The sequence below is a fragment of the Streptomyces pinistramenti genome, from assembly GCF_020564935.1.
In the GTDB taxonomy this organism is placed as follows: Bacteria; Actinomycetota; Actinomycetes; order Streptomycetales; family Streptomycetaceae; genus Streptomyces; species Streptomyces pinistramenti.
Genome location: NZ_JAJCXB010000031.1, coordinates 1 through 82,237, shown reverse-complemented (window position 1 = coordinate 82,237; position 82,237 = coordinate 1). Strand labels below are relative to the sequence as shown.

The window sequence follows — 82,237 nt, the reverse complement described above, 5'->3', positions numbered from 1 at the left end:
GACACCCACCCCGCCGCCGGGCGGCCCGTACGGCGGGCCGGACGCCGACGTGGGGTTACCGTCGGGACAGAGACCGCCTTTGAGGGAGAGCCAAGTGACCGGTACGGCAATGGTGCGCGGGGAGACCGAGGGGGCCGACCCGTTCGGGACCGCCCGGCTGCGGCGGGGCGTGCTGGATGCCTGGGCCGCATCGCCCGCCCGGTTCCGCGAGGACGCCAACGCGGAGGAAGACCTCGCGCTCGGCGGCTACCGCGACCGGCTCGCGGTGGAGCTGGCGCAGAACGCGGCGGACGCGGCAGGCCGGGCCGGCGTACCGGGCCGGCTGCGGCTGACCCTGCACCCGGCCGACGGGGACGCGCCCGCGGTGCTGGTGGCCTCCAACACCGGCGCCCCGCTGGACGCCACCGGCGTCGAGTCGCTGTCGACGCTGCGGGCGTCGGCGAAGCGCGAGAGCAGCGTGGCGGCCGGCGCGGTGGGCCGGTTCGGCGTCGGGTTCGCGGCCGTGCTGTCGGTGAGCGACGAGCCCGCGCTGGTGGGCCGTACCGGCGGCGTCCGCTGGTCCCTGGCCGAGGCGCGGGAGCTGGCGCGGGAGGTCGCGGCGCACAGTCCGGGACTCGGCGGCGAGCTGCGCCGCCGCGACGGGCACGTACCGCTGCTGCGGCTGCCGCTGCCCGCCGAGGGCGGCGCGCCCGAGGGGTACGACACCGCGGTGGTCCTGCCGCTGCGGGACGGCGCGGCGCAGGATCTCGCCGAGCGGCTGCTGGCCGGCATCGACGCGGCGCTGCTCCTGACGCTGCCGGGGCTCGCCGATGTCGTGATCGAAACGCCCGACGGCGTACGGGAGTTGAGGCGCCGTCAGGACGGGGATCTGGTCCTGATCGAGGACAGTGAGCGGGGCGCCACGCGCTGGCGGGTGGCGAGCGACGGGGGCGCGTTGCAGCCCGCGCTGCTCGCCGACCGGCCGGTCGAGGAGCGGCTGCGGCCGGTGTGGTCGGTGACCTGGGCGGTGCCGGTGGACGCCGACGGTGCGCCGGTGCAGCCCGGCACGGCGGCCGTGGTGCACGCGCCGACGCCGACCGACGAGCCGATGGGGCTGCCCGCGCTGCTGATCGCGTCGTTCCCGCTGGAGCCGACCCGGCGGCACGTCGCGCCGGGCCCGCTGACCGACTTCCTGGTGGAGCGGGCGGCCGCCGCGTACGCGACGCTGCTGGGCGACTGGCGGCCGGTGTCGGTCGGCACCCTCGACCTGGTGCCAGGACCGCTGGGCAAGGGCGGCCTGGACGGCGCGCTGCGCGGGCGACTGCTGGAACTGCTGCCGCGGGTGCGTTTCCTGCCGAGCGCGGGGGCGCCCACAGCCGTGGACGAGCCGGCGGCGGACGGCGGCTGGGACGAGCCGGTGGACGGCGACGAGAGCCACGGGCTGCGGCCGGTCGACGCCGAGGTGCTGGAGGGCGCGGGCGCCGGGACCGTCGGGGTGCTGGCGGAACTCTTCCCGACGCTGCTGCCCGCCGGGCTCGAACGGCGGCCCGAACTGCGGGTGCTGGACGTGGCCCGGGTGCCGCTGAGCGAGATGGTCGACCGGCTGGCCGGCGTCGAGCGGACCCCGGGCTGGTGGTGGCGGCTCTACGACGCGCTGGCCGGCACCGACCCGGACCGGCTGAGCGGACTGCCGGTTCCGCTCGCGGGATCGGCGGGGCAGCGCCCCGGCGGCGCGGGCGGGACGGTGCGCACCACGATCGGGCCGCGCCAGGTCCTGCTGCCGCTGCCCGGCGACGGCGCGGACCAGGAGGGCGACGCCGCGGCGCGCTACGCCACGCTGGCCAGGCTCGGCCTGAAGGTCGCGCACCCCGACGCGGTGCATCCGCTGCTGGAGAAGCTGGGCGCGCTGCCCGCTTCGCCGCGCGCGGTGCTGACGACTCCCCAGGTGCGGGCCGCGGTGGCGAACTCGCTGGACGCGGACGAGGACGCCTACGACGTCTTTGCGGATGACGTGGACGGCATCGGGGCTCCGTTGGGCGCGGAAGCGGTGGCGGACACGGTGCTCGGTCTGGTGCGGGACGCGCATCTGGCGCCGGGCGACGAGCCGTGGCTCGGCGCGCTCGCGCTGCCCGACGAGGACGGTGAGCTGGCGCCCGCCGGTGAACTGGTCTACCCGGGAAGCGCCTTCGAGCAGGTCATCCGTGCGGGTGAACTCGCGGCCTGTGACGCCGAATTGATTGAACGCTGGGGTGAGCAGCCGCTGACCGCGGTCGGCGTGCTGGCCCAGTTCGCGCTGGTGCGGGCCACGGACGTGGTGCTCGACCCGGACGAACTGGAGCCCCGCGAGGGCGACTTCGCCGAGCCGGACGACGCCGGGCTGCTGGACTCCGTCGACGTGTGGTGCGAGGACATCCTCGACATGCTGCCCGACACCCCGGTGCCGCCGGTGGTCACCGAACTGGTCGCGGTGCGCGACCTGGACCTCGTCGACGACGACGCCTGGCCGCAGGCGCTGGAGATGCTGTCCAGGCCGCCGCTGCGCGACGCGCTGACCGCACCGGTGCGGGTGCTGCTGCCGGACGGCACGACCGAGTCCGTGCGGCCGTACACCGCCTGGTGGCTGCGCGGGCACCCGGTGCTGGACGGGCGGCGCCCGGCGGGCCTGCGGTCGGCCGGCGGCGACCCGCTGCTGGCGGGCCTGTACGAGTCGGCGGACGCCGGTGAGGTCGACGCGCAGGTGCTGCGGGCGCTGGGCGTCCGGACCTCGGCCGCCGCGCTGCTGGACGAGCCGGGCGGGGCCGCGGAGCTGCTGGGCCGGCTCGCGGACCCGGAGCTGCCCGTGGGTACGGCCCAACTGCACGCCCTGTACGGCGCGTTGGCCGAACTCGACCCGGAGCAGGTGACGCTCCCCGACGAGCTGCGGGCCGTCGTGCACGCGCCGGGGAAGGCGGCCGGCGGCACGGCGGCGGGCGAGGCGCGGGTGGTGGACGCGGCGGACGCCGTCGTCGCCGATGCGCCGGACCTGATGCCGCTGGCGGCCGGCCGGGCACTGCTGCCGGTGCGCCCCGCCCGCGCCGCCGAGCTGGCCGAACTGCTCCAGGTGCGGCGGCTGAGCGAGGCGGTGGACGCCGAGGTGCGCTCGGAAGGCGTCCGCCGTGCGGTGCCCGACGCGGTGCGGGTGCTGCTCGGCGCCGGTACGCCGGACGCGTACACGGAGCACGAGGAGCTGCTCGTCGGCGAGGGCGCCAACGAGCTGGACTGGCGGCTGGCGGCCGACGGGACGCTGCACGCGGCGACGCTGGAGGGCGTCGCCGCGGGGCTGGCCTGGGCGGCGGGCCAGTGGCCGCGCCGGTTCGAGGTCGCGGCGCTGCTGGAGGATCCTGACCGGGGCGACGAACTGGCGCAGGCCCGCTGGTTCGACTGACGCGCGCGGCGGCCGCCCAGGTCAGCGGGAGCTGAACTTCTTGATCATGCTCCAGATGACCACGCCGCCGCCGACCAGCACGATCAGCCACTCCCACCAGTGGAAGGAGCCGCCGCTGCCCCCGTACGAGCCGTGCGACGAGTGGTAGTGGCTGTAGTGATGCGAGCGTGCCAGTACCTCGTGGGTGAGGTCCCCCGGTGTGAATGCCATGGGCACGGACCCTAGGGGTTCGCGGCGGGGCGCCGCCACGGCGGGGCGGGTTCCGTGACCTGGCCGATACGGCACGGGGCGGCGGACGGCCGTCGGCTCCGGGTCAGGTCCGCATGCCGCCGTCGACCCGCAGGACCGTGCCGGTCACGTAGGACGCGCGGTCGCTGAGGAGCCAGGCGGCGGCCTGCGCGATCTCCTCGGGGTCGGCCGCGCGGCCCAGCGGGGTCTGCGCGTTGAGCCGCGCGATGACGCCGGGGGAGCGTTCGTCCCACTCGCGCACCATCTCGGTCAGCGTGGTGCCGGGGGCGATGGCGTTGACCCGGATGCCCTCGGGGCCGTAGGTGAGGGCGGCGGACTCGGTGAGGCTGTTGAGCGCCCGCTTCACCGCACCGTAGACGGGGAGTTCGGGGTTGGCCCGCAGACTGCCGACGCTGGAGTTGTTGACGATGGCGCCCGTCCCCGCGGTGGCCCGGATGGCGGCGACCTCGGCGACCATGGCCCGCCAGGGGCCCTTGAGGTTCACGGTGTAGGCGTGGTCGAAGTCGGCCTCCTGCACCTGGTCCAGCGGGCCGGGCGGAACACCCGTCGCGCCGTTGTTGAAGGCGACGTCGAGGCGGCCGTACAGCTCCACGGCGCGGTCGACGGCGGCGCGCACGCTGTCCGCGTCGGCCAGGTCGCACACCACGTGGTCCGCGGTGCCGCCCGCCGCCCTGACCTCTTCCGTTACCGCCTCCAACTGAGCCTTCGTACGGGCCGCGAGCAGCACCCGGGCGCCTTCCCGTGCGAACAGCCGCGCCGCGGCGGCGCCGATGCCGCGCCCGGCACCGGTGATGAAGGCGACCTTCCCGGCCAGCAGGCCCGGGGCGTCGGAGGGCGAAGTGGGGTTCTCGGGTGTGTGGTTCATGGCGTCGAGCCTGCGCCGGTCCGCGCGGCCCGTCCAGCCGGTGGCGGTACCGGACGGGGGCCGGCCACGCCGGGATTCACCCCGCGGCCCGCTCCGGAGGCGCGGCGGCCGAGCCGCGGACGACCAGTTGGAGCGGCAGGACCTTGCGGACGTTCGTGCCGTTGCCCGCGATCCGGGCGGTGAGTGCGTCCAGGGCCGCGGCGGCGAGTTCGGCGGTGGGCTGTTCCAGGGTGGTCAGTTTGGGGCGCAGCCACTGGCCGACGCGGATGCCGTCGCAGCCGACCACCGAGAGGTCGTCGGGGATGCGCAGGCCGTGCAGCTCGGCGGCGGCCAGCATGCCGACGGCGGCGATGTCGCTGCCGACGAACACCGCGGTGGGCGCGGTGCCCGCGCGGTGCAGATACGGGAAGGTGCTCGCGCCGAACTGCTCGGTGTAGGGCCCGTGCAGCACCAACTGGTCCGCCGGGTCCAGGCCGGCGTCGCGGATCGCGTCGAGGTAGCCGCGCTTGCGCTCCTGGGTGGTGGACAGCTCCTGCGGGCCCGCGACGTGGGCGATGGTGCGGTGGCCGAGCTGCACGAGGTAGGACGTGGCCTGGTAGGCGCCGCCGTAGTTGTCGACGGTGATGGTGTCGACCTCGCGGCCGTCGGCCAGCTCCAGCTCCTCGTCGATGATCACGACCGGCAGGCCCTCGTCGATGGCCCGGTCCACGTCCTCGTTGGTGCGCCGCATCCCGACGTAGATCAGCCCTTCGACGGACCGGGCGGCGGACAGCAGGCGGTTCAGGCGGGCGGCGCGTTCGGCGTGCCGGCCGCTGACGCCGAGCAGGAGCGGGATGTCGCGGGCCGCCGCGGCCGCCGTGAAGGCGTCGGCGAGCTGCGCGAAGTACGGGTTGACGAGGTCGGGCAGGACGAGTGAGACCAGGCCGGTGCCGGTCGCGGGGGTCCGGTCGGCGGGCTGCGGGTCGGGTGCGCGGTAGCCGAGTTCGCTGACCGCCGCGTCGATCCGGGCGGCCGTGACGGGCTGGACGTTGAGCTGGCCGCGCAGGTAGCGCGACACGGTCGACACCGATACACCAGCGTGTTGCGCAACGCGGGTCAACGTCATCCCGGTTCCTTCCGACGACGGCCCCCGGGTCGGGTAGGGCCGCGAGTTTCTGCACGTGGCGGCGGTCGCTGCCGAGCATACCGCCGTGCTCGACGGCGGGTGGGGAGAGGCGGGAAAGCGGGTGCCCCTGGGGGGTATTGACAGCTTCTGCGGCCCGTGGAAACGTTCCGTGCGCAAGTTGCGCAACATTGCGCAAAGCTTCACCGAGGAGGTACCTCATGGCCCACGTGCTGATCGCAGGGGAGTCCTGGATCAATGCCGTCACCGACTACAAGGGCTACGACGCCTTCCCGCACACCCGGCTGGAGATCGGCTGCGAGCGCCTGGTCGAGGCGCTGACCGCGGCCGGTCACGACGTCGCGCACATGCCCTCGCACGCGGTCGCCACCGACTTCCCCGAGACCGAGGAGAAGCTGGCCGCCTACGACGTCGTGCTGCTCTCCGACGTCGGCGCCAACACGCTGCTGCTGCCGCCGGTGGTCTTCAACGAAGGGCGCCCGTTCCCCAACCGCCTCAAGCTCCTTGCGCAATGGGTGCGCAACGGCGGCGGCCTGATGATGGCCGGCGGCTACCTCAGCTTCCAGGGCTTCCAGGCCAAGGCGAACTACCACGGCACCGCCATCGAGGACGTCCTGCCGGTCACGATCCTCCCGTACGACGACCGGGTCGAGGCCCCCGAGGGCGTCAACGGCGCCCTCACCGCCGAGCGCCACCCGGTCACCGAAGGTCTGGACGCCCAGTGGCCGATCCTGCTCGGCTACCAGCGGCTGACCGCCAAGGACGACGCCACCGTCCTGGCCACCGTCGAGGACCGCCCGCTGCTCGCCGTACGCACCGAGGGCGCGGGCCGCACGCTCGCCTTCGCCTCCGACATCTCGCCGCACTGGGCCCCGCGCGAATTCCTGGCCTGGGACGGCTACCAGAAGCTCTTCGGCCAGGCGGTGACCTGGCTCGCAGACACCCGGGACCGGTCGGGCCGACACTGAGGGGGCGCTGACCAGCCCCTGCGGACCATCCGGTTCCTCCCATCAATGACGATGAAAGGCACGGTCGGACAGTGAAGAGCAGCCCTGCGGCGGAGCCCGGAGCCCGCCACCTCGCAGAACCCGGCGGCGGCCGCCGGCCCGACGGCGCGGACGGCGGCGGCGCGGCCGCCCGTACCGGACCCGGCGGCGCGGCCGCCCGCGGCACCGCCACCGTCCTGCTGGTGGTCGCCACGGTGCTGGCCGGCACGCTCAGCCCGATGCAGTCGGCCGTCAACGGCAGGCTCGGCCAGTCGCTCGGCGACGGCCACGCCGCCGCCCTGGTCTCCTTCGGCGTCGGCCTGGTCCTGATGGCCGTCGTCGTCGGCGCCCGCCCGGCGACCCGCAGGGCCGCTCTCGCCATCCCCGGCCAGATACGCGGCCGCACCCTGCCGTGGTGGAACTACGCCGCGGGGCTGTGCGGCGCCGTCATCGTCCTCTCCGAAGGCGTGACCGTCGGCGTGCTGGGCGTCGCCACCTTCCAGATCGCGCTGATCTGCGGACTCGTCGTCTCCGGCATCATCTGCGACCGCTTCGGCGTCACCGCCGACGTCAAGCAGCCGTTCACGCTGCCCCGTGCCACCGGCGCGATCCTCGCGATCGTCGCCACGATCGTGGTGATCTCGCCGAGCTTCCAGGTCCCGCACGCCGTCGCGCTGGCCGTGATGCCGTTCGTCGGCGGCCTGCTGGCCGGGTGGCAGCCCGCGGGCAACGCGGCCGTCGCCAGGACCGCCGACTCCATGCTGGTCTCGATCGGCTGGAACTTCCTCGTCGGCTTCTGCGCCCTGCTCGTCGCCTACGGCATCCGCGCGGCCACCGGCGGCGTCACCTTCTCGCTGCCCGGCGACTGGTGGCTCTACCTCGGCGGCCCGCTGGGACTGCTCTCCATCGCGCTGATGGCCCTGCTGGTGCGCGGCCTCGGCCTGCTGCTGCTCGGCCTCGCCTCCACCGCGGGGCAGCTCGTCGGCTCCCTGGTGCTCGACTGGTCCCTGCCCTCGCTCGGCCACGCCGTCCACCTCGCCACCCTCGTCGGCACCCTCCTCGCGCTGATCGCCGCAGGCATCGGCATGCTGCCCTCGCGGAAGGGCGGGCCGGTCCCGGTGCCCGCACCGGCAGCGGCGGCCGAGGACGGCGGCGCGTCATGAGCCCCGGAGAGCAGGCGCACGGGAAGCAGGCGTACGGGAAGCAGGCGTACGGAGAGCAGGCGCACGGCACGCGGGGTGCCGGGCCCGTCGTGCAGACCGTCACCGGGCCGGTCGGCCGGGCGGACCTCGGGCTCGTCCTCCCGCACGAGCACCTCTTCAACGACCTCTCCGGCGTCCTCGACCCGCCCAGCTACCCGTTCTCCGCCGTGCTCGTCGATGCGCCCGTCGCCGCCCCGGTCGCCTGGGCGCTGCGCCAGGACCCGTACTGCTGCGCCGACAACATCGCCGACAAGCCGGTGGACGCGGTCGTCGCGGAGATCGAGGCGTTCGCGGCGCTCGGCGGCCGGACCGTCGTCGACGCCACATCGAGCCCCGCCATCGGCCGCAACCCGCAACGGCTGCGCGCCCTCGCCGAGCGCACCGGCCTGAACATCGTGATGGGCTGCGGCGCCTACCTGGAGAAGTTCGAGGGCGAACGGATCACCGCACGCGCCGTCGACGACCAGGCGGCGGCCATCGCCGCGGAACTGGCCCACGGCGTCGGCGACACCGGTATCCGCCCCGGCATCATCGGTGAGATCGGCGTCTCCCCGGACTTCACCGACGCCGAACGCGCCTCGCTGCGCGCCGCCGCCCTCGCCCAGCTCGCCCACCCCGCCGTCGCCCTCAACATCCACCTGCCCGGCTGGCAGCGCCGGGCGCACGAGGTGCTCGACCTGGTCTGCACCGAGATCGGGGTACGCCCGGAGAAGGTGTCGCTGGCCCACATGGATCCGTCGTCCGACGACCCCGGCTACCAGCGGTCGGTCGCCGAGCGCGGCGTGTACCTGGAGTTCGACATGGTCGGCATGGATATCACCTTCCCCAAGGAGGGCGCATCGCCCGACCCGTCCGTCACCGCGGGCGCGGTGACCCGCCTCGTCGAGCAGGGCCACGCCGGGCGGCTGCTGCTCAGCCACGACGTCTTCCTCAAGCAGATGTGGACCCAGCACGGCGGCAACGGCTTCGCCTACGTGCCCACCGTCTTCCGGGAGATGCTCGCCGCCCGCGGCACCGCCCCGGCGGTCCTGGACGCGCTCGTCCGCGACAATCCGGCCCGGCTGCTGACGGCCTGACAGCGGCGGCCTGCGGCCCAATCGCCGTACGGCAGTGGGGAGTTCACGCTTCCGCCACGTTCCCGGGATAGATCTGCGGGCACGTCCGCGGTGGACCCGCCACCGCCTCACGGAGGTACACGCCATGCCCGCTCCCCTCGTCGGCCGCCGGGTGCTGCGCGTCGCGACGGCACTGACGCTGGCTCTGGCCGCCGGGGTGGCCGCCCCGGCGGCCAGGGCCACCACAGCCGGCGCCGCGCCGCCGCAGGCCACCGCCGCGGTCAGCGACAACGGCCGGGAACTCTCCTACACGGCCGCCGCGGGCCAGACCAACAAGGTGTCCGTCACCGAGTCGTTCGCCAGCGGCTCGAAGGACCGCCTCACCTACGTGATCGACGACGTCGTCCCGGTCGGTGCGGGGCCCGGCTGCGGCTACCCCGACGGCGCCGACCGCACCAAGGTCTCCTGCACGGTCACCACCGTCGAGAGCCAGGACCCGTACGCCGCCCTGGATCTGGACGTGGGCGACGGCGAAGACACCGTCACCGTGGACAACACCACCGGCCAGACCTACTACTTCAACCGGATCCGCCTGGGCGCGGGCAAGGACCGGCTGACCGACACCGGCCCGGTCGACGGCGCCGCCGTCCTGGGCGGCGCGGGCGACGACACCATCTCCGTCGGCGAGGCCGCGACGGTCCTCGCCGGTGACGGCGACGACACGGTCTACGCCGTCGGCGAGGCCACCGCCGTGGAAGGCGGCGCGGGCGACGACGTGATCCACGGCGGCCCCGGCGACCAGCCCCTGAGCGGCGACGACGGCAACGACACCGTCTACGGCGGCAAGGGCGACGACCTCCTGTACGGCGGCGCGGGCGACGACGTCATGTACGGCAACAGCGGCGACGACCAGTTGTACGGCGGCCCCGGCAAGGACACCCTCTCCGGCGGCCCCGGCACGGACGTCGTCCAGCAGGACTGAGCGCGGTGCGGTGGGCGCCGGACGACGGCATCACCGCAGCGTCCGCCGCGCCCACCGCCAGGCCAGCTCCAGCAGCGCCGCCGCCACCACCGCGATGCCGACGGCCGCCCACGGCAGGGTCCTGCCGACCAGCCGCAGCTCGAAGAAGCGCTGCAACCACGGCGTCACCAGCACGATCAGAAAGCCCGCGGCCATCGCCGCGACCAGCCCGATCCGCCACCACGTGTACGGGCGGGCGATGATCACCAGCACCCACATCGCGGCGAGGAACAGCGTCAGCGTCGCCGCGCTGGTCTCGGCGGCCAGTGCGTTCGGACCCGCGTAGTGGTGCCGGGCCAGCAGGTACGTCAGAAAGGCGGCGGTGCCGACGATGAGGCCCGAGGGGATCGCGTACCGCATCACGCGGCGGACGAAGTGCGGCCGCGCACGCTCCTTGTTGGGGGCGAGCGCCAGGAAGAACGCCGGGACGCCGATGGTCAGGGTGGACAGCAGCGTCAGATGGCGCGGCAGGTAGGGGTACGGGATCTGCCAGCAGGAGACCAGGATCGCCAGCAGTACGGAGTAGACGGTCTTCGTCAGGAAGAGCGTGGCGACCCGGGTGATGTTGCCGATCACCCGCCGCCCCTCGGCGACCACCGAAGGCAGCGTCGCGAAGCTGTTGGTGAGCAGCACGATCTGGGCCACCGCGCGGGTGGCCTCGGAGCCCGACCCCATCGCCACGCCGATGTCCGCGTCCTTGAGCGCGAGCACGTCGTTGACGCCGTCGCCGGTCATCGCGACGTGGTGGCCGCGCGACTGGAGGGCCGCGACCATGTCCCGTTTCTGCCGAGGGGTGACCCGGCCGAAGACCGCGCCGTCCTCCAGGGCGCCCGCCATGGCGTCCGTGCCGTCGGGCAGCTCGCGCGCGTCCACCGGCGCGTCCGCGCCCGGCAGCCCGAGCCGGGCCGCCACCGCGCCCACCGAGACCGCGTTGTCGCCGGAGATGACCTTGGCCGCCACGTTCTGGTCGGCGAAGTAGGACAGCGTCGCGTGCGCGTCGGGGCGCAGCCGCTGGTCCAGCACGACCAGCGCCGCGGGCCGTACGCCGTGCGCGACCGACGGGTCCTCCAGCTCGCGGTCGGAGCGGGCCAGCAGCAGCACCCGCAGGCCCTGGGAGTTGAGTCCTGCGGTCTCGGCGAGCGCCGGGTCGCCGGGCGGCAGCAGGACGTCGGGGGCGCCGAGCAGCCAGGTGGCGCGCTCGCCCTGCGGGTCGTCGAGCGTGGCGCCGCTGTACTTGCGGGCGGAGGAGAAGGGGAGCGATGCGGTGCGGCGCCAGGCGTCGTCCGGCGGGAACGCCTCGATGATCGCCTGGAGCGAGGCGTTGGGCCGCGGATCGGATGCGCCGAGCGCGCCCAGCACCTGTCGGAGCCTGCCCTCGTCGGCGCCGTTCAGCGGCCGCAGCGCGCTGACGTCCATGCCGCCCTCGGTCAGCGTGCCGGTCTTGTCCAGGCAGACCACGTCGACCCGGGCCAGGCCCTCGATCGCGGGCAGCTCCTGGACCAGGCACTGCTTGCGGCCGAGCCGGACGACGCCGATCGCGAAGGCGACGGACGTCAGCAGCACCAGCCCCTCCGGCACCATCGGCACGATCCCGGCGACCATCCGGCGCACCGCGTCGTCGCCCGCCATGTGGAGCGTGAACAGATGGCTGAAGATCAGGCCGAGCGCGGTCGGGATCATCATCCACGTCACGTACGTGAGGATCCGGCTGATGCCGCTGCGCAGCTCGGAGTGGACCAGGGTGAAGCGGCTGGCCTCCTCGGCGAGCTGTGCCGCGTACGCCTCGCGGCCGACCTTGGTCGCGGTGAACGCACCGCCGCCCGCCACGACGAAGCTGCCGGACATCATCGGCTCGCCCGGCCGCTTGAGCACCGGGTCCGCCTCGCCGGTCAGCAGGGACTCGTCGACCTCCATCCCGTCGGCCTCCAGCACCTTGCCGTCGACGATGACCTTGTCGCCCGGCCCCAGCTCGATGACGTCACCGAGGACGACCTCGGCGGTGGGGATCTCGGCGGCCGTCCCGTCGCGCCGCACCGTCGGCCGCGCCTCCCCGATCACCGCGAGGTTGTCCAGGGTCTTCTTGGCGCGCAGCTCCTGGACGATGCCGATGCCGGTGTTGGCGACGATGACGAAGCCGAAGAGGCCGTCCTGGAGCGGGCCGACGATCAGGATGATCAGGAACAGCACGCCGATGATGGCGTTGAACCGCGTGAAGACGTTGGCGCGGACGATCTCCGCCGCCGAGCGCGACGACCGTACGGGGACGTCGTTGACCTCGCCCGCCGCCACCCGCGCGGCGACCTCGGACGCGGTCAGGCCGCGGTGGGCGGTGGCGGGGACGGGCCGGCCGCCCGGTCCGGGATCCCCGACATCGGTCTTCGCCCGCTGCGTCATGGTGTCGACGGTACGGGCGCGGGGCGCACCTCACCCGCTGGGCGGGGAGCGGTGGGTCAGGCGGTGTCCGCGGCGGCGGCCGCCGCGCGCTTGATGGCGGCGTCGCGCTTGCGGACGTACCAGATGCCGAGCAGGCCGAGGCCGCCGCCGGCCAGGCAGGTCCACACCCACCAGGCGTGGCCCGCGTCGGCGTACCAGCTGTAGAAGGGCAGCTGGCCGAGGAAGAGGACGAACCAGATGATGGTGCCGCCGGTGATCGTGCCGACGACGGGGCCCTCAAGGGGCGCCGGGGCCTCGCGCAGTTCGGACTTCTTCCACATGGCGCTCAGTTTACGGGGGAGCCGGCGGCGGATCGCGGGGCGGCGGCGAGCGGCGGGGGAGACCAGGTGGCGCAGTGGTCTACGCGCGGAGATAGCGATCAATGCATTGTTTATTCATACTGAACCTTTCCGGTTCTGACTGGTTTGGATCGTTGATTCCTACAAGTCGTTCCGGTTGGTTCCGTTCGTCCACCTGTCCCGGGCTCACCGGGTCGCCCCTCGCCTCCTCCAGGCCCGTCCTACTGAGGTCCCCGCATGTCGTCCTCGGCCACCACTCCGGTCGAAAGTGCTCTCAAGAGCCCAGGTCACCCGCCCAAGAACGGGTTCGACCGCTTCTTCAAGATCTCCCAGCGCGGGTCGACGGTCGGCCGTGAACTGCGGGGCGGGCTGGCGACGTTCTTCGCGATGGCGTACATCATCGTGCTGAACCCGATCATCCTCGGCGCGGGCGTCGATAAATTCGGTCACCACCTGGACAACGGCCAACTGGTCACCGCGACCGCGCTGATGGCCGGCCTGAGCACCGTCCTGATGGGCGTCGTCGGCAACGTCCCGATCGCCATCGCGGCGGGACTCGGCATCAACGCCGTGGTCTCCCTCCAGCTCGCCCCCAAGATGAGCTGGCCGGACGCGATGGGCATGGTCGTGCTCGCCGGTCTGGTGCTGATGATCCTGGTCGCGTCGGGTCTGCGGCAGCGGGTGATGGACGCGATCCCGGGCGGGCTCCGGCGGGCCATCGCCATCGGCATCGGCATGTTCATCTCGCTGATCGGCCTGGTCGACGCGGGCTTCGTCAGCCGCAATCCGGACGCCGCGCACACCACCGTGCCGATGGGCCTGGGGCAGGGCGGTCAGCTCAAGGGCTGGCCGGTGCTGGTCTTCGTGCTCGGCCTGGTGCTGATGTTCATGCTGATCGTCCGCAGGACCAAGGGCGCGATCCTGATCGGCATGGTCGTGATGGCGGTCGTCGCGATCATCATCAACGCCGTCGCCGACATCCCCGACGCGGCCTGGGGCCTCGCGGTCCCGAACGTGCCCGAAAAGATCGTCGGCGCCCCCGACTTCGGGCTGATCGGCCACATCAGCCTGTTCGGCGGCTTCAAGGAAGTCGGGGTGCTGACCGGCTGCCTGTTCGTCTTCACCGTGCTGCTGTCCGGCTTCTTCGACGCGATGGGCACCATCATCGGCGTCGGCGAGGAGGCCGGACTGACCGACGAGAACGGCAACCTGCCCGGCATGGGCCGGATCCTGATGGTCGACGGCATCGCGGTCGCGGCCGGCGGCGTCGGCTCGGCCTCGGCCAACACCTGCTTCGTGGAGTCCACCGCCGGTGTCGGCGAGGGCGCGAGGACCGGCCTGGCGAACGTGGTGACCGGCGGCCTCTTCCTGCTGGCCCTGGTCTTCACGCCCCTGGCGACGGTGGTCCCCGCGCAGGCCGCGACCCCCGCGCTGATCGTCGTCGGCTTCCTGATCATGGCGGCGAACGTGCGGGACATCGACTGGGGCGACTTCACCGTCGGCATCCCGGCATTCCTGACGATGATCTCGATGCCGTTCACCTACAGCATCACCAACGGCATCGGCATCGGCGTGCTCGCCTTCATCCTGCTGCGGACCGCGACCGGTCGCTTCAAGGAGATCCCGTGGCTGCTGGACATCGTCGGGCTCTGCTTCCTCGTGTACTTCCTGCTGAACCCGATCGAGCAGCTGCTCGGCTCCTGAGCAGGTGCGCCTAGTGCGGCGGCGTGGCCGGTGACTCCTCGGGAGCCGGCCCCCAGCCGCCCAGCCGCGCCGTCTCATCGACGGACGTCTTGAAACGTTCGTCGAAATCCTCGCGAATGAGCGTCCGGACGACATAGTCCTGGACGCTCATTCCGCGTTTCGCCGCGTGCTGCCTCATGCGTTCCAGCAGCTCCCCGTCCACACGCAGGCTGAGCACTCGCGATCCCATGGGGACACGGTCCCTGTACGAGCCGGTCAGGCGCGTCGCTTTCCGGCGCGTCCTCACTCGTATGGGTGATCCAGGTGTCCGCCCGCCCACCGGCTTTCCTTAGAAAAGGTAATGAGTTATGCTAACGAACATGCCGGAACTGTCCCGTGGCGACGACGCTGCCGCCGTGAACGCCTTGCGGTCCGCCGTGATGCGCCTGTCCCGTCGGCTCAAGCACCAGCGGGTCGACGAGTCGCTGAGCCCCACCGAGATGTCGGTGCTCGGCACCCTCGCGCGCTGCGGCCACGCCACCCCGGGCGAGCTGGCCCGCAAGGAGCACGTGCAGCCGCCGTCGATGACCCGCATCGTCGCGATGCTGGAGGCCAAGGGACTCGTCCGGCTGGAAGCGCACGCCGACGACCGCCGCCAGAAGGTCGTCACGCAGACCGAACAGGCGGAGGCGATGCTCGAAGAGAGCCGCCGCAAGCGCAACGCCTGGCTCGCCGAGCTGGCCTCCGGGCTGGACGAGGACGAGTGGGCCAAGGTGCGGGCCGCCGCGCCCGTGCTGGAGAAACTCGCACAGCTGTAGCGACACCGAGGCCGAGGAGGCGAACCCACTTTGAGTACGGGATCCGGAGCAGACTCCGCCCCCGCACCGAACTCCCCGCAGGACACGGCTTCCGAGGACGCGACGGCTGCCACCCCCGGCCTCGCGCCGAGCGCCGCCCCGGGCAGTGCCGCCGGCCCCGCAGCCGCACCGCGCAAGGGCATGTTCAGTTCGCTGAGAGTCCGCAACTACCGCCTCTTCGCCACCGGCCAGGTGGTGTCCAACACCGGTACCTGGATGCAGCGCATAGCCCAGGACTGGCTGGTGCTCAGCCTCACCGGCTCGTCCACGGCCGTCGGCATCACCACCGCCCTGCAGTTCCTGCCGATGCTGCTCTTCGGGCTGTACGGCGGCGTCATCGCCGACCGGTTCTCCAAGCGCAAGCTGCTGCTGTTCACCCAGTCCGCGATGGGCATGACGGGCCTCGCCCTCGCCGTCCTCACCCTCTCCGGGCACGTCCAGGTCTGGCACGTCTACCTGGTCGCCTTCGTCCTCGGCCTGGTCACCGTCCTCGACAACCCGTCCCGCCAGGCGTTCGTCGTCGAGATGGTCGGCAAGGACGACCTCCGCAACGCCGTCAGCCTCAACTCGGCCAACTTCCAGTCGGCCCGGCTCATCGGCCCCGCCGTCGGCGGCGCGCTGATCACCGCCTTCGGCAGCGGCTGGGCGTTCCTGCTCAACGGCGTCTCGTTCCTCGCGCCGATCATCGGGCTGCTGATGATGCGGACCGCCGAACTCCACAAGGTCGACCGGGTGGCGCGCGACAAGGGCCAGCTGCGCGAGGGCCTGCGCTACGTCTCCGGGCGCCCCGACCTGATCTGGACGATCGTCCTCGTCGGCTTCATCGGCACCTTCGGTTTCAACTTCCCGATCTGGCTGACCGCGTTCACCTACCACGTCTACCACCAGGGCGCCGGTACGTATGCCCTGTTCAACTCGCTGATGGCGGCCGGTTCCCTGGTCGGCGCGCTGCTCGCGGCCCGCCGCTCGTCCTCCCGGCTGCGGCTGCTGGTCGGCGCGGCCGTGGCGTTCGGCGTCCTGGAGATGGCCGCCGCGCTCGCGCCGTCCTTCTGGATCTTCGTCGTGCTGCTCGCCCCGATCGGCGTGGTCGGCCTGACGATCAACGTCACCGCCAACTCCAGCGTCCAGATGGCCACCGACCCGCTGATGCGCGGCCGGGTGATGGCCCTGTTCATGATGGTCTTCGTCGGCGGTACGCCGCTGGGCGCCCCGCTCGTCGGCTGGGTCACCGACACGTTCGGCGCCCGGATCGGCTTCCTGTCCGGCGGCCTGATCTCGATGCTCGCCGCCGTGCTCATCGGCCTGATCCTGGCCCGCGCGGGCGGGCTGCGGCTGAAGATAGACCTGCGCCGCGGGCACCGGCACGTGGCGTTCGTCCCGCGCGTCCCCGCGTCCGGCGAGGCACCGCTCGCCACGGCCGCCTGACCGCACCCGGCTCCCGTACCGCCCCGCGCGGCACGGGAGCCGTTCGCCACGGGCACCCGGGAACGCCGTGCGCCGGGCCCGGCGCACGGCGTGAGACTGGCCGGGTGAGACTCTTCGCCGCCGTGCTGCCGCCCGGCTCCGCCGTCGACGAACTGGCCGGCCGGATCGCGGCGCTGCGCTCCCTGCCGGACGCCGGCCGGCTGCGCTGGGCCGGCCACGACAGCCGGCACTTCACCCTCGCCTTCTACGGCGAGGTGGCCGACGCGGTCCTCCCGGAGCTGCACGAGCGGCTGGCGCGGGCCGCGCACCGGCACGCCCCGTACGGGCTGCGGATCGCCGGCGGCGGACGGTTCGCCGACCGGGTGCTGTGGGCCGGGGCCGACGGGGAGCTGGCCGCGATGCGGAAACTCGCGGGCACGGCATCGGCCGCCGGCCGCCGGGCCGGACTGAGGACGGACGAGCGCCCCGGCTTCACCCCGCACCTCACGCTCGCCAGAAACCGCACCCCCGGCCTGTCCCTCGCCCCGTTCGCGGCCGCCCTCGACACCTTCGCCGGCACCCCCTGGACGGTGCGGGAGGTGGCCCTCGTCCGCAGCCACCCGCCCACGCCGGGCCTCGCGGGAAAGCAGCCGCACTACGAGACGGTGACGACCTGGCCGCTGGCCGGCCACGGCCCCGGCAGCCCGGGTCGCTGAAGTGTTCGGAACGCCCCCGGTTACGCTCAGAGGGTGGACCCCAAAACCCGGAACCGGATCATGTCCGGCCTGCTCGCCGTACTGCTCATCGTCGTCGTCGTGGCGGCCGCCCTTCGCTGAACCGTGGGTGAGGGCAGCCGACGCGGTGACGGGCGGACGGTCACCAGGCGAACGCCTCCGGTGAAGGACCCGGGCCCGGGAAGATCTCGTCGAGTGATGCCAGCAGATCGTCGGAGAGTTTCAGGTCGACGGCGCGCAGGGCGGAGGCGAGCTGGGCGGTGGTGCGGGGGCCGACGATCGGGCCGGTGACGCCGGGGCGGGTCAGGAGCCAGGCCAGGGCGACCTCGCCGGGCTCCAGGCCGTGCTTGGCGAGCAGGTCCTCGTAGACCTGGATGCGGGCGCGGACCGCGGGGTCGGCCAGGGCGTCGGCCGCGCGGCCGGACGTCGAGCGGGAGGAGCCGCCTTCCTGCTGCTTGCGGATCGCGCCGCCCAGCAGCCCGCCGTGCAGCGGCGACCAGGCGATGACGCCGAGTCCGTAGGCTTCGGCGGCCGGGACGACCTCCATTTCGGCGCGGCGTTCGGCGAGGTTGTAGAGGCACTGTTCGCTGACCAGGCCGAGTGAACCGCGGCGGGCCGCGGTCTCGTTGGCGCGGGCGATGTGCCAGCCGGCGTGGTTGGACGAGCCGGCGTAGAGGATCTTGCCCTGCTGGACGAGGACGTCCATGGCCTGCCAGATCTCGTCCCAGGGTGTGTCCCGGTCGACGTGGTGGAACTGGTAGAGGTCGATGTGGTCGGTGCCCAGGCGCCGGAGGCTGGCGTCGACCGCGCGCCGGATGTTGAGCGCGGAGAGCTTGTCGTGGTTGGGCCAGGCCGGTTCGCCGTCCGGTGCCATGTTCGCGTAGACCTTGGTGGCCAGCACGGTCTTGTCGCGCCGGCCGCCGCCCTTGGCGAACCAGGAGCCGACGATCTCTTCCGTGCGGCCCTTGTTCTCGCCCCATCCGTAGACGTTGGCGGTGTCGAAGAAGTTCACCCCGGCGTCGAGGGCGGCATCCATGATGGTGTGGCTGTCGGCCTCGTCCGTCTGCGGGCCGAAGTTCATCGTGCCGAGGACGAGGCGGCTGACCTTGAGTCCGGTGCGTCCGAGCTGCGTGTACTCCATGGTGGGTCAGCCAACGCCTTGGAGTGCGCTCGAATCAAGACCGGTGAGCGGCGCGTCGTGCCTGCTGACTGCGGAGAGGCGCTCGGCGAAGGCGCCGGGAGCGGGTGAGGTGACCTGCACCAGGTCCGGACGCTCGCCGTCGCCGAACGGGTGTGACGCGCTCTCAGTTGTCCGTGCCGTCGCCGGGGACGGCGTCGGTGGGGGCGGTGTGCCAGTTGGTGACGATGGGCTTGTCGACGGTGACGGGGCCGGTGGTGACGCTCGTCGGGTTCGGGTCGGAGTTGCCGATGGCCGCGATGAGGAACGTGAACTCGATGCCGTCGTCGCCGTTGGTGGTCTTGGGGTTGACCCCGGCGTAGACGGTCTTGCCGCCGCTGAGCGTGATCGCCGGGCCGACCGCCTGCTCGGCGGGGTGCGCCTCGATGCCCTTGGAGCCGAAGGAGACCGAGGGCAGCTCGCCGGGAATGGTGCAGGTGATGCCGGGCTTGGCGCGGGCGGACAGCAGGATGTAGCCGCCCGCCTGGGTCTCGGAACGCGCCGAGAACGTCAGGTCGTTGGCCCCGCAGCGCTGCCCGTAGCCCTTCTTGTCACCGGACGGGGCCGACCCGGTGCCCGCAGAGGACGAACCGCCCTTCGCCGCCGCGGCCCCGTTCGACGAGGACCCGCCGTTCGAGGACGAGCCTGCCGGCTGGCCGCTGCCGGAGGCGTCCTGGGGCGCGTCGCTCGGCGACTCCGCGGCGGTGTTGGCGGACGCCGTGGAGTCGCCCGAGGAGGCCGACCCGCCACCGTCGGCCGGGCCGCAGGCGGTGACGGTCGCCGCGAGCGCCGCGCCGGCGGTCGCGGCGAACACAACGCGGCGGAGACGGGCGGCGTAGGTGCGGTTCACGGTTGCTCCTCATGTCGTTCAGGGACATTGCGTTCAGGGACGCAGGGGACCGGGTCGCAGGCCCGCTGCCCCCGCACCGGATGCCCCTATCTTCACGCACGCCGCTACCGCTCCACTGCCGCTCCATTGCCGCTTCGCTTACGTGCGGCTAACGCAGGAACGCCCGGAGACCGCAGGCGCCGCACGGTCCCATGCCGGGTGTCCGGCCGGGGAGCGGAACTCCCGTCCACGGCTGGGCAGTTGGCCGTCCCTGGGATCGCGGACCAGGTGCTCAGGGCTGTGCGGGCGCCGCCGTCCAGGAGTCGGCGAGTGCGCACAGTTCGTCGAGCGCGGCTTCGGTGCGGGTGCGGTCGCCGGTGATCAGGACGTCCGTCTGGAGGCCCGCGTAGGCGCTGTTGAGGAAGGTGGCGCGGGTCCTGGCCGCTCCCGGGGGCAGGCCGCGGGCGACCAGGGCGGCGGCGACGAACTCGGCGCGGTCGGCGAGGAAGGCCGGTACCCGGCCGCGCAGGCGGCCGGCCGCTGCGAGGCCCTCGATCTCGTGGATCAGGCGGGTCGCGGCGAGATTCTCCGGTGCGAGGTGCCGCTGCCAGGAGTCGCGGACGATCGTGCCGATGCCGCGTGCGGTGTCGTCCCAGCCCTCGGTGGCCCGCAGCTGGGTGTGCTGGACCTCGTCGAGCCGTTCCAGGACCGCACGGAACAGGTCGTCCTTGTCGGCGAAGTGGTGGGTCAGTACGCGGGTGCTGTGGCCGAGTGCCTGGGCCAGCGGGCGCAGCGAGAGGTTCGCCATCCCGGTCTCCGCGAGGTGCTCGATGGCGGCGTCGAGGATTTCGGTGCGGCGGTGCGGATCGCGGGGTCTGGCCATCGGTCGGACTCCTTGCGCTGCGGGCCTGCGGTGCGGGTTTCTGCTCTACTCCCACTCTAATTACGGAAACGACTGTTACCTTAATGGGTATGTCCGTCGTCCCGGGGGCCTCGCCCCGCACCACGCCCGTATCCGCAACCCGCCGCCCCGTGGCCTGGCTGCTCGCCCTCGCGCTGTGCGCCTTCGCCCTGCAGACCGACGACTTCGTGATCGTCGGCGTGCTGCCCGCCCTCGCCCGCGGCCTCGCGGTCGGCGAAGCGGCCGCCGGGCAACTGGTGACCGTCTTCTCCGTCATCTGCGCGGTGGCCGCACCGGTCGCCGCCGTCGCCACCGCCCGCGTCCCCCGCCGCCGCCTGCTCACCGCCGCCCTCGCGGTGTTCTGCCTCGCCAACGCGGCCGTCCCGCTGGCCGGTTCGTACGGTCAGCTGATGGCGCTGCGGGTGCTGGCCGCGCTCGCCGCCGCGACGGCGCTGCCCGCCACCCTCGCCCTGACCGCCCAACTGGCGCCCGCCGAACGGCAGGGCCGCAGCCTCGCCACCGTCATGGCCGGACTGACCTGCGCGGTCGTCATCGGCGTGCCCGCCGGCACCTGGATCGGCGCCGCCTTCGGCTGGCGCGCCACCTTCCTCCTCGGCGCCGCCCTGGGCCTGGCCGGTCTGGTGTGCGTACGGGCCTCGGTCCCCGACGTGCCGCCCGCGCCCGCGCCGGGGCTCGCCGCCCGGCTGCGCCCGCTGTCCAGGCCCGCCGTCCTGTGTGCCCTGCTCGCCGCGGCCCTCGCGGTGCTCGGCAACCTCCTCCTCCAGACCTACCTCGCGCCATTCCTGCGCGGAGCCGCGGGCATCACGCCGTCCGGGCTCGGCCTGCTGCTGGTGGTCACCGGCATCGCGGGCATCGCGGGCGCGCGGGCCGGCGGCACCCTCGTGGACCGCTGGGGCCCGCGCACCGCGTTCGCCGCGGCCTGCGCCGTCTTCGCCGCGGCGATGGCCGGGCTGGTCCTGGCCTGGTCGCTGCGCCCCGCCCAACTCGGCGTCGTGGTACCGCTGTTGATTCTGTGGTCGGCCGCCGCCTGGTCCGTGCCGCCCGCCGTGCAGGCCCGCGTCCTGACCCTCGCGGGCCCGCGGCATGGGCCGCAGGCGCTCGCCCTGAGCAGCAGCGCCGTCTACGTCGGCGCCTCGCTCGGCGGCGGCATCGGCGGCCGGGTGCTGGCGACCCGGGGCGCGGGCGCGCTCCCGGTGGCGGCGGGCTGCTGCGCGCTGCTCGCGGTGGCGGTGTTCCTGGCGGCCGGGGCGGGGAAGGGCGGGCAGGAGCCGGAAGGGGGCGGCGAGTTGGCCGCGTAGGCGGTGGCCCGGCCGGGGCGGTCCGGCCGCCGGGTCAGCGTGCCGTCGCCGCCGCCTCCGGCACGCCGGACGCCGCGTACGGGGCGCCGACCCCCCACGCCTGGTGCAGGGCGTCCGCGAACGCGGCGGCGATGAGGTGCTCGCCCGCGGGGGACGGGTGGGTGCCGTCGTACGTGTCGCGCGCCAGGTCCCAGGCGGGCGGGGCGGAGGCCAGCAGGAGCGGGGACGCGGGGGACGACAGGTCGCCGACCGCCTTCGCCAGCAGCTCGTTGAAGCGTCCGCACTCCGCGTCGAACGCGGCGTCCGCCGACGCCCGCACATTGGGTATCACCGGCAGCAGGACGGCCCGGATCCCCGGCGCCGCCTGCCGCGCCTGCGCCACGAAGTGCCGTACGTTTTCCGCCGTTTGGTCGGCATTCGTATAGAAGCCGAGGTCTATCAGTCCGAGCGAGACCAGCAGTGTGTCGGCGCCGTGCTCGCGGACCGCTTCGCCGATCAGGGGCCCCATGTGCAGCCAGCCCTCGCCCCAGCCCGCGAGATGCCGCCGGGCGGACGCGGGGAAGGCGGGGTCGCCGTACGCGTGCGAGGCGGGTGCGTCGGTGGCCGCGTCGTGGAGCGCGCAGCGCGGGCCGACGATGCGGTACGGGCCGCCGTAGGCCGCGTTCAGGTGCTGCCACATGCGGTAACGCCACGTGAAGTCGCCGGAGCTGCCGATCGTCATCGAGTCGCCGACGAACATGATCCTCATCGGAACATGATGGCCGACGATCGTTACCGGGGGGTACGTGATGCTGGACACGGGCCCAGGTGCGTGATCCTTGGGGCCGTCGTCGGAGACGAGCGGGGCAGTGCCGGGGACGGTGTGATCGCGTCGCCTTCCGTTTCGCCCCCCGCTTGCCCTCGTTCAGGCGAGGCGGTGTTGCCAGCGGAGTGACGGGTCGCCCTCGATCCAGTACGTGTGGGACCTGTCCGTGATGTGGAGCCGGACGGCGGTGATGTCGGGGCTTCCGGCGTTCTGCCAGGCGGTGATCGCCTGCTCGATGTCGTCCCACAGGGGCACGGGCCCGCCCTGGCGGACGGTCCAGCCGTCGCCCCCGGCGGTGAACGCGGCGAAGGACTCGCGCTCCGGGTCGAAGACGTACAGGAGCTTGGTCCCGTCGCTCCGAGCGGCACGGACGAGGTGTGCCCCGGGCACGGCGAGCTGAGCGAGGAAGGCGGGCATCCACTCGTCCAGCATGGTGGGAGGCATTTTCGCCTCCCGCTCGCTGTCCGCATGGGCCGTCCGGGCAGACAGATCACCGGCCACCGGTACTACGGCCTGGGACCGTACCTGCATGAATGAAGACCGGCCGGTGATTCGCCCCTCCGCGTTGCCGTACTCGTCCACGGTGACCTTGGCCAGGCCGGTGCCGTAGCCCCAGGAGCCGACGGTGGCCAGGATGATGCCGCCCGGCCTGGTCTGCCGAATCCAGGCGTGGGGGATGCGGCGAACGGCGCAGGTGGCGATCACGCGGTCGTACGGTGCGCGGCGGGGCCACCCGAGGAGGCCGTCGCCGGTGACGGTCCACGTCGAGAATCCGGCCGCTTCCAGCGCAGCGTCCGCACGGGCCGATACCCCGGGATCCACCTCGACCGTCGTGACGTTGTCCTCGCCGAGGCGGTGGCACAGCAGGGCCGATGAATAGCCGGTGCCGGTGCCGATTTCCAGCACCTGGTGCCCGTCCTCCGCCTCCAGGCTCTCGATCATGTCCAGCACGGTGACCGGGGTGGTGGACGACGAGGTGGGGGAGCCCGTGACGAGGCCGTCGGCACGGTCGGCGGTCAGGTGCCCGTCGAGCTGAGTGGTGAGGGACCGGTCGCGGTAGGCGATCTCCGCCCACGCGGCCGGGTCGTGACCGACTGCGGTGACCGGCCGCCAGCGGCCACCGTCCACGGGCAGGAACACCCCTGGCTCCAGGAACAGTTCACGCGGTACGGCCTCCACCGCCGCGCGCCACTGGGGAGTGCGGAGGGCCCCGGCCTTCTCCAGGCGGTCGGCGAGGGCACGCCGTGCGGGGGAGGTGTCGGTCATCGGGTTTCTCCTCGTGTCAGCAGGTCAGCGAATGCGGCGGACATCTCAAGACCGGTCTCCTCCAGCCACCCCCATTGGCCGTTCGGATTCAGCTCCAGCCACCAGTGGTCGCCTGCCCGGTCCACGGCGAGGTCGAAGCTCCCGGATGCCAGCCCGAAGTGGTCCAGGCAGGCGAGGAGTGCCTTGTCCACGTGGTCGGGCAGATCTACCACGGCGTAGGAGTGGGCCGAGTAGTCCTTGCGCCAGTCCAGTAGGCCGGAGTCGATCCGTACGGCGAACACGTGCCGGCCGACCACCAGCACCCGCACGTCGGCGACCTTGTCCACCCGGGCCTGGAACAGATGTGGCGTCACGCGCACGCTGTCGTCGATCTCAGCGGCGGTGACCGGCTCCGCCCACCCCGTCACCGGGACTCCCTCTCGCTCGTACGGGGTCCACCGCAGCGTCTTGTGGATCACCTGACCGTGGGAGTCGATGAACTCCCGTGCCTCGTCCGGGTCATTGGTGACCAGCGTGGGCGGCACGGTGAAACCGAGCCGCTGGGCCAGGGCGAGTTGAGCGGGCTTGTAGTCGGCGGCGGCGTTGCGGAGCGGGTGGTTGACCCACAGCGGACGGTCGAGGGCGTAGAGGGTGCCCCCGAGCCCGTAGCGGACCTGCGCGGCCGCGAACCGCGCATCGTCATCGCCCAGATGTGGGAAGGCGGGCCAGACGGGGCGACGCCAGTACACCGCCCGTAGCTGGGCCAGGTCGGTGATTCTCGACGGGGTGCGGACCTGCCCGGCCACCGGGGCCGGACAGGTACCGAACCGAGCCGAGACCGTCAGGTCCGTGCCGATGTCGGCGGGGTTGAACCTGACCACCGGCACACTTCGCCGGTTGAGCTGGGCGATCACCAGGTCGGCGGTGACGTCGTCCGCCTCGGTGGCCACCAGGACCGGCCTCTCCTCGTCCGAGGCCATCAGTCCTGCCGGCTGTCCTGGTCGTGGCCCTGGTCGGGCGCAGAGTCGGAGTTCGTGGTGGTGGAGGTCTCGGTGCCGGAGCTGGTGCCGTGCCTGCCCATCTCGACCACCTGGCCGGCCCGGTCGCGGAACACGCCGAGCTGCGTGACCGGGTCAACGGTGACGGTGGCGTGCGGGCGGCGCGCGGTGACCGGATACGGCGTGAGCCGCCCGGCTCCCCACGGACGGAGACCGGCGGCCTGCGGGTTGCGGTGTGGCGAGGGAGCGTCGACTGCGATGGTCATGGAGCTGACCTTCCTGTTCGGCTGGGGTGGTGGTGCGGGCCGCCCGGACTCGGGCGGGAGCCTTGGGCCGTGCCGGTTACGCCATGGTCCGGGGAAGTGGTGTGGGCCGGGGTGCCGTCGGAAGTGGGTGCAGCACTCTCCGGCGGCGTTGGCGGCGTCGCAGTCGGGCAGGACCAGCAACTCGCCGAACGGGCCGTGCCACTTGAGCCACAGGGTGTCGGGGTCGAGGTGGCGCACGACCGCGTAGTGCCACCGGGAATGGCCGGGCCACAGGACACATCGCGCCCCGCCCACGTACTCCTCGCCGTCGGGACCTCCGCCGAGTGCCCGTGCCGCGTCCTCCTGCTCCGGGGTGAGGCGGGGGTGCGCGTCGCAAGCGGGGGCGATCCGCCCGGTCGTGAGGAGGCGGCCGACGAGCCGGGCGGCGTACACGGGATCGGCGGCCGCGCGCTCAAGGTCCTCCCGGCTGAGAAGAGGCAGGGTCACCAGAGGTCCCCGTTCGAGATCCGCCGTTCACGGGACCGCCTCACGCGCAGCGCGGCCGTGTCGTGCACGGGCCATTGGCGAGGGCCGGAGCGGAGGTAGGGGACGCCTCGGCGGATGTCCGTGACGATCGCCAGGAGGCCGGGCGCGTACTCCACTTCGTCGCCGACTCGGGGGGCCGTCGGCCGTGGACGTTCCGGGGAGCTGCCGCCGCAGTGCTCGTCGGTCACAACGTGCCGTCCAGCAGGCGTAGTTCGGCCCATACGACTTTGCCCCAACCCCGCCTGTCGGTTCCCCAGCGAACCGACAGGGCGGCGACCAGCAGCAGTCCTCGGCCCGCCACCTCCCCGGCGTCCGGATTCCTGATGACGGGCAGGCGCAGCGACCTGTCCGTCACGGCGATGCGCACGCGCGATGCCGAGATCCGCTTGACGCCGACCCGCAGCGAGTGGCCGGTGCCGTGCTGGACGGCGTTGTTCACCAGCTCGGCCACGACCAGTTCGGCGTCGTCGGTGAGGGGAGCGAGATCCCATGTGAGCAGCGCTGTTGCCGCCAACCTGCGTGCGAGGACCGAAGACTGCGCCATGCGCGGGTACGTCTGGCTGTAGGCCGGTACGCCGATTGCTGCTGATCTTGTCGCAGTGCTGGTCACGTGTTTTCCCTCCGGGGACAGTGGACCGATTGGGCGCCCTACGCCCATGCACGCGGAGGCCGGCGGCATCCAGTGCAACGGGGTAGCGACTGGCCCAGTTCACCGCCTGGCCTGCTTCCTGGAACAGGTGAAAGCCCGATTGTCCGGCGTCGTGACCCCGGTGATTTTTACCTGCGGGATGTTGCCGCAGAGGGACACCCCGCTACCGTGCCGTCATGGCGGAGAACCAAGCGCTTGCCGAGGCGATGGACGAACTCGGCTTTTCACAGGCAGGACTGGCTCGAAGGCTCAACGCTGAGAACGAAGCGCTGACCGGGCGGGAGGGCCGCCTCACGGACCGAGATGTGCGTCGTTACCTCGAAGGCAGTACCAAGTGGCCGCACGCGAGGCAACGAGTCTGCCTTGAGGGGGTGTTCGGACGCTCGTCCACAGAATTAGGGTTTGTCCCGCGGGGTAAGACCGTCCGAGCCCCGACGGAGGACCTTGTGCACCGCCGTACGTTCATCACAGCTACAAGTGGTACCGCTCTCACCGCGGCCACACCTGCCCTGACTCGTCTTGGGATGAGTGACGTACACCGGTTTCATCATGAGTACGTCCAAATTCTTGAGGATGACTGGAGGGTCGGCGGGTCACGGCAGGTGGAGGGCGGCGCCGTGGAGCTGTCCATGCGTATCCAGTCTGTACTCTCAACGGGAACTGCATCGCCACGGGTTCGTCAGCGGCTGTATTCACTGGGTTCCGACGTGATCAGCACCGCGGCTTTCGCCGCAATTGATGCCAAGGCCATGACTCGGGCGCGCGCGTATCTCGACAAGGCGGTCACGTTTGCAGGGCTGTCCGGAGACAGTGAGACCCAATATCACGTGTGGAACCACCTCACGATGACGGCAGGACAGCGGGGAGACTTTGTTGAGGGAGCCGCTGCGGCCGATGCCATGAAGGTGCTGCATATCGCCCGGCGTGACCCCGTTCATGCCTCGCTCGCGCACATGCGCAACGCAAAGGCACTGGCGCGGAGCCATCAGCGCAGTGGTGCCTTGAAGGCCCTGGCTATGGCAAAGAAGTCCTTCGCTCGGGGCGCGGACGGGGAACGGCCGGCATGGATCGGTTTCTACGATCAGAGCGAGGTGGACGGGCTCTCGGCGAGCGTGTGGTTCTCCCTGGGCGACTTCGGTAGGGCTGAGTATTTCTTTCACCGGGCGTTATCGGGGATCCGTCAGGAACTGGTGCGGAACCGGGCTCTGTACTCGGCCCATCTTGCCCTCGCCCAGGCGAGCCAAGGGGAGCTGGAAATGGCATGTGCGACAGGAAGGAGAGCGTACGACATGCTCAAGCCGGGATCGGGTTCGAAGCGCACCACGGACACACTGGGCAGGGTCCGGAAGTTGGTTATCGCCGCAAGCTCGAATGCACCAGAAATCACCTCCTGGATCGAAAGGTCGCGGCAATGGATTTGAAGCACTATGGGCAAGAAGGCGCGAAGGATATCCGGACCTTGCTTCTGGACATTCATGACGCGGTCTATGAGGGCATGCCGGGATCCTTCGATTCCCGTGAGCGCTTCGGGGAATTCGTCGATGGCTGGAGCGGCCGGGACGGGTGGGTATGTGTCACCGGCTTCGACGAGGGTGAGCCCGTGGGCTATGCCTACGGGGCCCCGTTCAGCCCGGGTGGTTGGTGGAGGGGATCGGAACGGCCTGCGTCCTTGGGGCCCGGAGAGCGGGCTTTCGCGTTGTCGGAGCTGATGGTGATGCCGCGTTGGCGAAAGACCGGCGCGTCCTTGAAGCTGCACGAGGCATTGCTCGCCGGGAGGGCCGAAGAGGCGGTCACCTTGTTTGTGGACGTTTCGCACCCCAAGGTCGTGGCCCTGTACGGATCGTGGGGGTACGAGACCGTTGGCGAGTCCCAACCGTACGACGATTCCCCGACGTTCGCGGTGATGCTGAAGCGACTCAAATTCCCTGTGTGACCGCCGTGCTCCTTGGTGAGTATGGCCGTCGGCCGCATGCTTCCGGGGGGTCCACTGGACACCCCGACGCCGGCGACGACGGGGTGCCCGGCTGTGTCGTGAGGCACGGAACGTCGGTGTGCGAGCGCACTGGCCGGCCACATTCGCGCCCCCCGACCGCCGCTGGCACTCTTGCCCCATGCGTTCGCTACTGTGTGCGGCCGGTGCCGCGGGGGTTCTGATGAGTGTGGCCGTCGTACCGGCGGCCGCCGATGAGCCGGAGAAGTTCACCATCGGGGACAGCCGGATCACGGAGTCCAGTGGTCTGGCCGCCAGCCGTGCGCACCCGGGCGTCTACTGGACGCACAACGACAGCGACGACGGCCCGTACGTCTACGGCGTCGACGCGAAGACCGGCCGCACGGTCGCCACGATCACGCTGCGCGGCATCGGCGATCCGCGTGACGTCGAGGCGATATCCCTCGGTCCGGACGGCAACATCTACGTCGGGGACATCGGCGACAACCTCGGCGGGAAATGGGATCACGTCTGGATCTACCGGTTCCCCGAGCCGAAGGAGCTGCGGGACGCCACGGTCACCGCCGCGCAGTTCGACGTGAAGTACGCCGACGGGCCGCGGAACGCCGAGGCGCTGATGGTGCACCCCAAGACCGGGCGGGTCTACATCGCCAGCAAGAAGCAGGGCGGTGGTGGCGCCCTCTACGCCGGTCCTGAGCGGCTGAGCACGTCCGGGACCAACGTCTTCCGGAAGGTCGCGCCGATCGACCTGTGGGTCACCGACGGCGCGTTCTCGCCCGACGGCACTCGGCTGGTGATGCGCAGCTACTTCGGTGCCCGCATCTACCGCTGGCAGGACGGCCGTCCGAAGGACATCGGCAGCGTCGGCGTACCGATCCAGCAGCAGGGCGAATCGGTCACCTTCACCCCGGACGGACGCACCCTGATGTACGGATCCGAGGGCGCCGGGAGCGAGGTGCAGCCGGTGGGCCTGAGCGGTGAGCAGCTTCCGGATGCGGCGGCCGGGGACGACGCGGGCGGTGGTGCGACGGACGGCGCGAAGGGCGGCGCGGGGGACGACTCCTCGTTCAGCCCCGGTCTGGTCAAGGCCGGGCTGGTCTTCGTGCTGGCCACGGTCGTGGTCGTCGGGCTGCGGCGGCTGTTCCGGCGGGGGCGGCGGTGACGAGGCGGGGCCGCCGCTGGGGGGGGGGGGGTTGGGGGCGCACGGCATGCGGGCGCCGCCCAGCCAGGTGTTAGCGCGCTGTTAGTGGGACGGCAGCGGGGACGTTCACTGTGGTGAATGCCCGCCCCCACAGCTACGGCGCCCAGCAGGTCGCCCCCCACGGATAAGGAACTGCTGAACCATGTCGCACCGTACCCGCCCCCGCACCCTCCTCCGCCCGGTCCGTACCACCGCCGCGCTCACGCTCGCGGCCGCTGCCGCTCTGGGCCTCACGGCCTGTGACATCGGCGGCTCGGACACCCAGGGAGCCTCGTCGTCGAGCGCGGCGTCGTCCTCCGATACGTCCGGCGGCCGGAACACCGGCGGTCAGAACACGGGCGGCGCGGGGGCCGCCGCCGACGGGAAGGCCGGCGGCTCCGCCCGGTCGGCCGGCGGTTCGGTGGCGGCCAGGAGCGCCGCGTCCCGCGACGACACGACGGGGCGCTGCTCGGCCACCGCACTGCGGATGGACCTCGGCCGGGGGGACGCGGGCGCCGGGAACATCCACTACGCGCTGTCCTTCACCAACACCGGCAAGCAGAGCTGCACCCTGCGCGGCTTCCCCGGCGTCGCCCTGCTCGCCAGGGACGGCCAGGCCATCGGCAAGCCCGCCGTCCGCGAAGGCGCCGCGGGGCAGGCCGTCAGGCTGGCCGCGGGCGCGTCCGCGTACGCGGATCTGCACACGGTGAACGAGGGCATCAAGGACGGCGGCTGCTGGCAGAGCGCGTCCCTGGTGCAGGCGTACCCGCCCGGCTCGACGGAGGCCATGACCGCCCGCGCCGAATCCGGCGTGCGGGTGTGCGGCGACGAGTTCCTGGTCGGCGCGCTCAGCGAGGGCAACGGCGGCTGACGCACCCGGTACGGGTCAGGGCGGTGCGCTCGTCACAGCGCGCCGCCCTCGTCGTCCCACCGGGCGGAGTCCTGGGCGTTCGTGCCGCCGTCCGGCTCGTCCCGGGGCTCCTTCAGGCCGGTCAGGCGCAGCTCGTAGTGGAGCGTCTTCTCGCGCTTGATGCGGTGGGTGAGCGGCACGAACAGGCCGTGCAGCAACGGGTACTTGCGGACCAGGCTGCGCTCGGCGCGCCGGTACTCGCGGGTGGCCGGGTCGATCAGCCGGACCCGCGCCGTGTACGCCGGCCCGGTCGGGCGGCCGCGCCAGGTGGAGGCGCAGATCTCCACGTTCGGGTTGTTCCGCAGCCGCTTGACCTTCCACGTCGAACCGGCGGTGCGGAAGTAGGCGTGGTCCCCGTCGACGGACAGGTTGACCGGGGTGCCGACGCCCGTGCCGTCCCGCTTGAACGTGGTGAGCAGAACCGTGCCCTGGCGTACGAAGGCGGCGAGGTCGGGGTCCGTCGGAGTGGTCATACCTCCCATACAGGCATATCCGGGCCGGTTCGTCCTGCCGTGACGGGTCCGTTCGGGCGGCCCCGGCGGGTACGGACGGCGCAGGGCCCCGGCGGGGGCGTACGGTGACGCGCCCGCCGGGGCCCTGCCCGATGCCGGGATGCCGGTGTTACAGCTTCCCGATGACGTGGTCGATGCAGGCCGTCAGGGCCTCGACGTCGGCCGGGTCGACGGCCGGGAACATCGCGACCCGCAGCTGGTTGCGGCCGAGCTTGCGGTAGGGATCGGTGTCGACGATGCCGTTGGCGCGCAGGGCCTTGGCGACCGCCGCCGCGTCCACCTCGTCGCTGAAGTCGATGGTGCCGATGACCTGCGAGCGCTTCGCCGGGTCGGTGACGAACGGGGTGGCGTACTTGGACTTCTCGGCCCAGCCGTAGAGGGCGCCCGAAGAGGCGGCGGTGCGGCGCACCGACCAGTCGAGGCCGCCCTGGCCGTTGATCCACTCCAGCTGCTCGTTGAGGAGGAACAGGGTGGACAGGGCCGGGGTGTTGTACGTCTGGTTCTTCAGGGAGTTGTCGATCGCGGTGGGCAGCGAGAAGAACTCCGGGACGTGCCGGCCGGAGGCGTGCACGGCGCGGGCGCGCTCCAGGGCCGCCGGGGAGAACGCCGCGATCCACAGGCCGCCGTCGGAGGCGAAGCACTTCTGCGGGGCGAAGTAGTAGACGTCCGTCTCCGCGATGTCGACGGGCAGGCCGCCGGCGCCGGACGTGGCGTCGACCAGGACCAGCGCGCCCTCGTCCGCGCCCGCGACCCGGCGGATCGGGGCGGCGACACCCGTCGAGGTCTCGTTGTGGGTGAACGCGTAGACGTCCACCCCCGCCTCGGCCTGCGGCTCCGGGTGCGAGCCCGGGTCGGCGGCGATGACGGTCGGGTCGGCCAGCCAGGGCGCGAGCTTGGCGGCCTTGGCGAACTTGGAGGAGAACTCGCCGAACGAGAGGTGCTGGGACTTGTTCTCGATCAGGCCGTGCGTCGCGATGTCCCAGAAGGCGGTGGAGCCGCCGTTGCCGAGGACGACTTCGTAGCCGTCGGGCAGCTGGAAGAGGTCGCGTACGCCGTCGCGCACCTTGCCGACCAGGTTCTTGACCGGGGCCTGGCGGTGAGAGGTACCGAGCAGGGAGGTTCCGGTGGCGGCCAGGGCGGCCAGCGCCTCCGTACGCACCTTCGAAGGGCCCGCGCCGAAGCGTCCGTCGGCGGGCTTGATGTCAGCGGGGATCTGGATATCAGCCACGGACGCAGCCTAATCCGTCCCGTCCCGGCCTCCTGCGGGGCGTCCAGCGGATGAGATGGATCCGTCCTGACCGGCGGGAGGGGAGGCCGGGGCAGGGGGACGGGCCGACCTCTCCGCTTCACCCGTCCGGGGCGGGCCGGCGAGTGACGGGGCCCAGGATGCGGAGCGCAAGATCGAGGCGGTCGGGGCGGATGCGTGCGGTTACCCGTACGCCGCCGCCCGCCCCCGGCCCGTAACTCCGGCCACGCCGCGGCGCCATGAACCCCGCCGAGTGGGCAGGCTGGGGGCATGGCAGATCGTACGGAGTCGCAGAGGCGGGAACTGGAGAAGGAGTTGGCGGCCGCGGTGCGGGGGGAGGTCTCCTTTGCCGCGGGTGACCGGGCGCTGATGACGATGGACGCGTCGAACTACCGGCGGGTTCCGGAGGCGGTGGTCGCGCCGCGGGATGCCGAGGACGTCGCGGCGGCGCTGCGGGTGTGCCGGGCGCACGGTGTGCCCGTGGTGCCGCGCGGTGGCGGGACGAGCATCGCGGGGCAGGCGACCGGTGTCGGTGTGGTGCTGGACTTCACCCGGCACCTGCGGCGCATCGTGTCGCTCGACGCCGCGTCACGGACGGCCGTCGTGCAGCCCGGTGTGGTCCTCGACGACCTGCGGGCGGCGGCCGGCCGGCACGGCCTGACCTTCGGGCCCGATCCGTCCACGCACAGCCGCTGCACCCTCGGCGGCATGATCGGCAACAACTCCTGCGGCTCGCACTCCGTCGCCTGGGGCACCACCGCCGACAGCGTCGAAGAGCTGAAGCTGCTGACGTACGCGGGCGAAGAGGTGCGGGCCGGGCGCGGGACGGACGCCGGTGGCGCGCCCACCGGACTGCCGCCGCGCCTTCGGGACGGCGTGCGGGCCCTGGTGGACGGGGAGTTGGCGCTGCTGCGCACCGGCTACCCCGAGCTGCCGCGGCGGATCTCCGGCTATGCCCTGGACGCGCTGCTCCCCGAACGCGGCACGGATCTGGCGCGGGCGCTCACCGGCAGCGAGGGCACCCTCGGGGTGCTGACCGAGGCGACCGTACGGCTGGTGGAGCCACCGGCCGCGCGGGCGCTCGCGGTGCTCGGCTACCCGGACGAGAGCGCGGCGGCCGAGGCCGCGCACACGCTGCTGCCGCACGGCCCGCTGACCGTCGAGGGCATGGCGGCCGACCTGGTGGGCGACGCCGCCGGGCTGCCCAAGGGCGGCGCCTGGCTGTTCGTCGAAATGGGCGGCGCGAGCCGCGCCGAGGCGGTGGCGCGGGCGGATGCGCTGTGCCGGGCGGCGGCCGACGGCCTCACCGGCCACGCCGTGATCGCCGAACCGGCCGGGCAGCGCGCCCTGTGGCGGGTGCGCGAGGACGCGTCGGGCACCGCGACCCGGATGCCGGACGGCAGCGAGGCGTGGCCCGGCTGGGAGGACTGCGCGGTGCCGCCCGCCCGGCTCGGCCCGTACCTGCGCGACTTCCGGTCCCTGCTCGCCCAGCACGGCCTGCGCGGCACCCCCTACGGCCACTTCGGCGACGGCTGCATCCACGTACGGATCGACTTCGACCTGCTCAGCCACACCGGCATCCGGCAGTTCCGCGACTTCTCCTACGACCTGGGGGAACTGGTCGTCGCCCACGGCGGCTCGCTCTCCGGCGAGCACGGCGACGGGCAGGCCCGGGCCGAACTCCTGCCGAAGATGTACGGCGACGAACTCGTCGGCGTCTTCGGGAAGTTCAAGACCCTCTGGGATCCGTCGGCAGGGCTCAACCCCGGCATGCTGGTGCGGCCCGCGCGGCTGGACGACAACCTCCGCTTCGACGTGCTGCCCCGCCGCCCGGTCCCCGTCGAGTTCGGCTACCCGCACGACGACGGCGACTTCTCGGCCGCGGTACGCCGCTGCGTCGGCGTCGCCAAGTGCCGTACCACGTCCGCACATTCGGGCGCATCCGACGTCATGTGCCCCTCCTTCCGCGCGACCGGCGAAGAGCAGCACTCCACCCGCGGCCGGGCCCGGCTGCTGCACGAGATGCTGGCCGGCGAGGTGGTGACCGACGGCTGGCGTTCGGAAGAGGTGCGCGACGCGCTCGACCTGTGCCTGTCCTGCAAGGGCTGCCGCAGCGACTGCCCGGTCGGGGTGGACATGGCCACCTACAAGGCGGAGTTCCTGCACCACCACTACGAGGGCCGGCTGCGGCCCGCCGCGCACTACGCGATGGGCAGGCTGCCGCAATGGCTGCACGCCGCTGCGCCCGCGGCACCCGTGCTCAACGCCCTGGCCCGCACACCGCTCGCCGCCCCCGCCAAACGCCTGGCCGGCATCGCCGCCGAACGCCCGATCCCCGCACTCGCCACCGAACCCTTCACCCGCTGGTGGCGGCGGCGCAGGCGCACGGGCGCAGGGGAGCAGGGCACGGCCCGTACGGTGCTCCTCTGGGCGGACACCTTCACCACCTACCTCTCCCCGGAGGTCGGCAGGGCCGCGGTCCGCGTCCTGGAAGCGGCCGGACTGCGCCCGCTGCTGCCGCCCACCACGCCCCCACGCGCCGAAGGCGTACGCCCCCTTCCCCTGCCCCGCCGCCGCTCCCCGCTCTGCTGCGGCCTCACCTACGTCTCCACCGGCCAGCTCGACCAGGCACGCACGGTCATGCGGCGCACCCTCGACGTACTCGACCCGCTGCTGCGCGACGGCCGCCCGCTGGTCGTACTCGAACCGAGCTGCGCCGCCGCGCTCCGCACCGACCTGCCCGAACTCCTCGCCGACGACCCCAGGGCCGCCCGCGTCGCCCGCTCCGTCCGCACCTTCGCCCAGGCCCTGGAGGAACTGGCCCCCGACTGGCAGCCCCCGCGCATCGACCGCCCCGCCGTCGGCCAGACGCACTGCCACCAGCACGCGGTACTCGGCGAAGCGGCCGAGCGGCGGCTACGCGAACGCGCGGGCCTGGAAGGCGAGTTGACCGGCGGCTGCTGCGGCCTGGCAGGCAACTTCGGCTTCGAACGCGGCCATTACGACGTCTCCGTCGCCTGCGCCGACGACCGCCTCCTCCCCGCCGTCCGCCAGGCCCCCGCCCACGCCGAACTCCTCGCCGACGGCTTCTCCTGCCGCACCCAACTCGACCACCTCACGGGGCGGCGGGGGCGACATCTGGCGGAGGTGTTGGCGGAGGGGCTGGGGGAGAAGGCAAGCCCGCCGGGCCGGTGAGCCGCGGGCGGAATCGGGCGCGCAGGTTCGGCGCCGGTACCCGCCCCCTCCTGCTACGCGGGCATGCAAGCGCCCTGTGCCCAGGCTCAACTGAAGGAAAATGACGTGGGGCGCGAGTAAAGTCACAGGTCAGGAAGTGTGGGCCCCGCGGGTGCGGGGGTGTTCCCTCGGGCGTGGCATAAATCCTGTCGATCCGCAGGTGGGCCCCGCGGGTGCGGGGGTGTTCCCGGCCACTACACCTTCGACGCCATCCAGGAGTCGTGGGCCCCGCGGGTGCGGGGGTGTTCCCATCGGCATGGGCGCCGTCGTGCTGCTGATCGTGTGGGCCCCGCGGGTGCGGGGATGTTCCGTGCCAGGCGCGCAGCTTGCCCTCGACGCGACGGGTGCATGCCTCGCAGGCGTGCAGTGGGGCGTGCTGTCCGTCCCACTGCGCCGGCCCGAGCCGCAGCACCCGGAATCCGGTGCGCTGACACCACAGCCAGCAGTCACCAGGGGGTCATTGCCTGTCCATGAGGTCGGCCTCCTCCAGTTCTCCGACCGAGCGGTGCTACAACTCCCGGTGCAGGGGCCCCCTTTCACCGAATGGTGGCTTCTGCATTGCCGTCGGCTTGCAGTACCTCTCGTGGGCGTACTGGACCAGGGCACCCCCCGTCGGCCGGTCGTGGACGATTTCGCGGTACCGCTCAGTGGCCCGGATTGCCTTCTGGCATCGGCAACAGGTCACGGTGTGGTCCCTTCGGTGCTGATCGGGCGGTTGCCCACGCGGAAGGCGTGGGCGCGGTTGGCGCGGGGGTGCGTCTCGACGGTCCTGTCCCGCAGGGGCTGTTGCGGGGCGCTCTCGCAGGACGCGCAGAGCATGAGGTCCCAGCCGGGGCCGGAGGCGGAGTGCTGGTAGGTCTCGGTCACGCCTTCGGTGGTGCCGCATGTGTCGCAGCGGCCGGTGGCTTCGGCTGCCGCTTCGTGGACCCAGGCGACGGCACCGGCCACGACGTCCTCGGGGATGTGGGGGTCCGCGTGCCGCAGGGCGCAGGGCAGGCACAGGCACCTGGCCGGGACGTCGCCCCGCTCGGGGAACTGGTAGGTGTTTTCTTCGGTGCCGCAGGTCTGGCAGATCGGAGAGTTGCGGTCAGGCACGGTGCCTCCCCACGAACGCGTCCCGGGCTCGTGCGTCCGACTCGTCGAACGTGGTGGCGGTGTGGCCGCCCGCGCCGAGTACGTGCCGCTGGAAGGCCGGTCTGATCGAGTTGTCCGTGGTGAGACGGTCCCAGTTGTGCACCAGGCACATCACCGGCCGTCCTAACACGTGCCCATCGGCGTTCATCTGCTGGACGAGCCGCATGAACTTTGGTCGCTCGGAGGGAAGTTCGGTCATTGCGTCCAGGTCGAGGTCCATCCAGACGCCGACGACCTCCCACCCGTAGCGCTCGGCGGTGTTCCGGCAGCCCAACAGACGCTGGTCCAGCAGCCGCCGGGAGTGGTGGGCGGCGGTCCGGTCGTAGACGTAGACGCGCGGAGGGGCCGTCACTCGACGCCTCCCCTATGCCGGTCCAGTAGCCACTGGCAGTCGCGGGCGAGCTGCTGCACCTGGACATGTGCGGCCAGCGTGCCGGGCCCAGGAGCTTGCTTGGTCTGGTTCTCGATGCCATCCAGCCGGGCCATCAGGCGATGCGCCTGGATACTCCCGTGCCAAAGATGTTCGGCAGCACCACGGACCACGGGAAGGAGGAGGGCGATGTGCCCACGCAGCGTCGCTGCCACGAGGTCTAGGTCGACGGCCTCTGCTGTCAGTCCACGCGTTGCGCGGACCTCGTCGATCGTTGCGCAGATGACGTCCACGTCTACGGGGGCCGTGGCGGCGGATGTGTGGGCCCCTGTCACGGCGCGTCCGTAAGGCTCTTGGCCACCAGCTGCTCGACAAGAGAATCGCGCAGAGTCTCGGCCTCTCGACGCGAGAGCACCAGGGCGATGTCGCCCTGGTGGGCGTCAAGGTCGAACAGGGATAGCGGCACTCGGATCTCTCCGGTGTCGCTGCTGATGGTGGGGGATTCGCCCCGGCGGGGTGACGCGTGCCACCTGCTTGTACGGGCCATCGGATCTCCTACGTCGGCGTCGACTTGATGGGCCGTCACCGTATGGAGCCGAGGCTGGTGGGAGGGGGACTGGTTGTCCCCCTCCCACGTCGTGTCCCTATGTGCCGACCACGCCTACGGCTTCGGCGAGCCGTGTTGCTTCAGCCCGGAAGGCGCGCGGGGACTTGCGCCATAGGTCAGCCGTAACGGACCGTGCCGACGGGGTGTAGGTCACGGTCTCGCTGCTGATCGAGTGGGCGATTCCCATGACATGCAGTGCGGCTGTACGGTCGCCCCGCTGAAGGTGCCCGCGGGCCACCTCGATCCACAACCGGGATCGGCGTTCGGTGGAGGGCATGGTGTCGGGGTCGATGTCGTCGGCCAAGGTCAGTGCCTTGCCTGACTTCCGCAGATCGGTGGCGACAGATACCCCGTGGAAGTCCACGTTGGCGCGACCGAAGACCGTGGACGGATGCACGTAGGAGGCCGGCAAGGACTTGGCGACCTGATCCCCCTTGTCCCAGTAGCCCCACGCTTCGCCATCCCGACCGTCCCTGGCCGCTGTTACGGCGGCATGCAACTGCAAGGCGCCGTAGGCACCCCGCCAGTCGTCGGGCGCGTCCTCAAGGTGGGGGTGGATCAGGTCGGCGGCTTCCATGACCACCCGCAGCGCCTCGTCCGGGTAGGCCGTCTCACGGAGGATGTTGCCCATGTTCCACGCCGCTGCGGCGATAGCCTCGGGGGCATCGGCCTGCTGTGCCGCCGAAAGCGCGCGGTCTGCTACGACCCACGCCAGTTCGGGAGGCGCCACGTAGGCCGTCGCCTGCCCGGTGAGACGGTAGACGTCTGACAGGGCGACGTGAGCACGCCGACGGTCCGGCCCGTCCCCGGAACGGACAGCGAATTCGGCCCGCCGGATGAGGTCTGGGAGTAGGGCACCCACCTCCGTGCGTTGCCGCTGCGAGCTGTGCCACAGGCGCCAGGTTTGGTCAATCTCCCCTTGAAGAACGGCTACGTCCACCGGCTCATTGGCCGTTCGGAAGATGCTGCGGCCCATGACGGCACCCCAAATCGCGGGTATTGCCGGATGGTGCAGACGCCCGAGGGGGACGGGCTGGGCGATCTCGGAGGAGTCGCCGGTGATGACTGATACGTCGGGGATCTGGAGTGCCGCTGCCAGCCGTAGGAGGAGCGCGTGGTTGCGCAGCGGACGTTCGTCGGATTCGATCTTCTTGAGCCAGTCGGTGCTGCGACCGCAGAGACCGGCGAGGACGGGCCGGCTCATTCCGCGGGACTCGCGGAGAAGGCGAAGCCGTTCCCCAGCCGAGAGGTCCGCGGGGATGTCATCAAGGTGAGGCATACTGAACTCTCCGTTCTGACCTAGGCATTCAGAACGGTACGCCGTGGGTGCGCCCCAGGCGTAGTGAACGGCCCCCACGTATCCCCGTGGGGGCCAGCTTCGCGTGTGGCTGTCAGCGTGCAGCGATCTCGTACGCGGTCGGCAGCATCGCGGCACGTCCCGTCAGCGCCCCTACGGCCGGAAGCGGCCACCGCCCACGCCGAACTCCTCGCCGACGGCTTCTCCTGCCGCACCCAGCTCGAACACCTCACGGGGCGGCGAGGGCGCCACCTTGCGGAGGGGGTGGGGGTCGGGGTGCCCCACTGCAACTGGAGGAAAATGACGTGGGGCGCGAGTAAAGTCACAGGTCAGGGAGTGTGGGCCCCGCAGGTGCGGGGATGTTCCCCTGCGAATCGGCACGGCCGATTCCGCCGCCGGGTGGGCCCCGCAGGTGCGGGGATGTTCCCCGCCGGCACTCGCCCCCGTCCCCGCCCAGGTCGTGGGCCCCGCAGGTGCGGGGATGTTCCCACGAACTCCTCGGGATCGACCTCGGGGAAGGTGTGGGCCCCGCAGGTGCGGGGATGTTCCCGCTGCAGTGACCGGCGGGAGTTGACGAGGTTCGTGGGCCCCGCAGGTGCGGGGACGCCCCTCCGTCCGCGCCGCCCGGTGCCGGTACGTCTACGGCGCCGGGGGCCGCGGGCTCCACAGCTCTCAGGTACCGGGCCGTAGTGGGCCGCACCACCTCCCCTCCCCAACCACCTCCCGCGCCAGCCGCAGCAGGTCCGGGATTCGCGGATGGCCGGGGCCGTCGCGCCGGGCGAGTACGACGGGGACCGGCGGGGCTTCGGGGAGGGGGACGTAGGCCCTGGCCGGGTGCGGGTGCATGCGGGCGGTGGCGGTGGTGGTGATGCCCACCGCGCGGCCGCCGGTGATGGCGGCCAGCCAGTCGTCGGTGTTGCCGATGGTGATCGTGGCGGTGGGGCGGCTGTCCATGGGCCACAGGTCGAGGGTGGTGGTGCCGGAGACGGTGTTCAGCACGAGGGTGCGGCCGGTGAGGTCGGCCAGGGTGAGGTGCGGGCGGCGGGCGAGCGGGTCGTCGGCGGGCAGTCCCGCGACCCGGGGCTCGGTCGTCAGCCGTTCGGTGACGAGCCCCGGGGTGCGGACCTCGCCGCGCAGCAGTGCCGCGTCCACCTCACCGCGCGCCAGGCCCGCCGTGCGGTCGTCGATCCGGAGGAGTTCGAGGGGGGTGTCGGGGTGCTCCTCGTGCCAGCGGCGGAGCAGGAGTTGGGTGGAAGCGCCCGCCGCCGACCAGGCGTGGCCCAGGCGCAGCGGCCAGGGGGCGTGCCGGGCCAGGCCGACCGCGCGGTCGAAGGCGGTGACCGCGATGGCCGCCTGGTCGCGGAAGCGCAGGCCGTCGTCGGTGAGCGCCAGGTGGTGGGTGGAGCGGTCGACGAGGCGGGCGCCCAGCTCCTCCTCAAGGCGGCGCAGGGTGCGGGAGACGGCGGGCTGGGTCAGGTGGAGGCGTTCGGCGGCGCGGGTGACGCTGAGGGTGTCGGCGATGGCGAGGAAGCAGCGGAGGTGACGCAGCTCGATGCTCATGCGTGCGGAGCATAACAACAGGAAAAACTGCATTTCACGGACCGGATGGTGGGCCGTAGCGTGGGTGGGGTGAATCCCTCACCGCTCGAATCCGACGGCGCCTTCCCGTCCTCACCCGCACCCGTTTCCGCCGCTTCCGGATCCACTTCGGTGGCCCGCGGCCCGGCGCACGAGGGTGTACCGCAGCCGGTGCCCGCCTCGCCCGAGGTGATGACGGCCGAGGCGGCGGCCGGCGCCGCCGCCGGTGGTGTGCGCGGCCGGTTCGGGTCGGTGGCGCTGGTGATCGGCGGGATCGTCTCGCTTCAGTTCGGCTCGTCGGTCGCGGTGCTGCTCTTCCCGCGGGCCGGTGCGCTGGGTGTGGTCACGCTGCGTCTTGTGGTCGCCTCGCTGGTGCTGCTGATCGCCTGCCGCCCCCGGCTGCGCGGCCACACGCGCGGCGACTGGGCCACGGTGCTCGCCTTCGGCGTCGCCCTGGTCGGCATGAACTCGCTCTTCTACCAGGCGATCGACCGGATCCCGCTGGGCGCGGCGGTCACCCTGGAGTTCCTGGGCCCGCTGATCCTGTCGGTGGCCACCTCGCGGCGGCTGCTGAGCCTGGTGTGGGCGGCGCTGGCGCTGGGTGGCGTGGTGCTGCTGGGGCGCGAGGGCTTTGACGGGCTGAATGTGGCCGGTGCCGCGTTCGCCTTGTCGGCCGGCGCGCTGTGGGCCGCGTACATCCTGCTGTCGGCGCGTACCGGGCAGCGCTTCCCGCAGGCGGACGGGCTCGCGCTGGCGATGACCGTCGCGGCGGTGCTGAGCCTGCCGCTGGGTATCGCGGGCGCCGGATCCGCGCTGCTGAACCCGGTCACCATCGGCCTGGGCGCGGCCGTCGCCCTGATGTCGTCGGTGCTGCCCTACACGCTGGAGCTGCTCGCCCTGCGCAAGCTGCCCGCCTCCGGCTTCGCCGTGATGATGAGCCTGGAGCCGGCCGCCGCCGCCACCGCGGGCTTCCTGGTCCTGGACCAGGCGCTGGGCTGGGCGGAGATCGTCGCCATCGGGCTCGTGGTGATCGCGAGTGTGGGGGCGGTGCGCAGCGCGTCGCGCGGCTGACCCCGCCCTCCGGTGCGTCCGGGTTCCGAGTCGGCCGAAAAATCATGCAGGCGTGCTTGATTGTTTCTGCGGTCGCTGCCACGCTCGAACCGCACCGCAGGCACCGCCGTCGCACCGGGCACCTTCCACCCGCGTCCGTGGCGGCCGACCACCGCACGATTCCGCAGTCATCCGGGCCCCGCCGACACGGCGTACGGGCCGACGAGGGGAGTGTCGCGTGTCCGATCCCGGCGCCGTTCTGGCGGATCTCAGGGACGAGAGCGAGGAGTTGGACGCCCTGGTCGCCGGTCTTCCGGCCGGGCGGTGGGCCGGCCCGACACCGGCCGACGGCTGGACGGTCGCCCACCAGATCGCGCACCTGGCCTGGACCGACCGGCAGGCGCTGCTCTCCGCCACCGACCCGGACACCTTCGCCGAGGCCGTACGGGTGGCCCTGCGGTCGCCGCTGACCTTCGTCGACGAGGGCGCCGAAGCCGGTGCGCGGCAGCGGCCCGAGCGGCTGCTGGCCGGCTGGCGGGAGGGCCGCGAGGCGCTGCTGCGGGCGCTCGGCGGGCAGCCGGACGGGGCGAAACTCGGGTGGTTCGGGCCGCCGATGAGCGTCGCGTCGATGGCGACCGGGCGGCTGATGGAGACCTGGGCGCACGGCCAGGACGTCGCCGACGCGCTCGGCGTGACCCGTACCCCCACCGCCCGGCTGCGGCACGTCGCCCGGATCGGCGTGCGGGCCCGCGACTTCTCCTACGCCGCCCGCCGACTCGACCCGCCCGCCGAGGAGTTCCGCGTCGAACTGCGGGCGCCCGACGGCACGCTGTGGACCTACGGGCCCGAGGACGCGGGCCAGCGGGTGACCGGCGACGCGCTGGAGTTCTGCCTGCTGGTGACGCAGCGGGCGCACCGCGACGACCTGCCGTCCGTACGGGCCGAAGGCGCCGACGCCGAGCGGTGGCTGGGCATCGCGCAGGCATTCGCCGGGCCGCCGGGCAAGGGCCGGGCACCGGCCGCGGGCGGCGGCGCATGAGCGGCGCGGTGCTGCGGGTCGGCAACGCCTCCGGGTTCTACGGCGACCGGTTCGACGCGGTGCGCGAGATGCTCACCGGCGGCCCGCTGGACGTACTGACCGGCGACTACCTCGCCGAACTGACCATGCTCATCCTCGGCAGGGACCGCCTGAAGAACCCGGAGCGCGGCTACGCCAGGACGTTCCTGCGGCAGCTGGAGGACGGGCTCGGGCTCGCCGTCGAGCGCGGCGTGCGGATCGTCACCAACGCGGGCGGGCTGCATCCGGCCGGACTGGCCGACGCGGTGCGGGAGTTGGCCGTACGGGTCGGTGTGCCGGTGCGGGTGGCGCACGTCGAGGGCGACGATCTGCTGGCGGGCGGCGACGGCGCGCGGTGGGGCGAGGGGGTGCTGACCGCCAACGCCTACCTGGGCGGCGGCGGGATCGCCGCGTGCCTGCGGGCCGGCGCCGATGTGGTGGTGACCGGCAGGGTCACCGACGCCGCGCTGGTCAGCGGCGCCGCGGCGGCCCACTTCGGGTGGGGGCCGCAGGACCTGGATCCGCTGGCGGGCGCGGTCGTGGCGGGCCACGTCCTGGAGTGCGGCACCCAGGCGACCGGCGGCAACTACAGCTTCTTCGGCGCCCACGACGTGCGGCGGCCCGGCTTCCCGCTCGCCGAGATCGCCGCCGACGGCAGCGCGGTGATCACCAAACACCCGGGCACCGGCGGCGCCGTCACCACCGGCACCGTCACCGCCCAACTGCTCTACGAGACGGCGGGCGCCCGCTACCCCGGCCCGGACGTCACCGCCAGGCTCGACACCGTGCGGCTGCGCGAGGACGGGCCCGACCGGGTCGCGATCGACGGCGTCCGCGGGGAGGCGCCGCCGCCGACGCTCAAGGCCGGGCTGACCCGGATCGGCGGCTGGCGCAACGAGGTCACGTTCGTGCTGACCGGCCTCGACGTGGACGCCAAGGCCCGGCTCGTCCGTGACCAGATGGCGGCGGCCATCGCCGCGGCGCCGAAGCCGCCCGCCGAGGTGCGGTGGACGCTGGCCCGCACCGACCGCGACGACGCGGACGTGCAGGAGGAGGCGAGCGCGCTGCTGCGGCTGGTGGTGCGGGACGCCGACCCGGAGGCGGTGGGCCGGGTGGTCAGCGGCGCCGCCGTCGAACTGGCGCTGGGCAGCTACCCCGGCTTCCATGTCACCGCGCCGCCGGGCAAGGGCGCCCCGTACGGCGTCTTCGACGCGGTGGCGGTGGCCGCGGGCGAGGTGACGCACACCGCGGTGCTGCCCGACGGACGGCGCGTAGTGATCCAACCAGCCTCGCAATCACGGGAGTTGGTGCGACTTGCGGACCCGGCGCTGCCCGAGCCGCCGCCCGCCGCGCTGCCCACCCGGCGGGCGCCGCTCGGCCTGGTCGCCGGGGCGCGCAGCGGGGACAAGGGCGGCTCGGCCAACGTCGGCGTGTGGGTGCGTACCGAGGAGGCGTGGCGGTGGCTGGCGCACGCCCTGACCGTCGAGACGTTCCGTGAACTGCTGCCCGAGACGGCCGGGTTGGCGGTCGACCGGCATGTGCTGCCGGGGCTGCGGGCGCTGAACTTCGTCGTCGACGGGCTGCTGGGGGACGGCGTCGCCGCGCAGGCCCGCTTCGATCCGCAGGCCAAGGCCGTGGGGGAGTGGCTGCGCTCGCGGCACCTGGACATACCGGAGGTACTGCTGTGACCATGCTCAGGACCGCGATCGACCCGTCGGACGCCGAGTACGCGGAGCGCCGTACGGAATTGCTCGCGAAGCTGGCGGAGGTCGGCGAGGCGCACGGCAAGGCGCTCGCGGGCGGCGGTGAGAAGTACGTCGCCCGGCACCGCGGGCGCGGCAAACTGCCCGCCCGCGAGCGGATCGAACTGCTCATCGACCCCGACACCCCCTTCCTCGAACTCTCCCCGCTCGCCGCCTGGGGCAGCGACTACGCCGTGGGAGCCTCGCTGGTCTGCGGCATCGGCGTCATCGAGGGCGTGGAGTGCCTGATCACCGCCAACGACCCGACCGTACGCGGCGGCGCCAGCAACCCCTGGACGCTGAAGAAGGCACTGCGGGCCAACGAAATCGCCCGCACCAACCGGCTGCCGGTCGTCTCGCTCGTCGAGTCCGGCGGCGCCGACCTGCCCAGCCAGAAGGAGATCTTCATCCCGGGCGGGGCGCTCTTCAAGGACCTCACCCGGCTCTCCGCGGCCGGCATCCCGACCGTCGCCGTGGTCTTCGGCAACTCCACCGCCGGCGGCGCGTACGTCCCCGGCATGTCCGACCACGTGATCATGGTCAGGGAGCGCGCCAAGGTCTTCCTCGGCGGCCCGCCGCTGGTCAAGATGGCGACCGGCGAGGAGAGCGACGACGAATCGCTGGGCGGCGCCGAGATGCACGCCCGCACCTCAGGGCTCGCCGACCACTTCGCGCTCGACGAGCCGGACGCGCTGCGCCGGGCCCGCCGCGTCGTCGCCCGCCTCAACTGGCGCAAGGCGCACGCCGATCCGGCCCCCGCCGAGCCGCCCACGTACGACGAGGAAGAGCTGCTCGGCCTCGTCCCCGGCGACCTCAAGGCGCCCTTCGACCCGCGCGAGGTCATCGCCCGGATCGTCGACGGCTCGGACTTCGACGAGTTTAAGCCGCTGTACGGGCCGAGCCTGGCGACCGGCTGGGCCGCGCTGCACGGCTATCCCGTCGGCATCCTCGCCAACGCGCAGGGCGTGCTGTTCAGCGCCGAGTCCCAGAAGGCCGCCCAGTTCATCCAGTTGGCGAACCAGCGGGACATCCCGCTGCTGTTCCTGCACAACACCACCGGCTACATGGTCGGCAAGGAATACGAGCAGGGCGGCATCATCAAGCACGGCGCGATGATGATCAACGCGGTCTCGAACTCGAAGGTGCCGCACCTCAGCGTCCTGATGGGTGCCTCGTACGGCGCGGGCCACTACGGCATGTGCGGCCGCGCCTTCGACCCGCGATTCCTCTTCGCCTGGCCGAGCGCCAAATCCGCCGTCATGGGCCCGCAGCAGCTGGCCGGCGTGCTGTCCATCGTCGCCCGCGCCTCGGCCGCCGCCAAGGGGCAGCCTTATGACGACGAGGCCGACGCCGGGCTGCGGGCCATGGTCGAGCAGCAGATCGAGTCCGAGTCGCTGCCGATGTTCCTCTCCGGGCGGCTCTACGACGACGGCGTCATCGACCCCCGCGACACCCGAACCGTCCTCGGCCTGTGCCTGTCCGCCGTGCACACCGCCCCGGTCGAGGGCGCACGCGGCGGCTTCGGCGTCTTCCGGATGTGAGGCAGCACATGACCACTTCGTCCCCAGAGGCCACGCCAACCCCGCTCTCCTGCGTCCTCGTCGCCAACCGCGGTGAGATCGCCCGCCGGGTCTTCCGCACCTGCCGGGAACGGGGCCTGGCCACTGTCGCCGTGCACTCCGACGCGGACGCCGACGCCCCGCACGTCCGGGAGGCGGACACCGCCGTACGGCTGCCGGGCGACGCGCCCGCCGACACCTACCTGCGCGGCGATCTCGTCGTGCGGGCCGCCCTGGACGCGGGCGCCGACGCCGTCCACCCCGGCTACGGCTTCCTCTCCGAGAACGCCGCCTTCGCCGCCGCGGTCGCCGACGCCGGGCTGACCTGGATCGGCCCGCCGCCCGACGCCATCGAGGCGATGGCGTCCAAGACCCGGGCCAAGGAACTGATGGCGGCGGCCGGTGTGCCGCTGCTCGCGCCCGTCGACCCGGCGCTGGCCACCGAGGCGGACCTGCCGCTGCTGGTGAAGGCGGCGGCGGGCGGCGGCGGCCGCGGTATGCGGATCGTCGACCAACTGGGAGCACTGGAAGAGGAGTTGGTGGCGGCGGGGGCCGAAGCCGCCGCTGCTTTCGGTGACGGCGAAGTATTCGCCGAGCCGTACGTCGTCGGCGGGCGCCACGTCGAGGTGCAGATACTCGCCGACGCGCACGGCACCGTCTGGACGCTCGGCACCCGCGACTGCTCCCTCCAGCGCCGCCACCAGAAAGTCATCGAGGAAGCGCCCGCGCCCGGCCTCCCGGACGCGCTGCGCCACACCCTGCACGAGGCCGCCGCGCAGGCCGCCCGCGCGATCGGCTACCGCGGCGCGGGCACCGTCGAATTCCTGGTCTCCGCCGACGGCCGGGCCCACTTCCTGGAGATGAACACGCGTCTCCAGGTCGAGCACCCCGTCACCGAGGAGATCTACCGACTCGACCTCGTAGCACTCCAGTTGAGCATCGCCCAAGGCGAGCCGCTGGACCCCGCCCCGCCGCGCCCGCGCGGCCACGCCGTCGAGGCGCGGCTCTACGCCGAGGACCCCGCGGCCGGCTGGCAGCCGCAGACCGGCACCCTGCACCGGCTCGCTGTACCCGGCACCGTCCGCCTCGACTCCGGCGTCACCGACGGCGACACCGTCACCGCGCACTACGACCCGATGCTCGCCAAGGTCATCGCCTGGGCGCCGACCCGCACCGAAGCCGTCCGCAAGCTCGCGCACGCCCTGGAACGGGCCCGCATCCACGGCCCCGTCACCAACCGCGACCTGCTGGTCCGCTCCCTGCGGCACCCCGAATTCGCCGCCACCACCGGCCTGGACACCGGCTTCTACGACCGTCACCTCGCCGCCCTGACCGCCCGCGACGCCGACCGCGCCGCCCGGGAACGGCTCGCCGCCCTCGCCGCCGCCCTCGCCGACGCACACGGCCGCTCCCGCTTCGGCGGCTTCCGCAACGTCCCCTCGCAGCCGCAGTCCAAGAGCTACGCGGCCGACGGCGGCGAGGCGGCCACCCACGAGATCCGCTACCGCATCGACCGCGAAGGACTGCACGCCGACGACTTCCCCGGCGTCCGCCTGCTGGACCTCGCCCCGGACCGTGTCACCCTCGAAGTCCACGGCCTGCGCCGCCAGTTCACCCTTGCCCGCTACGGCAACCGCATCCACGCCGACACCGCCACCGGCGCCCACGCCTTCACCGCCCTGCCCCGCTTCCCCGACCCCGCGGCCCGCACCGAACCCGGCTCGCTGCTCGCGCCGATGCCCGGCACCGTCATCCGGGTCGCGCCGGGCCTGGCCGAGGGCGCCACGGTCGAGGCCGGGCAGCCGCTGCTGTGGCTGGAGGCCATGAAGATGGAACACAAGATCACCGCACCCGCCGCCGGCACCCTGACCAGCCTGCCCGTCCGCGCCGGCGCCCAGGTCGAGGTCGGCACCCTCCTCGCCGTCGTCACCGACTGACCGGGAGACACGCGGGCGCGTACCTCCCCGCCCCTCACCCACCGCACAGATGGAGCAGCCATGAGCAACGCCATGCGCAACCCTGTGATCGAGACCGAGGAACACCGCGCCCTGCGGGCCGCCGTCGCCGCGCTCGGCAAGCGCTACGGCCGCGACTACTTCACCCGCATCGTCGCCGAAGGCAAGCACACCGACGACCTGTGGAACGAGGCCGCGGGCCTCGGCTACCTCGGCGTCAACCTCCCCGAGGAGTACGGCGGCGGAGGCGGCGGCATAGCTGAACTCTCCCTCGTACTCGAAGAGTTGGGTGCGGCGGGCTGCCCCCTCCTCATGCTCGTCGTCTCCCCCGCCATCTGCGGCACCGTCATCGCCCGCTTCGGCACCGAAGAACAGAAGCGCACCTGGCTGCCCGGCCTCGCCGACGGCAGCCGCAAAATGGCCTTCGGCATCACCGAACCCGACGCCGGATCCAACTCCCACCGCATCACCACCACCGCCCGCCGCGACGGAGGGGTCACCTCCCGTTCGAGCGCGGCCGAGAATGGGGGAGGCTGGATCCTCAACGGCCGCAAGGTCTTCGTCTCCGGCGTCGACATCGCCGACGCCACCCTCATCGTCAGCCGCACCGAAGACGCGAAGACCGGCCGCCTCAAGCCCTGCCTCTTCATCGTCCCGCGCGAGGCCCCCGGCTTCGGCCGCAGCCCCATCCCCATGGAACTCGCCGCCCCAGAGAAGCAGTTCGAGCTGACCCTGGACGACGTACGCCTGCCCGCCGACGCGCTCGTCGGCGACGAGGACGCCGGGCTGCTGCAACTCTTCGCCGGCCTCAACCCCGAACGCATCATGACCGCCGCCTTCGCCCTCGGCATGGGCCGCTACGCACTCGACCGCGCCGTCGACTACGCCCGCACCCGCCAGGTCTGGAAGGAGCCCATCGGCGCCCACCAGGCCATCGCCCACCCCCTCGCCCAGGCCCACATCGACCTGGAACTCGCCCGGCTGATGATGCAGAAGGCCGCCCACCTCTACGACGCGGGCGACGACACGGGCGCGGGCGAGGCCGCCAACATGGCCAAATACGCCGCAGCCGAAGCCGCCGTACGCGCCGTCGACCAGGCCGTCCACACCCTCGGCGGCAACGGCCTGACCCAGGAATACGGCCTGGCCTCCCTGATCACCGCCGCCCGAGTGGCCCGCATCGCCCCCGTCAGCCGCGAAATGATCCTCAACTACGTGTCCCACCAGTCACTGGGGCTGCCCAAGTCGTACTGAGTTGTGCAGTGTGCGCGCTACCGGACCGCGACGTCACGGGTGGACCCCGACGACGCCTACGCGGACCGGCGCGCACCACGCTGCCGACGCCCGCTCCCGCCGACCCAGGGGAAGGACCCAGGAGCCGCCCATCCCTCGCCCCCCGCCCGGCGGGCGCAGGCGGTACGACGCGGCATGGTCCGTCGAGCGCCCTGAAAGGGGCAAGAAGCTCATGTGCTGACCATGTTCGACTTTTCGCCCTCAAGTCGTGAAGGACCGCCAAGTCCTGTTTCGCAGCGTCTGCCTGTTCCACCTTGTCAGGGGCTTGTAACAAGGGTCCTGGTGGCTTTGAGACACATGGTGCCTGTGTGTTGAACTGACAACTGCCCGAGGGTTTCTCGGGCACAAGCTGACCTGACGCCGCTGACCCGGCACAGGTCCGGCCCTTTGCGTGAGGAGAGATGTATGAAGTCGTGGCGTAAGCCAATTACTTACGGTCTTGCGGTCGTTGCCGCCGCGGTCGCGATTCCGCTGACGGCTGGTTCCGCCTCAGCCGCGAGCTGGCACGACGTCGCCGGTGGTCCCGAGATGTACCCCAACATGGCCGCGTGCCAGGCGGACATCCCCGAGGCGAAGAAGCACTACCAGGACGCCACCTGCATCGAGAACAACGGGCGCGTCTCCCTCTGGGCGCTGTACTGATGCCGTAGCCGCCCGCACCGGGGCCCCGCACTCCGACAGGCACTGTTGGTCAATTCGGGGCTCCCGCGACATCGGTCCTCAAGACCTGCCGGTGCCACGCGTAATACGGATGACCTCCGGCGTCAGGCGCTGAGGCCGCCGCCTCGACCGGCTCCTGTGATGGGCGCGCACATCAAGGGGCCGGAACGCGGAGCCCGTACCTGACGTAGCCCGGAGCCCGAACCTGACGTTCCGGCAGCGGAACTCCGAACAGCGGCCCCGCCGCCCCCTGCACCGGGGGCGGCGGGGCCGCTTCGGCAGTTCACCGGCGACCGGAGGCGCTACGGCCTGTCCGGCAGGTGATGAGCGGAGCCGGAGGCGGACGGCAGCAACGGTCACGGTGTCGCGGAGCGAACTGACCACCGACCCCGAGGACCTGCGCGCCGCCGGGGGCACGGACGTCGAGGCTCCCGCCCTCGCCGATCACGACGGCGCCGTGCGTGATGCGGTTCAGCGCCGGGCGCATCTGCGCGTGGCCTGCCGGCTCGCGCACCTGGCGCTCAAGGCTGCGGATGCGGTCGAGCAAGTCGAGAGGGACAGCAGCGACTGGCGCACCAGGTGCGAGCCGACCGTCGAGACGCCGTGGAGGGCGTCCATGCCGAGACGGACGGCGTAGAGGCCGGTGGTGCCGGTCTTGGCGTTGACGCCGGTGGCGGGATCGGCGGTGCCGGCGCGGGCACCGAGGCCGACGAACGGGATGCCGTTGTATGACTCGACGGTCTGTCCGAACGCGTTCTCGGTGCGGCTTCAGCAGCCGGCCCGCCGAGCGGGCGAGCGGATTGGGGCGCGGCGGCAACCTCGCTCACCACCTGGCGGTAACCGTCCTCGACGCCGCGGAGAATCCCGTGGCGCGTGGCGGTGACGCGGTCGATGGTCGGCCGTCCCGGGGTGGACAGGCACGCGCCCCCGGTGCACAGATAGCGATGTGCCGGCCTGACCGTTCATGTCAGACCGGCACACGGCGCGGGGCGGCGCCTAGACAGCGGTGACGTTTACCGCGCTGGGCCCCTTCTGTCCGTCCTGAATCTCGAACTCGACGTTCTGGCCTTCCGCCAACGTCTTGAATCCGTTGCCCTGGATCGCGGAGAAGTGCACGAAGACGTCCTTGCTGCCGTCAGCAGGGGTGATGAATCCAAACCCCTTCGACTCGTTGAACCACTTCACCTGGCCCTTGATCTTCGCCATCGGTGCTCCTTGCATGGTGGGGAGGCCGACACGAACACCGGCCATTGCATCGGGTTCATCCTGCTCAGTGACTGAACGACCCATAGATGATCTAGATAAGTTGGCCAGATTGCATGGGGTCGGGCACGGCCCGCCCGGTCTCGGCGGGGATGCGGTCGACTTCGGCCTGCACGACGGTGTCGTCCCAGGCCGGATGCAGGATGCGCACCGCGGGAAGCGGAATCCGCTCCCTCCGGGCTCGGGGGCTACGCGGCAGTGCCACAGTCATACGAGAGTCCCCGCGCGGATCACGATCTCCGCAAGGGTGGCGGCGATCTCGGCTCCGTACCCGAAACCGGCCACCGTGTCGTGCAGACCGGCAAGGCGGAGGCGGCTCGCCGGACGGAAGACAGGTACCGGCGTATTTCGGGATGGCGCAAGGTCTTCACCGTTCTTTCCGGACGGGGGCCGATCAGGGGTGATGACGCGGCCGACCGCGTCGGCGAACTCCACCCACACCGAGGCGAACTCCTCCGGTGCCGCACGCCCCTTGGGGGTCGGCGTGCAGTAACGGCGAGGCGGTCCGCTGGGCGACTTGCTCCAGTCGGTCGTCACCAACTCCTCCCGTCGCAGCCGGGCCAGCAGCGGATACACGGTGCCCTGACGCGTCGCCGGCGCCCCGGTCCCCGCCCGTACCTGGCCATACAAGACACGTCTGACCTGCGGTCCGTCACCTGCTGGGCCACCTTCTCGGTCGTTCCCCGGCTGTGATCCGCACGTCCTCGGCAGCGTCCGGTGCACGGGTCCGTGAAGCGGAAAGCCCGCTGCCCCCGGTGCGGCACACCGGGGGCAGCGGGCTTTCACGGCGCAACGTCAGCGGGACGCGTCCCCGCCGAGCGGAGACCGGTCAGCGGTTGAAGATGGGCATGATCTCTTTGCTGTCGTCGCACCACACCTCGTGGTACCCGTTCGCCTGGGCCATCGGGAGCTCCGACGCTTCGCAGGCCGCCTTCGAGGGGTACCTCTCGGCACCGACCGGAACCCAGCCGTCGCCGGGCGGCGGGGCGGCGAAGGCACTGGTGGCGGACAGCGGAATGGCGACGGCCGCGGCACCGACCGCGAGACCGACACCGATACGGGAACGCCACGACTTCATAAGTCCTCCATGCGATAGGGCTGTCTTCAGCACTTCTCACGCGCAGATCTCTTCGTAGTGCCAGGGCCGGAAGGGCCGTTGGCTCTGCACGCGTCTTCCGTGAACTGAGATGTGGGCCCCGCGGCAAACAGTTCTCGGCCTCGCGAGGTATTCGTGGTCTGCCCTCCCGCACGCGCGGACCCTGCCCGCAAGGGCAGGCGCTGGACCCTGCCGCCGGGAAACCATGCAGGCACGCGTGATCGTTCCCCGTCGCTGTCACCCTCTGAAGTTCCCCGATCCTGTGCAGTTCCCGATCCTGTGCCCCCAGGGGACGCTGCCGCGTGCCGTGACGGGAAGATCCGGTGCCGCGAACTGCCTGCCAGGGAAAGGAGTTCAGGGCCTGATGCCGACGCCGGCCCGCATCCGCATCCGCTCAGCCCAGCCCAGCCCAGCCCAGTCCAGCTCGGCTGAGCGGATGCGGATGCGGGTCGGCGCCCGGGGCAGCGACACTTACTGCCGCAGTGCTGATGCTCAGGTGTCCTTACTCCGCCGGGAGCTCAGGGGCGACGATGCGACAGTGCCGGTGGCTTCGTGGCCCGCTTGGGAACCGTGTCCAGCGTGCTCGGGCCGGGTGCGCAGTGGCCGCAGAGGGTGCGGATGACGCAGGGCCCGGAGGCGGTGTCGATGCAGACGTCGCGCAGATCTCGGGCAGAGCCGCAGTCGCGGCGTTCGGAGACGGTCACCGGGCGCCTCCCCGGTTGCCGACCCGGAAGGCGTCGGCCCGAGTGGCCCGCGGGTGTGCCTCGGGAGCATGGAGAGGTGACCGCCGCGGGGGGCGTGCGCAGGACTCGCAGAGCGGCAGTTCCCAGCCGGGGCCGGAGGTTGCGTGTTGGTAGACGTCCGTGACGTCCTCGGCGGTGCCACATGAATCACAGCGTAGGAACGTGCTCATGATGACCTTTCCGCTGATGAGGCGCCGACCGCCTATGTGCCGCCGCAGGCGGCCGGCGCTTATCACTCGGAGGGACGGGACGGAGGGCCGTCTTCCTGGCCCTCCTCGCCTGTGGTGCCCGAAATGAGGAAGCCTCGGAGCGGGGGGCCTCCGTCGCTGCCGACAGCCACTTCAGCGGTTCGCATGGACGCTACGACGTCGGCGTACTTGGGATTGATCCATTCCATGGCATTCCCTCTCATCGCGAACTGGCAGGCTAGCCCTTGGGCTTGGGAATGGGCACGATCGGCCCACCATCGTCGCTGTGTTGGCACTTCGCGGCCACAGATACGAGGCCGTCGCTCGGAGCGCGCCACATATTCGGGTTGATCGAGTACCCGGATTCTTCGATCAAGGTCGTGGTCCGCTCGATCACAGCGGTGTCATGACGGGCCGGGTCGGGTGACTCGGGCCGGTGGTGCACGACGGCGCCGAGGCGGCGGCACAACGCTGCGTAGATCTCGGTATGCAGGATGAGGGCGTGCCACCCCTCGTCCACCGTGCGGGACGGCACAAGGCCGGCCGTGGGGAACTGGGCGCAGGCAGCGACGAAGGCCAGAGCCTCGGCCAGGATGGCGGCCGCGGCCGCCGCCGACATGCCGGGGTTGTTGTCTTCGATTGTCATCGTGACCGCCTCGAACTCTTCGCCGGTCAGTAACTGGCTGGCAGACTTACTCACGGTCTCCCCTTTCGGTGAGGTGATGCCTCGCTGTGGAGGCCCGAACCCGTCCCGGCCGCTTGTCCGGCCAAGGAACCCGGCCGGGACGGGGGTCTGTGTGGCCGGCCGCCGCGGTGAGAATCGCGGCAGCCGGCGCTCTCTGGGCGCCTTGGGGGTCCGGAGCCACAGAGGTTCAGGGGGTGCTGCTCGGCCCCTCGGGCGGGCGGCCGGCGAGGACGCGGGTGACCGACTCGCGGATCCATTCCGCGATGCCGTCCACCACGCTGTCCGGGATGTGTGGGTCGACGCGGCGCAGAGCGCAGGGCAGGCACAAGCGGCGGGGCTTCCGCCAGCCACGTGGCTGGAACTCCTGCGTGTCGGCCCCCGTACCGCAATCGCCGCACCGGAGTTCAGCCACGACTGCCGCCGATGGTGCCCACCACGATCAGAAAGGTGAGCGCGGACAGGCATATCGGGTACGTGACGACGTGGGCCCGGCCGGGGATTTGCTCCTCGTTCACTTCTGCCGCGCCTCGTAGTCGGTGAGAAGCCACCGGCAGTCCCGTTCCAGCTGGTTGATCTGAACGTGGGCGGACAGTGTGCCCGTGCCCAGCCCCTGCTTGCACTGGGCTCGAATGCCGCTCAGTCGCCCGGAGCGCCGGGACCATTCCAAGCTGCCGTGCCACAGCTCATCAGTGGCGGCCTGGACGTCGGGGATCAGTTCAGCGATGTGGCCGAGCAACAGTGCGGCCAGGCGGCGCAGTTCGATGTCCGTGGCGGCCAGGCAGTGCAGCTTGTGGGCCTCGGCGATGGTCTCCCGGATGGTGGCCACGTGTACCGGTAGCTGGGCGGTGTCCGGGGACGTCGCGGGGGCAACGATGGCGGGCCCGTGTTTGGTGGAGGTCATGGTGATCGACTCCGTTACGGAGGGTCTGTGTCTAATCGCACCGTGCCCATGAATGAGGGCCCGGAGTTTCACAACTTGTGAAACTCCGGGCCCTTGACGCTCTGAACTGCGGTTACACGCCCATCCAATGGGCGTAGCTCTCCAGGGTGTCACTCGACTGTCGGGCGGCGCGCCGCAAGGCGAGCACGGTTTCTCGGGCATGCGGATGGAACCGGGCCTGCTGTGGCGCCGCCTCCCGGGCCTTGCGTAGTGAGGCCAGGGCGCCGTCCCGGTCGCCCTGCCATAGCTGCGCGCGGCTCAGGTCAATGAAATGGTGACCTACCCGGTCGGGATACCGCTCGACGAAGTTGGCCGGGAAAGTGAGCTTGCGGGCCAAGCAGATCGCCTCGCCGTATTCGCCCACCTCCACTTCGACGGCCACGCCGTGAATCTTGGTGTTGCTTGGGCCGAAGGACAGGACGTAGTTCTGGGTCTCTCCGCCCAACTTCTCAGCCGTCTCCATCGCTTCGGCGACCTCGGCTCGCGCCTGCGCGGTGTGGCCGCCGCGGGCAGCCAGGACGGCGGACCGCAGACGTAGGTTCCCCTGGACGCACAGGGCGGGCTGTTCACCGGAGTTGGCGGACTCTTCAACATCCGCCAACGACCGTTCCATCAGCTTCAGTCCGACCTCATGACGGCCCGTGTTGAAACACGACTGGGCCCGGAGATAGGAGGTGAGCATGACCATGTAAGGGTCGGCGCTCCGCTCGGCGCTGTATAGCATCCGTGCTAGGACGATGCTGCCCATGTCGAGTTGGCCGAGCTTGTACGCGACGTCGTAGACGCACCGGTAGAGATAGGCGAGCAGTTGGTGGGCGCGTTCCTGCTGAAGACCGGAACGCTGGTGCGATGCCTGTACCAGTTCGTCAATGAGGCCAGGGGCCTGGCTGGCGACCTTTAGGTAATCGGCACTCCGGCGGTGCGCGCCGACGGCGTGGACTTCGCTGGCGATCGTGGACAGTGAACGCAACGGAACGCCGTCGTCCAGGGGAACGTCCCAGTTTTCGAGGCTGGCACGCAGGGCTGCCAGAGGGGCGTCGAAGCGCTCGGTCCGCTGCTCCGTGGCGTAGGGCTGCCCGAGGAGAACACTGTTCTCGATGCCCAGCGCGCGGGCGCAAGCGGCGGTGAAGGCAGGCGAGGCCGGGCGCCTCCCGGTGACCACCTTGGTGTAGAGGCTGAACGAGACGTGGGCGCGTTCGGCAAGGCCGCGCTGGGTGAGGTGGCCCAACTTGCGCTGTTCTTCAATCCGCGCGCCGATGTGTGCCGTGTCGTCTTCGGGCATGCTGGCTCCGTTCTGACCTAGACCCTCAGAACGGTACCCCCGGTCGGCTGGGGGTAGTAAAGAGAACGGCCCCCGCGGTGTATGCGGGGGCCGTCTTGGCGTGTGCGGTTGTTAGTTCCGGTTGTACGGTGCGCGGCATGGTGGATCTGCGTCCCCGATAGCGCCGCCGCGGCGCATGAGGTGCTACGTCGGTTCATGGCTGAGCGCTTCGGCCGCGTTTTCTGGCCGGAGGGTCGGATGGAGTGCGGTCAACTTGGCGACCATGGAACGTCGTTCGTGGCAAACGAAACGCCTTCTTCCTCCGGCCGCAGTGACCGCCCATGTCTCCACTCGCACAACGAGCGCCCTCCCAGCTCCACAAACCATGCAAGCACGCTTGATTGTTCCCCCCGTCGCTGTCACCCTCGGAAGGTCCCCGATCCTGTGCAGTCCCCGATCCCGTGCCCCCAGGGGACGGTGCCGCGCGCGGTGACGGGCAACATCCTGTGCCGCGAACCGCGGGCCAGGGAAAGGAGTTCAGGTCCTGATGACCGACGCCACCACCGACACCGGGAACGCCGCGGCGGGCGGCGGGCCGCTCGTGCGGGCTGTCCGCGAGCGCGGGATCACCACCGTCACCCTGGACTCGCCGCACAACCGCAACGCGCTGTCCGCCCGGCTGGTCGACGAGCTGCGGCAGGCGCTGGACGCGGCCGCCGCGGACGACGGCACCCGGGCCGTCGTGCTCACCCACACTGGCGGGACCTTCTGTGCCGGTGCCGATCTGTCCGAGGCCACCGCGCCGGGCGCCGCGACGGCCGCGCCGCTGGGCCTGGTCCGGCTGCTGCGTGACCTCGTGGAGCTGCCCGTGCCGGTCGTCGCCCGCGTCACGGGGCACGTACGGGCCGGGGGACTCGGACTGCTCGGGGCCTGTGACATCTCGGCGGCCGGGCCTGCCGCCAGCTTCGCGTTCACCGAGGCGCGGCTGGGGCTCGCGCCCGCCGTCATCTCGCTGCCGCTGCTGCCGCGCCTCGACCCGCGTGCCGCCGGGCGCTACTACCTGACGGGCGAACGGTTCGATGCGGCGGAAGCGGTCCGTATCGGGCTGGTGACGCTCGCTTCTGACGACGTCGACGCGGGGCTCGCGCCGGTTCTGGACGGGCTGCGCAAGGGCTCGCCGCAGGGGCTTGCCGCGTCGAAGAAGCTGGTCACGGCCGAGGTGCTGCGGGCCTTCGACCGGGACACCGCGGCGCTGGCCGAGGAGTCCGCGCGGCTCTTCGGGTCCGAAGAGGCGCGCGAGGGCATGACCGCCTTCCTGGAGCGGAGGGCCCCGCGATGGGCGCGGTGAACCCGCCGCGCAGCGCCAAGGCACCGCAGCAGGAACGCAGCCGCGCCACCCGGCGCAAGCTGCTGGAGGCCGCCGTTTCCTGCCTGGCGGAGCGCGGCTGGGCGGGCTCCACGGTCTCCGTCGTCGCGGAGCGGGCCGGCGTCTCGCGCGGCGCGGCCCAGCACCATTTCCCCACCCGCGAGGACCTGTTCACCGCCGCCGTCGAACACGTCGCCGAAGAACGCTCGCAGGCGCTGCGCGACCTCTTCCCCGAACGGGCCGCGGGCGCGGTCGACCGCAAGGCCGTCGTCGCCGCCGTCGTCGACCTCTACACGGGGCCGCTGTTCCGCGCCGCGCTGCACCTCTGGGTCGCCGCGTCCGACGAGGAACAGCTGCGCCCCCGCGTCACCGAACTGGAGGCCAGGGTCGGCCGCGAATCCCACCGCATCGCCGTGGAGCTGCTCGGCGTGGACGAATCCGTACCGGGCATCAGGGAGACGGTCCAGGGACTGCTGGACATGGCCCGTGGCCTGGGACTCGCCACCCTGCTCAGCGATGACACGGCGCGGCGCGAGCGGGTGGTGGCGCAGTGGGGCGCCCTGCTGGAGCGGGCGCTGGGCTGAACCGGCCTGCGGGGCCCGCCCGTTGGACGAGCCCCGCGCGCCGTCTGCGTCAGCGGGCGACGCCGTCGTATCCGGCGATCTCCCGCGGGTCGCGCGCGGCGGGTCCGACGTAGCGCGCCGAGGGCCGTACGAGGCGCCCGGTGCGCTTCTGCTCCAGGATGTGCGCGCTCCAGCCCGCCGTGCGGGCACAGGTGAACATCGACGTGAACATGTGCGCAGGGACCTCGGCGAAGTCCAGCACGATCGCCGCCCAGAACTCCACGTTCGTGGCCAGCACCCGGTCGGGACGGCGGCTGTGCAGCTCGTCGAGCGCGGCCCGCTCCAGCGCTTCGGCCACCTCGAAACGGGGCGCGCCCAGCTCCTTGGCGGTACGCCGCAGGACTCGCGCCCGGGGGTCCTCGGCACGGTAGACGCGGTGCCCGAAGCCCATCAGCCGCTCGCCGTTGTCCAGCGCCCGGCGCACGAAGCCCGCCGCGTCGCCGGTCCGCTCGATCTCCTCGATCATGCCGAGAACCCGCGACGGCGCGCCGCCGTGCAGCGGACCCGACATCGCGCCGACCGCCCCGGACAGCGCGGCGGCGGCATCGGCCCCGGTGGAGGCGATGACCCGGGCGGTGAACGTCGAGGCGTTCATGCCGTGCTCGGCCGCCGACGTCCAGTAGGCGTCAACCGCCGCGATGTGCTTGGGGTCCGGCTCGCCGCGCCAGCGCCGCATGAAGCGCTCCACGACGGTCTCCGCCTTGTCGATCTCCCGCTGCGGCACCATCGGCAGGCCCTGCCCGCGCGCCGACTGCGCGACGTACGACAGGGCCATCACCGCGGCGCGGGCGAGGTTGTCGCGTGCCGTCCGCTCGTCGATGTCCAGCAGCGGCTTCAGGCCCCACACGGGCGCGAGCATGGCGAGTGCCGACTGCACATCGACCCGGATGTCACCGGAGTGCACGGGGATCGGGAACGGCTCGGCGGGCGGCAGCCCCGGCGTGAACGCCCCGTCCACCAGCAGGCCCCAGACCTTCTCGAACGTCACGTGCCCCACGAGGTCTTCGATATCGACCCCGCGATAGCGCAGCGCACCACCCTCCTTGTCCGGTTCGGCGATCTCCGTCTCGAACGCGACGACTCCCTCAAGTCCGGGTACGAAGTCGGACATCAGGCGGCTCCTCAAGATGGGGACGGCAGACGGCCGTGGTGACCGGCTGCCGTGCGGTCGGATCTGTCTGCGGTGCCGGTGCGGTTACGCGGCTGCGCCGGGCAGCTCGCGGTCCGCACCGGTCACCCCGGGGATGCCCGGCGATGGCAAGGATGACGCGACGGTTGTGCCCGCGGGGGGACGGCCCATGGGCGCTGTGCGTGTCGTGCGGCGCCTTCGTACGGCGGCCGGCCGACGGGTCGTTCTCCGGGGCCGTGATGCGTCCCCGGCCCGGACACGATAGTCGTGGATGTCCGGAGCCCACAGTGTGCGGCCCCTCGATTTTGGCGGGTTCCCCACCTGCGGGGAAGCGTGACGTCCGGCACACTGACCGATTCGCCGACGGCAGGGTTACGGGCAGGCGACGAGGGGCAGACTTCCGCCCTCGCGGCCTGCCGATACGCGGGCCCATGCGGCAGGATGAGGGCCGTGCACCCTGCCGACGCGCTCCCTCCCGAAGCCCACTCCTCGCTCGATCCCTCGTCCATGCGTGCCCAGTACCGCGCCGAGGGACTCACCGAGCCCGACCTCGCGGCCGAGCCGTACGAACAGTTCGCGCGCTGGTTCAAGGACGCGGCGGCGGCCGGACTGCACGAGCCGAACGCGATGGTCGTCTCGACCGCCGACGCGGCAGGCCGGCCCAGCTCACGGACCGTGCTGCTCAAGGCGTTCGACGCCCGTGGCTTCGTGTTCTTCACCAACTACACCAGCCGCAAAGGCCGGGAGCTGGCCGAGAACCCGCACCTCTCGCTGCTCTTCCCCTGGCACCCGCTCGCCCGCCAGGTCATCGTCATCGGCACCGCGGCCCGCATCGGCAGGGACGAGACCGCCGCCTACTTCCGCTCCCGGCCGCATGGCTCGCAGCTCGGCGCCTGGGCCAGCAACCAGTCGTCGCCCGTCGCCTCGCGCGCCGAACTGGAGCACGCCTACGACGAGTTGGCGGCGCGTTACCCGGAGGGCGAGCAGGTGCCGGCGCCGCCGCACTGGGGCGGCTACCGCGTCACCGCCGAAACGGTGGAGTTCTGGCAGGGCCGCGAGAACCGGCTGCACGACCGGCTGCGGTTCGTGCGCACCGGCGAGAGCTGGACCGTCGAGCGCCTGGCCCCCTGAGAGGCGGTGGGATCCGCGGCCCGGCCGGGCGCCGTACCCGGGTCGTCCGCAGACGCAGACGACCCGCGGGCTGCTTCCCCCGCGCCATGAGGCGCGAAGGGCCGGTCGGACGAACCGGTAGCCCGCGGGTCGGGTGACTGCTGGGAATGGGCCGGCTGCGCATCTGCAGTATGCGCGTCCGGCGCTGCACTGGGTGAAGCGACGGGACCTAGCCCGCAGCCACCTCACGCGTCCGGTGCGAAATCATCTTCCGAACCACCTCCCTTCTCGTGTGCTCACCACCCTAGGAACGCTCCCGCACCGCCACAACCGAATTTCCCACCGGCAACGATTTCCGCAAACCGGATGTGGGCTGGGTCACGTTCGAGTTGAATGAGCCGCGGTGCAGCACGTGCGACCGCGTTCGTAGGGGGTTCCAGTGACTGCTTCGTCCGCTTCCTCGGCGGAACACCGCTCCGAGACCGCCCCGTGCGGCCCGCCGGAACGCGCCCCGCAGCTCCCGCCGTCCGGCACGGACCCCGGAAAACGGCCCCACCACGACGACTCCGGGCTCCTCGCCGCACTCCTGGACGGCATGGACACCGCCCTGATCGCCCTCGGGGCCGACGGCACCGTCACCCACTGGAACCGCGAGGCCGAACGCATCCTGGGCTGGACGGCCGCCGAAGCCGTCGGCCGCAGGGGGCTGACCGGCTGGGCGGTCCGCAAGGAGGACGCCGAGGAGGTCGAGGCCGGGCTCCTCGCCGCGCTGCACGCCCCGGGACGGCAGGTCCACGAATACGCCCTGCTGACCAAGGACGGGCACCGCGTCCTGGTCCGCACCCAGTCCTCCGCGGTCCGCGGCCACGACGGCCGCGCGGCCGGCGTCTACTGCGCCTTCAGCGAGGTCCGCACCCAGATCGACCTGGAACGCTCCATCGCCCTGAGCGAAGCGCTCTTCGACGACGCCTCCTGGGGCGTGGTCCTCGTCGACGCCGACCTGCGGCCCGCCGCCGTCAACGCCCGCGCCGCCCGCGCCCTGTGCGCAGGCCGTACGACGCTGCTGGGCCGGCCACTGGGCGAGCTGCTGTCCCAGGGCGTCGAGGAACTGGAGGGCGCGGTGCAGTACGTCCTCGCCCAGGGCGCGCCGCCGGACCCCGCGGAACTGTGGGTGACGCTGCGCTCGGCGGAGGCCGAACGACCGCGCAGATGCTGGCGCAGCGGCTTCGTCCGGCTGGCATCGCCGCTCAGCGAGGAGCCGTCGCCGCTCGGTGTCGCCTGGCTCTTCCAGGACATCACCGACATCAAACAGGCCGAACGGGACGGCGCCCTGCTCCGCTTCCGCTCCCAGCAACTGCACCGCGCGGGACGGGCCGCCGCCGAATGCCCGGACCCGTTGGAGGCGGCCGCCGTCCACCTCGACTACGCCCTTGCCGGGTTCGCCGACCATGCCCTGGTCGACCTGGCGCAGCCGTCCGGAGCCGCGCCGCGCGGCCCGCTGGACGCCGCCGCGGACGCGGGACCGGAGGGAAGCGCAGAGAAGACGGGCGGCCCGCCGCTGCTGGTGCGGGCCCTCGCCTCCCCGGCCGGATCGCCCGGCCCTTGCGTGACGCTGCCGGGGTGCGGCCTCCCCGTGGCGTACCCGCAGGGGCATCCCGCCACTCAGGCGCACGAGCGCCGCGGCTCGGTCCGTACCAGTGCGGGGCACGACGCGGACGACGGCTGGGCGGCCGACCGCAAATGGCCGGACGGCTCGGTGCACGGGCTGTGCGTGGTGCTGCGCAGCCGCGGCCGCACCCTTGGCGTCGCGACCTTCCTGCGCACTCCCGCCCGCCGTCCCTTCGACCGTGCGGACGCCTCCTACGCCGAGGAGGTCGCCGCCCGGATCGCGGCGGCGCTGGACCTGGCGGGGGCGGGCTGAGGGCGGCGGCCCAGCGGCGGCCGTTTCAGTGCCGGTAGTAGATCCGGTCCGCGTACTCGCGCATCACCCGGCCGTTCCACTCGTGCCCGCCGTCGACGTTCCCGGAGCGCAGCAGCGGCGGCTCGATACCCCGCTCGGCCAGTTCGCCGGCCGCGGTCGCGACCACCGCCTGCATGATCGCGCTGGTGACGACCGTGGAAGCGGGCGCGAACGGCGCCTCGATGTCCGGCAGCGTCAACTCCGCGTCGCCGACCGGGATCCGGCTGTCCAGCACGATGTCGCAGTGGTCCTTCAGGTAGCTGCCCGAGACGTGCCGCGACTTGGTGGCGTCCGCGTACGCGACCGAGGTCACGCCGATGACCTTCAGGCCGAGGGCCCGCGCGTTGAGCGCCATCTCGACGGGCAGCGAGTTGCGCCCGGACAGCGAGATGATCACGAGGACGTCGCCCGGCTCCACCGGGCTGGTGTCCAGGACGGCGCCGGCCAGGCCGTCCACCCGCTCCAGCGCGCTGCCGAGCGTCGCCGGACGGACGTCCACGCCCACCACCCCGGGCACGGACAGCAGATTCATGACGGCGAGGCCGCCCGCGCGGTAGACGGTGTCCTGGGCGGGGAGTGAGGAGTGCCCGGCGCCGAAGGCGAAGATCCGGCCGCCGGCCTCGACGGTGTCGGCGATCAGTCGCCCGGCCGCCGTGATCGACGTACCCTCTTCGTCGCGCACCCGTCGCAACAGATCGATCGCGGCATCGAAGTACTGTCCGGCAAGCCGGTCACTCTCAGCCATTCCCGCGGGCCTCTCTCGTCGGATTTCGTCGGATTTCGCCGCATCGCGCCGGATCTCGTCGAAAAAGTCGATGGATTCTCGCCCGCGACACCCGAGGGGCACACGTGGCGCGGATCACGTTGCGGTCTGGACCAGTGCCCTGTCAATACGGGCGCGAGGTCCGCGAGAGGCCGAGTCGGCACCGTTGTCGGTGGGATGCGTCAGAATTGAGTTCAGGGCCACCGCACGACACATCAAGGGGCACGCATGTCCGGACTGATCGACACCACGGAGATGTATCTCCGCACCATCCTCGAACTCGAAGAGGAAGGCGTGGTCCCGATGCGCGCCCGGATCGCGGAGCGGCTCGAACAGAGCGGCCCGACGGTCAGCCAGACCGTGGCGCGCATGGAGCGGGACGGCCTGCTGTCCGTAGCGGGCGACCGGCATCTGGAGCTGACGGACGAGGGCCGGATGCTGGCGACCCGGGTGATGCGCAAGCACCGCCTCGCCGAATGCCTGCTCGTCGACGTCATCGGGCTCGAATGGGAGCAGGTGCACGCCGAGGCGTGCCGCTGGGAGCACGTGATGAGCGAGGCGGTCGAGCGCCGCGTCGTGGAACTGCTGCGGCATCCGACCGAGTCGCCGTACGGCAACCCGATCCCGGGTCTTGAGGAGCTGGGCGAGCAGTCGGAGGCGGATCCGTTCCTGGACGCCGGCATGGTCAGCCTGATGGACCTGGACGCCGGGCCCGACGGCAAGACGGTCGTGGTGCGCAGGATCGGCGAGCCCATCCAGGCGGACGCCCAGCTGATGTACACGCTGCGGCGTGCCGGGGTACAGCCGGGCGCGGTGGTGAGCGTGACGGAGTCGCCGGCCGGTGTGCTGGTCGGCAGCAGCGGCGAGGCCGCCGAGCTGGACTCCGAGATCGCCGCGCACGTCTTCGTCGCCAAGCGCTGAACCGGCCAGGGGCGGCCGGACCCCGTTTTTCGCCCTGCTTTCCCACAAAATCCTTCCGTCTCTCCATCAGCCCGCTGAGCTGCGCCGACGCGCCGTTCGGCGGGCTGCGTCGCAGGTGAACGGTGAACGAAATTGTGGGAATCCGAGCGGTGGCGTCAACGGCGTGCCAGTCTGACGCGACGCATCTCCGCGCTGGTGTACGGCCTCTTGGTGTGGTGTCGGCGGCGTGCCGGGGTGCGGACGGTGTGTCACGCGCGGGCGCGCACCGGCGCCGGTGCGCGGGACGCTGGGACGTGAGGCGGGGCGGCAGAGCGGCCGGGCTCGTACGGCGCACGATGCGTACGGGGTGCGACGGTCCTGCGCTCCGGTCTCCGGACGACGGGGAGGAGCGTGGATGCGGTCACCGGGTCCGCCGCGGTTGCGGCGTGCTGTGCGGGCTGCGTCGCGTCAGGGATGTGCCGCGTCGGATCCGGATCCCGGGGTGCGGCAGCCGGTGCCGGGGTGTGAACGGGGCCCCGGCGCTGCGAGCAGCCGGGGCCCCGCCTCCCCATGTTCCCCCGTCAAGACCCGGAGCCCCGAGCTCCCAGGGTCCTGCGGGACGGGCCCCCTTCCCGGTAGGGCCCGCCTCCCTGTAGCTGTCTCCCCTCGGCGGGCTCCGTCTACCCCTGAGCGCTGTCACCCGAACGAGGGGACTTGCGCACGAGACCGCCGTGTTCGAATAAAGGTTCGATAGTGTGGGTCTGCTCAACGGACGATTGGGGGTGCCAGGGCACATGGTGCGGCGCATCGATGTGACAGGGGCCGGCGGCGTGCAGCTCGCGGCCTGGGAGTTCACCGACCCGCCCAAGACCGGCGGCGGGCTGGAGGAGGCCGAGCAGCGGCCGGGCGTACTGCTGCTCCACGGATTGATGGGCCGCGCGGCGCACTGGGCCGGCACCGCCCGCTGGCTGAGCGGGCGGCACCGCGCCGTCGCCCTCGACCAGCGCGGACACGGCCGCAGCGAGAAGCCGCCCGGGGGCCCCTTCGACCGCGCGGCCTACGTCGACGACGCGATAGCCGCCATCGAGCAGCTCGGCCTCGCGCCCGTCACCCTCATCGGCCACGCCATGGGCGCCCTGACGGCGTGGCAGCTCGCGGCCCGCCGCCCTGACCTGGTCAGCGCCCTGGTCATCTGCGACATGCGGGCCTCCGCCCTCGGCGCGGCCTCGCAGCGCGAGTGGATCGAGTGGTTCGACACCTGGCCGCTGCCCTTCACCACGCTCGCCGACGTCCGCACCTGGTTCGGCGAGGACGACCCGACGCTGGAGCGGTCCCGGCCGACCCGCGGCGAGTTCTTCGCCGAGGTGATGGCCGAGAGCGCCGACGGCTGGCGCCCCGTCTTCTCCCGGCGGCAGATGCTCACCGCCCGCGAGACCTGGGTGCACGACGCCCACTGGGAGGAGCTGGCGCACGTCCGGTGCCCCAGCCTCGTCGTCCGTGGCCTGGACGGCGAGCTGGGCCGCGCGGAGGCCCAGGAGATGGTCCGGGTGCTACCGCGCGGTGCCTACGCCGAAATCCCGGACGCCGGGCACCTGTTGCCCTGGGAACACCCCGAGGCGTGGCGCCGGGCCGTCGAACCGTTCCTGCACTCGGCCGTGCCGGGATAAGGCGCGGCGGGAGCGCGGAAGGCCCGCGTCCCACCGCTGTTTCGAGCCAAGGGGGGCCCGGATTTCGGCCGACGTTACGATGCACTGCTCCGGTGCGCCGGTCACCCCGCGGCGCGGGGTGCCGCACACTGCCGTGCACCCATCGACCGACGCGGAAGGCCCACCGATGGACTCCTTGCTTCCGGACGACCCGCAATCCCTCGGGCCGTACCGCCTGTTGGGCCGCATCGGTGCGGGCGGGATGGGCCGGGTCTACCTGGCGCGGTCGGCCGGCGGGCGCACCGTCGCGGTCAAGGTCGTACGGCCCGACCTGGCCCAGGACACCGCGTTCCGCGGTCGGTTCCGGCAGGAGGTCGAGATAGCCCGCGCGGTGTCCGGCCGCTACACGGCACCCGTCGTCGACGCCGACACCGAGGCGGCGCTGCCCTGGCTGGCCACCGCCTTCGTGCTCGGCCCCTCGCTCACCGAAGTCATCGAGGAACACGGCGCGTTGCCCGAACGCAGCGTCCGCGCCCTGGGCGCCGGTCTCGCCGCCGCGCTCACCGACATCCACGCCGTCGGACTCGTGCACCGTGACCTCAAACCGTCCAACGTGCTGCTGGCGGCCGACGGCCCGCGGGTCATCGACTTCGGCATCGCACGCGCCGTCGACGGCGACCGCATGACGCAGACCGGCGTGGTCGTCGGCTCACCCGGATACATCCCGCCCGAGCAGGCGCTGGGGCGGCCGGTCGGCACGGCGGGCGACATCTTCGCCTTCGGCGCGGTACTCGCCTACGCCTCCACGGGCCACACCGCATACGGCGACACGACCCCGGCCGCGGTGCTCTACCAAGTCGTCCACGGCGAGCCCGACCTCACCGGAGTACCCGGCCACCTCCTCGACCTCGTCGCCGCCTGCCTGCGCCGCGACCCCGCGCAGCGCCCCACACCGGCGCAGGTGCGGGAGGCGCTGGCCCCCGATGGCACCGGCGCCGTCCTCGCCAACTGGCTGCCGGGCGCGGTCTCTTCGACCATCGCCACGCACGCCGCCCGCATCCTCGACCTGGAAACCCCGGAGCACGGCACATCGGCGCCGCCACGTCAGCCGACACCGGGAGCAGGCCCGGATCAGGGAGCCGCCCCAGCGGCGACGCCGCCCGGATTCGGCTCGGCGCCGACGTATGTGTTCGGTGCGGGTGCGGGGCCGGGGGCGTATGGGGCCGTTGGCAGCGGGAACGGGCCCGGCGGTGGGTCGAGTAGCGGTGTGCCCACGCCCGCACCCTCCGCGTACGAGGCCACCGCGGTCGGCCCCGGCAGCACCGTGGACCACACCGCCAACGGCGGTGCGCAGCCGTCCCGTCGGCGTTTCTTCGGGCTCGCCGCCGCTGCCGCGGCCGGGGTGGCCGTCGTCGGCGGTGGCGGCGTGTGGGCACTGACCGCATCGTCCGGCGGTACGGCCAAGGGGGCGGACGGCGTCCCGGCGGGCGACGCGCAGGCGGAGAAGTTCACCACCCCGCCGCCCGGCATCGCGCCCCAGGTGCTGTGGCACCGCACCGCCGAGACCGACAGCATCAGCAGCGACCTGCCGCTCCGCGCACACAACGGTCTGCTGATCATCAGCGGCGATCCGCTCGTCGCCCGCCGCGCGACCGACGGCAAGGCGGCATGGACCCGCAAGGGCGTGGCCCCGGCCGGCGCCCCACTCATCCTCGCCGACGGCAAACTCTTCCTCGTCAGCACGGAATACGACGGCGACGTCATCGGCCTCGACCCCGACACCGGCAAGGAGGCATGGCGCAGCCGGCTCGGCGGCGACCTGACCGTCCAGCGCATCCTCGCCGCCGATCAGCAGCGCATCCACGTCATCGCCTCGGTGCGCACCGAGGACACCACCGTCCACCTCACCGCCATCGCCGCCATCAACATCCGTACCCGCACGGTGGATTGGCAGAAGCCGCGGGACAAGGGCACCCAGGACTACGAACTCGAAGGCGTCGTCGCGGGCGGCCGGCTCGTCTACACCGACGGGCGCAAGAACGTGACGGTACGGGACGCCGCCGACGGCCGGCAGCTGTGGACCCGGAAGATCGGCGAGGACATCGCCTGGCGCCCCGCCGTCCACGCCCAGCGGATCTTCCTCGGCGGCGAACGGCTGCGGGCCGTGCACCTCGAAACCGGCAAGGACGACTGGTCGCTCTCCTCGGCCGGGCGGCTCAGCTTCTACCAGCCGATGGTGGTCGGCGACGTGCTCTACGCCGGGGACCACAGCGGCGGGGTGTGGGCGGTGGATCCGGTGCGCGGCAGGAAACTGTGGCTGTGCGAGGACGTCGGTGCGCGCCGGGCGCCCAGGGAGTTCGTGCGGGTGGGCAACACCCTCTACGGCGCTTCCTACGACGACATCGGCGGGATCTTCGCCCTCAACCCCATGACCGGAAAGGCGCGTTGGCACTACAACGACAACACCGGAAACCTGGAGCAGTGGCACGTCGTCGCATCCGGCGGACGTCTGCTGGTCACCCACGGGGACGAGATCTACGGGCTGCCGGCGGTGTGAGGGCGCGGGCGCCCCGCCTGCCTGTCCGGGCGTCCGCACGGCCCGCCGCAGGGTGGCCCAGGGCAGGTCAGGGGTTGTTCAGGTAGGTGAGCACGGCGAGGACGCGGCGGTGGCTGTTGTCGTCATCGGTGATGCCGAGTTTGCCGAACATGGAGGTGGTGTACTTGCTGATGGCGCTTTCGCTGAGGAAGAGCCGCCGGCCGATGGCCTGATTGGACAGCTCTTCGGCCATCAGCCCGAGCACGGAGTTCTCGCGGTCGGTGAGCTGCCCGAGCCGTCGGTTCGAGGGCCCGCTGGACAGCAGCTCGGCGATGACGGCCGGGTCCATGGCGGTCCTGCCGTCGGCGACGCGTTCCAGCGCATCGATGAACTGATCGGCGTGGAACACGCTCTCTTTGAGGAGATAGCCGATGCCTCCCGCGCCGTCGCCCAACAGCGCGCGGGCATAGAGCTGTTCGACGTGACCTCGTTCATCCGGGGCCGGTCGGCCGGAGTGCTCGCGAGCGCCGCGGTGACCTACCGGCTGACCGTCCTCGCCTCACGGGGAACGTGCTGGGCCTTCCAGCGCGTGCGCATCATCCCGGTCGTCATGCCGCCGGCGATCGTCGCCGTCGACTGATTCCCGGTATCTGCCCGGCGTGGTTCATCGCGATGCGGGGCCACCTGCGCCCTCGCCGTCGCGGCGGCCGCCTTCCTCGTCAATGGATCCATATTGCGCGCCGCCTTTCCCAGGTTGCGATGATTCGTCGGTTCGGTGGTTCGTTGGTCTCCCGGTTCGGTGGTTCCTCGGCTCCTCGGGGCGCCGGCTCCTCGGCTCGTCGGAAGGGGGCCGCCACGCCGTTCGTGCTGCCGGCGCCCTACCCCAACGTCCGGGTGAAATCGCCGCGTTGGACCCGGGCCGTGAGGGAATCGTCCGTGGGTGCGGGGGCGAGCAGCGAGCCGTAGCCGGTGGCGGCCCAGAGGCTGGTGGCGGCGGGGGCCTCGAAGTACGGGACGGGGCGGCCGTCGGCGTGGTCCGTGAGGACCTCCGGGGCGCGGCGGGCCCGCACGGCGCGTATGCAGGTCTCGCACGCGGCCACCCGCAGCTGCTCGCGGTGGCCGAGCGGGCGCCAGGGTATGCGGCGGGCGGCCGGGCCGTGCAGGGGATGGAAGAAGCACAGCGGCAGCGGGTCCTGGTCGTGTGCGAGCGCCGCCCGGCCCTCGGCTATCAGCGCGAACACGCCCGCCAGGTCCGGTATGCCCCGCGAGCGGTCCAGCACCGTGCCCGCCGCCGTATAGGCGTCGAGGGCGCGCCCGATGGACGCCGGCTCGCCCCGGGAGGCGCGCGCCTCCTCGCCGAGCCGCACCACCTCTTCGGCGGCGCGGTCGCGCAGTTCGGACTCGTCGGCACGGCGGGCCGCGGCGAACACCGAGCGCGGCAGCGCGAACGGCGTGGACAGATCGCGCAGCCGGGAACGGCGCCGCAGCAGCAGCCCGGCCGCGGCGATCAGCAGCAGCGGCCCGGCGACCAGGGCGAGTATCCGCGTGAGGGGCGAGCCGGAGGAACGGGCGCCCGCGCCCTTCTTGCCGTCGGCCGGTGTGCCGGGGGAGTTGAGGTCGGCGGTGGCCTTCTCGTACTCCGCCTCGCCGTCGCCCGCCTTGATGATGTCGATCGCGCGCTCGATCCGGCGGGCCGTACCGGCATGGTCCATGTCGTCCTGATGGAAGACCGCCGCGGCCGCCCGCTCGGCTTGGTGCACGTCGTTCGGCCACTCCCTGGCGGCGATGTCGTCGTGGGATTCGCCGAGCGTGATGATGATCGCCGGGCCGTTGCCCATCCGGTCGTGGACCACCTCGGCCAGCTGCTTGGGGTCGCCGCCCCAGCTGTCCCCCTCGACCAGCGGCACCAGCACGACGCGGAGCGGCAGATGCGTGCCGCGGATCCGGTCGGCCAGCTTCTTCTGCTCGGCCGTGCCGACCGCCGAGGCCAGCGACGGATCGACGTAGACGGGGGACTTGTGCAGTGCCTCGGCGATCTTCTGCCCGGGGCTCTCGGCGGCGGCGCCCGGGGCTGCCGCGCACCACACCAGGGCCGCTGACGCGGCGGCGAGCGCGGCGACGGTACGCGGCGGACGGCGCGCGGCGGGCCGCACACGGTGCGGGGCGGTGGGCCGCGCGGAGTGGTGGCGGGGGTCAGTGAACACCGAAGTACTCCCGTACATCGTGGGTGAGTTGATCGATTCCGGCGCCTTCGGCGAGCGTGGCCAGCGGCCCGGGGAGGGCGGGATACGGGACGCGGTCGGCCCGGCCGGCGTCCGGCGTGGCGCCCAGCCGCAGCACCGTGCCCGGGACGACGAGGCATGCCGCGCACACCGGCAGCGGGCGGGCCCGGCCGCTGCCCTGCGGGCGTATGCGGCGGGTGCCGTGTGCGACGCCGTGCAGCGGGTTGCGGTGGCACAACTGCTGCGGGGCGGCCGGGCCCGCGACGGCCGCCCGGCCCGCCAGGGCCAGTGCGATGGCGCAGGCGAGGGAGGCCGGTGGGGCATCGGCGTCGATCCGGCCGTCGCTGTCGCCGTCGATCAGCAGGGCCGCGGCGTCCAGGCACTCCCATGCCTGGTGCCGGGACCGTTCGGGCAGTCCGGACGCGGTGTTCAGCGCGGTGGTGAGGGTGTCGACCTCCTGGCGTGCGGTGCGCCGCAGCCATGCCGTCGAGGGCTCGGCGGGGGCCTCGGGCGGCTTCGGTGTGCCGGGCGCCGTGGCGGAATCGTCGCGTCGCCCGATGCGGCGGATGAGAGCGCCGCCCGCCGCCCGGCCCGTCGCCACCAGCCCCAGCACCGCGACCGCGAGGAGCGCGCCGATCAGCAGCCCGGGGCCGAAGTCCGTGGCGAACAGGCCGGGCAGCGCCTTCTCCTTGACCGGGTCATCGGCGGGCTCGGGCGCGTACGGCATGCTGCCCGCCTTGGCGGGCGGGGACTTGGCGACATACGTGAGGAGCTTGTCGAGGCGGGAGCCGATGGCGTGGTCTTCGGATGGGGGGAAGGAGAGGTACCCCGGGCGGTCGTTGAGGTACGGGGAGCTGACCGGGGTGCCGTAGTTGGCGACGTCGATGGAGCCGGACAGCGGGTCGGCGAGGACGATCACGGCGTTGCGGCGCAGTCGGTCGTGCAGCGACTTGGCGAACAGCTCGGCGCTGCCGCCCGATTCGTCATCGGACAGGCTCGGGACCGCCGCGATCAGCACCGGGACGTGCAGCGCGGCGAGTTGCTCGCGCAGCCGGGCGCGTTCGGTGGTGCTCAGTGCCGGTTCGCTCTCTGGGTCGGTGTAGAGCGGGTCGCGGCGGAGTCCGGCGGCGACCCGGTCGGTGCGGGCGCGCAGGTCGGCGGCGGTGGGGTGCGAACCGTCCCCGGACGTGCGCTCGTTGAACACCTGCGAGGCGGTGAAGGCGAGCGCGCCGGAGAGGGCGAGCGCCGCCAGCAGGAGACCGGCGGTCCAGGCGCGGGCCCATCCGGCGGGTCGGCCGGGGTCCGGCTTCGTGACGGGTGCCGGACCGCGGCCGGGACTGCCGTCCGTAGCGGCGGTGGCCGGTTTGCGCAGGGTGACGCCCGGCGCGGCAGGTCCCTGCCCGTTGCGCGCCGCCGGGATCCGGTCCGTGGCCGCGTGGGTGTGGCGCAGCCGCCTCCTGCGGCGGACGTACCACACCAGCAGCAGGGCGGAGAGCGGGATTCCGGTGATCGCGATGCCTGAGACGAAGCTCTGGTTCCGGCGGTCGGTGACGTCGATGTGCAGCTTCGGCGGGTCGGACGGGGCGTCGCCGCCGTACTCGGCGCGGGCGGCCGTGTACCGCTCATGGGCCTTCCCGGAGGCGAGCACGTCCACGAAGTAGTGGAAGGACTCGCGCGGCGTGGCGTCGTACGACAGGCCGTAGAGCGTTGCGCGGGCGGCGTCCTGGGCGCCGGGCAGGTCGACTCCGTACGTCTGCACCTGCGGCATTCCGGGGCCGCTCACCACCACGTAAAGCCCCGCGCGGCCCAGCCGGTCGTGGACCCCCGCGATGAATCCGGCGCCGTCGGCGCTCAGCGCCGTGTCGGGCAGCACCATCACGTACACGGGGACGCCCAGCCGCTTGGCCTGCGTGGCGAATTCGGGGGCGGTGGAGCGGGGGACATCGCGGGGCAGCTGGTCGCTGATGTAGACCGGGTTCTTCCGCAGTTGCCCGGCGACGTACGCGGTCCTGCCGGGCGGTGCGTCACCAGCCGGCGCGGCGGCCGCCGACGCCCGCGCGAGGGGCCCGGCCTGGCCCGCGGCCTGGGCCGCACCGCCGGCCAGCAGCATCACAAGCCAGCCCACGACCAGCACACCCGCACAGCGCCGCACGGCCCCCACCACCCCTCGTTCGGACACGCAAGACGCTACCGCCCGCGTCCGACACCCGCCTGAGCCTGTGGATAACTTCCCGGCAGCGCCCCACCGCCCGGCCGGGCAGCGTCCGGCCGGCCGTCGCCGCCCGGCCGGGCGGTGGGGCGCCTCAGCCCTTGCTGACCGCGGCCAGGATCTCCGGCAGCCGCCGGACCACCCGGGGAGCCGCCACCCGCAGCCCCAACTGCGCGACGCCGACGCCGTAGAGCGCACCGACCGGCAGCAGTATCCACAGCAGGTCGTGCCGGCCCGATACGTGCAGCCAGATGGTCAGTGCCAGCAGCGGCAGGCTCAGGACCGCGCCCACCGCCACACCGCCGAACATGCTGATCCACGCGATGGCCGCCTGCCCCGGCGCGACGTTCTTGTTGCCCTCGGACGGGATGGAGTACGGGAACAGCGCCGAGGCGAGCGCGCCCGTCGCCACCAGCGCGCCCAGCAGGGCCAGCGAGAGGCCGTAGATCTCCAGGAAGGAGGACCAGTCGCCGAGGAACGCCGAGGTGCCGATCACGACCAGCGTCACGTACGGGATCGCCACCAGGCTCAACGCCAGGGCACGAGCCCGGAGTTCCAGATAGGCGTCCCGCGGCGTCGAGATGGCCGACGCGACCATCCAGAACGCCGAGGTGTCCTGCCCGAACTGGTTGTACATCTGCATGCCGAGCAGCGCAGACGCCGAGAACGCGGTGTAGATCGACCCGTTCCCCTGCACCGATGACACCACGGGCACCAGCAGGCCCACGCCGATCGACGTCGCCCAGGACATCTTCGACTTGGGATCGCGCCACGCATAGCGCAGCGTCCGCAGCATGACCGTGCCCGTACGGCCGTCGGGAAGCAGCCGGGCCGGGCCGCGCACCCCGCCGTCCGAACTCCGCCGGCTGTCCTTCTCCACGGCCTGGAGGGTCGACGAATCGGGGGACGTCATCAGGGTGGTCAGGGTCCGCTGCCACCACCACAGGAGCAGCACCAGCGCCAGCACCGTCAGCGCGAGCCCCGCCGCCGCCCGGCCGTACGCCCCGTGCCCGGCGTCCTCGATGGCGCTCACCGCCGAGGCCGGCGGCACCCAGCGCAGCACATCGCCCAGCGGCTCCAGCACGGACAGCCCGTCCGGGCTGCCCAGTTTCTGGGCGGCGATGTTGACGCCCTGGCCGCCGATCGCGATGAACAGGCCGCCCAGCACGGCGAGATCACGGCCCCTGCGGCTGGTCAGCAGCCGCACCGAAGCGGTCGCGACGGCACGCGCCAGCGCGGCGCACACCAGCACCACCAGGACGACGGCGGGCACCGCGACGACCGCGGCGGCCGCGCCGTCGGCCACCGCCACGGCCGAACCCGTCGCCAGCGCCAGGGTGACGAACGGGCCGATGCCGACCAGCGAAGCCGTCAGCAGCGAGACGACCAGCGGCCGCGGCCGCAGCGGCAGCATCACCAGCCGCGTCGGATCCAGCGTCTCGTCACCGGAAGGGAAGAACAGCGGCATGACCGCCCACCCCAGGGTGAGGATCCCGGTGAGCAGCACGGCCAGCGCGCCGACGTGCGGAGTGCCGCGCAGGGCGATCAGCCCGAGCACCACACCCGCCGCGAACAGCAGGCCGACCACGACGGACGCGATGTAGGCGACGGTACGGCCGGGCGACTGCCGCAGGCCGTTACGGAGCAGGGACAGCTTCAGCCGGACGAACAGCGGCGTGAGCGCCGGCCCTCCGGCCACGGATTCGGTACTCATCGGGCGCCGCCACCCAGCCAGTCGAGGTTCTGCCCGGCGCGGCGGCGGCCGGCGCCGACCAGTTCGAGGAACGCCTCCTGGAGCGAGGGGGCGTCGCCGCGTACCTCGGCGAGCGTGCCCTGCGCCCGGATGCGCCCGGCGGCGATCACCGCCACCCAGTCGCACAGCGATTCGACCAGTTCCATCACATGGCTGGAGAAGATCACCGTCGCCCCGGAGGCGGTGTAGCGCTCCAGGACGCCGCGGATGGTCTGCGCCGACACCGGGTCGACGCCCTCGAACGGCTCGTCCAGGAAGAGGATTTCGGGGTTGTGCAGCAGCGCCGCGGCCAGCCCGATCTTCTTGCGCATGCCGGTGGAGTAGTCGACGACCAGTTTGTTCTGCGAGCCCGAGAGGTCGAGTACGTCCAGCAGCTGCGCCGCACGCTTGTCGACCTCGTCGCCCGGCAGGCCCCGCAACCGTCCGATATAGCTGAGGAGTTCGCGCCCGGACAGCCGCTCGAAGAGCCGCAGCCCCTCGGGCAGCACCCCGATCCGGGACTTGACCGCCACCGGGTCCTGCCAGACGTCGTGCCCGCCGATCTCGACCTGTCCGGAATCCGGCCGCAGCAGCCCCGTCACCATCGACAATGTCGTGGTCTTGCCTGCGCCGTTGGGCCCGACGAGCCCGATGAACCGGCCGGCCGGCAGCGTCAGATCGATTCCCGCGACGGCCACCTGGGTGCCGAACCGCTTCGTGAGGCCCTGGATCCGCACGGCAGGCACGGCCGTGCCGCCACCGGTCCGCTCCCCATCGCCCTCGGCCCGCCCCGTGTTCTGCTCCGGTTCGTTCGTCACCGGCCCCGCCCTTCGACGTCCCCGCAGGGGCCGTTCGCGCCCCCGTCGGCATCCCACGATACGGGTGGGACGAGGCTCGGGCCGGGGAGCCGGCGCCCGCAGCTACAGGCGGGTACGGCGGGCGCCATCAGGGGCTCAACGGGCCCGGCCGGCCGCCCCGTCGCGTGAGCAGGCGTACGCGAGCGAGCTGATCAGCTCCTCGGCGTCGGGCAGCCAGCGGTTGGCCGATGTGGGGCGCCGCGCCCACTGGACCGCGCCGTGCGCCCCGATGCGGGTCGGCGGCGCGGCGATGTACTCGCCCTCGCCGCGGCAGACCAGATCCAGCGTGGCCGGCTGCCGGCCCAGGCCCCGCACCAGGGAGTGCACCTTCGCCCCGGCGCCGGGAAGGACGAGGAAGAGCATCCGGCGGCCAGGGGTACGGGTCACCGGACCCAGCGGCACATCCATCCGTTCCATACGGGCCAGCGCCAGGCAGCCCGCGGTCTCCGGGACGTCAAGTGCCTCGAACGAACGGCCCGTCGGCAGCAGGATCGACGCCCGCGGCTGCTTCGCCCACATCCGGCGGACGGCCGGACCGCTGCCGGTGGCCTGGCCCGCCCAGTCGGCGGCGACGGGGTGCGCGCCGGGCGCCGCGCAGCCGGCGGCCCCGCACGAGCACCGCAGCGACCGGCCGTTGTCCTCCAGCCAGGCGCCGGCGAACACGTCCCAATGCCGATCCTCCGCGTACCGCGCCGCGATGTCGGGCAGCTGCTCGCCGCGCTGCGTCGGGATCTGTACGGCTTCGGTGACTCCGATGGTCTTGTCCACGATCGGTCAACTCCCCTTGACGTCAAGGGTTACGGGCGAAACGTGCCCCTCCCGGCGCATCATCTGTGCACGTGGGGCGCATGGGTGCACCGGTGGGGGCGCGTATGCGGGAGTGACACCGGAAGCGGGTAGCCACCCGCGTGCCGGGCGGAGCGGCCGCCCGGCGGCAGGCCGCGCCGTGCACCGGGATCGAACCCGGGCACCGCGGCGCCGAAGAATCACCGCAACACCGCGCGCCACCACCTCTTTTCATCGTTCACCACCACGGCCGGCACGCGGTCCTGCGCCGGGTGGGCACCTCGTGCGGGATGCGTCAGGGGCAGGGGGAGTCCCGTACATCCCGGGCATCGCTCGCATCACACTTATCGCTCGTATCCGGTGTGTCTCGGATATCCGGGATATCTGTGGGGAATTGATCGGGGTCAACGGCGTTCGACGGTGAACGCGCAGCAGCAATAGGGGGTACAGCATGGCCGCAAGGCCACTAGTCGCCCGGCAGCCCAATGAGAGGCTGCAGGCGCTCATCCAGGAAGCCGCCTGCTCCAACGCCGGGCTCGCCCGCCGCGTCAACATGTGCGGTGCCGAACACGGCCTCGACCTGAGGTACGACAAGACCTCGGTGGCCCGCTGGCTGCGCGGACAGCAGCCGCGCGGCCGGGCCCCGGCCGTCATCGCCGAGTCGCTGGGCCGCAAGCTCGGCCGCACGGTCACCATCGACGAGATCGGGATGGCGGACGGCAAGAACCTGGCGTCCGGTGTGGGACTCCAGTTCTCGCCGACCGTGGTCGGCGCGATCGAGCAGGTCTGCGAACTGTGGCGCAGCGACGTCGGCCGCCGCGACTTCCTGAGCGGATCCACGGTCGCCGCGTCCGCGCTCGTCGAACCCAGCCGCGACTGGCTGATCAGCGGAGCGGACGCGCAGGTCGCCCGCAGTGCCGGGGCGCGGGTCGGGCTCGCCGACGTCGAGGCGGTACGCGCCATGACCGCGGCGCTCGGCGAACTCGACCACCAATTCGGCAGCGGACACGTCCGGCCGGTCGTCGTCCACTACCTCAACAGCGTGGTGTCCGGCCTGCTCGCCGGGTCGTACCGGGAATCCGTCGGACGTGAACTGTTCGCCGCCGTGGCGCGGTTGACGGAACTGGCCGGCTACATGGCCGTCGACACCGGCCAGGCCGGGCTCGCCCAGCGCTACTACATCCAGGCGCTGCGTCTGGCGCAGGCGGCGGGTGACCGCGGCTACGGCGGCTACGTGCTGGCCGCGAGCATGAGCCACCTCGCCGCCTCGCTGGGCAATCCACGCGAGATCGCCCAGCTCGCGCGGGCCGCCCAGGAAGGGGCACGCGGGCAGATCACGCCGCGCGCCGAGGCGATGTTCTGCGCCGCGGAGGCGCGCGGGCACGCGCTGATGGGCGACGGCCGGGCCTTTCAGACGGTGGTCACCCACGCGCTGACCGCGATGGAACGCGCCGAGGACAAGCCCGACTCCGGGGATGATCCGGACTGGATCCGGCATTTCACCCCGGCGTATCTGGCCGATGAACTCGCCCACTGCCACCGCGACCTGGGCCAGGCCGCAGCGGCGGGCGCGTGCGCACAGGAAGCGCTGGACGGACATCCGCCGGGCCGGGCCCGCCGCCGTGCCATCGGACTCGTCCTGCTGGCCGGCTCCCAGGTGCAGCAGCGCGAGGTCGAACTGGCCTGTCAAACGGCAACCCAGGCCGTCGAGTTGCTCGGCGGACTGCGCTCGCACCGCGGCACGGAGTACCTCGACGAGTTCCAGCAGCGGCTCGAACCGTACCGGGACGAGCCGGTGGTAAGGGAATTCGGCGCACGGCTGGAACTGCGCGCGGTGGCATGAACGGGGCGGGCCGGGACCGGGCGCACCGGTCGGGGGCCCGGCCGCCCGGTTCCCACCACGCGGGCCGGACCTGCGCCGCCCCCGGCGGACAGGGGGGTGACCAGGGGACGTGGTCGAACGTTGCTGCGACCCGGTAGCGTGAGCCGACGATTCCGTAGGTCAGCAGAGGGTAGGAGTCCCGGTGACGCAGAGCGGACAGGGCCACGACCCGCAGAATTCTGCGGCCGGTCCCGCGCGAGAGGGTGTGGTGCTGCCCGCCAACGGTGAGCCGTGGGTGCCCGCCCCGCAGGCCGCACCGTCGGCCGGCCAGCCCTGGGGTCAGCCCTGGGGCCCCGACCAGCAGGCCCCCCAGCAGCCGTACGGCCAGGGCCAGGATCACGGTCAGTCGCAGGGATACGGCCAGGACTACGGCCGGGCACCGATGCCGCAGCAGCCCTACCAGCCACAGCCCCCGGGGTTCCCGCCGCTACAGGCCCAGCCACCGGTGCCGCCCCTGCCGCCCGCCATGCCGCCGCAGCCCCAGGCGCCCGGAACGCAGATATCCCCGCAGACACCGGGCCAGCTGCCGCCCCCCGCGGGCGACGCCGAGGCGACCGCTCTGATACCCCCCTTCGGGGCGCAGGGCCCACACGGTCAGGGCGGCCCCGGCGCGGCCCCGTCCGGCGCGCTGCCGCCCGAGGGACAGTCCTTCGGCGGGCAGCACGGCTACGGACAGCAGCCGCCGCAGCCGTACGGACAGCAGGCGTACGACCAGCACCAGCCGTTCGGGCAGCCGCAGCAGCCGCACGCGGCGCAGCCGCCGTCGGGCCGGCTGGAGAAGGCGGCCCCGCAGCCCGCCGCCCCGATGCCGCCCGCCGCGGGCGATGCCGAGGCGACGGCCCTCATCCCGCCCATCGGCGCGCACGGCGGCCCGCCCGGCGCCGCACCGCTGCCGCCCGAGGCGTCCGCGCGGCCCGAAACCCCCGGCGAATCCACGCAGATGCTGCGTACCGTCAAGCCGCCCAAGAACCGTGCGACGGGCCAGGGGCAGCGGACACCGCAGCCGCCGGACGGCTCGGAGGCGACGCAGCTGATCCCCCCGGTCGGCCCCGGCACCCCGCCGCCCGCCGCTCCCTTCGGTGTACGCCCCGGAGCGCCCGGAGCCCCCGCCGACCGCCCGACACCCGCCGAGTTCGACGGGCTGTTCCGCACGGACTCCGGCACCGCGGGCCGGCCCGGCGACATCCCCGACGCCACCGCCCAGCTGCCGCGCTTCGACGACCAGGCCCCGCCGCCGTACGACCGGCAGGGCCCGGGACAGGGCTACGGACAGCAGAACTTCCCCCCGCAGGGCGGCGGTTACGAGCCGCAGCCTTCGTATGACGACGACGGGTCCGGCGGGCGGCGCAAGCGGCTGGCGCCGGTCGCGATCGTGGGCATCATCGTCGTCGTGCTGGCGGGCGCCGGGCTCGGCGTCGGCTGGGCGCTCAGCGGCGACGACAGCGCCGACGGCGGGACGAAGAAGGAGACCGGCGGCTCGTCCGAGCAGGCCGCGAAGGAGAAGCCGCCGTCGAAGCCGGCCGCCGACCCGGCCCAGGAACAGGCCAAGAAGCTGGACGCGCTGCTCGGCGACAGCAACAACAGCCGCTCCGCCGTGGTCAATGCGGTCAAGAGCATCCGCAGCTGCGACAAGCTCGGCGAGTCGGCCAAGGCCCTGAAGTCCGCAGCGGCGCAGCGCAACGACCTGGTCTCGCGGCTCCAGCAGCTGCCGGTCGACAAGATCCCGCAGCACGCGGAGCTGACCGCGGCGCTGACCTCCGCGTGGAAGTCGTCCGCCGCGGCCGACAACCACTACGCGGCCTGGGCGGGGCAGGTCGGCGGCAAGAAGGGCTGCCACAAGGGCCACGCCCGTAACACCCAGCAGACCGCTCAGGGCACCGCGGCCAGCGGCACCGCGACCAAGTCCAAGGAGCAGGCGGCCAAGATCTGGAACCCGATCGCGCAGAAGTACGGGCTGACGGCCCGCCAGCCCGGCGACCTCTGATCCGGCGGCAGGCGTCGCCCCGCCCGGCAGCCTCGCCTCAGAGGTCGGTGCGGCGCCGCTCCAGCGTCCTGGCGACGTTCACGAACCCGTCGGACGCGGCGAGCACCTGCCCGTCCGCCACGGTCTGGTACGTCACCATGCCGTTCACGATGCGCGGGAAGTCCTGCACGGCGAGCATGTCGTCGGCCCGCCAGCGCAGCTTGGGGGTCAGCCCGCCGGTGTCGATGGCGTGGCTGCCGTGGTCCAGCAGCTTCTGGAGGGCGTGCGAGGTGATCTCCTCGGTGCCCTGCGCGTCGAGCTGCTCCACCAGGGAACGCAGCACGGTGTAGGCGATCCAGGTCGTCTGGACTCCCTGGTCGGCCGGGTCGATGCGGTTGTCGCCGAAGGCGTGGTCGTTGATCACCTTGCGCATCGGATTCCAGCGCGGGTCACTGGCGACCGGGTACCAGCCGGTGAGGTACGCGCCCTCCAGCGGCCCCGACCTGCCGCCCGTGCGGGTCACCAGCGACTGCCCGACGCTGCCCAGCACGGAGGCGACGTGCACCTTGGGGCGCTCTTCCTGGAGCCGCCGGAAGGAGTCGAAGAACGCGTCGGTGTGGTCGCCGAGCGAGGCCGTCACGCAGGAGCCGGGCGCTTCGCCGCCGGCCCGCGCGGTGCCGTACACGGCCGGGTCGGCGCCGACGTCGTCCAGCGCCCGCCGCACCTCCGTGGCGTAGTCCGTGCCGTCATCGGGTGCCCGGATGTCGGTGACCGGGTTGCGGTGGCCCTGCTGGAGGCCGGAGTTGAGGAGCGAGGGCATCTGGTCGCCCTGGATGGTGTCGGGCCGCACCAGGGCGACGCGTCCGCAGTTGCTCGCCAACTGGCGGCCGTTCCCGGCGAGCAGGGACGCCTGGCCGCCGTTGACGGGGTAGGACAGCGGACTCTCGAACTCCTCGTCCGACGCGCCGTAGCCGCCGATGAACGGGATGCCGTTGACCTCAAGGGGCGAGATGAAGGAGCGGCCGAACTGGCTGTACGAGCCCACGACGGCGACCGCGCCCTGATCGACCGCGCGCTGTGCGCACCGGGTGGCGCCCGCCGAGTCGTTGCGGTCGTTGCAGGTGAGGACCTTCAGCGGGTGGCCCGCTATGCCGCCGTCGGCGTTGACCCAGCGCGCATACGTCTGCGCCATGGCCGGCATACCGGGCATGTTGGTGGTGCTGGTGCCTTCGGGCGCCCAGGTCATCACCGTGACCGGCTCCTTCTCCCCGGACGCCCCCGAGGTTCCGGGGAGGGAGCCGCAGGCCGAGAGCAGCGACGCGACGACCGCCGTGCACGCCACCATCGAGGCGCGGGCCGTCGGTGAGGTGTGCGGGGAGGGGCGGGGGGAAGGGCGTCGCCGTCCGGTCATGTGGCGAAAGCCTTCCGGTCCGCCCATAACGTGTGAGTGACGTCGGGTCAACGGATGGTGACGTCGAGGTGAACTCCAGGGGGATGCGCATGATCCACTGCGAGGAACGTACGATCGAATACTGTGCAAGGTTCGGAGAAGTCTTCCCGTCGCGGCCGCCGCTCGACCACCATGGGCGCCATGCCACTCAACGACATGCCGTGGTGGCGCTGGCGCAGCAATGTGCGCTCCGCGCTGCACATGCTCTCCGACCCCGCCTTCCAGCGCGAGACCTGGCTGGCCGGCCGCCCGGGGTACGGAGACGTCACCGACGCGGTCTACCGGCTCGTCGAGGACACCTGGCTGGACAACTGGTCGGCGGACAAATACGTCGGCACGATCTTCCGGGACACGCAGGAAGCGGCCCTGGTCGACGTCGCCGTGCTGCGGGTGCTGCGGATCATGCACCAGGTGGGGCCGGACGCGCCGGTCGCCGCGTACGTCGAGCATCACGCCTGGCCCGAGGCCGCACGCGCGGCCCGGGAGGCGCATCTGCGGCTGGCGGCGGCCGACGGCGACGACCCGGACGCGCCGCCGCACTCGCTGGAGGTGCTGGCCCTCATGACGCACGGAGCCGGCGCCCCGGCCTGAGCAGCGGCGCGGGTGTGCGACCCTATGAGGTCATGAGCGAGTCGCAGTCCACCACACCCGGTACCGGCGGTCCCCACGATCGGGACGGCGGGGCCGAACAGTACGTCCTCACGCTGTCCTGCCCGGACAAGAAGGGGATCGTGCACGCCGTGTCCAGCTACCTCTTCATGACGGGCTGCAACATCGAGGACAGCCAGCAGTTCGGTGACCGCGACACCGGACTGTTCTTCATGCGGGTGCACTTCAGCGCGGACGCCCCGTCCGACGTCGAGAAGCTGCGCGCCAGCTTCGCCGCGGTGGGCGACTCCTTCCGGATGGACTGGCAGATCCACCGGGCCGACGAGAAGATGCGCATCGTCCTGATGGTGTCCAAGTTCGGGCACTGCCTGAACGACCTGCTCTTCCGCTCCCGGATCGGCGCGCTGCCGGTCGAGATCGCCGCCGTGGTCTCCAACCACATGGACTTCGCCGAGCTGGTCGGCTCGTACGGCATTCCGTTCCGCCACATTCCGGTCAGCAGGGCCACCAAGGCGCAGGCCGAGGCGGAGCTGCTGGAGCTGGTCCGCGAGGAGCGGATCGAGCTGGTCGTGCTGGCCCGCTACATGCAGGTGCTCTCCGACGACCTGTGCAAGGCGCTGTCCGGCCGGATCATCAACATCCACCACTCCTTCCTCCCGAGCTTCAAGGGCGCCCGGCCGTACCACCAGGCGCACGCCCGCGGCGTGAAGCTCATCGGTGCCACGGCCCATTACGTGACGGCCGACCTCGACGAGGGCCCGATCATCGAGCAGGAGGTCGAGCGGGTCGGCCATGACGTCACCCCCGACCAACTCGTGGCGATCGGCCGCGACGTCGAGTGCCAGGCGCTGGCCCGCGCGGTGAAGTGGCACAGCGAGCACCGGGTGCTGCTCAACGGCACCCGCACGGTCGTCTTCGCGTAGGAGCCGCGCCGGGGCCGTCTGCCGTCCCGCCG

At 72.3% G+C, this 82,237-nt stretch carries 72 protein-coding genes, 1 pseudogene and 1 CRISPR repeat array; of the genes and pseudogenes, 35 read left to right on the top strand and 38 right to left on the bottom strand.

Going from position 1 to position 82,237, the window contains the following annotated elements; genetic code table 11:
* The first annotated feature begins 109 nt into the window (after positions 1-109).
* Complete coding sequence (locus LIU39_RS21180) at positions 110-3,403, top strand: sacsin N-terminal ATP-binding-like domain-containing protein (protein WP_227048389.1); 3,294 nt, start codon at positions 110-112, stop codon at positions 3,401-3,403.
* A gap of 21 nt (positions 3,404-3,424) precedes the next feature.
* On the opposite strand, the gene LIU39_RS21175 is transcribed toward LIU39_RS21180, so the two are convergent.
* From LIU39_RS21175 to LIU39_RS21165, 3 genes are all read right to left on the bottom strand, one after another.
* Positions 3,425-3,613, bottom strand: coding sequence for a hypothetical protein (locus LIU39_RS21175; RefSeq protein ID WP_227048384.1), 189 nt, complete (start codon positions 3,611-3,613; stop codon positions 3,425-3,427).
* A gap of 103 nt (positions 3,614-3,716) precedes the next feature.
* The gene (locus LIU39_RS21170; RefSeq protein WP_227048383.1) at positions 3,717-4,517 is read right to left on the bottom strand and encodes an SDR family NAD(P)-dependent oxidoreductase; all 801 of its coding nucleotides are present in this window, start codon (positions 4,515-4,517) and stop codon (positions 3,717-3,719) included.
* Positions 4,518-4,593: 76 nt separating this feature from the next.
* A complete protein-coding gene (locus LIU39_RS21165; RefSeq protein WP_227048382.1) occupies positions 4,594-5,811 on the bottom strand; it encodes a LacI family DNA-binding transcriptional regulator in 1,218 nt (405 codons plus the stop codon).
* 29 nt (positions 5,812-5,840) lie between these two features.
* Between LIU39_RS21165 and LIU39_RS21160 the strand changes: the two genes are divergently transcribed.
* The 4 genes from LIU39_RS21160 to LIU39_RS21145 all read left to right on the top strand — a co-directional run bounded on the left by LIU39_RS21160 (position 5,841) and on the right by LIU39_RS21145 (position 9,865).
* Positions 5,841-6,608 carry a glutamine amidotransferase gene (locus LIU39_RS21160; protein WP_227048381.1) on the top strand — a complete coding sequence of 256 codons (768 nt, stop codon included), beginning with the start codon at positions 5,841-5,843 and terminating at the stop codon, positions 6,606-6,608.
* A gap of 71 nt (positions 6,609-6,679) precedes the next feature.
* Positions 6,680-7,789 carry a DMT family transporter gene (locus LIU39_RS21155; RefSeq protein ID WP_227048380.1) on the top strand — a complete coding sequence of 370 codons (1,110 nt, stop codon included), beginning with the start codon at positions 6,680-6,682 and terminating at the stop codon, positions 7,787-7,789.
* Positions 7,786-8,904, top strand: a complete 1,119-nt coding sequence (locus tag LIU39_RS21150) for a phosphotriesterase family protein (protein WP_227048379.1) — start codon at positions 7,786-7,788, stop codon at positions 8,902-8,904. The genes LIU39_RS21155 and LIU39_RS21150 overlap by 4 nt, the downstream gene beginning before the upstream one ends.
* A gap of 124 nt (positions 8,905-9,028) precedes the next feature.
* Entirely contained in the window at positions 9,029-9,865 is an 837-nt protein-coding gene (locus LIU39_RS21145) for a calcium-binding protein (protein WP_227048378.1), read from the top strand.
* A gap of 30 nt (positions 9,866-9,895) precedes the next feature.
* Here LIU39_RS21145 and LIU39_RS21140 read toward each other — a convergent pair whose 3' ends face one another.
* Together LIU39_RS21140 and LIU39_RS21135 are read right to left on the bottom strand one after the other, a co-directional pair.
* Positions 9,896-12,298 (bottom strand): HAD-IC family P-type ATPase, encoded by a 2,403-nt coding sequence (locus LIU39_RS21140; RefSeq protein ID WP_227048377.1) that lies wholly within the window; start codon positions 12,296-12,298, stop codon positions 9,896-9,898.
* 56 nt (positions 12,299-12,354) lie between these two features.
* Positions 12,355-12,618: a DUF2530 domain-containing protein gene (locus LIU39_RS21135; RefSeq protein WP_227048376.1), complete on the bottom strand. Its 264-nt coding sequence runs from the start codon at positions 12,616-12,618 to the stop codon at positions 12,355-12,357.
* A 255-nt stretch (positions 12,619-12,873) separates the two neighbouring features.
* On the opposite strand from LIU39_RS21135, the gene LIU39_RS21130 reads away from it, so the two are divergent.
* A complete protein-coding gene (locus tag LIU39_RS21130) occupies positions 12,874-14,340 on the top strand; it encodes an NCS2 family permease (protein ID WP_227048375.1) in 1,467 nt (488 codons plus the stop codon).
* 10 nt (positions 14,341-14,350) lie between these two features.
* On the opposite strand, the gene LIU39_RS21125 is transcribed toward LIU39_RS21130, so the two are convergent.
* A complete protein-coding gene (locus tag LIU39_RS21125; RefSeq protein WP_227048374.1) occupies positions 14,351-14,569 on the bottom strand; it encodes a BrnA antitoxin family protein in 219 nt (72 codons plus the stop codon).
* Positions 14,570-14,699: 130 nt separating this feature from the next.
* On the opposite strand from LIU39_RS21125, the gene LIU39_RS21120 reads away from it, so the two are divergent.
* The 3 genes from LIU39_RS21120 (at position 14,700) to thpR (ending at position 17,296) form a co-directional block, all read left to right on the top strand.
* Entirely contained in the window at positions 14,700-15,137 is a 438-nt protein-coding gene (locus LIU39_RS21120; RefSeq protein WP_227048373.1) for a MarR family winged helix-turn-helix transcriptional regulator, read from the top strand.
* A gap of 30 nt (positions 15,138-15,167) precedes the next feature.
* Positions 15,168-16,601, top strand: coding sequence for an MFS transporter (locus LIU39_RS21115; RefSeq protein ID WP_227048372.1), 1,434 nt, complete (start codon positions 15,168-15,170; stop codon positions 16,599-16,601).
* Positions 16,602-16,705: 104 nt separating this feature from the next.
* On the top strand, positions 16,706-17,296 hold the full coding sequence (gene thpR / locus LIU39_RS21110) for an RNA 2',3'-cyclic phosphodiesterase (RefSeq protein WP_227048371.1): 591 nt from the start codon (positions 16,706-16,708) through the stop codon (positions 17,294-17,296).
* Positions 17,297-17,456: 160 nt separating this feature from the next.
* Here thpR and LIU39_RS21105 read toward each other — a convergent pair whose 3' ends face one another.
* The 3 genes from LIU39_RS21105 to LIU39_RS21095 form a co-directional block, all read right to left on the bottom strand.
* Positions 17,457-18,455 carry an aldo/keto reductase gene (locus LIU39_RS21105; RefSeq protein ID WP_227048370.1) on the bottom strand — a complete coding sequence of 333 codons (999 nt, stop codon included), beginning with the start codon at positions 18,453-18,455 and terminating at the stop codon, positions 17,457-17,459.
* 163 nt (positions 18,456-18,618) lie between these two features.
* Positions 18,619-19,341: a DUF4232 domain-containing protein gene (locus LIU39_RS21100; RefSeq protein ID WP_227048369.1), complete on the bottom strand. Its 723-nt coding sequence runs from the start codon at positions 19,339-19,341 to the stop codon at positions 18,619-18,621.
* Between the two features lie 271 nt (positions 19,342-19,612).
* Positions 19,613-20,203 carry a TetR/AcrR family transcriptional regulator gene (locus LIU39_RS21095; RefSeq protein WP_227048368.1) on the bottom strand — a complete coding sequence of 197 codons (591 nt, stop codon included), beginning with the start codon at positions 20,201-20,203 and terminating at the stop codon, positions 19,613-19,615.
* 89 nt (positions 20,204-20,292) lie between these two features.
* On the opposite strand from LIU39_RS21095, the gene LIU39_RS21090 reads away from it, so the two are divergent.
* Positions 20,293-21,540, top strand: coding sequence for an MFS transporter (locus LIU39_RS21090; RefSeq protein WP_227048367.1), 1,248 nt, complete (start codon positions 20,293-20,295; stop codon positions 21,538-21,540).
* 34 nt (positions 21,541-21,574) lie between these two features.
* On the opposite strand, the gene LIU39_RS21085 is transcribed toward LIU39_RS21090, so the two are convergent.
* The 5 genes from LIU39_RS21085 to LIU39_RS21065 all read right to left on the bottom strand — a co-directional run bounded on the left by LIU39_RS21085 (position 21,575) and on the right by LIU39_RS21065 (position 25,923).
* Entirely contained in the window at positions 21,575-22,288 is a 714-nt protein-coding gene (locus LIU39_RS21085) for a GDSL-type esterase/lipase family protein (RefSeq protein ID WP_227048366.1), read from the bottom strand.
* A 156-nt stretch (positions 22,289-22,444) separates the two neighbouring features.
* Positions 22,445-23,611: an ATP-grasp peptide maturase system methyltransferase gene (gene tgmC, locus LIU39_RS21080; RefSeq protein WP_227048365.1), complete on the bottom strand. Its 1,167-nt coding sequence runs from the start codon at positions 23,609-23,611 to the stop codon at positions 22,445-22,447.
* On the bottom strand, positions 23,608-24,570 hold the full coding sequence (gene tgmB / locus LIU39_RS21075; protein ID WP_227048364.1) for an ATP-grasp ribosomal peptide maturase: 963 nt from the start codon (positions 24,568-24,570) through the stop codon (positions 23,608-23,610). Before tgmB ends, tgmC begins: the two co-directional genes overlap by 4 nt.
* A complete protein-coding gene (gene tgmA, locus LIU39_RS21070) occupies positions 24,570-24,854 on the bottom strand; it encodes a putative ATP-grasp-modified RiPP (protein WP_227048388.1) in 285 nt (94 codons plus the stop codon). Before tgmA ends, tgmB begins: the two co-directional genes overlap by 1 nt.
* Before the next feature lie 709 nt (positions 24,855-25,563).
* Entirely contained in the window at positions 25,564-25,923 is a 360-nt protein-coding gene (locus tag LIU39_RS21065) for an ATP-binding protein (RefSeq protein WP_227048363.1), read from the bottom strand.
* 281 nt (positions 25,924-26,204) lie between these two features.
* Here LIU39_RS21065 and LIU39_RS21060 point away from each other — a divergent pair, with 281 nt between their 5' ends.
* From LIU39_RS21060 to LIU39_RS21045, 4 genes are all read left to right on the top strand, one after another.
* Positions 26,205-27,449, top strand: coding sequence for an NsdA family TPR-like regulatory protein (locus LIU39_RS21060; protein WP_227048362.1), 1,245 nt, complete (start codon positions 26,205-26,207; stop codon positions 27,447-27,449).
* The gene (locus tag LIU39_RS21055) at positions 27,440-27,961 is read left to right on the top strand and encodes a GNAT family N-acetyltransferase (RefSeq protein ID WP_227048361.1); all 522 of its coding nucleotides are present in this window, start codon (positions 27,440-27,442) and stop codon (positions 27,959-27,961) included. The genes LIU39_RS21060 and LIU39_RS21055 overlap by 10 nt, the downstream gene beginning before the upstream one ends.
* Before the next feature lie 178 nt (positions 27,962-28,139).
* Entirely contained in the window at positions 28,140-29,141 is a 1,002-nt protein-coding gene (locus tag LIU39_RS21050) for an esterase-like activity of phytase family protein (RefSeq protein WP_227048360.1), read from the top strand.
* A 181-nt stretch (positions 29,142-29,322) separates the two neighbouring features.
* On the top strand, positions 29,323-30,030 hold the full coding sequence (locus LIU39_RS21045) for a DUF4232 domain-containing protein (protein ID WP_227048359.1): 708 nt from the start codon (positions 29,323-29,325) through the stop codon (positions 30,028-30,030).
* A 32-nt stretch (positions 30,031-30,062) separates the two neighbouring features.
* On the opposite strand, the gene LIU39_RS21040 is transcribed toward LIU39_RS21045, so the two are convergent.
* Positions 30,063-30,542, bottom strand: a complete 480-nt coding sequence (locus LIU39_RS21040) for a PPOX class F420-dependent oxidoreductase (RefSeq protein ID WP_227048358.1) — start codon at positions 30,540-30,542, stop codon at positions 30,063-30,065.
* Positions 30,543-30,690: 148 nt separating this feature from the next.
* Positions 30,691-31,809 carry a phosphoserine transaminase gene (gene serC, locus LIU39_RS21035; RefSeq protein WP_227048357.1) on the bottom strand — a complete coding sequence of 373 codons (1,119 nt, stop codon included), beginning with the start codon at positions 31,807-31,809 and terminating at the stop codon, positions 30,691-30,693.
* 288 nt (positions 31,810-32,097) lie between these two features.
* On the opposite strand from serC, the gene LIU39_RS21030 reads away from it, so the two are divergent.
* Entirely contained in the window at positions 32,098-35,022 is a 2,925-nt protein-coding gene (locus LIU39_RS21030) for an FAD-binding and (Fe-S)-binding domain-containing protein (protein WP_227048356.1), read from the top strand.
* 720 nt (positions 35,023-35,742) lie between these two features.
* Here the strand turns inward: LIU39_RS21030 and LIU39_RS21025 are convergent.
* The 7 genes from LIU39_RS21025 to LIU39_RS21000 form a co-directional block, all read right to left on the bottom strand.
* Positions 35,743-36,156, bottom strand: a complete 414-nt coding sequence (locus LIU39_RS21025; protein WP_227048355.1) for a hypothetical protein — start codon at positions 36,154-36,156, stop codon at positions 35,743-35,745.
* Positions 36,149-36,547, bottom strand: coding sequence for a hypothetical protein (locus LIU39_RS21020; protein ID WP_227048354.1), 399 nt, complete (start codon positions 36,545-36,547; stop codon positions 36,149-36,151). Before LIU39_RS21020 ends, LIU39_RS21025 begins: the two co-directional genes overlap by 8 nt.
* A complete protein-coding gene (locus LIU39_RS21015; RefSeq protein ID WP_227048353.1) occupies positions 36,544-36,858 on the bottom strand; it encodes a DUF6415 family natural product biosynthesis protein in 315 nt (104 codons plus the stop codon). Before LIU39_RS21015 ends, LIU39_RS21020 begins: the two co-directional genes overlap by 4 nt.
* A gap of 38 nt (positions 36,859-36,896) precedes the next feature.
* Positions 36,897-37,112 carry a hypothetical protein gene (locus tag LIU39_RS21010; protein WP_227048352.1) on the bottom strand — a complete coding sequence of 72 codons (216 nt, stop codon included), beginning with the start codon at positions 37,110-37,112 and terminating at the stop codon, positions 36,897-36,899.
* Positions 37,113-37,209: 97 nt separating this feature from the next.
* Positions 37,210-38,451: a helix-turn-helix domain-containing protein gene (locus LIU39_RS21005; RefSeq protein WP_227048351.1), complete on the bottom strand. Its 1,242-nt coding sequence runs from the start codon at positions 38,449-38,451 to the stop codon at positions 37,210-37,212.
* 171 nt (positions 38,452-38,622) lie between these two features.
* Positions 38,623-38,754, bottom strand: a complete 132-nt coding sequence (locus LIU39_RS34990) for a hypothetical protein (RefSeq protein ID WP_264483070.1) — start codon at positions 38,752-38,754, stop codon at positions 38,623-38,625.
* Positions 38,755-38,807: 53 nt separating this feature from the next.
* Positions 38,808-39,080: direct repeats of the CRISPR family, unit length 29 nt; unit sequence GTGGGCCCCGCAGGTGCGGGGATGTTCCC.
* A gap of 61 nt (positions 39,081-39,141) precedes the next feature.
* A complete protein-coding gene (locus LIU39_RS21000; protein WP_227048350.1) occupies positions 39,142-40,029 on the bottom strand; it encodes a LysR family transcriptional regulator in 888 nt (295 codons plus the stop codon).
* Between the two features lie 210 nt (positions 40,030-40,239).
* On the opposite strand from LIU39_RS21000, the gene LIU39_RS20995 reads away from it, so the two are divergent.
* The 8 genes from LIU39_RS20995 to LIU39_RS20960 all read left to right on the top strand — a co-directional run bounded on the left by LIU39_RS20995 (position 40,240) and on the right by LIU39_RS20960 (position 50,000).
* A complete protein-coding gene (locus tag LIU39_RS20995) occupies positions 40,240-41,118 on the top strand; it encodes an EamA family transporter (RefSeq protein WP_227048387.1) in 879 nt (292 codons plus the stop codon).
* Positions 41,119-41,335: 217 nt separating this feature from the next.
* The gene (locus LIU39_RS20990; RefSeq protein WP_227048349.1) at positions 41,336-42,136 is read left to right on the top strand and encodes a TIGR03084 family metal-binding protein; all 801 of its coding nucleotides are present in this window, start codon (positions 41,336-41,338) and stop codon (positions 42,134-42,136) included.
* On the top strand, positions 42,133-43,842 hold the full coding sequence (locus LIU39_RS20985) for an acyclic terpene utilization AtuA family protein (protein ID WP_227048348.1): 1,710 nt from the start codon (positions 42,133-42,135) through the stop codon (positions 43,840-43,842). The genes LIU39_RS20990 and LIU39_RS20985 overlap by 4 nt, the downstream gene beginning before the upstream one ends.
* A complete protein-coding gene (locus LIU39_RS20980) occupies positions 43,839-45,437 on the top strand; it encodes an acyl-CoA carboxylase subunit beta (protein ID WP_227048347.1) in 1,599 nt (532 codons plus the stop codon). Before LIU39_RS20985 ends, LIU39_RS20980 begins: the two co-directional genes overlap by 4 nt.
* Positions 45,438-45,445: 8 nt before the next feature.
* On the top strand, positions 45,446-47,392 hold the full coding sequence (locus LIU39_RS20975; RefSeq protein ID WP_227048346.1) for an acetyl/propionyl/methylcrotonyl-CoA carboxylase subunit alpha: 1,947 nt from the start codon (positions 45,446-45,448) through the stop codon (positions 47,390-47,392).
* Positions 47,393-47,464: 72 nt separating this feature from the next.
* The gene (locus LIU39_RS20970; protein ID WP_227048386.1) at positions 47,465-48,664 is read left to right on the top strand and encodes an acyl-CoA dehydrogenase family protein; all 1,200 of its coding nucleotides are present in this window, start codon (positions 47,465-47,467) and stop codon (positions 48,662-48,664) included.
* Positions 48,665-49,108: 444 nt separating this feature from the next.
* Positions 49,109-49,345 carry a hypothetical protein gene (locus tag LIU39_RS20965; RefSeq protein ID WP_227048345.1) on the top strand — a complete coding sequence of 79 codons (237 nt, stop codon included), beginning with the start codon at positions 49,109-49,111 and terminating at the stop codon, positions 49,343-49,345.
* 379 nt (positions 49,346-49,724) lie between these two features.
* Complete coding sequence (locus LIU39_RS20960) at positions 49,725-50,000, top strand: hypothetical protein (RefSeq protein ID WP_227048344.1); 276 nt, start codon at positions 49,725-49,727, stop codon at positions 49,998-50,000.
* Between the two features lie 359 nt (positions 50,001-50,359).
* On the opposite strand, the gene cspE is transcribed toward LIU39_RS20960, so the two are convergent.
* From cspE to LIU39_RS20930, 6 genes are all read right to left on the bottom strand, one after another.
* On the bottom strand, positions 50,360-50,569 hold the full coding sequence (cspE, locus tag LIU39_RS20955; RefSeq protein WP_227048343.1) for a transcription antiterminator/RNA stability regulator CspE: 210 nt from the start codon (positions 50,567-50,569) through the stop codon (positions 50,360-50,362).
* A 264-nt stretch (positions 50,570-50,833) separates the two neighbouring features.
* Complete coding sequence (locus tag LIU39_RS20950) at positions 50,834-51,256, bottom strand: PadR family transcriptional regulator (protein ID WP_227048342.1); 423 nt, start codon at positions 51,254-51,256, stop codon at positions 50,834-50,836.
* A gap of 199 nt (positions 51,257-51,455) precedes the next feature.
* Positions 51,456-51,704, bottom strand: a complete 249-nt coding sequence (locus LIU39_RS20945) for a hypothetical protein (RefSeq protein WP_227048341.1) — start codon at positions 51,702-51,704, stop codon at positions 51,456-51,458.
* A 1,187-nt stretch (positions 51,705-52,891) separates the two neighbouring features.
* The gene (locus tag LIU39_RS20940) at positions 52,892-53,353 is read right to left on the bottom strand and encodes a UCP032817 domain-containing protein (RefSeq protein WP_227048340.1); all 462 of its coding nucleotides are present in this window, start codon (positions 53,351-53,353) and stop codon (positions 52,892-52,894) included.
* Positions 53,354-53,849: 496 nt separating this feature from the next.
* A complete protein-coding gene (locus tag LIU39_RS20935) occupies positions 53,850-54,239 on the bottom strand; it encodes a DUF6415 family natural product biosynthesis protein (RefSeq protein ID WP_227048339.1) in 390 nt (129 codons plus the stop codon).
* 112 nt (positions 54,240-54,351) lie between these two features.
* Positions 54,352-55,560: a helix-turn-helix domain-containing protein gene (locus LIU39_RS20930; protein WP_227048338.1), complete on the bottom strand. Its 1,209-nt coding sequence runs from the start codon at positions 55,558-55,560 to the stop codon at positions 54,352-54,354.
* 526 nt (positions 55,561-56,086) lie between these two features.
* Here LIU39_RS20930 and LIU39_RS20925 point away from each other — a divergent pair.
* On the top strand, positions 56,087-56,887 hold the full coding sequence (locus LIU39_RS20925; RefSeq protein WP_227048337.1) for an enoyl-CoA hydratase family protein: 801 nt from the start codon (positions 56,087-56,089) through the stop codon (positions 56,885-56,887).
* The gene (locus LIU39_RS20920) at positions 56,875-57,489 is read left to right on the top strand and encodes a TetR/AcrR family transcriptional regulator (protein WP_227048336.1); all 615 of its coding nucleotides are present in this window, start codon (positions 56,875-56,877) and stop codon (positions 57,487-57,489) included. Before LIU39_RS20925 ends, LIU39_RS20920 begins: the two co-directional genes overlap by 13 nt.
* A gap of 49 nt (positions 57,490-57,538) precedes the next feature.
* Here the strand turns inward: LIU39_RS20920 and LIU39_RS20915 are convergent, their stop codons facing one another.
* Positions 57,539-58,639 carry a citrate synthase 2 gene (locus LIU39_RS20915; protein ID WP_227048335.1) on the bottom strand — a complete coding sequence of 367 codons (1,101 nt, stop codon included), beginning with the start codon at positions 58,637-58,639 and terminating at the stop codon, positions 57,539-57,541.
* A gap of 525 nt (positions 58,640-59,164) precedes the next feature.
* On the opposite strand from LIU39_RS20915, the gene pdxH reads away from it, so the two are divergent.
* Both pdxH and LIU39_RS20905 read left to right on the top strand, forming a co-directional pair.
* Positions 59,165-59,788, top strand: a complete 624-nt coding sequence (pdxH, locus tag LIU39_RS20910; RefSeq protein WP_308409402.1) for a pyridoxamine 5'-phosphate oxidase — start codon at positions 59,165-59,167, stop codon at positions 59,786-59,788.
* A 574-nt stretch (positions 59,789-60,362) separates the two neighbouring features.
* The gene (locus tag LIU39_RS20905) at positions 60,363-61,688 is read left to right on the top strand and encodes a PAS domain-containing protein (protein WP_372463985.1); all 1,326 of its coding nucleotides are present in this window, start codon (positions 60,363-60,365) and stop codon (positions 61,686-61,688) included.
* Between the two features lie 25 nt (positions 61,689-61,713).
* On the opposite strand, the gene LIU39_RS20900 is transcribed toward LIU39_RS20905, so the two are convergent.
* Positions 61,714-62,472 carry an SIS domain-containing protein gene (locus LIU39_RS20900; protein ID WP_227048332.1) on the bottom strand — a complete coding sequence of 253 codons (759 nt, stop codon included), beginning with the start codon at positions 62,470-62,472 and terminating at the stop codon, positions 61,714-61,716.
* 246 nt (positions 62,473-62,718) lie between these two features.
* Here LIU39_RS20900 and LIU39_RS20895 point away from each other — a divergent pair, with 246 nt between their 5' ends.
* The 3 genes from LIU39_RS20895 (at position 62,719) to LIU39_RS20885 (ending at position 67,593) form a co-directional block, all read left to right on the top strand.
* Positions 62,719-63,411 carry an iron-dependent transcriptional repressor DtxR gene (locus LIU39_RS20895; protein WP_227048331.1) on the top strand — a complete coding sequence of 231 codons (693 nt, stop codon included), beginning with the start codon at positions 62,719-62,721 and terminating at the stop codon, positions 63,409-63,411.
* 773 nt (positions 63,412-64,184) lie between these two features.
* Positions 64,185-65,057 (top strand): alpha/beta fold hydrolase, encoded by an 873-nt coding sequence (locus tag LIU39_RS20890; protein WP_227048330.1) that lies wholly within the window; start codon positions 64,185-64,187, stop codon positions 65,055-65,057.
* 166 nt (positions 65,058-65,223) lie between these two features.
* Positions 65,224-67,593 (top strand): serine/threonine-protein kinase, encoded by a 2,370-nt coding sequence (locus LIU39_RS20885; protein WP_227048329.1) that lies wholly within the window; start codon positions 65,224-65,226, stop codon positions 67,591-67,593.
* A gap of 67 nt (positions 67,594-67,660) precedes the next feature.
* Here the strand turns inward: LIU39_RS20885 and LIU39_RS20880 are convergent.
* A pseudogene (locus tag LIU39_RS20880) lies at positions 67,661-68,056 on the bottom strand (response regulator transcription factor); the annotation flags it as partial.
* On the opposite strand from LIU39_RS20880, the gene LIU39_RS20875 reads away from it, so the two are divergent.
* The gene (locus LIU39_RS20875) at positions 67,973-68,212 is read left to right on the top strand and encodes a hypothetical protein (protein WP_227048327.1); all 240 of its coding nucleotides are present in this window, start codon (positions 67,973-67,975) and stop codon (positions 68,210-68,212) included. The pseudogene LIU39_RS20880 and the gene LIU39_RS20875 overlap by 84 nt on opposite strands.
* Before the next feature lie 238 nt (positions 68,213-68,450).
* Here LIU39_RS20875 and LIU39_RS20870 read toward each other — a convergent pair whose 3' ends face one another.
* From LIU39_RS20870 to LIU39_RS20850, 5 genes are all read right to left on the bottom strand, one after another.
* A complete protein-coding gene (locus tag LIU39_RS20870) occupies positions 68,451-69,776 on the bottom strand; it encodes a hypothetical protein (RefSeq protein WP_227048326.1) in 1,326 nt (441 codons plus the stop codon).
* Positions 69,766-71,973 (bottom strand): hypothetical protein, encoded by a 2,208-nt coding sequence (locus tag LIU39_RS20865; protein WP_227048325.1) that lies wholly within the window; start codon positions 71,971-71,973, stop codon positions 69,766-69,768. The genes LIU39_RS20870 and LIU39_RS20865 overlap by 11 nt, the downstream gene beginning before the upstream one ends.
* 124 nt (positions 71,974-72,097) lie before the next feature.
* The gene (locus tag LIU39_RS20860; protein WP_227048324.1) at positions 72,098-73,717 is read right to left on the bottom strand and encodes a GumC domain-containing protein; all 1,620 of its coding nucleotides are present in this window, start codon (positions 73,715-73,717) and stop codon (positions 72,098-72,100) included.
* Entirely contained in the window at positions 73,714-74,553 is an 840-nt protein-coding gene (locus LIU39_RS20855; RefSeq protein WP_372463982.1) for an ABC transporter ATP-binding protein, read from the bottom strand. The genes LIU39_RS20860 and LIU39_RS20855 overlap by 4 nt, the downstream gene beginning before the upstream one ends.
* A gap of 135 nt (positions 74,554-74,688) precedes the next feature.
* Positions 74,689-75,360 (bottom strand): bifunctional DNA primase/polymerase, encoded by a 672-nt coding sequence (locus tag LIU39_RS20850; protein WP_227048323.1) that lies wholly within the window; start codon positions 75,358-75,360, stop codon positions 74,689-74,691.
* A gap of 469 nt (positions 75,361-75,829) precedes the next feature.
* Here LIU39_RS20850 and LIU39_RS20845 point away from each other — a divergent pair, with 469 nt between their 5' ends.
* Together LIU39_RS20845 and LIU39_RS20840 are read left to right on the top strand one after the other, a co-directional pair.
* Positions 75,830-77,221, top strand: coding sequence for an NsdA family TPR-like regulatory protein (locus LIU39_RS20845; RefSeq protein WP_227048322.1), 1,392 nt, complete (start codon positions 75,830-75,832; stop codon positions 77,219-77,221).
* A 181-nt stretch (positions 77,222-77,402) separates the two neighbouring features.
* Positions 77,403-79,244, top strand: coding sequence for a hypothetical protein (locus LIU39_RS20840; RefSeq protein ID WP_227048321.1), 1,842 nt, complete (start codon positions 77,403-77,405; stop codon positions 79,242-79,244).
* A 37-nt stretch (positions 79,245-79,281) separates the two neighbouring features.
* On the opposite strand, the gene LIU39_RS20835 is transcribed toward LIU39_RS20840, so the two are convergent.
* On the bottom strand, positions 79,282-80,634 hold the full coding sequence (locus LIU39_RS20835; RefSeq protein ID WP_227048320.1) for an ABC transporter substrate-binding protein: 1,353 nt from the start codon (positions 80,632-80,634) through the stop codon (positions 79,282-79,284).
* 171 nt (positions 80,635-80,805) lie between these two features.
* Here LIU39_RS20835 and LIU39_RS20830 point away from each other — a divergent pair, with 171 nt between their 5' ends.
* Together LIU39_RS20830 and purU are read left to right on the top strand one after the other, a co-directional pair.
* Positions 80,806-81,264, top strand: a complete 459-nt coding sequence (locus tag LIU39_RS20830) for an SCO4402 family protein (RefSeq protein WP_443743001.1) — start codon at positions 80,806-80,808, stop codon at positions 81,262-81,264.
* Between the two features lie 32 nt (positions 81,265-81,296).
* Complete coding sequence (purU, locus tag LIU39_RS20825; protein ID WP_227048318.1) at positions 81,297-82,205, top strand: formyltetrahydrofolate deformylase; 909 nt, start codon at positions 81,297-81,299, stop codon at positions 82,203-82,205.
* The last annotated feature ends 32 nt before the right edge of the window (positions 82,206-82,237 follow it).

Coding starts and splice junctions, on each gene's coding strand:
- LIU39_RS21180 (WP_227048389.1), top strand. CDS start 110: ATGGTGCGCGGGGAGACCGAGGGGGCCGACCCGTTCGGGACCGCCCGG.
- LIU39_RS21175 (WP_227048384.1), bottom strand. CDS start 3,613: ATGGCATTCACACCGGGGGACCTCACCCACGAGGTACTGGCACGCTCG.
- LIU39_RS21170 (WP_227048383.1), bottom strand. CDS start 4,517: ATGAACCACACACCCGAGAACCCCACTTCGCCCTCCGACGCCCCGGGC.
- LIU39_RS21165 (WP_227048382.1), bottom strand. CDS start 5,811: ATGTTGCGCAACTTGCGCACGGAACGTTTCCACGGGCCGCAGAAGCTG.
- LIU39_RS21160 (WP_227048381.1), top strand. CDS start 5,841: ATGGCCCACGTGCTGATCGCAGGGGAGTCCTGGATCAATGCCGTCACC.
- LIU39_RS21150 (WP_227048379.1), top strand. CDS start 7,786: ATGAGCCCCGGAGAGCAGGCGCACGGGAAGCAGGCGTACGGGAAGCAG.
- LIU39_RS21145 (WP_227048378.1), top strand. CDS start 9,029: ATGCCCGCTCCCCTCGTCGGCCGCCGGGTGCTGCGCGTCGCGACGGCA.
- LIU39_RS21140 (WP_227048377.1), bottom strand. CDS start 12,298: ATGACGCAGCGGGCGAAGACCGATGTCGGGGATCCCGGACCGGGCGGC.
- LIU39_RS21135 (WP_227048376.1), bottom strand. CDS start 12,618: ATGTGGAAGAAGTCCGAACTGCGCGAGGCCCCGGCGCCCCTTGAGGGC.
- LIU39_RS21130 (WP_227048375.1), top strand. CDS start 12,874: ATGTCGTCCTCGGCCACCACTCCGGTCGAAAGTGCTCTCAAGAGCCCA.
- LIU39_RS21125 (WP_227048374.1), bottom strand. CDS start 14,569: ATGGGATCGCGAGTGCTCAGCCTGCGTGTGGACGGGGAGCTGCTGGAA.
- LIU39_RS21120 (WP_227048373.1), top strand. CDS start 14,700: ATGCCGGAACTGTCCCGTGGCGACGACGCTGCCGCCGTGAACGCCTTG.
- LIU39_RS21105 (WP_227048370.1), bottom strand. CDS start 18,455: ATGGAGTACACGCAGCTCGGACGCACCGGACTCAAGGTCAGCCGCCTC.
- LIU39_RS21095 (WP_227048368.1), bottom strand. CDS start 20,203: ATGGCCAGACCCCGCGATCCGCACCGCCGCACCGAAATCCTCGACGCC.
- LIU39_RS21090 (WP_227048367.1), top strand. CDS start 20,293: ATGTCCGTCGTCCCGGGGGCCTCGCCCCGCACCACGCCCGTATCCGCA.
- LIU39_RS21085 (WP_227048366.1), bottom strand. CDS start 22,288: ATGAGGATCATGTTCGTCGGCGACTCGATGACGATCGGCAGCTCCGGC.
- tgmC (WP_227048365.1), bottom strand. CDS start 23,611: ATGACCGACACCTCCCCCGCACGGCGTGCCCTCGCCGACCGCCTGGAG.
- tgmB (WP_227048364.1), bottom strand. CDS start 24,570: ATGGCCTCGGACGAGGAGAGGCCGGTCCTGGTGGCCACCGAGGCGGAC.
- tgmA (WP_227048388.1), bottom strand. CDS start 24,854: ATGACCATCGCAGTCGACGCTCCCTCGCCACACCGCAACCCGCAGGCC.
- LIU39_RS21065 (WP_227048363.1), bottom strand. CDS start 25,923: ATGGCGCAGTCTTCGGTCCTCGCACGCAGGTTGGCGGCAACAGCGCTG.
- LIU39_RS21060 (WP_227048362.1), top strand. CDS start 26,205: ATGGCGGAGAACCAAGCGCTTGCCGAGGCGATGGACGAACTCGGCTTT.
- LIU39_RS21055 (WP_227048361.1), top strand. CDS start 27,440: ATGGATTTGAAGCACTATGGGCAAGAAGGCGCGAAGGATATCCGGACC.
- LIU39_RS21050 (WP_227048360.1), top strand. CDS start 28,140: ATGCGTTCGCTACTGTGTGCGGCCGGTGCCGCGGGGGTTCTGATGAGT.
- LIU39_RS21045 (WP_227048359.1), top strand. CDS start 29,323: ATGTCGCACCGTACCCGCCCCCGCACCCTCCTCCGCCCGGTCCGTACC.
- LIU39_RS21040 (WP_227048358.1), bottom strand. CDS start 30,542: ATGACCACTCCGACGGACCCCGACCTCGCCGCCTTCGTACGCCAGGGC.
- LIU39_RS21030 (WP_227048356.1), top strand. CDS start 32,098: ATGGCAGATCGTACGGAGTCGCAGAGGCGGGAACTGGAGAAGGAGTTG.
- LIU39_RS21010 (WP_227048352.1), bottom strand. CDS start 37,112: ATGGCCCGTACAAGCAGGTGGCACGCGTCACCCCGCCGGGGCGAATCC.
- LIU39_RS21005 (WP_227048351.1), bottom strand. CDS start 38,451: ATGCCTCACCTTGATGACATCCCCGCGGACCTCTCGGCTGGGGAACGG.
- LIU39_RS21000 (WP_227048350.1), bottom strand. CDS start 40,029: ATGAGCATCGAGCTGCGTCACCTCCGCTGCTTCCTCGCCATCGCCGAC.
- LIU39_RS20995 (WP_227048387.1), top strand. CDS start 40,240: ATGACGGCCGAGGCGGCGGCCGGCGCCGCCGCCGGTGGTGTGCGCGGC.
- LIU39_RS20985 (WP_227048348.1), top strand. CDS start 42,133: ATGAGCGGCGCGGTGCTGCGGGTCGGCAACGCCTCCGGGTTCTACGGC.
- LIU39_RS20975 (WP_227048346.1), top strand. CDS start 45,446: ATGACCACTTCGTCCCCAGAGGCCACGCCAACCCCGCTCTCCTGCGTC.
- LIU39_RS20970 (WP_227048386.1), top strand. CDS start 47,465: ATGCGCAACCCTGTGATCGAGACCGAGGAACACCGCGCCCTGCGGGCC.
- LIU39_RS20965 (WP_227048345.1), top strand. CDS start 49,109: ATGAAGTCGTGGCGTAAGCCAATTACTTACGGTCTTGCGGTCGTTGCC.
- cspE (WP_227048343.1), bottom strand. CDS start 50,569: ATGGCGAAGATCAAGGGCCAGGTGAAGTGGTTCAACGAGTCGAAGGGG.
- LIU39_RS20945 (WP_227048341.1), bottom strand. CDS start 51,704: ATGAAGTCGTGGCGTTCCCGTATCGGTGTCGGTCTCGCGGTCGGTGCC.
- LIU39_RS20935 (WP_227048339.1), bottom strand. CDS start 54,239: ATGACCTCCACCAAACACGGGCCCGCCATCGTTGCCCCCGCGACGTCC.
- LIU39_RS20930 (WP_227048338.1), bottom strand. CDS start 55,560: ATGCCCGAAGACGACACGGCACACATCGGCGCGCGGATTGAAGAACAG.
- LIU39_RS20925 (WP_227048337.1), top strand. CDS start 56,087: ATGACCGACGCCACCACCGACACCGGGAACGCCGCGGCGGGCGGCGGG.
- LIU39_RS20920 (WP_227048336.1), top strand. CDS start 56,875: ATGGGCGCGGTGAACCCGCCGCGCAGCGCCAAGGCACCGCAGCAGGAA.
- LIU39_RS20915 (WP_227048335.1), bottom strand. CDS start 58,639: ATGTCCGACTTCGTACCCGGACTTGAGGGAGTCGTCGCGTTCGAGACG.
- pdxH (WP_308409402.1), top strand. CDS start 59,165: ATGCGTGCCCAGTACCGCGCCGAGGGACTCACCGAGCCCGACCTCGCG.
- LIU39_RS20905 (WP_372463985.1), top strand. CDS start 60,363: ATGGACACCGCCCTGATCGCCCTCGGGGCCGACGGCACCGTCACCCAC.
- LIU39_RS20900 (WP_227048332.1), bottom strand. CDS start 62,472: ATGGCTGAGAGTGACCGGCTTGCCGGACAGTACTTCGATGCCGCGATC.
- LIU39_RS20895 (WP_227048331.1), top strand. CDS start 62,719: ATGTCCGGACTGATCGACACCACGGAGATGTATCTCCGCACCATCCTC.
- LIU39_RS20890 (WP_227048330.1), top strand. CDS start 64,185: ATGGTGCGGCGCATCGATGTGACAGGGGCCGGCGGCGTGCAGCTCGCG.
- LIU39_RS20885 (WP_227048329.1), top strand. CDS start 65,224: ATGGACTCCTTGCTTCCGGACGACCCGCAATCCCTCGGGCCGTACCGC.
- LIU39_RS20860 (WP_227048324.1), bottom strand. CDS start 73,717: ATGAGTACCGAATCCGTGGCCGGAGGGCCGGCGCTCACGCCGCTGTTC.
- LIU39_RS20845 (WP_227048322.1), top strand. CDS start 75,830: ATGGCCGCAAGGCCACTAGTCGCCCGGCAGCCCAATGAGAGGCTGCAG.
- LIU39_RS20835 (WP_227048320.1), bottom strand. CDS start 80,634: ATGACCGGACGGCGACGCCCTTCCCCCCGCCCCTCCCCGCACACCTCA.
- LIU39_RS20830 (WP_443743001.1), top strand. CDS start 80,806: ATGGGCGCCATGCCACTCAACGACATGCCGTGGTGGCGCTGGCGCAGC.
- purU (WP_227048318.1), top strand. CDS start 81,297: ATGAGCGAGTCGCAGTCCACCACACCCGGTACCGGCGGTCCCCACGAT.